The following is a 109440-nucleotide window of genomic DNA, read 5'->3' on the forward strand; positions in this document are numbered from 1 at the left end:
TGCGGAACGAACAGATTGCGGCGGTGATGTTGTGGTGCCACGGGCAGGCATAGGTATTCATTTCCGGCTCTGACAACGTGTGATCTGGGCGTAGCAGGACACCGGGTTTCGCACGGAACAGCCCGATGCGGTCGATCTTGCGCCGCGGAGCGGGGATGTGTTCTTCAAAACGCCAGCGCAACCCGCCAAAGAAATCCAGTTGCCGTTCCATCGGGTGGTCATGGTTCGCCGCATCTGTGCGGGCCAGCGCATAATAGCCAGAGCGATCAAGATGGGCGTGATCAAGCGACACCGCGTCGGGAAATGCGCCCAGATCATCGGCATAGAGGTCAATGACATAGGTCAGCATCGCGTCGCGCCGCTCTTCTGTATGAAAGGCAAGCATCTCGCCCACTGACCGCGTTTCGCAGAACGGGAAAAACAGATACTCCGCATTGAAGCAGTAAAAGATCCACTGACCGCGCGCCGCGGCCGCAATGGTATTGACCCCATCCTCCATCGCGCCCGGCTGGGTCGGGTCGTAATCGATGCGGTGGGTCGTCTCGCGCAGGTCTGCCGGCAGTTCGAAGGCCGCGGGCATTAAGGCCACAACACTGCGAAATCCGATCTGCAGGTGGTGGCGCAGGGTGGTGGCCACCTCGACATCGTCTTCGACCATCACAATTGCGATTGGCCCACGCGCCAGCACCGGGCGCGCCGTTTCGATAAAGTCTGTCAGGCTATCGTACCGCAATCTGCTCTCCCTGCGTGCGATACCGGCGAGAATCGGGTATTTCCGGGTGCATTGCAAGCCCGTCCTGAGGCTGATAGGGACCGCCGCAACCCATTGACCGGATGATATCATGACCGAGCCTAAGAAACTCTTTATCAAGACCTATGGCTGCCAGATGAACGTTTATGACAGTGAACGCATGGCCGAGGCGCTTGGCGGAGAGGGATATGTCCAGACGCAATCTGCCGAAGACGCTGACATGATCCTGCTGAACACCTGCCACATCCGTGAAAAGGCAGCGGAAAAGGTCTATTCCGAACTGGGACGTCTGAAGCCTCTCAAGGCCGAACGACCCGATCTCAAGATCGGTGTCGCCGGATGTGTGGCGCAGGCCGAGGGCGAAGAAATCATGCGCCGCCAGCCAGCCGTTGATCTGGTGGTCGGCCCGCAGTCTTATCACCGCTTGCCGCAGATGGAGGCACGGCTGCGCGAGGGGAAAAAGGCGCTCGATACCGATTTTCCGGTCGAAGACAAATTCGAAGAGATGAAGGCGCGCCCCAAGGCACGCCGCGCCCCGGCGGCTTTTCTGACCGTACAAGAGGGATGCGACAAGTTTTGTGCCTTTTGCGTGGTGCCCTATACCCGCGGTGCCGAAGTCAGCCGCCCTGTATCTCGTGTCGTGGACGAGGCGCGCAACCTTGTTGACCGCGGCGTGCGCGAGTTGACCCTGTTGGGTCAGAACGTAAACGCCTATCACGGTGCCGGTCCGGACGGGACCGATCACTCGCTGGCACAGCTGATCTGGGCGCTGAACGATATCGACGGGCTTGAGCGGATCCGCTTTACCACGTCGCACCCCAATGACATGACAGACGACCTGATCGAGGCGCATCGCGATTGCCCCAAACTGATGCCCTACCTGCACCTGCCTGTGCAGTCCGGTTCCGACAAGATCCTCAAGCGGATGAACCGCAGCCACACTGCGGAAAGCTACCTGCAGGTGATCGAACGTATCCGTGCCGGTCGTCCCGACATCTTGCTGTCGGGTGACTTCATTGTCGGCTTTCCCGAAGAGACGGAGGAAGATTTTCAGGCCACGCTCGACCTGATCGAAGAGGTGCGCTACGGCTACGCCTATTCGTTCAAATATTCCACGCGCCCCGGCACACCGGCTGCCGAACGCCCGCAGGTCGACGCGGCCGAAGCGGATGACAGGTTACAGCGCATTCAAGCACTGATCACGCGCCAGCAACAGGAAATCCAGAACGAGATGGTTGGGCGCGATCTGAACGTGCTGATCGAGAAACCCGGCAAGTTCGATGGCCAGATGGTGGGCAAGTCAGAGTACCTGCACGCGGTGCACATCGATGGCTCGGACGCGCAGGTCGGGGATATCGTACCGGTCAGAATCATTGAGGCCAAGCGCAACTCGCTGGCCGGTGCGCCGCGAAAATAAGGCAAAAGCGCCACAAAACCGCCAAAATCCCGCCGCCTTTGGCCAGTTGGTGCCAATAGGGCGACAATTGCCGCGCAAATTTGCGGCACCACGCCGGGAACAGGTACATTCTTTGCTTCAACGAGTTTGCCCGCGGCGCGCATGGCGTTTCGGGTCTGTAAGAGTAGAGGATGTCACCCATGACACTTCAAACGGTAACCGTGATGCGCCACGCGACGGCGATGACGCTTGCTGTTGCACTGGCCCTGCCTGCCTCGGCGCAGACGGCCTCGCAAAGCGGCCTCGACAAGGGGCAGTATATCCCAAACATCTGGGTCGATCCTGATGGATGCGAACATTGGGTCATGGACGATGGCATCGAAGGCTATATGACACCGCACGTGACGCGAGACGGTCTGCCTGTGTGTCGCGAAGGCAGCATCTGCGCGGTGGTGCGCACCGACCAGTTCTTTGACACCGACAGTTCGGCAATAAGTTCGGATGGCGCGGCGCGGTTGCGCGACTTTTTCCTCCAGTCGCAGTTCAAGTCCTTCTCGATCGCGGGTCATACGGACAGCGTGGCATCGGACGCGTACAATCTGAAACTGTCACGCGACCGGGCAAATGCCGTCGCAGCGATTGCGCGGACCACCGGCGTCCGTATCGCGTCTGTCGCGGGATACGGAGAGCGCAAGCCTTCGGTTTCCAACGACACCGCGCGGGGCCGGGCCAAGAACCGGCGCGTCGAAATCATGTGCATTCGCTGAACGGAGGGATACCTGATGATGTCCGCAACCCGCATTCTGCCCCTGATCGTCGCCGGATTTGCCCTGAGCGCCTGTGCCGAGCTTGGCCCCGACAAAGGCGCCGACGACAGCATCGATACCAAGGAATTGACCGAACTGCGTGCCGGCATTTGGGTTGATCCCAACGGCTGTGACCATTGGATCATCGACGACGGCGTCGAAGGGTATCTGTCAGCCAGACTGGATCGCAATACCGGCAAGCCCGTGTGCTCGGGCATTGCCCCGCCCACTCAGACCGTAGGTGATTTCAAAGGCGGCGCCACGGCCATCATCGGTGATCCGTTCTGATGCGTGACCCACAATTGCCGGATTAACAGCTACTTTCCTAAAAGTAGAGCAAATGGCGGGATGAACGCTTGCGTTGCCGGTCGCAAATTGGCACCGTTTAAGCGACTCACACGCGCAAGGAGCTGCCGTTGCCGCCCAGTGATACCACCACAACCGACACGCTGACCGCCGCACCGGGTGGGACGGTCGAATTTCCCGACAATCGTTTGCTGATCGACCTGTGCGGTCCGTATGACTCCAACCTGACCCTGATCGAGAAAGCCTTGGAAGTGCAGATCGTGCGCCGTGGCAATCAACTTGCTGTGGCTGGTCCGCCGGATGCGCAGACCGATGCGATGCGGGTGCTGCACGCACTTTATGCGCGTCTGGAAAGCGGCCGCGCGGTTGAGGCCGCCGACGTGGACAGGGAGTTGCGTATGGGCCCCTTCGAGGAACCCGCAAGCGTCGAGGATGGCGACCAGCTTGAGATGCCCATCGGCAACCGGATCGAAATCCAGACCCGCAAAAAGCGGGTCGAGCCGCGAACCGAAGCGCAAAAGGCGTATGTGCAATCGCTCTTTTCGAACGAGCTTGCCTTTGGCATCGGACCTGCGGGCACCGGCAAGACCTACCTTGCGGTGGCCGTGGGGGTGTCGATGTTTCTCAGCGGTCAGGTGGACAAGATCATCCTCAGCCGCCCTGCCGTCGAAGCAGGCGAGCGACTGGGTTTTCTGCCCGGCGACATGAAGGACAAGGTCGACCCCTATATGCAGCCCCTGTATGACGCCTTGGGTGATTTCCTTCCCGGCAAGCAACTGGCGCGACTGATCGAGGAAAAGCAGATCGAGATTGCGCCGCTTGCGTTCATGCGCGGGCGCACGCTCAGCAATGCTTTTGTGGTTCTGGACGAGGCGCAGAACGCGACGTCGATGCAGATGAAAATGTTCCTGACGCGGCTTGGTGAAGGCTCGCGCATGGTGATCACCGGAGACCGTACCCAGATCGACCTGCCGCGCGGCGTAAGCTCGGGCCTTGCGGATGCGGAAAGGTTGCTGAAAACGATCCCCAAGATCAGCTTTAACTATTTCACCTCGAAAGACGTGGTGCGCCACCCGCTCGTCGCGGCCATCATCGAGGCATACGAGGCCGAAGCGCCACAGGGATGACCATCGACATCGTCATTGAGGATGATCGCTGGCATACTGCGGGACTGGTGGCGCTGGCAGAAGCGGCAGAGGCGGCAGTGCTGGCCCGGTTCTCTCTGACCGAGGCCGATCCGGTGACCGAATTGCTGGGCTGTGACGATGCGCGGATCGCGGCGCTGAACACCACGTTTCGAGACAAGCCAACAGCGACGAATGTGCTGAGCTGGCCGGCAGAAGACCTCAGCGCGGCAGACCCCGGTGATCACCCGCGCCCACCGCAGGAAAGATTCGGTGAAATGTCACTGGGGGACATCGCTATTGCCTTTGACACCTGCGATCGCGAGGCGCAGACGCAGGGCAAACCTCTGGACGCGCACGTCAGCCATTTGGTCGTGCACGGTCTGTTACATCTTTTAGGCTACGACCACATCCGTGACCCGGATGCCACGCTTATGGAAGGGTTGGAGCGTGAAATACTTGGCAAACTGGGCTATGATGACCCATATACTTAGCAACGTGCGGATTCTGCCGCATCTATTCAGCACAGGACCCAATGGGCGACACCGACGGATCATCTGACGCAGCGCAGCGCGCGCGTGACGATAACGACACTCAGCAAGATAGCGAACCCCTCCGACAAGGCGGATTTTTCAGCCGCGTCATCGAAGCGCTGAGCCCCGGCGAGGACGAGGACGACGAACGACCGTCGCCGCCGCGCGCGGAACGCCAGCAAACCCACGGTATGATGAACCTGCGTCGCATGCGGGTCGAGGATGTGTCAGTCCCGAAGGCGGACATTACGGCGATTCCGCTAAGTTCGACGCTGGACGAGGTCGTAGCAGTTTTCAAAGAGACAGGGCTGACACGGCTGCCGGTCTATGACGGCACGCTTGATACACCCATCGGCTTTTTGCACCTGAAGGACATGGCGCTCATGCACGGGTTCAATGGTGGCGAAAAGGAGTTTGATCTGCGGGCCATGCTGCGCCCGCTGCTCTTTGTTCCGCCGTCCATGACAATCGGTGTTCTGCTGACGAAAATGCAGGCAGAGCGGCGGCATATGGCGCTGGTGATCGATGAATACGGCGGGGTCGACGGTCTGGCCACCATCGAGGACCTGATCGAACAGGTCATCGGCGAAATCGAAGACGAGCACGATATCGACGAAGGTCTACACTTTACGCAGGAAAAACCCGGCAGCTATCTCGCTCTTGCCAAGACACCGCTGGACGAGTTCGAAGCCGAGATTGGCCAGTCGCTGACCGATCATGAAGAAGTGGACGAGGAAGAGATCGACACGCTGGGCGGTCTCGTCTTCATGCTTTCCGGGCGCGTACCTGCGCGTGGCGAAGTCGTGATGCACCCCGATGGCATCGAGTTCGAAGTCATCGACGCGGATCCGCGCCGGATCAAACGGCTGCGGGTGCGAACGCGCGGCAACGCTGCGTGATCGGGACCGCGGCGCGCGCGGGACCTGTGCTGGCTTGGCTTGCCACCGCCCCTTGGCCATTGCGGATACTGGCGGGAATGTGTCTGGGCGCGGTGGGCGCCTTGGGGCAGGCCCCTTTCGATCAGCCACTGGCAACAGTGATATGTCTTGCTGCGGCGTTTGCGCTTTGGCGTACACAGCCGTCGGCCCGGACAGCGGCGCTGATGGGCTGGGCCATCGGGCTGGGGTACTTTGCGCTGGCACTGGCATGGATCGTCGAACCCTTTCAGGTTGACGCTGACCGCCACGGCTGGATGGCGCCCTTTGCGCTCGTGCTGCTTGCAGGCGGACTGGGGCTTTTCTGGGGGCTTGCTTTCTGGGGCGCACGCCGGCTGAGCCGGGCGGGCTTGGCGCTGGTAATTACATGGGCAGCGGCGGAACTGCTGCGTGCCTATATCTTTACCGGCTTTCCGTGGGCTTCCTTTGCACAGACAATGATCGAAGGCCCGGCATCGCGTTTGCTCGGTTGGGTTGGGCCATACGGTGCCACGCTTGTCCTGCTGCTGTTGGGCTGGGCGCTCTCGCTGCCTGCGCGCGGTTCGGGTGCTGCGTCGTTGCGACTGGGGCAGGGGGCGTTGCTCTTTGGTGCAGCCTTGGCGCTTTACTTGCCGCTTGCACTGCCCCCCGCTACCCCAACGGGCTACACGGTCCGCCTTGTCCAGCCTAATGCCGCGCAACACCTCAAATGGCAGCGCGAAATGGCCCCCGTTTTTTTCGAGCGGCAACTCACAGCGACCGCCGCGCGCGGTCCGGTCGAGCCCGATCTCATCGTCTGGCCCGAGACAGCGATTCCGTGGCGGTTGGAAGTCGCGGGCCCCATCCTGACAGAAATTGCACAGGCCGCGCGCGGCACGCCCGTTGCTCTGGGTGCGCTGCGCAGCACACCAGAAGGGATGCGCAATGCGCTGGCTGTTCTGGATGCCGGCGGACAGGTGCAGCAGGTCTATGACAAACACCACCTTGTCCCGTTTGGCGAATACATCCCGCTTGCGCGTTTGGCCGACAGGTTTGGTCTGACAGGGCTTGCCGCCAATGGCGTGGGGTTTGCACCGGGCGCGGGGCCAGAGCTTCTTGATTTTGGCGCATTGGGCACAGCCCTGCCGCTGATCTGCTACGAGGCGGTGTTTGCGCATGGGGTCGGCGCCGCGCCGGAGCGCCCGGCGTTCCTGCTTCAGGTTACCAATGATGCGTGGTTCGGCGAATATGCCGGCCCGCAGCAACATCTTGCACAAGCGCGGATGCGCGCCATCGAGCAGGGCTTGCCGCTGGCCCGCGCCGCCAACACCGGGATTTCCGCAATGATCGATCCTTGGGGCAGGATGACAGAGGCGCTGGAACTGGGGCAGGCGGGGTTTGTCGACGCAGCGCTGCCCGAACCGCTGACGCCAACCCTTTATGCGCGCACCGGCGATCTGCCGGTACTGCTTGCCCTGATCCTCGCGGCGGCCGGGCTTGTCGTAACCGCGCGGTTCAGGGACATCCCGACAGATAGCCATTGACGCCACTGGCACCGGGACGTAAGCACGTCCGAACGCATCACAACGGCTTCCTGACGTGATGTCTATTGTTTAATGGAGCACTCAATGTCCCGCAAAAATTATACTTTCACCTCGGAATCAGTCTCCGAGGGTCACCCGGATAAGGTCTGTGACCGCATTTCCGATGCCGTTCTCGACGCCTTTCTCGCCGAAGAACCCGAAGCGCGTGTCGCCGCGGAAACATTCGCAACAACCGACCGCGTGGTCATCGGTGGTGAGGTGGGCCTTTCGGACAAGGCCAAACTGTCTGAGTACATGGGCCGGATCGAAGACATCGCCCGCGCCTGCATCAAAGACATCGGGTACGAACAGGACAAGTTCCACCACGCTACCTGCGAGATCACCAACCTGCTGCACGAACAGTCCGCACATATCGCGCAAGGTGTCGACGCGGCCGAGAACAAGGACGAAGGTGCCGGCGATCAGGGCATCATGTTCGGTTTTGCCACCGATGAGACGCCCGAGCTGATGCCGGCGCCGATCCACTATGCGCATGCGATTCTCCGGCGTCTGGCCGAGGTGCGCAAGGACGGGACAGAGCCGACCCTGCGGCCGGACGCAAAAAGCCAGCTCTCTGTGCGGTATGAAGACGGCAAGCCGGTCGGTGTCAGCTCGATTGTACTTTCGACACAGCACGCGGACGAGACGCAGACGTCGGATGACATTCGCACCATCGTCGAGCCGTACATCCGCGAAGTGCTGCCCGACGGCTGGATCAGCGACGATACCGAATGGTGGGTCAACCCGACGGGCAAATTCGTCATCGGCGGGCCGGACGGGGACGCGGGCCTGACGGGGCGCAAGATCATCGTGGATACCTACGGCGGTGCGGCACCACACGGCGGCGGCGCGTTCTCGGGCAAAGACCCGACCAAAGTGGACCGCTCGGCGGCTTATGTGGCGCGTTATCTGGCCAAGAATGTGGTTGCGGCCGGTCTGGCTGAAAAATGCACGATCCAGCTCAGCTATGCGATTGGTGTGTCCAAACCGCTGTCGATCTACTGCGACACCTTTGGCACGGGCGAGGTGCACGAAAGCGAGATCGAAACAGCCATCGGCAAGGTGATCGACCTGACGCCGCGCGGTATCCGCGAGCATCTGCAACTGAATAAGCCCATCTACCAGCGCACGGCAGCCTACGGCCACTTCGGGCGTGCGCCCGACGCGGATGGCGGGTTCAGCTGGGAAAAGACCGACCTTGGCGCGGCACTGAAAGCTGCGCTGTAGCCTTCGGTTACAAAGACAAAAAGCCGGAGCGGGGCCCTGCGAAGCAGCGCCCCGTTTTCAGTGGCGCAGCCGCCCGAAAACACTGGGTTTGGGTTTTCGGGCTGCGGTCGCCTGATGCGGGCCGAACGCCATAGGGTCCGGCGGGTAGGTCTGCTGCGCAAGATCGTCTCCGCGATACGCTTCCAGATCATCGAGGAACTCGTATAGCCGCATACAGGACCGCTCGATGCGGGCATGGCGCTCGGCTGCCTGATCTGCCGACAGGTTTGGCGCGTCGCGCAGATCGCGCAACTGGCGCATCAACCGGGACACAACCGGCTTGATCTCTGCGGCACATTCGGTTGAGAACTTTTGCAAGACCGCCTCCATTTGCTGCCTTTTGGTGTCATGCGTTTCCAATCCGATGGCCAGACGCGACTTCTGCAAAGCGTTGAACGAGGCGCGGCGAAACGAGCTGGACGACAGGTCTCCTTTGGTGATGTAGTCGCTGCAACCACGTTTCATCGCCTCAATCGCGATCTCGGCCTGTTCGTTTCCGGTGACCATGATGACGGCGGCGTTGCGGTTTTTAGGATCGAGCCGAATAGCGTCGAGACCCTGCAGCCCGTTGCCGTCCGGCAAGCTGTAGTCCAGCAAAACGAGGTCGAATTGGGCCTCGCCCATCAGGCACGCCAAATCGGCAAGATGCTCTGCTTCGCGCACGACCGTCTCAAATTCAAGCTCGGAGATCAGGCGCTGCAGGCGTACACGGTCAAACCGCTGATCCTCAACGATCAGTATTCGGGCAAAGTCGGGCAGGCTGGTTGCGCCGGGCCGCGGTGTGGCGTTGATCTTGTCGTAGCGGCTCATATCGGTATCCCCTCATCGCGGTCTCACACCCGCCAGTGGATTAGCAGCACAAGTTTAACTGATGATGAAAACCGCCGGCGCGATGTGCCGCGCATTTTCCCGCCCCGACACATTGCAGCGCGGCCGCCTGCAGGGTAGAGGACCGCCATGACGACATCGCAACGACCACACCGAAACTTTTACGGCAGGATCAAGGGCAAGGCGCTCAAATCCTCGCAAAAAGCCTATCTGGACGAAGATCTCGCAGCGCTGTCGCCCGGCGCTGTGTCTTGGGAGGACAACCCCGATCGGATCCCGCTTGATCTGGGCGGATTGTTCGAGGGGCGGTCTGTGTGGCTTGAAATCGGTTTCGGCGGCGGCGAGCACCTCGTGCATCAGGCCGCTGAAAACCCCGATGTCGGCATCATCGGCGCGGAACCTTATATCAACGGGGTGGCAATGCTGCTGGGCAAGATACGGCGCGCAGGCGTCGACAATATCGCAGTGCACCCCGGCGACGCACGCGACCTGATGGATGTACTTCCGCCTGCATCGATTGACCGGGCATTTTTGCTGTATCCCGATCCGTGGCCGAAATCGCGCCATCATCGCCGCCGCTTTGTCACGCCCGAGCATCTAAAGCCGCTGGCGCGCTGCCTCAAGCCCGGTGCGATCTTTCGCGTGGCCACCGACATCGAAGACTACGTGCGCCAGACGCTCGTCGAAGTTCCCACTTGCGGGTTTGAGTGGCTTGCCGAAGGGCCGCAAGACTGGCGCACCCCTTGGCCTGACTGGATATCGACCCGCTACGAGCAAAAGGCGCTGCGCGAAGGGCGCAAGCCGCACTACCTGACCTTTCGCAAAACCTGATCCCGCGTTTCGGGGGCTGGACGCTGGCGAGCCAAGCGGATAACTCCCGTCGCAGGAAACAAGAGCCGACACAAAGAGTACGCCCATGTCCAGCCACGGCACCCCAATCCCGATGACATCCTTTGCCTGTGGCCCGCTTACCGGCGCGGCGCAGGTGCCGGGAGACAAATCGATTTCGCACCGCTCGCTGATCCTTGGCGCGTTGAGCATCGGCAAGACCGAGATCGCCGGTCTGCTCGAAGGGCAGGACGTGCTGGACACGGCAAAAGCCATGCGCGCCTTCGGGGCGACGGTGACCGATCACGGCGGCGGCAACTGGACGGTTGAAGGCGTGGGCGTCGGCGGATTTGCCGAACCTGAAACGGTGATCGATTGCGGCAACTCCGGCACCGGTGTGCGGCTGATCATGGGCGCTATGGCGACATCTCCTATCGCGGCTACTTTCACGGGCGATGCGTCTCTGAATGGCCGCCCAATGGCGCGGGTGACCGACCCGCTGGCGCTCTTCGGGTGTCAGGCCGTGGGGCGGGCGGGTGGACGGCTGCCCATGACGCTGGTGGGCGCCAAAAACCCGATACCTGTCGAATATACTGTGCCGGTACCGTCCGCACAGGTGAAATCGGCGGTTCTGTTTGCTGGTCTGAACGCACCGGGCAAGACCGTTGTGATCGAGGCAGAAGCGACACGCGATCACACCGAACGGATGCTCGCCGGCTTTGGGGCCGAGATTGCCGTCGAAGAGACAGATGCAGGCCGTGTGATCACGCTGACCGGGCAACCTGAACTGCGCCCGCAAAAGATCGACGTCCCGCGCGATCCAAGCTCCGCTGCCTTCCCGGTCTGTGCGGCGCTGATCGTGCCAGGCTCTGATGTGCTGGTGCCCGGCATCGGCCTGAACCCGACACGTGCGGGGCTGTTTACCACGCTGCGCGAAATGGGTGCCGATCTGACCTATGAGAACGAACGCGAAGAAGGCGGTGAGCCGGTGGCCGATCTGCGCGCGCGGTTTTCGCCCGACCTCAAAGGGATCGAAGTACCCCCGGAACGCGCGGCATCCATGATCGACGAATACCCGGTGCTGTCGGTGGTGGCGTGCTTTGCCCAAGGCGAGACCGTCATGCGAGGGGTCAAGGAACTGCGCGTCAAGGAAAGTGATCGTATCGACGCGATGGCAACAGGATTGCGGGCTGCGGGCGTTGCCGTCGAGGACGGGCCCGATTGGTGGACGGTCACCGGACTGGGGCACGGAAATGTACCCGGCGGTGTGACCTGTGCCAGCCACCTCGATCACCGGATCGCCATGTCTTTTCTTGTAATGGGCATGGCCACGCAAAAGCCGATGAAGGTCGATGACGCAGGGCCGATTGCGACGTCTTTCCCGATTTTCGAGCCCCTGATGGAAGCACTTGGCGCCAAAATCAGCCGCGACAACGGCTAAGGTATTCTCTGTGGCATCCGACGCATTCACCATTGCAATCGACGGTCCGGCGGCAGCCGGCAAGGGCACGATATCGAAGGCGGTCGCGGCGCACTACGGGTTTGCCCACCTTGACACCGGGCTGCTCTATCGCGCGGTGGGCGCAAAGGTTCTTCTGGGGCTCGCGCCGGAAGAAGCAGCCGCGCGCCTGACGGCCGAAGACTTGCAAGCCAACGGGCTGCGCAGCCCCGAGGTCGCGCAATCGGCGAGCCGTATTGCTGCCCTGCCGCAGGTGCGCGCTTCCTTGATCGACTTTCAGCGCAGCTTTGCCCGCCGCTCTGGTGGCGCGGTTCTGGATGGGCGCGACATCGGCACGGTGATCTGCCCGGATGCAGAGGCGAAACTATTCGTCACCGCCAGCGCGGAGGTGCGCGCGCGCCGCCGGTTCGAAGAGCTTGACGGTGCCGGTGATGCCCGCAGCTATGAACAAGTGCTGGCCGATGTGCGCGAAAGGGACACGCGCGACCGCGAACGCGCGACCGCGCCGCTTTTGGCTGCCGCCGATGCGGTTACCATCGATACCTCTGACATGAGCATCGACGCGGCCATTGCAGCTGCTATCGCCGCGATCGACACGCGGCGCGGGTAGCCTTTATACGCGCCGCTCCGCGCGGATTGAATGGCCCGGCTTGGTGGTCGGCACAAGCCCACTAAAGCATTGCAGGACGATCACCAAAGGGTGCTTGGTCTGTGAACGCTTTGCGCGCTAGCATTGCGGTATCACCAGACCAAAGGAACTTTGCCCATGCGTCTCGCTGCCATCTCTGCACTCTTCGCTCTTCTGACAAGCGCGGTCTTTGCACAGGACGACCAGACAACCATCGACCCGCCCGGTGAATACGAGCCGCCGATGACCATGGCACGCATCGCGCAGATCGTTCGCGTGATCGACCCCGAGGCAGTGGCACAGGGCACGGCGATCCAATTCACCATCGCGGATATCCCCGTGGTGCTGATCGCTGATCCGCTGGCAGACCGGATGCGCGCCATGGTGCCCATACGCGCGGCAGAAGGGTTGGACGCGGACGAGTTGATGCGTCTGATGCAGGCCAATTTCGACAGCGCGCTGGATGCCCGTTATGCCGTCGCGCAGGGCCGTTTGTGGGGCGTGTTCATTCACCCGCTGTCGCCACTGACATCAGAGCAACTGGTGTCAGGGCTGGCGCAGACCGTCAATGTGGCGCGCACCTACGGCCAGACCTATTCGGGCGGCGCACAGGTATTCGGCGGCGGAGATAGCAACGGCATCTACGAGGAACTGCTGAACGAGCTGAGAAAGTTCGAAGAACTGTGAACGCGCCCGGTGCTTATCGCGAAAGCCGCGTTCTGAGCGCTTGAGCATTGTGCACGATGAACACCACCAGATCAAAGGGATCGAGCGCGCGAAACTCCAACTTGTTGCCGCTCGTGTCCAGCAACTCGCGCAGCGACAACTGATCGGTACCCGCATAGCCCATGTCCCAGTCCGGCAACATGCGCCGTTCCGCCGGGCCAAAATGCTTGATCACAAAATCGCAGTGGCGCGGGTCGTGCCCGATGCGCTGCAGCGTGGCAAAAAGCTTGGTTTTCGGACCTTCGAGAAACTGAAGAAAATAGCCGTCCTCGCGGTGCAGAAACCCTGTGATGTTGTCGCGGCTGTTGTTGATCTGGCTTGCGCGCAGGATGTCGTTATGACTGTCTACCGTGTTCGGCAGCAACGCCTTGCTGTGATAAAGCGCCTGATAAAGGTCTTGCATCTGGAACCTCGAAGGCAATGGGCAGCTGAAATCTACCGAGAACGCGTAAACAACTTCCTACCAAGGGCACCGCTGCGGTAGCATCTGCGCGTTCCGACAGAATACGCATCAACGCTTGATCCCATGGCCAAAGCACCTTATACGCGCGAGCGTTGACAAGGCGGCAAACAGTCTTGCGGCTGAATGAACGGGCAGGGTCGGGAATACCGGCCCTTCGTTTGTTTGGTGGCAAGCGCTGGGAGCCATCGGCAGTTCAAACCCAAAGACCGGCGGAGACAACCGCACGGCCGGAAACAAAACCTGAGTTAGGAACATAGCGCCACATGGCAAACACAATGGAAGAGTTTGAAGCACTCCTGAACGAAAGCTTCGAAATGGACACGCCCGAAGAGGGTTCGGTTGTCAAAGGCAAGGTCATCGCGATTGAAGCGGGACAAGCCATCATCGACGTCGGCTACAAAATGGAAGGCCGTGTCGATCTTAAAGAATTCGCAGATCCCGGTGAAGCGCCCAAGATCGCTGTTGGCGACGAGGTAGAAGTTTTCCTCCGTCAGGTGGAAAGCGCGCGCGGCGAAGCGGTCATCTCCCGCGAGATGGCGCGCCGTGAAGAAGCATGGGATCGTCTGGAAAAAGCCTACGCTGACGAAGAGCGCGTCGAAGGCGCCATCTTTGGCCGCGTTAAAGGCGGCTTTACCGTTGATCTGGGTGGCGCTGTTGCCTTCCTGCCCGGCAGCCAGGTTGACGTGCGCCCCGTGCGTGACGCAGGCCCGCTGATGGGTCTCAAGCAGCCGTTCCAGATCCTCAAGATGGACCGTCGCCGTGGCAACATCGTTGTGTCGCGCCGCGCGATCCTCGAAGAAAGCCGTGCCGAGCAGCGCGCCGAAGTGATCGGCAACCTGACCGAAGGCCAGACCGTGGACGGCGTGGTAAAGAACATCACCGAATACGGTGCATTTGTTGACCTTGGCGGCGTTGACGGCCTGCTGCACGTAACTGACATGGCATGGCGTCGTGTGAACCACCCGTCCGAGATCCTCTCCATCGGCGAGACGATCAAGGTGCAGGTCATCAAGATCAACAAGGAAACGCACCGCATCAGCCTCGGCATGAAGCAGCTGCAGGAAGATCCATGGGATCTGGTCGCCGCGAAATACCCGCTGGAATCTGTCCACACGGGCCGCGTGACCAACATCACCGACTATGGTGCATTTGTTGAGCTTGAAGCCGGCGTCGAAGGTCTGGTGCACGTCTCCGAGATGTCCTGGACCAAAAAGAACGTTCACCCCGGCAAGATCGTTTCCACTTCTCAGGAAGTGGAAGTCATGGTGCTGGAAATCGACGGTGCAAAGCGCCGCGTGTCGCTGGGTCTCAAGCAGACTATGCGCAACCCGTGGGAAGTCTTTGCCGAGTCGCACCCAGAGGGCACCGAGGTCGAAGGCGAGGTCAAGAACATCACCGAGTTCGGTCTTTTTGTTGGTCTCGACGGCGATATCGACGGCATGGTTCACCTCAGCGACCTGAGCTGGGACGAGCGTGGCGAAGATGCGATCCAGAACTACCGCAAAGGCGACACCGTGCAGGCCGTCGTCTCTGAAGTGGACGTGGAAAAAGAGCGCATCAGCCTGTCGATCAAAGCAGTGGGTGGCGACAAGTTCGCCGAAGCTGTCGGCGGCGTAAAGCGTGGCTCGGTTGTGACCGTGAACGTGACTGCCATCGAAGAAGGCGGCATCGAAGTGGAATACGAAGGCATGAAGTCCTTCATCCGCCGCTCCGACCTGTCCCGCGACCGCGCCGAACAGCGCCCCGAGCGTTTCTCGGTTGGCGACAAGGTGGACGTTCGTATCACCAACGTCGACAGCAAGGCACGCCGTCTGGGTGTCTCCATCAAGGCGCGCGAGATCGCAGAAGAGAAAGAGGCCGTCGAACAGTATGGTTCCTCTGACTCCGGTGCATCCTTGGGCGACATCCTTGGTGCGGCGCTGAAAGGCGACGAAGACAAGTAATCCTTCTTTGGATACAACATCGAAAAGCCCCGCTTTCAGCGGGGTTTTTTGTGCCAGAGAAGCAGTCGGCGCGTGAACGACCCCGTCATTTGAGGCCCGTCACCCAAGTCAGGCAAGGCCGCCAATTCGCCGGTTTTGCCGCGCGTTGCCTTCCCCACAAGCGGACACAGTCCTTGACACACCCGCATGCTGACCGTTTCGATAAGGTCAAAGCGGGGAAACGGCGGGGCAAACCAGATGAGCCGAAGACTGGCAGCTATTTTGGCGGCGGATGCTGTCGGCTTTTCTGCACGCATGGCCGCTGACGAGGAGGCCACGCTCGCCGGTCTCAAAAAGCTCCGCCAAGTCATCGACGCTGAGATCGAAAACCACAGTGGGCGGGTATTTGGCACAGCCGGGGACAGCGTCGTTGCCGAATTCGCAAGCCCCGTAGAAGCCGTCAGGTGCGCCTTGCGCATCCAACATGCGCTGTCTGATGAAAATGAGATGCCTTTCCGGATCGGCGTTCACCTTGGTGATATCATGGTCGACGGTGAAAACCTGATGGGCGATGGCGTCAACATCGCCGCACGGCTGGAGCAGGTAGCACCGCCGGGTGGTATCTGTATCTCTCAACCGGTGGCGGATCTGGTGCTGGGCAAGGTCGATGCGGCATTTTCCTTTGGCGGCGCGCCAGAGCTTAAAAACATCTCACAAAGCATCGGGGTGTGGGTGTGGCCCGAATCCGATGCTAAGGCGGTGCGCCAACGGGCCAAGCCCGCACCAGCCAAGCGTATGATGATCCTTGCCCTGATGGTCGTCCTTGCTGCCGCAGTGGCGTATTTTATGCAACAAGATGCGCGCGATAATACGCGGGCAGAAGCGCCGACGCTCGCGGTTCTGGCCTTTGATGATCAAAGCCCAGGGCCGGACCGGGGATATCTGAGCGATGCGATCAGCGAAGGTATCCTGACCAACCTTTCCCGATACAAGACCTTCAAAACCATCGCGCGAAACTCCAGCTTCAAGTTCAAAGATCAGGACTCCAGCCCGCAAGACATCGGCGAGGCTCTCGGAGCCGATGTTATCCTTGACGGCACGCAGCAAAAGATCGGCGAAAACCTCGTCATTACCGTCCAGTTGATTGACGCCAATAGCGGCGACCACATGTGGTCTGACCGATTTGAGGGCGCGCTGGGCCAGTTGTTTGAGTTTCAGGGCGAAATCATCCGGTCTGTCGCGTCGACAGTAGGAGGAAAGGTTTCACACTACACCCCGCCTAAAGGGTCGCGAAATACTGTCACCGCGCTCCACCTTGCAGCCGAAGGCTTCAGCCACTTTCGAAAACCGGGTCAGGAAGCCAATGCGCGTGCCGTTGAATTCTACCAGCGCGCTATCGATGCCGACCCGGATGCCTCGATCGGATATATGTCGATGGGGTTTGTCCACTGGAGCGAATCCTTTTACGCCGGTACCAGCGCAGAGCGCGAAGCCGCATTGGCCAAGGCCGACGAATATGCCGAAAAAGCGATCGAACTGGATCCGAACAACTACCTGAACCAATACCTCCTCGGGCGCCTGCAGGAATCGCGTGGAAATCTGTCCGCCGCGCTGAAAATTTACGAAAAGGTCATCGAGCTTAATCCGAGCTTTTCAAATGTCTACCGGTCCAGCGGTTCGGCAAAGGTCATTCTGGGCGATCCGGAAGGTGCCATTTCAGACATTCGCTATGCGATCGACATTGATCCGCTTAACGACGGGTGGTCGTTCCCGACAGAATTGTCATTTGCGTTGTGGGCGGCAGAGAGATGCGACGAGGCACTGGATACCATCCAGCAACTCTCGAACGTGCCTGTGCGGGCGTTGCCTTACCTTGTCGTGATCGAAGTCTGTGTCGGGGACGAGGCCAGTGCGCGCGACGCAATGGCGGAATATCTCGAAGCCATTCCAAACCGCACCTTGCAGTTCGAGATCGACAAGTACCAAGGCGTTTGGGCTGCCGAAGACGGATTTACCCGTTGGCTGGATGGTTTGCGTGTCGCGGGCATGCCCGAGTGACACGTGCGGCGCTAAGGGTTGCTGGACGATAGCCCAAATCCGGTGAGGACGGATCACGCGGGCTGTTCCACTCGCAAACTTGGGCCTCTGTCATCTTGGCCCATCACAGGGTCAATGCTTTGGCGGGCAGCGGCGCATAAGCGTTTTCGGGACCGGCAGGTGATGTGGTGCGCTTTGTAGCGTGTGACGATGCGCTGCCAACCGTACCGCGCGGTCATTTGCCACCCGGGCACCTCCGGCTTCTTGCCCGACAGCACGCTGCTATTTCGTCGCCTTGTCCCCGGCAAAGCTGGCCGGGTCGATGGCGATAACGATGGTATGCCCGCTGGGGGAAAGTCCCAGCGAACGGCACAGGTTTTCCGAGGCCACATTGCCTGCACGGATACCGGTGGAAAAGCGGCGGATGCCGATATTGTCCCACCCGTGCACCAGCGACAGACAGGCCATTGCCCGCGCGATGCCGCGTCCCTTGCAGTCATCACGCGTTGCCAACTGCCCCCATTGCGCCATCTCTGCGTCTGGATGTGCGGGGTGCCGTGCAAGGCTCGCGGCGGCTGTGGCCACGGGGCGGTCATGGCCATCAAAGGCGACCATGCCAAACCCCGGACGCGATATCCCGCGCATAACCGAACCTGCAGAGGGCAACACATCTTGTGCCAGCGCAATCTCGGCAAAGGCATCCAACAACTTTGTGGGGGCCGCCGCGTCAATGGTCTGCAGCGTCAACTCAGGGGGCAGGCCGCGCGTGCGCAGAGTGGCGCGCGCGATTTCCACGCTTTCTTGGCCCGACATGTAATTGACGTAGCAATCGGTTTTCATGCCGGCGTCTTCCAATGCCCTGACCAAATCAGAGGCATCCGCATCCGGCACCATTTCACATCCGCTGACGCCGAGCAGCCGTGTCAACCGCAGTAACAGTGCCAGCGTTTCACCATCACAAGAGAAGTCCGACAGTTGAACGCCACGCCCGTGCGAACAAAACCGCGTATCGTCTGCCAAAAGCGCCATGAGATCCTCGCCACGCGCCAGCACGCGCCGCTGATCGGGGCTTCCGTAGATTTCAAGGCCAGAGACACTCATCCTCAGTCCAGTTTATCCCGAGGCAACGCCCGTTGTGTCAAGCTGGCGCAATCGAGGCGGAAGGTTGGGCGCGCTCTTTCGCGATGCGCCGGTGGTCAGTAGCCCCACCGGTTTCGACAGCCATGAATTGACCAGTGCGGTCGGCGGGATCTCGTTATGGTGTTGGCAGGGCCGCGTCGAATGCATCTACGGCGGCGCTCGTGAAAAGGCATCGACCAAAGACAATATCCGCCGGTGATCGCGGGCGCATCTGGTGCACCTGTGCTTGGGCTGCATGCATGGGCAAAAGACCGGGGGGTCGTGCAAATTCGAGACCGGGCGGGCGAAATCATCGCGCCGCAGTTCAAAAAATTCTTGGGTGCATTGAGGTGGCAAGCTGCCGCATAGGTTGCCGAATCGACTGTCACGCCGCGCCGCAGCGTTCACAAGAGGAATCGCCTCGGCAGCGCTCCACCGACCCGGCAAGCCGAAAAACTGCACAAATACAGGGTGTTCGTAAAGAAAAACCCGTCTACAAGTGCACGGCCCGACTTTCCGACTTGGGTGTTTATTGTCTATAGTCCACCTTTAGGGGTGCGAGACAGCACCCAAAGAACATTCCGGGGGGGTTCCAATGATACGTTCAGAGTTGATCCAGAAAATTGCCGACGAAAATCCGCATCTGTACCAACGAGACGTTGAGCGCATCGTGAACACAATCTTCGAAGAGGTGACCGGTGCCATGTCGCGCGGTGACCGTGTCGAGCTTCGCGGCTTTGGTGCTTTTTCGGTGAAGAAACGCGACGCGCGAGTCGGGCGCAACCCGCGCACGGGCGAGACTGTGCATGTCGAGGAAAAGCATGTGCCCTTCTTTAAAACCGGTAAACTTCTGCGCGATCGTCTGAACGGAAAATCCTGATGCGCTACATACGCTACGCCTGTATCGCCATTTTCGCGGTTGCGCTTGCATTTGTCGCGCTGGCCAACCGGAGCATGGTATCGCTGCAACTGATCCCGTCCGAAGTGGCGGGCTGGTTCTCGATCAACCCGCAGATTGAACTGCCGATGTTTATCGTGATTTTTGGCGGCATTATCGTGGGTTTGGCGGTCGGCTTTGTTTGGGAGTGGATTCGCGAACACAATCACCGTGCCGAGGCGGCCCGCGAAGCGCGCGAAAAGCGTCGGCTGGAGCGGGAGCTGGCCCGCCTGAAGCAGGAAAAGCACGAGGGCAAGGACGAAGTGCTGGCCTTGCTGGACGAGGCCAGCTGACAGACCGCTGGACTTTGTGCGCGGCTCGTGGTGAAACCCGTCACCATGGATATTTCGGTCAAGATTTGCGGGCTTAGCCAGCCTGAGCATGTACGTGCGGCAGCGCAGGCTGGTGCGACGTATGTCGGCTTTGTATTTTTCCCCAAGTCCCCCAGAAACGTCACGCTTGAACAGGCGCGCGCGCTGGCGGTCGACACGCCGGTGGGCGTGGCCAAGGTTGCCCTGGTGGTCAATGCCGACGATACGATGCTGGATGCGCTGACGGCGCAGGTGCCGCTGGATATGCTCCAGCTTCACGGTAGCGAAACACCGCAGCGCGTGTCAGAGGTCAAGGCCAGATACGGGCTGCCGGTGATGAAGGCGGTGGGCGTAGCAGGGGCCGAGGACCTTGCCGCACTGGATACCTATAGCGCCGTGGCCGACCAGTTGCTGGTCGATGCGAAACCTCCCAAGGACGGTGCACTGCCGGGTGGCAATGGGCTGGCCTTTGACTGGGAGCTTTTGCGGGGTCGAAAATATTGGACAGTCCCGTGGATGCTGGCCGGCGGGTTGACCCCGGACAATGTCAGCGAAGCACTCCGGCTGACGGGGGCGCGTCAGGTTGATGTCTCCTCCGGTGTCGAGAGCGCGCCGGGCGTAAAAGACCCCGAATTGATAAAATCTTTCGTCACTTCAGCAAAAAGTGAACCCGCACCGCGTCTTGTGTAACCTCGATTACAGACCCATGTGACTTTCACTTGCACAGTGCTTTGCAACACACCGGCAAACCAGTGCAACAAGGAGGTCGCCATGAAATTCTTTCATCTTATCGCCGTCGCAGCCATCATCATCGCGGCCACAGGGGTTGTGGCCAGCTCGGTCACGCCAGCGCCTGTCGCAGGTACATCTGAACAGGCCGTGCCCGTCATGTACGTTGCTACCGTGGACGTTGTTGACCGTGCACTGACAACTTTCAACCCCGGTTTCTGATGGCGCGCGCAGGGTCAGATCGCCTGCATTTTTCATCAAATCAGCCGGTCGGGCGCGCGCGGTAAAACCGCCGCCACCTTGCACGCCGTCAAACCTGACCACCTGTCCGGCAAAACGCCTTGTCTCGGCCTCTCAGCCGCTGTACTCAAAGCGCTGAAACCGAGACATGAGGCGCGCAATGGCGAACGATCTGTTCAATTCTTTCATGACCGGCCCGGATGAAAACGGGCGTTTTGGCGATTTCGGCGGGCGTTTCGTCTCCGAGACGTTGATGCCTCTCATCCTCGAACTGGAAGAACAGTACGAGCGTGCCAAGACTGACGAAAGCTTTTGGGCAGAGATGAACGATCTTTGGACCAATTATGTTGGCCGTCCCAGCCCGCTTTATCTTGCCGAGCGGCTGACCGATCATCTGGGCGGCGCAAAGGTCTACATGAAGCGCGACGAACTCAACCATACCGGTGCGCACAAGATCAACAACGTGCTGGGCCAGATCATTCTGGCGCGGCGCATGGGCAAATCCCGCATCATCGCCGAAACCGGTGCGGGCCAGCACGGCGTGGCCACAGCGACTGTGTGCGCCAAATTCGGTTTGAAGTGCGTGGTCTATATGGGTGCGCACGATGTCGAACGTCAGGCGCCCAACGTCTTTCGCATGCGCCTGCTGGGGGCCGAAGTCGTGCCCGTCACTTCTGGCCGTGGCACGCTGAAAGACGCGATGAACGATGCGCTGCGCGACTGGGTGACCAACGTCCGCGACACTTTCTACTGCATCGGCACCGTGGCGGGCCCACACCCTTACCCGGCGATGGTCCGTGATTTCCAGTCGATCATCGGCAAGGAAGTGCGCGAGCAGATGGTAGCTGCCGAGGGCCGTTTTCCGGATACCGTTATTGCCGCGATCGGTGGCGGGTCAAACGCCATGGGCTTGTTCTACCCGTTTCTGGACGACAAAGAGGTTGGCATCATCGGTGTCGAAGCCGGCGGCAAGGGCGTGAACGAAAAGATGGAGCACTGCGCCTCGCTGACAGGGGGGCGTCCGGGTGTGTTGCACGGCAACCGCACCTACCTGCTGCAGGACGACGATGGGCAAATCCTTGAAGGGTTCTCTATCTCGGCAGGTCTCGACTATCCCGGTATTGGGCCGGAACACGCATGGCTGCATGATATTGGCCGCGCCAAATATGTGTCGATCACCGATAAAGAAGCACTGGAAGCGTTCCAGCTTTGTTGTGAGCTTGAGGGGATCATCCCCGCGCTTGAGCCCAGCCATGCGCTGGCCCATGTGATGAAGATGGCACCTGATCTGCCAAAGGATCACATCATCTGCATGAACATGTGTGGTCGCGGCGACAAGGATATCTTTACGGTGGCGCGCGCGCTCGGATTTGAGATGGGTGAGTTCGCCTGAGCGCAGATCACGCAATTTTCTGACAACGCATGAGGCCGGTGGCGGCAGGGGACCGCGCGCGGCATGGGAGGAATGCATGCAAAAGACCGTCGTCAACAGCTGGAACGAGTGGGATCCACTGAAACATGTGATCGTAGGGCGGGCCGATGACTGTCACATCCCACCCGAAGAGCCTGCACTTGATGCCAAGGTGCCCGAAGACAGCGACATGCGCGGGCAGTGGGGGCGCCGCCCGCAAGAGACCATCGACCGCGCGAATGAGTTGCTCGACAAGTTTGCAGCGCAACTGACAGAGCGCGGTATCCGTGTCGACCGCCCCACATGTATTGACCACTCGCTGCCAGCAACCACGCCGGACTTTCACACCGACAGCCAGTTTGGCTGCATGCCGCCGCGCGACGTGCTTTTGACTGTTGGCTCCGAGATTCTCGAGGCGACAATGTCGTATCGCTGCCGCTGGTTCGAGTATCTGAACTACCGCCCGCTGATGCAGCAATACTGGAATGAGGATCCGAATTTTCGGCACGAGGCGGCACCCAAGCCGCGCCTGACGGATGCGGATTATCATCCCGACTACCTCAGCGAAAAGATCGGGGTCGAAAAGCGCCTGCAATGGGCTGCTGAAAAGTTCTTTGTCACCACCGAGGAAGAGCCGCTTTTCGATGCCGCTGATGTTCTGCGATTTGGCAGGGATCTGGTTGTGCAACATGGCTTCACCACGAACCTCAAGGGCATCGAGTGGCTGCGTCGGCATTTCCCGGACCACCGTGTGCACGCGGTAAACTTTCCGGGCGATCCCTATCCGATCCATATCGACGCGACCTTTACGCCGCTGCGCCCAGGTCTGATCCTGAATAACCCGCAGCGCCGCCTGCCGGACGATCAGCGTGGCATGTTCGAAAAGAACGGCTGGGAAATCGTCGATGCTGCGCAGCCGGCGCATAATGCGCCGCCGCCCTTGTGCTATTCGAGCGTCTGGCTCTCCATGAATGTGCTGGTGTTGGACCCAAAGACTGTCTGCGTCGAGAAGTCCGAGGTGTATCAAGCCGAGCAGATGGACAAGCTGGGCATGGAAGTGGTCGAGGTTGAACTGCGCGACGCCTACGCCTTTGGTGGCGGTCTGCATTGCTGCACGGCGGATGTTTATCGCGAAGGCACCTGCGAAGATTACTTTCCGCAGCAGTAAGTCTCAGCTTGGTAAATAACGATCCAGCACGGCGTCCACGATGCCGCGCTGCATCTCGTCTGCCGTGTCTGCATCCAGCCGCAACACGTCTTTTGTTGCGACCATCTGCTCAATCCCTGTCAACATCGACAGGCGGTTCACCAGCGCGGTGAACTCGGCGCGGCTCATCTTGGGCGCCACCGTTTCCAGAGCACGCGAAAAAGCCTTTACACGGCGAGCACCGCGCAACTCTGTCGACCCTTCGCTGGCCCAAAGCGACATGGTCTGCGCCAGATATTGTCTGAAGGTGGCTTCGTGGTCGCGTGAAAAACGCAGGTAATACCGTGCTACTGCGTGTACCCGTGCGCGGGTGTCAGTGAGCCCAGCAAGCAGTTCTTCGGTTGCGGTCAATTCCAGCTCCAGCGCGACTTCGGTCGCAATCGCTCCGGCATCTGCAAAATACCGGTAGGCCGTCGCGCGGCTGATATCCGCCGCATCCGCGACATTTGCCACCGTGACGTCTTCGCCCCGCGTGATCAGGTCTCGGGCGGCTTCGATAAGAGCTTTGCGGGTACGGTTTTTCTGGGCAGTACGAGGCGACATAATGAGACACTTGTCTTATAAAGAGATACATGTATCATAATGGTACCAGAATCGAATTGAAAGGATTGATTTCATGTCCGCCGACAGACCCCGCGTTTATCACCTTCTCGGCAATTTGATCCGCTTTCACGCCTTTCCCTCGGAAACGTCAGGTCGCTGCGCCATCATCGAAACCAAATCAGCGCCGGGTGCAGGCGCGCCGCCAAACCATCACGCAGGCGAAGACGAAAGCTTTTACGTGCTGGAGGGGCGTTACGAATTCATGCTGAACGGCGAAACCTTCGAGGCGGTGCCGGGTGATTTCATTAAAATCCCGGATGGCGCGCTGCACGCATTTACCTGCATCAGCGAAGCACCGGGGCGGATGTTGCAAGTCAATGCGCCCGGAATGCCGCATGAGGTTTTCTTTACCGAAGCAGGAGACGCCATGCCTGACGACACACGCGATTTGCCCGCACCCGACGGGCCACCGGATATGCCTCGCCTGATGGCGGTGTCAGAAAAGTCTGGCGTGGTGATTGTGGTTCCGGAAGGTGCGGCAGGGTAGGCCGATTTTGCACAGGTTTTTGCCCGCCGCGGCGCGATCCCGGGCAGGCAAACTGTCGATGCTGTGATGGGAAACCAGTGAACGGGCCCGTTCAGGGAAAGATCACGCAGCGCGCAGGGGTGTCAAACCCACGCGTCCATGCGGTCAACGCAATCAGACTGGCGTGCCGCAGCGCTGGCTGCGGCTGTGTAGCTACACCTGCCATGTGTAGGGCCAACTTATTGTCAGCAGGTTAGTTATGCGCACGCACCTTGGCTAGGCGCGGCGCTGGCCTCTTGTGCCGCGCAGCATGTCCAGATGCAGCCGCACGGACGGAATGAAAAACAGCGCCAGCCCAATGGTGAGAAAGCACAGCAGCATGGCTGGGATCCAGAGTACGGAAATCACCAGCCCGACACCGCCTGAAACGCGGGTGGCTGTCTGCGGCGGAAGCACCCGCATCAACGCCAGCTCAAACAGTTTGCCACCATCCAGCGGATGTACCGGCAAAAGGTTTAGCAGCGCCAGAAACAGGTTTACGTAAGCCGTCAGATAAAGCGCCCAACTCAGATCGCCGTCGCCAATGACGGGCCACAGCAAGGACGCGACAGCCCATAGCGTGAGGTTTACGATCGGCCCCATCGCGACGATCAACTCTGTCTGGTACCGCGTCGAACACCGGGCCTGCTGGCAATAGCCGCCGCCGCCGTAGAGTACGACGCGGCGCACAGGCACCCCCTGCACCAGACAACCCCAGGCGTGACCCAATTCGTGCAAATAGATCGACCCCAGTAGGATCGAGATAAACATCAGGTCGTAATAGAGGTCATTCAGGCTGCCGCCGCCGCCAATCGCAATCAGCAACAGAACAAGGATCAGCAAACTGCTGTGCACCTCTACCGGAACACCCCAAGGGCCACGAAAACGAAAGAGAACCTTGTCATTGCCGAACATCGCACGCTCCAACCGCGAAAATGGGTCGACGCAGGATGCCGGGCGAATATGCCGAACTCAGGGCGCTGGCGCGGCGATCTTAGGCCGCATGCCGCTTGAGCACGTCGAGCGGCACGACTTCAAGGGCGCGCTTGTGGGTCGCGGCAAGGTTGACGCGTGGCGCGCACCCTTCGTCGTGCGCCTGTAGAAACCGGGCGGCGCACAAGCACCACGCATCGCCGGGCTTTAGCCCGTCAAAGTGGAATTCCGGACGTGGTGTGCTGAGATCGTTGCCGACATATTTGGAAAAGGCGAGGAACTCGGCTGTCATGACAGCGCAGACTGTGTGATTGCCGGCATCCGCATCGCAGGTGTTGCAATGACCATCGCGGAAAAAACCGGTTACAGGTGCGGTGCTGCATGGTGCGAGCGGTTCGTCCAGTACGTTGACACTGGCATCCATTTCCATGGCAAAGGCCCTTTTTTCTATGCCTTAACGTTCCGCAGAAAGTGCGCGGAAATAGGCGATGTGTTTGTCTTGTATGTTCCGGTCGCGAAAGTCGGGGTCTGCGGCGGTCAGCACAATCACGGTACCCTGTGGCTCGTTGATATAAAGGTACTGTCCGTAAATGCCACGTCCCATGTATTCGCGAGGTCGTTTGTCGCGCGGCATCCACCACTGAAAGCCGTAGCCATATTCCTCTGCCGCAGTTGGCGCGGTTGCCGTGGTTGAGCTCACAACCCAGTCTTGCGGCACAACCTGCTTATCCTGCCATGTGCCTTGCTGCAAAAACATCTGGCCAAAGCGCGCATAGTCTCGGCTGGTCAGGTTAAGCCCGCCCAGAACGAAAGCCGTACCGGTGCCGTCGGTCAGGTAGTAGGGCTGGCGCTCAACGCCCAGCGGTGCCACGATCTCTTGCCCCATCAAATCGGTGATGCTGCGCCCGGTTGCGCCGCGGATCACCATGCCCAGCACGTGGGTATCAATCGAGACATACTGCCAGTCGCTGCCCGGGGCCGTGAAAGTTTCGCTCAGCCCGGCGGCAAAGTCGTCCATCGTGCCCCCTAAAGCAAGGATGCGGCCCATTCTGTTAATGTCGGAATCGTAATCGAGATAGTCCTCATCAAAGGTGACACCCGTGGCCATATTGAGAACGTTGCGGATCGTGACGCCTTCATACGCGCCACCTAGCAACTGCGGGGCGTAGTCGGTGACCGGCGCGTCGAGCGATGGGATGTGTCCCTGCGCAACCACAACGCCCATCAATGCGGAAATAAAGCTTTTGGACAGCGACCAGCCGATGCGCAGGTCGTCGGCACTGGTACCGAGAAAATAGTCTTCGTAGACGAGGCTGCCGTTCTTGAGCACCACCAGCGATGTGGTCTTCTGCGCGGCCAGAAAGTCTGCCATGCCTTCGGGCAGCGTCAGCGTCGGACCTTGGGACAGCGGCACGGGATTCTGAGGCGCGGGCCCTACTGGTTTGTGCAAAAACGCGCGGTCCATGTTGCTGAAATTTACAACGATACGATCCGGTTCGAACAGCGAATTGACCGCCCAGAGACGCATCAGCTCTTCTCGTTTCAGCACTCCCATGACCAGCGTTGCAAGCACCGCCATCACAAGCGCGCGGCCCAGCCATTTTCCGAACGTGCGCATTACGCTGCTCCCTGCCATTTGACCCACCGACCATGAAAATCCGCCCGTCCCAAAGATAGCGTGATGTCACCGGGCCACAGCCGCAATTTCAGCGCGGCACCGATCGCCCCCTTGGTGTCTCCGTCACTTTCCATGGACAGCCATGCTAACGGGCGGTCCGGAGTTGCGGCGGCCCCGGTGGCTTCGATGGTTTTTGTGCCAAGTGCCTGCGCCTGCGCCGGAAAATACTGCCACGCGACGGTGTGCTGTATCAGATGCAGATGACCTGCGGGCGCAGCCTGCAAGCGCTCTGCCAGCCAGTCGATGGCATCGCCGCGTTCAACCCGCGTCTCGGCGCTGCCTGCTGCTGCGCGTGTAAGCGCAAGGCGGTCAGGCTGGTCCGGCCAGAGATAGGCCGTCAGGCGCAGCAGGTCATCAGGCTGCGTCGGGTCCAGCGGGTTTATATCAACGCCCGCCCGTGCGGCAATGCGGGGCAGGGTGGCAGGCGGCGCTGCACCTTCCCATTCTGGCGTGAGGGTCAGGACCGGATCTGCTGCCCCGAGCCGGACGCCCGCAGCTTCCAAGGCAAAGTGATCCCAACACAGATTGAGCCCGCCACTGGCGCCAAGCTCGCTCAGCCATAAGGGCAGATCGTGATATGTGGTTGCAACTGCTGCTCCCGCCATCAGAGCAGCCGAGCGGCGCACCTCATTGGTCTGAGGCGGGCTTTGCACCCACGCCAGCAAAAACGGTTCGTGCAGGGTCAGCGCATCGATCACCACCTCGCGCAGCATGTCCTTTTGCGGCACGTTGGGTGGGTACACCTCGCGCAGCGCCGGGGCGTGGTCTGTCAGAACGAGCGCGTGAAGTCCGCCGGCGATCCGGAGGGGGAGCGACGCGCCGCTTGGTCCGATATCGCCGCTAAAACTGTCGAAATACGCCGCCAGCGCGCCGTCTGCGGGCCAATGATCAGCCAGTATAGTCAGCAACCGCCCCATAAAGGGCGACCCGAGACGGGTGCAACTGATTGCCTGATGCTGAAACGCTTCTCTCAGGTTCACTTGAACCGGTCCATCAGCCTTTGAAGGGCAGACTTGGGTTCTGGTTCTGGCTCTGGTGCCGGCTTGGCGGCGGGCGGCGGTTTGGCGGCTGCCTGTTTGCCCGACGCTGGCGCGGCTGCGGCTTTCGCGCCGCCTTTCTGGCCAGTGCCAGAGCGCGGCGGAGACACGCGCATCGCGACCGCATTGAGAAACTTTGCCGGGTCGCCTGCCGCGAGTTGCGCGGCACCATCGCTGATGCCCCGCAGCACGTCATCAAGCCAATCCGCGTCGGACTTGGCAAAATCGCGCAGAACGTAGGTCGGAACAAGATCTTTATGACCCGGATGGCCAACACCGAGGCGGATGCGGGCGTAGTCGGGGCCGATATGGTTGTGTATCGAGCGCAGACCGTTGTGTCCGGCATGGCCGCCGCCCAGCTTGTGCTTGACCTTACCCGGGGCAAGATCGATCTCGTCATGCAGGACGATCACGTCTTGCGGGTCCAGCTTGTAAAAACGCATCGCCGCCTGCACGGACTGGCCCGAGTTGTTCATGAACGTCTCAGGCTTTAAAAGCACGCAGCGGTCCGAGCCAAAGCGTCCTTCGGTCAGGCTGCCCTGATGTTTGGACTTCCACGGACCAAACCCGTGATCGGCCGCGATACGGTCCACCGCCATGAACCCGATATTGTGCCGGTTGCCAGAATATTTTGCGCCCGGGTTACCCAAACCAACGATGAGTTTCATGCCACTGCTCCGTCCTGTTGCGGCGCAGCATAATGCATGCCTTGGCGAAACGAAATACGGGGCCGCGATGGGCCCCGTATCAATTCTTTTATACCGGTGGTCGGATCAATCGTCGGATTGCTCGCCGTCGGGCGCATCCATCTCGGTTGTTGGCACCTCATCTGCGGCAACATCTTCGTCATCGTCATCTTGCGATGCGAGTCCGGATGGTGCGGAGATTTGTGCAATCACAAAGTCGCGGTCGATTGTCGGCTTGGCGCCGGTTGGCAAATCTACCGACGAAATGGTCAGGTTATCGCCAATTTCCAATCCGGTGACATCGATCGTGATGCTTTCGGGGATGTCGCCCGCTGTCACAACCAGTTCGACTTCTGGGCGGACCAGAGAGAGAACGCCGCCTTTGCGAATGCCGGGGCAATTGTCTTCGCCAATGACGTTGACGCCGATAAACAGGTTGATTTTCGTGGTGCGTTTCAGCCGCATGAAGTCGATGTGCGTGGGCAGATCCTTGACCACGTGACGCTGAACGTCACGGCAGATCACGCGCACGTCGTCGTGGCCTTCGACCTTCATGTTGAACAGGGTCGACTTAAAGCGCCCTTCTTTCAGCTTCTTGAACAGAAGGTTGAAAGGGATGTTGATCGGCAAAGGGTCTGCGTCACCACCAAAAACGATTCCAGGAACCATGCCGTCACGACGTGCCTGACGAGCGGCGCCCTTGCCTGTCCCCGTCCGTTCCTGAGCGATAAGATCTGGGATTTCTCCGGCCATCTCGGTCTCTCCAATTAATCAGGTTAGCGCGGGCATCCTCCAAGGCTGTATGCCCGCATGAAGCCGCGCGTATAGACCGGATCGGTGCGTTTGGAAAGCGCTTTTTCGCCGTCGGGTTTACCGGGCTTTCTAGCTGGCCGGCGCGGTTATTTTCCGGGACGGGAAAAACTGCAGATATCCGCCTGCCGCTACCAGTTGGTTGTAAAGTTCGAACTCGGCGGGGCGGGCTGCCTGAAGCACGGTTTCTACCTCGGGCGACAGCGGCGCGTCGATGGGCGGCGAGACGTTCTTGCGCTTAAGCGTGATGGACGTCTGAAGCCGGTTTTCCAGAAACGCCAGCAAGCCGGACTGGTTTTCATAGGCAAAGAGGTGATCGACAAGGACCTCACCCTTTGGACTGGTCAGAAAGTCAAACTGGCTGCCGACGCGGGCAAAATCGGGCGGTTCATCAGATGCGGCGGCCATAACAAATTCGTCGAAACTGATTGTTGCCGTCGACCGGGGGGCGCCGTCCAGCGTTGACCGTGCGCGATATCGATACCAGCTGCGCAACTGGTCTGCCGGTGCGCGCATGACGGCAACTGTCTCGGTTTCGATCCCGAACATCTGGTGCAGAAACGGTGCAATCCTGCTGTGGTACCGCATCGCGTTGATGTGCTTGCGACGTTTTGAAAACGAAATCTCAGCCAGTGGTCGCAGCGCAAGCTCGATTGCCGTGGTGCCGGTTTTGGGCGTCGCGAGAAAGGTGAGCTTTTGTTCCGAAAACACCAGCATCAACGTCTCCTATTGCCAACGGCCACCAAAATCCTCGGGTACCAGCAGATTGTGCGGCCCGAGGTTTTTGACGTCGGTTTCGCCGCACAGCGCCATCGTTGTGTCGAGTTCCTTGTGAATGACTTCAAGTGCGCGGGTCACACCGGCCTCTCCCATGGCGCCAAGCCCGTGGACAAAAGCCCTGCCGATATACGTGCCCTTGGCGCCCAAGCTCAGCGCCTTGAGCACATCCTGACCCGAGCGGATGCCGCTGTCGAGGTGCACCTCAATTTTGTCGCCGACCACATCCATAATAGACGGCAGCGCCCGGATCGACGACAGCGCGCCGTCAAGCTGGCGTCCGCCGTGGTTGGATACGATGATCGCGTCTGCGCCGATGTTAAGCGCCATCCTGGCATCGTCCGGATCAAGGATACCCTTGAGGATAAGCGGGCCGCCCCACATTTTCTTGATCTCTTTGACCTCGTCCCAATCCAGCTTGGGATCAAAGCTTTCTGCGGCCCAGATCGCTAGGGACGACATGTCACTGATGCCGTCAATATGGCCTACGATATTGCCGAAGCTGCGCCTTTGGGTATTCGCCATTCCCTTGATCCAGCGCCACTTTGTCGCCAGATCGATCAGATTTGGCAGCGTCGGTTTTATTGGGATGGACAGGCCGTTCTTGATGTCCTTGTGACGCTGCCCGAGGATCTGAAGGTCGAGCGTCAGCACCAGTGCCGAGCATTTTGCATCCTTTGCGCGCTGGATTACACGTTTGACGAAATCCTTGTCGCGCATGGCGTATAGTTGAAACCAGAACGGCTTGGTCGTGTGCGCTGCCACGTCTTCGATTGAACAGATAGACATGGTCGAAAGCGTAAAGGGCACGCCAAATTTCTCGGCTGCGCGTGCTGCAAGGATCTCGCCGTCGGCGTGCTGCATTCCGGTAGAGCCCACCGGCGCGAGCGCCACTGGCATAGCCACATCCTGCCCGATCATCTGGCTGGCCGTTGAGCGCCCGGTCATGTTGCGCGCGACGCGTTGACGTAACCGGATCTTGGCAAAATCGGTCGTGTTCTCGGCAAATGTCTGTTCGGTCCAGCTGCCGCTTTCCGCATAGTCGTAGAACATGCGCGGGGTGCGCGCCTTGTGCAGGTCTTTCAGGTCCTGAATGGTCGTGATTGTGGGCATGATACCTCTCTGGCTTGTCGCACAGCCGTAGCAATCGCTGCGAGGCAGAGCAAGGCGCAGATGGGAAATTGCATTTTATCCCTTGAATAGTACGATATCGCACTATAATAGTTCGATATCGTACTAATATGAGGAGCCTGAAATGACCTTGTCCCGTCGCCAGACCATCTCTCTTATCGGAGGTGGCGCAATCGCTGCTGCTGTTGGCGGCACCGCATACGCTGTTACCCGTGCACCCCGTACTGCCTTTGTCCCGTGGGAACGGGCGGGCATCTATGATGACGTGCGCAAACGCGCGCTAAGCTATGCTATTCTTGCGCCAAACCCGCACAATCAACAGCCCTGGAAAGTCGACCTGTCACGTGACGGCGAGGCGACGCTATATGCCGATCTCGCGCGTCTGTTGCCGCATACCGATCCATTCAGCCGTCAGATTTGCATCGGACTGGGGTGCTTTCTGGAAGTCATGCGGTTGGCCGCGCTGGAAGAGGGGATGGGGGTGACTTTCGATCTCTTTCCCGAAGGATCAGACCCGCAGGCTCTGGATGCGCGCCCGGTTGCGCGGTGCCGCTTTGCGCCAACGACTGCTGCGCCTGATCCGTTGTTTGCACAAGTGCCTCACCGGCGCACTCTGAAAGAGCCCTACGATCTGACCCGATCCGTCCCCGAAGATGCGCTTGCACGGATCGCGGCCGCCGCCATCCATGGTTCCGGCATCGATTACACGACGCAGGAAGACGAGGTCGCCGCCATGCGCGAAATCTCCAAGGAAGCCTTCCTGATCGAGTTCCGCACCGAGCGGACGTATAAGGAAAGTGTCGATCTATTCCGCATCGGGCACCGTGAAGTTGACGCCAACCCTGACGGCATTGACCTTGCAGGGCCTATGTTTGAAACGCTGCGGCTGACCGGGCTTTTCACCCGCGAAGCCGCGATGGACCGTGACAGCATGAGCTATGCGGCGGGCGAGGCGATGGTCGTCGAGAACATGATGACCGCAATGGCCCATCTGTGGCAGGTCACGCCGGGCAACAGCCGTGTCGAGCAGATCCGCGCCGGGCAGGATTGGGTCCGGATAAATCTTGCCGCCACTGCCGAAGGTCTTGGCCTGCAACCCTTGTCGCAGGGCTTGCAGGAATACCCCGAGATGGCGGATATTTACCAAAGCCTGCACGAAACGCTGGCCCCGCAAGGCGGCACTGTGCAAATGTGGTGCCGGTTGGGTTACGGCCCGCAGATCCCCGTCAGCCCGCGCTGGCCATTGGAGAACAAGCTGTTGAATGTCTGATCCATCGCCCGCCGATTTTTTCGAATTCTTCAACGAGATCGGCATTATAGAACAACTGAGCCGGGCCCTTCTGGAGGCCCGGCTGCCGGATGGCCTGATCGCGCCGCACTTTACCGTTCTGAACCATCTGACCCGGCTGGGTGACGGTCGCGCGCCAGTAGACATGGCGCGGGCGTTTCAGGTTCCTAAGACGACGCTGACCCACACTCTCAAAGGGCTTGAGGCGCTGCACTACATTGAAATGCGCCCAAATCCCGAAGACGGGCGATCAAAACTGGTGTATCTGACGGACAAGGGGCGCCGCTTGCGCGCCGAAGTGATCGAGGCGCTTGTGCCTGATTTTACGCGGCTTGCAGCGCAGTACGACGCCACGCGACTTGCGGAAATGCTGCCAGACCTCAAGGCCCTGCGCATGATCCTTGATCAGGACCGCGATCAAGCCCCGACGGCGTCAGACCGAATGCGCGCCGTCGGCGAGTGATTTCACGAATGCCAGCACGTCTTGGACCGAGTCGCCGGCGGCGATCTTGCTGACTATGGCAGATCCGACGACCGCGCCGTCCGCGACAGAGGCAATGGCCGCGGACTTTTCCGGTGTGTTGATGCCAAAGCCCACGATGATTGGCAGGTCGGTTGCGGATTTGATCCGCGCAACTTCTGGGCCAACATCGCTCGCCTGCGCCTCGGCGGCGCCAGTGATCCCGGTGATCGATACATAATAAACAAAGCCGGAGGTATTCTGCAGCACACGGGGCAACCGCTTGTCGTCGGTTGTCGGTGTGGCCAGACGGATGAAGTTGAGCCCTGCGTTCTGTGCCGGCACACACAATTCGCTGTCTTCTTCCGGTGGCAGATCGACAATAATCAGCCCGTCAATGCCGGCGTCCTTCGCTTCTGCAAGGAAACTGTCGACGCCGCGGCTGTAAATCGGGTTGTAGTAGCCCATCAGCACGATCGGCGTTGTCTGGTCTTCTTCGCGGAAAGCGCGGGCGAGATTAAGTGTTTTCTGCAATGTCATGCCCGCTTCGAGCGCGCGCTGGCCTGCGAGTTGAATTGTTGGGCCGTCGGCCATTGGATCGGTGAAGGGCAGGCCAAGTTCGATGACATCGACACCTGCCGCGGGTAGGCCGCGCACGACCTCCAGTGACGTGGCCTCATCCGGATCGCCGGCCATGATATAGGCGACGAAAGCTTTCTTGCCTTCGCGTTTGAGCGCAGCGAATTTGTCGTCGATACGGGTCATTGAAGCCTCTTTCTTCCCTATTTCGCCTCGCAATGCCCAAAACGCGCGGCAAAATCAATGCGTGATCGGACGTGAGCGGGCAACGCACCGGTTTACGGTGCATTTTTTCCCGGTATTCCCCTTAAATCCGCAGAGAACCGGCCCCATGTATTCTTCATGAATTACTTACTCGCCATACTGCTTCCGCCGTTGTCCATCGTGCTGACCGGGCGCCCGATCCTTGGTATCATTGTGTTTCTCATCTGGATCCCCGCGCTGTTCTTTTCGGGTGGGTTGACCCATCCGATGTTTATCCTGCTGGCGTGGGCGATTATTTTTCACGCCCGCGAAGACCGTCGCGAGCGGCGCTGACACGCAAACCCTTGTGATCGTGCGCCAATGGCTCTAGGTCAGGCGCGACAGATATCAGGGGATGCCGCCATGGGTTTCAAAATGGGGATTGTGGGTTTGCCGAATGTGGGTAAATCCACCTTGTTCAACGCGCTGACACGCACCGCGGCGGCTCAGGCCGCGAATTTTCCGTTTTGTACGATCGAGCCGAACGTCGGCGAGGTTGCGGTGCCAGATGCGCGGCTGGACCTGCTTGCCGATATTGCCAAATCCAAACAGGTCATCCCGACGCGCATGACCTTTGTCGACATTGCCGGCCTTGTAAAAGGTGCATCCAAGGGGGAGGGGCTGGGCAACCAGTTTCTGGCGAACATTCGCGAGGTTGATGCCATCGCCCACGTGCTGCGGTGTTTCGAGGATGGCGATGTCACCCATGTTGAAGGCCGCGTTGATCCGGTCGCGGACGCTGAGACAATCGAAACCGAACTGATGCTTGCAGATATCGAGAGCATCGAGAAGCGGTTGCAAAATATCGTGCGCAAGGTGCGCGGCGGTGACAAGGAAGCGGTTCAGCAGGAGCGGTTGATGCGCGCCGCACTGGAAGCGCTGGAAGCAGGCAAACCTGCACGTGTGGTTGAGGTGGATGACGAGGATCTCAAGGCGTGGAAAATGCTGCAACTGCTGACCACCAAGCCCGTGCTATACGTTTGCAACGTCGGCGAGGCCGAGGCCGCGGAGGGCAACGAGCACTCGGCAGCGGTTGCGGAAATGGCCGCAGCGCAGGGGAATGCGCATGTCATCATCTCGGCCCAGATCGAAGAAGAGATCAGCCAGCTTGATGCGGACGAGGCGCAGATGTTCCTTGAAGAGATGGGCCTGTCCGAAGCTGGGCTGGACCGGTTGATCCGCGCGGGGTATGCGCTTTTGCATCTTGAGACCTATTTTACCGTTGGCCCGAAAGAGGCACGCGCCTGGACGATCAAGTCAGGGACATCCGCGCCCAAGGCTGCCGGCGTGATTCACGGTGATTTCGAAAAGGGCTTCATTCGGGCCGAGACCATAGCCTATGATGACTTTGTGGCTCTTGGGGGCGAGGCGGCGGCGAAAGACGCCGGAAAGATGCGTGCCGAGGGCAAGGGATATATCGTCAAGGATGGTGACGTGCTGCATTTCCTGTTTAATACCTAACCGGTCGTGGGTGACTGGGCATTTCTGATTTACCTGGGCCTGCTGCTGCAGGTGAGCGGCTTTCTTGTTCGCGAGGAGTTGATGCTGCGGGTATTGGTGGCGTCGGGAATTTGCTGTGATCTGGCTTTCTTTGCGCTTCAGACCCCGCCGATTTTGCCGTCTGTGCTGTCTAACGCCGTTTTGGTTGTGGTGAACGTCGCGATACTGGGCGTGATCATCATGGAGCGGACGACGATCACTTTGGCGCCGCGGGAAAAGCGCCTGTTTCAGGCGCTGGGCACGCTAACCCCGGGGCAGTTTCGGCGCTTGTGCAAGCGGGCGGAGTTCCATGAGGCTACCGAACGGACGGAACTGATCAGTGAGGGTGAACTGACCAACGCGCTGTATTTTGTGGAAAGCGGAAAGTTCTTTCTCACCAAGGGCAGCGAGATGGCCGAAGCACAGGGTCCCGCTTTTATCGGCGAGATTGCGTTTTTGAAAGAAGGCTCGGCGTCGGCATCGGTGCATATCGACGCCGGAACGCCCTATGTCGAGTGGCCGAGGGCCAAACTGGGGCCGCTGCTGGCGCGCTCGCAACCGCTGCGAAACGCTGTCATGACCGCTGTGGCCCGCGACATGGCCGACAAGGTGGCGCGCAGTTTGCCAGTGGCGCGGCGCGGGGGTTAGAAGCCGCGCTGCAAGCTCCGCCTGGCTGCGTCAAAAGCCAACGCCTGCGCATCGGACGAGATCCCGTTTTGCCTTGGCCGGTTTGTTATCTGTCAGCCCAGTTTACCGAGGTTTTCTTGCGGCACCTCCCAGTCAATCTGCGGGTCCATCGCGGCATCGGGCACTGCGAACCCTGCGACGAGACGGGCAAGGCCGGATGCCTCTGCGGTGAGAGTTTGGCTGGCGGCGGTAGTTTCCTCGAACCGGGCTGCGTTTTGCTGGGTTGAACGGTCCAGTTGCTCGACGGCTGTGTTGATTTCAGCGATGCCGCTGGATTGTTCGTTGGCCGACATCGCGATTTCCGACACGTTTTGGGCCACATCGGTTATGCCGTCGAGAATCGTTTCGAGCGCCTTGTTCGTCTGGTCGATCATCGACACGCCATTGTCGACGTGTTTGGCGGATTCCGTAATCAATTCGCTGATTTGCAGTGCCGCTTCTGAACATCGGTGAGCGAGGATGCGTACCTCGGATGCCACGACGGCAAAGCCACGCCCCGCTTCGCCGGCGCGCGCGGCCTCAACCCCGGCGTTGAGTGCCAGCAGGTTGGTCTGGAACGAAATGGAATCGATGACCTCTACGATCTTTTCGATTTTTGCAGCCGATTGTTCGATCTGGCCCATGGCCGTCACGGCATCGTTCATCACGTTTTTGCTGGACTCTGCCCCTTGTTTGACAGCGATTACTGTGTCTGAAGCTGTGTTGGCACCGCGGGCTGCCGAAGAAACACTGGCAGTAAGTTCGCTTAGCGCCGCTGCGGTTTCTTCAAGCGTGGCTGCGGTGTTTTCGGTGCGTTTGGACAGATCAAGCGATGACGCGGCAATTTCGGCGCTGCTTGTATCGATGAGCCCCGCGCTCTTGCTGATCGAACGAACCAGTTCGCCGAGGTTCGCAATTGCGGCGTTGTAGTCGCGGCGCAGCGCTTCGTATCCCTCCGGGAATTCGGTATCGATGCTGTATGTGAAATCCCCCTCCGACAAACGTTTCAGACTTGCTGCCAACTCGGAGACGACGGCTTCCTGTTCGGCGGCCCGTGCTTGTCGTTCCGCCTCTGCAGCCTCGCGTGCGGCTTCTTTTTCTTGCCGTTCGCGTGCTTCGCGCGCGCGTTCTTCTTCGGCACGCGCTTCTTTTTCGGCGCGCGCTTGTTCTTGGGCCTGCTGTTGCGCTTTTTCGGCAGCGCGCTCAGCGTCTCTCTGGGCGATTTCGCGTTTTCTTTCTTCTTCCTGAAGTTGCAGCCGTTCCAATGCGCCTGCGCGGAACACCTGAAGGGCTGCCGCCATGCGGCCGATTTCACCGGTTTTTCTGTCCAACCCTTTGATTTCAGACAGATCGCCATCAGCAAGCCGTTCTGTAACCCGAGTGACGTGGTTAAGCGGGGACGTAATCATTTTCCAGATCAGGTACGGCGCAATCACCGCCATGACGATGCTGATCATACCAAGCTTTTGCATGCGTTCGCGTGCAGCGGTGACATCTTCTTGGAGCGTGGCCGCGCTGTTGTAGATATTCTCTTTCGCGACCGAGGCGATGGTGCCTGTGAGACCCGAGATATCACGGACCGCTTCTGCGGCGCGTTGCGTTGCGGCCTTGGCCTGCTGGTCCGCGGTGAAGGATGCCTGCCGGATCGATTGAATGCCACTGTCCTTGTCCGTCAGTGCCAGCAACGGGGATATTAACGCAGCAACGGTCTCATCTGCCGGCGCAAGCGCGTCGCGTAGTGTGGCCTCTGCCTCGCGCAATTCGTCTCCGCGCACGCCGAGTTCCGTTGGGTTGCGAGCCAGCGCTGTCTGCAGGGTGGCGGCAAAAAAGCTTTTGGTTGCGCTGTCGAGCGCTGCCTGTTGCCGGATGCTGTTCACTTCTGTGTCCATCAGGGTACGGATAGCGGCTGCGTTACCTGTCCTTGCGTCGTCGCCTTTGATCACCAGTTCGAAATAAATGTCGTCCAGCGCAGAGGAGAGCGCGGCGTCTGTCTCTTGTCGCAGCGCAAGAACGGCGTTTGGTGCCATGCGCGCGCCCGTGCCGCCAACGCTATTGGCAAAAGACGCAGAGGCGTCGGCAATAAGTGTCGCAAGCTCGGACGTTGTGGGGCTTGCTTCAAGCGTCGGCAGACGTTTGATGATGCCATTTTCCGAGGCAACCGCCAGATCGCGCAGAATCGACAACATGGCGGCATCGCGAGTTTGGGCGGCATTGAGCGCAAGGCCCGATAACAGGTTGATCTCGGCACGTGTTTCGAGCGCGGTCTGATACAATGCAAAATCAGCCTCGATCAGGGTTGTCAGCGTTTCCCCGATTGAAGAAATCGTGTCGTCAGCGCCCAGAACCAGATTGAAATATGCACTGTCGGCACGGGTCGCAAGTTCATTGCGTGCTTGCGTTGCCTGCTGCATGGCGTTTTCCACCACTGCCATTACGCTATTTGAGGCCGCAAAGCTGGCCTGACGAGACGCGTTAAGGTCAGCCAGCGCGCTGTCTACAGCATCGATCATACCGTCCAGTTCTGCCGTGCGCGTGTTATCAAACCTATCGGCCGCTGCGCGCATATCCTTGACCACCAGGTTTTTCTTGGTTGCCAGACGAGATAGAGTTTCGCGATCCGGCGCGATGAATGTGTCTGTCAAAAGTGCGCGGACACGATCCGACACGGATACCACCTCGGCGCTTTGCTGAAGATTGGTCAGGTAGTCTTCAGACAAGGTCTGCATGTTGCCGGCGATTGTCTGAAATACCATCCAGCCGATCACGATGGCGGCAACGGTCATTGCGGTGAGCGCGCCATAAATTAGCGCAAGTCGTACCAGAACAGAGCCAAACACATTTGGAAGAGCAGAAAGCATTAGGTGAGCCCCGAAGTTGTTGGTGATGTTGTGATCCACGCGATGGCGCGCGCCCGGCCCAAGGGCCGGGCGAATTGACCTAGCTGCCCGGCTGCATGGCTTCGAACGAGCCATCGGGCAGGATGCGGGTCAAAAACACCTCATCCGAGCCCTGATTGTCGCCGGGGCCGAAGTTCAGCGTCATGCCGCCCATGTCGATGCTTCCCAGATTATTGAGCGCCGCCAGGAAGGTTTCACGTGTCAGTTCCTTGCCCACTATTTGCAGTGCTTCGATGACCAAACGTCCGGCGACATACCCCTCCAGAGAGACAAAGCCGGGTTCAGCCGCCGAATCCAGTTCCTTCAGGGCGGCCTGATATTCTGCCACAACGGGCAAATTGGAATCCCACGGTTGCGGTACCACCTGACTGACGATGACCCCATCGCCGTCTGCGCCAAGCTCGGCAGCAAGTGCTTTGGATCCTACAAAGGAAATGGTCATGAAGGTGGGGTCCATTTTCATTTTGCGTGAAAGGCGAATGAATTCCGCCAGAGGCTTGTAAGCGCCGACCATCACCACCGCTTGCGGGCGGGCTTTGCGAATGTCGAGCAAGGCGGATTTCACCGCGACGGTGTTGCGCTTGTAGGTGCCTTCCGCGACCAGTGACATGCCGCGCGCTTCCAGTGCTTTGGTCACGCCGGAAAGGCCCACGCGGCCAAAGCCATCATCCTGATAAAGAATGGCAATTTCCGTCAGGCCCAGATCGTCGACAAGGTAGTCGACCCAGGCTTGCGTTTCGGCGTCATATGTCGCGCGCACATTCACAACGTTACGCAGCGACGGGTCGCGCAGAAATCCTGCACCGGTAAACGGCGCGATCATTGGCATGTTCGCTTCTGTCGCCATGGGCTGGGTTGCCTTGGTGGTAGGCGTGCCGACAGGCCCGACAAGCGCGAGATAGTCATCGTTTTCGAGGATCATCCGCGTCTGCTCTGCCGACCGGTCCGGCTCGTATCCGTCGTCATAGCTTGTCAGTGAAATCTGACGACCAAACACCCCGCCGGCGCGGTTGGCTTCTTCGAACGCGGCCATCAAACCCTGCCGCATACCCGTCCCAAGTGCGGCAGCCGGCCCTTCCAGTGCTGCTACCTGAGCAAAGCTGACGGAGGTGTCTGTCACGCCTTGTTGTGCTGCCAGCGGACCGGCGGCAACGACAAGCGCGGCGGCGGCGGCCAAACGTTTGAAAGTGTGCATAAGCGAAATCCCGATAATCGTTTTCAACAGGCGTGGGATACGCGTGGCAGGTTCAGAAACACTTAATGGACAATGATGTACCGGCACGTGGACGTTAAGGTGGGCGCGCCTTCAGGGCGGCTTGCACAGAGCGTCAGAAAGATGCGCAGAATTTATTTTGTGATTTCAGGTGCCTGACGATCTTTCAGGCATGGCATGCATCCGGCGGCATTATCAAAATGCGATAAATTGTGGATAGATTCATGCGCAGTCACGCAATGGCTGCGTCAGTTGTCGTCCAGCCGATCTGCCTTTTTCCGGACAAGCACCGTTCGGAGATCGTGCATGGCCAGCAACAGGCCGTCGGTCACAGCTTCAAGCTCTTCATCGGTGGCCTTTGACTGCGCCCACTGGGTCGTCAGATTCATGTGGTCTATTGCGCGGTGAATATCGTCAAGTCCGCGGGCGGCCAGCAGCGCGCGCCGGTTCTCCATCCACGCGTCGATGGCCTCGGTATCTTCGGACGAAAGCGTGCGGTCGCCTTGCGCGCGGACCTCACCATTGCGAATATTCACCACAGCAATCTGGTCCATGTCGATCCGCCGCTGCCTGTTTTCAGTGTCCACGCGAAATACAGCGGCGCCGTTTTCGCGGATACGGAAGTAATACTGCGGCAGACCGGTCATGCTTTCTCCTTAAACGCGCTTAGCGCAATGCAGCGCAGAAGGACTGAATTCGCGTACAGGCTTCTTTCAAAGCTTCATCCGACGTGGCATAGCTTACGCGAAAGTTCGGACTTAGCCCGAAGGCCGCACCGAACACGACCGCGACGCCTGTTTCTTCGAGCAATGCCGTGGCAAATGCCTCGTCATCGACGATTTTCGTGCCGCCAGCGCTGGTTTTTCCGATCAGCCCCGCGATGGACGGATAGACATAAAACGCGCCGTCGGGCATCGGGCACCGGATGCCTTCCGCAGCATTCAGCATGTCGACAACCAAATTCCGCCTGCGCGCAAACATCTCGTTGTGGGGCGCAATATAGTCTTGCGGGCCGTTAAGCGCCTCTACTGCAGCCCACTGGCTGACCGAACACGGGTTGGATGTGCTTTGCGACTGAACTTTCCGCATGGCGCCGATCAGTTTTTCAGGTCCGGCCGCATAACCGATCCGCCAGCCGGTCATGGCATAGGCCTTGCTGACACCATTTACGGTGAGGGTCCGGTCGTAAAGACGCGGCTCCACCTGTGCAGGTGTGCAGAATTCGAAATCGTCATAGACGAGATGTTCGTACATATCGTCTGTCATTACCCAGACATGCGGGTGGCGCATGAGGACATCAGTCAGTGCTTTCAACTCGTCCCATGTGTAACCCGCGCCGGTCGGGTTGGAGGGCGAGTTAAAGATCAGCCATTTGGTTTTGTCGGTTATGACCGATTCCAACTGGTCTGGCGTCAATTTAAAGCCGGTCTGGAGCGACGCCTCGGCGATCACCGGCGTTCCCCCGGCCAAGAGCACCATATCGGGATAGCTCACCCAGTACGGCGCGGGGATGACAACCTCATCGCCTTCGTTCAGGGTTGCCATCAGGGCGTTGTAAAGAATTTGTTTGCCGCCGGTGCCCACGCTGACCTGCGAGGGCGTGTAATCAAGATCGTTGTCGCGTTTGAACTTGGCGCAAATCGCCTGCTTCAATTCTGGAATTCCATCGACAGCGGTATATTTGGTTTTACCGGACGCAATCGCCGCAACAGCGGCATCCTTGATGTTCTGCGGCGTGTCAAAATCAGGCTCACCGGCCCCCAGTCCGATGACATCCCGGCCAGCGGCCTTCAACTCGGCTGCTTTTGTTGTCACAGCGATGGTGGGAGACGGTTTGACGCGGGCGAGTGTCGTAGACAGGAATTCCATATCAGCCTCAGTTTGGTAAAAGCTGAGGCACTCATAGGCGGGCGACACTCCCCGTTCAAGCGCCATAGCGTAAAGGAGACGACTAAGATGGACAATATTCACGACTGGTACGGCCCTGAAACAGCAACATTTGGCGATCGGGTAGCGGCGGCACGGGAAATGGCGGACATGTCGCAATCGGAACTGGCGCGTCGCGTAGGCGTGCGGGTTTCCACGCTGCGCTCTTGGGAAGACGATCTGAGCGAGCCTCGCGCCAACCGTCTTTCGATGATGGCCGGTCTGCTCAATGTATCGATGACGTGGTTGATCAACGGGCAAGGCGAAGGGCTCGAAGCGCCGTTGGACGAAGCCGCGCTTGACACCACCGCGCATGACATTCTCAACGAGATGCGTGAGATACGCTCGGACATGCTTGCGCGGGTAGAACAACTGTCCAGGTTGGAAAAGAAACTGCGTGCGATGCTGAAGGAAGACGCCAGTGACAGAGCCGCGTGAACATCGCCTGAAGCGGCTGAAAATGCGGTCGATGCGGCGCGGGATCAAGGAAATGGATTTGATCCTGCACCACTTTGCCCAAGCCCATCTGGATGCAATGGATGACGCGCAGCTTGATCTGTACGACGCCATGCTGAGCGAAAACGATCACGATTTGTATCAATGGGTTAGCGGGCAAACCGCTGCCCCTGAAGCATATGCCGGACTGGTGTCTGAAATCGTCGGAGACCTGCCGGGATCTGCCGCCTGAGCCGCAACGCTCTCACATTTTTTTTATTTTTAACGAAATATTGGGCTTTGCTGAGCAATTTCCCTGCAAGAGAGATTTTGCGGAGCGCAAACATGAGTATTCAAGACCCGATCGCCACGGATACCCCGGTCGCCAATCAAAGCAGCGGGTTCATGGTCAATTACCTTGAGGCATTGTCCTTGGTCGAGCGGCTGCACCGATTGTTGCTGGATGTGATCAAGGACGAGTTCGAACGGGTGGGTGTGCTTGAGATCAACGCGGTCCAGGCTTTGCTGCTGTTCAACATCGGCGACAACGAGGTCACGGCGGGGGAGTTGAAGAGCCGCGGGTACTATCAGGGCAGTAACGTCAGCTATAACCTCAAGAAACTGGTCGAGATGGGGTATATGCACCACCAGCGGTGTGAAATTGACCGCCGTTCGGTGCGTGTTCGGCTGACAGACAAGGGGCGCAAGATCCGCGATGTGGTCGCACTTCTTTTCTCGCGTCACGCGGATGGGTTGCAGCACAAAGGTGTGCTGGGGCCTGAAGGAATTGATGATATCACCCGGTCGCTGAAGCGGATGGAAAGATACTGGACTGACCAGATCAGATACATCTACTGACGTTGACTGATCGCGATATCCGCCAACTCACGCTTCAGTTTCAGCGTCATGGCCTCTGCGTAGACCTCGAACCCAAGGGCCGTTTGAACAAAGGCATCGGGCCCTGTGATCACTTCGGCGCGGAAATATGAGGACAGTTCGCTGATCTCTGTCTGGCGCTGATCACCGCTCGCAGGTGCATCCGCGCCAATGACCAGCGCATTCACGGTAACTCCTCGCACTGCAATCGCCGCCTTCACATCCCGCGGGCGCGGGCCGAAATTGGACTTGCCGTCGCCCGAGATATCGAGGGTTTTTTTCCAACAATCGGCTTGGGTTTCCAGATAAGACGCGCCGAGTTGCATGGCCAGTCCGAGGGCTGTACCCGGCGAGCTTTCACGCCTTTGGGTTTCGGCAAGACTTTTGCTGACTTGCGCCAGCACATCGGGGCCGGTGATACGTGTCCACGGAACGAGGATCGCCTGATCTGACGGCCCACTCCACTCATAGACCAGCAAGGCAACCGGGGCTGACGGCTCTGCCAGCAGCATCCCTGTGACTTCATCGTCATTCAGTGCCGCGACCAACCCGTCCAGTTGCAGCCTGTATTCGTGCAGGTCGACAGACCCTGATACGTCAAGCCCCAATGCCAGTGCCTGCCGGCAAGCCGCGTGTGATTGCGCTGCAAGGAGACTTGCAGCCAGTGTTGCGATGAAGCCAAGCCGCATCACTTTACCCCTGCGGCTCTGTGAGTGACGGGGAGGCCGCGCCCATCACCGGCGCGGATAATTCGCGTTCAAGCTTTCGGCGCATCGCCCGTTCGTAATCCTCAAATCCTTGCGCAATTTCAACAAATGCGCCGGGGCCGCGGATCACCTGACCCTTGTAAAATGCGATCAACCCCGTCTCAGCCTCGAAATCTGCACCATTAACGACCAACCCGTTGACGGTGATGCCATCGAAAGGAAAGTTGGCGTAGGCCTGCCGCGGGCTGAACCCTTCGTTGTTTTGCCCGTCTCCGGCCATGTCGAGTGTCTTTTCCAGACAGGTGGGCGCGCGCTCGAACATGCCCGCACCATACCCCAGCGCGTAGCCCATCGCCGTGGGGAAATCGTTGTGGCTGCGCTTGCTCGAAGCAATCCTTTCGGCCACACGCAGCAACGTGGCTTCGTCACGGATCAGCGTCCAGTCCAGCAAAACCTCCTGATTGTATCGCCCCGACCATTCGTAAACCGCCAGTGCCACAGGCAAGTCCGCATCAAAAAACGCCTGCTTGACCTCTGGTGAAATCAAAGAGGAGACAAGGCCGCCGCGCTGCAATGCATCTTCGGCTGCATCGACGGAACTGGACACATCCATCGCCAGCAAGAGCGCCAAACGGCATTCGACGGCAGCGGCGCTTCCAGCGCCGGCCGCGATCAATCCAAGCGCTGCCATGCCGGTTTTTACCAATGTCCGGTGTTCTCCATGCTGGCCCAAGGCTCTGCAGGGGGCAGATCATCGCCCTTTTGCAAAAGCTCAATCGAGATATTGTCGGGGGATCGGACGAACGCCATATGGCCGCAGCGCGGCGGGCGGTTGATCGTGACCCCATTGTCCATAAGGTGCTGGCATGTCTCGTAAATATTGTCGACGCGATAGGCCAGATGTCCGAAATGACGGCTGTCGCTGGGCAGCCCTTCGTCGCCATCCCAGTTGTACGTCAGCTCGACGGGGCATTCTTCCTGGCCCGGAGGTGCCATGAAAACCAGCGTGAAACGGCCGCCTTCATTGTCAAAGCGACGCGTCTCTTTCAGGCCGAGCAACTCGTAAAACGCGATCGATTTTTCCAGATCCTTAACGCGGACCATGGTGTGCAGGTAAGTCAGGCTCATGTGGTTCTCCATTCAGTAGTACGAGGAAAAACCTAGCACAGCGCCTGCAGGATGCCAGCGGATCACGCAGCATTGTGATCCTATCCACAGCTATTTCCTGCCGCACCTTATATAGAGGTTGGGTGCATGCCATAGCCCAGATATAGTGGCAAGCGACTCAGTTTCACCGAAAGGATGCCTCATGCCGCTCACGCACGAACAGCAAGCCGAAATCGACGCACTCCGCGCTGCGCCGCAAAGCACGCTGCGTGCCGTGGCCCCGGGGATGGAGGCGCACCTTTACCGCGCACAGCCGGTGCTCGATCATGGTTTTGTGCGAGTGATCGACTATATGGGGGATGACGCGGCAATCTGTCAGGCTGCTCGTGTCAGCTACGGTAAAGGTACGAAATCGGTACAGAACGACGAGGGGCTGATCCGGTATTTGATGCGGCATTGGCACTCAACCCCGTTTGAAATGTGCGAAGTCAAACTGCACGTAAAGTTGCCGGTATTCGTGGCGCGCCAGTGGATTCGACACCGGACGGCAAACGTCAACGAATACTCTGCGCGTTATTCGATCCTCGACCGGGAGTTTTATATCCCTGCGGCCGAAGATCTGGCGGCGCAATCCGTCGTCAACAACCAGGGGCGCGGCGGGGTCCTTGAAGGTGCCGAAGCCGCGCAGGTTCTCGAAATCCTGAAAGCGGACAGCAACAGATGCTATGATAATTACGAAAAGATGATCAGTCAGGACGGGCAGGACGGCCTTGCGCGCGAACTGGCGCGCATGAACTTGCCCGCCAATGTCTACACGCAATGGTACTGGAAGGTCGATTTGCACAATCTGTTCCACTTCCTCAGGCTGCGCGCCGATGCCCACGCGCAGTATGAAATTCGCGTTTATGCCGATGCAATTTGCGCGATGGTCGCGGATTGGGTGCCTGCCGCCTACAAAGCGTTCGAAGACTACCGGCTGGGGGGGGCGACCTTGTCCGGCAGTGCCGTCGACTGCATTCGCAAAATGATTGCGGGTGAAGAGGTCACGCAGGAGAATTCGGGCATGAGCAAGGGCGAATGGCGCGAATTTATGGCCGTGATCGAAGGCTGACAGCGGGGCTGCGCACCGGCTTGGTCTTCACAGGCTTTGGTGCAGGGCGCTAGAGGCCGGCGGCGCGTCACACGCTTTCACAGTGCCGTCGCTGCTTGTGATCTTGGAAAAACACCTCAATGCAGAACAAGGCGTAACGTCAGCCAAGCAGACCTGCCTTGCTGCCGCCTTTGCGCCACTGGCAACCCTTGGTCATATGGCCGCGTCGTGTCAGCACCAATTCCAGCGATAAAGGCCGCACAAGAACACCGGCAAGTGCAGCCGTTTCAGCAAAAGTCGGAAGGGCTGCGATTTGGTCCCACAAATCTTATCTGGTGGTTCGACAATTTACACGCTGTTTGGAAAAGTGGATTGGGCAAAATGAACGTTACCGTGCCGTAGAGTACTTGCCAAATATCGATAAAGAGGAATGCTTTTCCCGATATATGCCTGCCATACTTTTTAAATATCAATCAAAAGTAATGGCGAGGCTGCTTTATTCACAACCCCGCCATTGGCAGTTCATTTGCTTTTGAATGATTTGTCTGTAGCTGTGTCCGCGATTACTTGCACTTGCCGTTGCCGCGGCCGTTGCCGTTTTTTTGGCAGTCGGTTGGCTCTACAGGCACGACCGTACCGCCGCCGCTATCTGATCCGCCGGTATCGGTTCCGCCATCCGAACCACCGGTGTCAGAGGTGCCATCAGAGCTGCCGGTATCGCTTCCGCCGTCTGTGCCGCCGGTATCAGTGCCGCCATCGGAGCCGGTATCTGTACCGGTATCAGTGCCGCCATCGGAGCCTGTATCCGTACCGTTGTCAGAGCCAGTGTCGCTGCCGGTATCTGTTCCTGTGTCCGTACCCCCATCGGTCCCGGTATCGCCGCCAGTATTGGGGTCAGGGCTTGTAGATGCGGTGTTATCGGAAGTGGTCTGACCGCCGGTGTCGCTAGCGGTGTCATAGTCATCCGACCCGCTGCCACCACTATATGTGCCGGATGTGCCACCACCACTGCTGTCGCTGCTGTCTGACGCGTCTCCGGCGAGCGGGCCGCTGCCATCAATGGAATATCCGGGGCCACCACTTGAGATGACAGTTCCCGTGACGTTGACCAAGTCTCGTGCGCCGTCTTGGGTAGAGGTCAAAGCAGATGCCGCCAAGAGAGCGAGCCCTGCCGTGATGACGACAAAATCTGGCGTGGTTGCACCGCTGTCGCAGCGCCAGAACCGTTTAAGGCTCAGAGACTGCTGGATATGTACAACAACGGACTGGGAAATATTGGTCATAGGGCACCATTCAAATCATAAAACACGTGTATCGAAGCCTGCCTAATCTGCGGATTTGTCGGGCAAAGGCAAAATCTGGGGATTTTTTGTGACGAGTTGTGAAAATTTTTAGGCGTGCGCAACAATAACTTGTGACTCAGCCCATTGTTTTAACTGCACTTTTGTCCGGGTTAGCTGCCTCTTTGCGCAAGATGAAATTTGCGCCACAGTGGGGTATGCTTGATCTTTCCAATCCGCCGCCCAGTTTTGTTGAAAACCCGTTTCCGGTGTACGATGCCTTGCTGAAGACCGCGCCGGTTTGCGCGCAGTCTGACGGGTCTTTCATTCTGTCACGCCACGCAGACCTCGTTGCGGTATACAAGGATACCGACCGGTACCTGTCGGATAAAACACGTGCTTTCGCACCGAAGTTCGGAGCGGGCACGCCTCTTTTCGAGCATCATACGACCTCTTTGGTGTTCAATGACCCTCCCCTGCACACGCGGGTCCGTGCGATCATGAGCGCGGCGCTTACCCCGAAGGCTCTGGCGCGTATAGAGCCGGGTATTGCCCGTATGGTGGACCAGTTGATTGATGAGCTGCCGCCAAACCCGGATCTGATTTCGACATTTGCGGCTCGTATTCCCATCGGTGTGATCGGCAATCTTCTGGACATCCCGGTGGCGGATCGCGACCCGTTGCGCGGCTGGTCCCTTGCCATTCTGGGCGCGCTGGAGCCTGTGCTGTCTGAGGGGCAACTCGCTGCCGGTCACAGTGCAGTACGAGAATTTTCCGAGTACCTCACGACATTGATTGCGGCGCGCCGCGCGCATCCTGGTGATCCGGAAACAGACGTCTTGACGCGTCTGATCACTGGTGATGCGGCCGGGCATCTGAGTGCGCAGGAATTGATCCATAACTGCATCTTTATCCTCAACGCTGGTCACGAGACGACCACGAACCTTATCGGCAGTGGTCTGGCCCTGTTATACGACAACCCGCAATCGCTTGAGTTGCTCAAAGATGATCCCGCACTCATTGGGCCCGCCGTCGAGGAAATCCTGAGGGTGCAGTCACCCAATCAGTTCGGCAATCGCGAAACGGCTGTGGATGTGCAGATTGGCGGCGTTGAGATACCCGCCGGGCGTAATCTGCATCTGTGCATCGGTGCGGCCAATCGCGATCAAGCGGTTTTTGAGAGGCCGGATGATTTTGATATCCAGCGGCGTCCGAACAGGCATCTGGCCTTTGCCGGAGGGCCGCATGTTTGTATCGGTCTGACGCTTGCGCGCATGGAAGCGCGCATCGCACTGACGCGTTTTATCGAGCGGCATCCCGATTATCAGGTCACTGCCCGGCGCGGCACGGGCCGTATTCGGTTTCGTGGTTATGACATGCTCGCAGCCGACTTAAAGCCGCGCATCTTTGGATGCGCGACCGTTTAGTTTCAGGCTGTGCGGATCAATCTGATTTACAGCAGCTTGAGATCGCTGGCCATTTGACGGCCGTCGCGGCCTTCGGTCAGTTCAAAGCTTACCTTTTGGTCGTCGGCAAGACCTGTAAGGCCCGACCTTTCAACAGCAGAAATGTGGACAAATACGTCGGATCCGCCGCCTTCTGGGGCGATGAAACCGTACCCTTTGGTCGTATTAAACCATTTCACGGTGCCGGTTGGCATATTTCCCGTGCCTCCTTTGAATTTATCACCGCCAAGTTAATCTGACGCGGTGCTCCTTGATGCAAACCCTAGGGTTAACCAAAATTTGCTACACACCAAGAGATTGTGCATTGAATTGAAAAATCAAGCGAAAGAGCCACAATGTGGATCAAATTAGCGCTACCAGGCAAAGGGATTTGGAAAATTTATGCAGCTATACGGGTTAAAATCTTGCGATACCTGCCGAAAGGCACTGAAGTCCTTGCCAGCGGCCGAATTTGTGGATGTGCGCACAGACGGTGTACCGCGTGAAATTTTGCAGAAGGGCTTGGATGAATTCGGCAGCGCGTTGGTCAATACCCGCTCGACCACGTGGCGGGGACTGTCCGAAGCAGACCGCGCGCAAGACAGTCTGGCACTGCTGGAGGCGCACCCGACGTTAATGAAACGCCCGCTAATTTCAGCGGGCGATACGCTCTATCTGGGGTGGTCGGCAGAGGTGAAGCAGCAGCTTGGCGTCGCCTGAACGCGCTTATGCCGGGTCGGTTCGACGCCGGAGCGCGGCGTCCAGTGACAAGGGGCCAGCACCTTTGATGACCAGCACGAGCAAAAGGAATATCCAGAACGCGCGCTGGTCCATAATCGTGCTGTCAGGAAAACGGTCAAACCAAGCGCCGTAGGTTTCCTTATGCTCAAAGCCGCCGTGACCGATTAGATCAGTGAGCGACTGTACGATCACGAAACCGATCATGCCGAGCGCAGACAATCGGGTCAGCAACCCCAGCACGATGAACGCAGGCAAAATGAACTCGGCCCAAGTGCCGGCGACAACGACCGCCCAGTGGAACAGAGACAGTTGCGATGTGTCATAGACAACCGCTTCCATCGCTTTTGGAAAGATTTGCGCATAAGCGCCGACAGAAGGCTGAAAGAGGCCCATAACGCCGTCACCCAGTTTGGTCAGGCCAGAGACCCAGAAGTACATCAAAAGCGTTCCGGCAAAGACAAGGCGCGCGGTCGTCGACAGAACCCAGTCAGCGCGCGACAGGCGGTCGAATATTGAATGGTAAAGAGAGATCATGCGTAGTCCTTTGTCTTTTCGTCGGAAAATGCGGCGGCCCCGAGCGCAAGGCCAAGTGACGCGGTCAGGTCAAAATCGGGGTGTGTGGCCAAAGCGGTGTTGACCGCCGCGCCCAGCTCTTGCCCTTCTGACAGCGCTTCGAGCCAGGCCGCAGCGCCTGACGGAAGCAGGTGAACCTGTGGGTCAAATTCCGGACGGGTTACCAGAACGTCTTGTGATGTTGGCTGCGGTTTTGGCGCGTCCGGCTGCATGTTATAGCGCCAGAGATCGTAGAGCGGCCAAGCGGAGCGTAAAATGCGCACTGCCGGCGCAAGGGCTATCTGAAATTGCTCGGCATTCTCACCCATCAGAGGGGCCGGGTCGAATGGTGTGCTATCCGCGGCGTGGTACGACTGGCGCTGCGCAAGATCGAGGCGCGCGCAGTCCGCGAGGTAACCGATGTGTTCAAGCGGCTTAAAGTCGTCTAGAAAATCCGGCAAGGCCTCGCCGTAGAACATCATCAGCGGTGAACTGGGTGGATGCGCACGTACATAAAGGCCAGCCAAGCGGGCAAAGGTCTCAGCACCGAGCAGCTTGCGTACGAGCGGAAACGCGGATTCCAGTGCTTCGGTAAGCGACAGGATTACGTTGTTGCGATACACCGAAAATCGCGCGCCGGCCGGTGCGTCATTGCTGTCGCGCAGCCCATCCGGAACCGGGAGTTTTGCGTCCAGCAAGGCTGCACGAAAGTCGCTTTGCGAGACTGTCATGTTGTGGGCTGCAATGCTGCGGCGGCGCGTTCGGCTTCGGCGCGCAGAACCGGCCAAGGCGGCACGTCAGTATCCCATTCGACCAGAACGGGGCGCGGACCACCAAGTTTAAGCGTGTGGTCCAGCAGGGACCAGACCGGATCGACCACGGGTTTGCCGTGGCTGTCGATCAACAATGTTGCACCATGATCGTCGCTGTCTTCGTCATGGCCGCCAACGTGGATTTCGCCCACCGCGTCCAGCGGGTAGGCGTCGATATAACCGTGGGGCGAATAGCCAAGATTGGTTGCCGAAACAAAGACGTTGTTCACGTCCAGAAGCAGGCCGCACCCGGTGCGCCGGACCAGTTCCGCCAGAAAATCGGTCTCGGACCACGTGCTTTCCGCAAAGGCCAGATAGCTTGACGGGTTTTCCAGCAGCATCTTACGACCAATTGCCGTCTGTACTTGGTCAATGTGATCGGCAACGCGCGCCAGCGTACCATTTGTATAGGGCAGCGGCAGCAGATCATTGAGAAATTCGGCGCCGTGCGTGGACCATGCCAGATGCTCAGAAAAACTGGCAGCCTCGGTCCGGCTGACCAACGCGCCCAAACGCTTCAAGTGGTCGCGATCCAACGCGCCCTCGCCGCCAATGCTGAGTCCGACACCGTGTATAGACAGCGCAAATTTCTCTTGCAGCACGGCCAGTTGCGCATGTGGCCGCCCGCCATCACCCATATAGTTCTCAGCGTGCACTTCGACCCACGCGACTGGGCCCGGTTCGGACAATAGTTCGCTGAAGTGTTGTGGTTTATAACCGACGCCCGGCGCATTGGGCAGGCGGTCGAAAGGGCGCGAAGCGTCTAGCATGGGGCTCTCCGGAATATTGCGGTCAGCCGAAAACAAGAGTGTGGCCCGGCGGCTTTTGCCGCCGGGTAGTGCGTTGGATACGCTTATGCAGGCAGATCACGTTCCAGCTCTTCCAGAGAGCCTTCGCGCGGTGTGCCGTCTGCCATTGCAGGCAATTCAATCTCTGTGCAGGTCCCTTTGTCGACCAGTGTCCAGGCGTTACCCTGATAGTCAACGGTGGATGTGCCCGCGCATGTCGTGCCTGGGCCCGCGGCACAATCGTTGGCACCAGCCAGAGAAACACCATAGCATTTTTCCTTGGCAGCAGCTTCTGCAGGAGTGGAATGGGCCGCGAATGCAGCAGCAACTGCGCTTGCGATTGCGACGGATTTCATTGTTGTGGACATGTGTACATTCCCTTTTTAACGGACCTTTCGGCCATTGACGCTGACAGTTGTACCAAAGACTGCGCAGGTTACCATTCACGAGCCTGTGTGTCACATCCGTGTCAGAATTCGCGGCTCCAGACGTCACAAACGCACGAAAAAACGGGCGAATTATTACAATCACGCCCGTTTCTTTCGAATTTCCGTAGGATTTGTGCTGCTTTGTTACAGCAGGTCAGGGGGCGTTGCCTCGCGGCTTAACGCTTCTGTTACAGCATCCAGCGGCTCTACGTTTGTTCGTTTCTCGCCCAGCCGACGTAAAGTGACCGTGCGCTCTTCGACTTCGCGGGCGCCGACTGCGAGAATAACTGGCACCTTGCCCACCGAGTGTTCGCGAACCTTGTAGTTGATCTTTTCGTTGCGATTGTCGGCCTCGGCGCGGATACCCGCAGCCTTCAGTTGAGCGACGACTTCGTCAACGTAATCATTGGCGTCAGAGATGATCGAAGCCACAACCACCTGTCGCGGCGCAAGCCAGAATGGCAGCTTGCCTGCGTGTTCTTCGATCAGAATGCCGATGAACCGTTCGAAAGAACCAAGAGTGGCCCGGTGCAGCATAACCGGTCGATGCTTGCCACCGTCCGCACCGATAAAGGTGGCGTCCAGCCTTTCCGGCAAGACAAAATCGACTTGGTGTGTGCCACATTGCCAGTCGCGTCCGATCGCATCGGTCAGGACAAATTCCAGCTTGGGACCGTAAAATGCGCCTTCACCAGGGTTCAGTTCAGGCTCAATCCCCGCTTTGCGCGTGGCAGACAAAAGGGCGTGTTCTGCTTTGTCCCATACTTCGTCCGATCCGGCGCGGGTTTCGGGACGGTCAGAGAACTTCACCTTGAAGTTCTCAAACCCGAGGTCTTTGTAGATATTCGAAAGGAATTCGATGTAGACGGCGGTTTCCGATTCAATCTGATCTTCGGAACAAAAGATGTGACCGTCATCCTGGGTAAAGCCGCGCACCCGCATTATCCCATGCAGGGCACCGGATGGCTCGTAACGGTTGCACGATCCGAACTCTGCCATGCGCAGCGGCAGGTCACGGTATGATTTGAGGCCCTGATTGAAGATCTGAACATGGCAGGGGCAGTTCATCGGCTTCAGCGCGTTCACGGCCTTTTCGCGCGCGTGTTCCTCGTCCACTTCGACGATGAACATATGTTCCTGATACTTATCCCAATGGCCGGACTCTTCCCATAACTTGCGGTCGACGACCTGCGGGGTGTTGACCTCGACGTAGCCGCCTTTGCGTTGCTGGCGACGCATGTAGTCCTGCAGTTCAGTATAGATGCGCCAGCCGTTGGGGTGCCAAAATACCTGACCTGGCGCTTCTTCCTGCATGTGAAACAGGTCCATCTCGCGCCCCAGCTTGCGGTGATCCCGCTTGGCGGCTTCTTCCAGCATATGCAGGTGCGCCTTGAGCTTTTCCTTGCCGGTAAACGCGACGCCGTAGATGCGTTGCAGCATCGCGCGACTGCTGTCGCCGCGCCAGTAGGCGCCGGCAATCGACATCAGCTTGAAGGCATCGCCAGGCACCTGTCCTGTGTGCTGCAGATGCGGTCCGCGGCACAGATCCTGCCAGTCGCCGTGCCAGTACATGCGCAAAGGCTCGTCACCCGGAATGGCGTCGATCAATTCAACCTTGTAGGGTTCGTTGTTGTCTTCGTAGTGCTTGATCGCGCGCGCGCGATCCCAGACCTCGGTTGTTACGGGGTCACGCTTGTTGATGATTTCCTTCATCTTTTTCTCGATCTGGCCCAGATCTTCGGGAGTGAAGGGTTCAGCCCGGTCAAAGTCATAATACCAGCCATCCTTGATCACAGGCCCGATGGTGACCTTGGTGTCTGGCCAGATTTCCTGCACAGCGCGGGCCATGATATGCGCAAGATCGTGCCGCACGAGTTCGTTGGCCTGCTCTTCGTCGGCCATGGTGTGAATGGCGATGCTTGCATTTTCGGTGATCGGCCACGCCAAATCATAGTGCTGGCCATTCACTGTTGCGGAAATTGCCTTTTTGCGCAGCGAGGTGGAGATACTTGCCGCGACATCGCCAGCAGTGACGCCGGCATCGAATTCGCGCGCGTTACCATCGGGAAAAATGAGAGAGATATGGGCCATTGGTGGCACTCCTCGTCGGTTTGGCGCCTACGAGACGCCCGGTTGCGGGTATGGACGGAAGCTCAATGGCGCCAAGGCCGTGCGGTGTCAAGCAATGCCGCAATGTATACCCAAGAATACGTTGACTGCGACAATCCGTGTGTTAAATCCGACATGTTTCGTATCGGAAACACATGATATTGGGGATCACGCATGCCACGCTACAACAAAACCTTTGAACTGAGCATTCACGACGTGGATTTGATCGAAGAGGCGCTGCGGGCGAGGTCGCGTGAGTTGTGCAAAATGCGACGTGCATTGTCGGACGAAAACCCGGCCGATATGGAATCGGTCCGGGTGATCGAAGGAGATCAGCGCGAAAACGAAGAGTTGCTGGGCCGGTTGCATAACCAAAAAACTTTCTACAGGCCTTTGAACGCGCCTTACGTCGGCGGTTAAGTTCCCGACGTCAGCGCAGCATACCCCATCAGAAGGCAGCACACCCATCCGCCGGTGAAAAGGATCGGCCGTGCGGGAAACCTCGCATGTCCCGAGATCATGCCGATGGCGTGTGCCACTCTGAGCACCAAAAAGCCAATCGACGCCCAGTAGGTCAGCGGAGAGAACGCGTCCAACTGCTGTGCAATCAGGACCAGAATTGCAAATGGCAACAACTGTTCCAGCAGGTTGAGGTGGGCACGATGGGCGCGGTGCACCCATTGCGGGAAGCCGGACAGATCGGCAGGGCGTTCAAACGGGTCGACACCCGGCTGCGGATGTATGTTTACACCGACGATATAAGGAATCCACAAAGAGGCGGCGAAAAGGGCCAGCACGACCACGACTGCCATTTCAGCAGGAAGAGGCGCGGCCATGATCAAGCCTCCATCGCAGGATCAGCAAATCGAACGCTTTTGCCTGTTTCCAGCCAAGTCTTGAGGCCGGCGATTGTTCTGTGCCATCCGTCTGCGACGCCTTCTTGCCCGGCTGGAATGTCGTAATGCTCCACCGTTAGCAGGCAGTTTTCGCCCTGAGGTTCGATAATGTAGACAAACCTTGATGCCTCGAGAGGTACATCCGGGCCCGCCCAATGCGGCTCGAACGTGCTTTCGATCCGGGTCTTGGGCGTGAGGTTGGTTTCCGTTAGGATCAGCATCGGGCTACCGTCCGGGAACTTGAGTGTCAGGCTGTTGCCTTCTCGCGTGCAACTGCCAACGACAAAGTTATAGGCCGCGTTTGCATCGGCATCAGTCAAGGCGTGCCAAAGCGCGTCTTGCGTGCAGTGAATATAGGTCTGCATCATGAAATCGGGTTTGGACATTTTGTGTGCTCCTTCAAGGTTGGATTTCAGGTCAAGCACCGCTCGAGCCGCTGTTTGTTCGAGCAGTGGCCCGACCCAGCGGTCTATCGCTTCCTGCAAGGGCAGGGCGTTTAGGTAGTGAAATTTGAAGCGTCCCTTTTTATGGGCGACGATCAGGTTCGCTTCTTCAAGAACAGCCAGATGTTTCATCACGCCAAAGCGCGTCATCTCGCATTGCTCGGCGAGGTCTTGCAGGCTTTGACCCGGAGTTGCGCGTAAACTGTCCAGCATCATACGGCGCGTCGGGTCTGCCAAGGCTTTGAAAAGCGAATCCATGAGGCTTTTATAAGTTACCAAATAGTCACGTGACAATATGGTAACATAAAAGATGTTGATTCCTGTTTTACATCAAGGGCTTGCTGACGCATCATCGGGCGCAGAGGGAGATTGCCATGACCAAACCATCCTTTTTTGAGACCCCAAACGGGCGTCGTATCGCGTATCATCACACTGCTGGCGAGGGTCCGTGCATCGTCTTTCTCAGTGGTTTGAAATCAGACATGGATGGTACAAAGGCGGTACATCTCGAAACTTGGGCGCAATCCCGCGGGTACCAATACCTGCGGTTTGATTATTCTGGCCACGGTCTGTCCTCTGGCCGCTTCGAGGACGGCAGCATTGGGGACTGGTCTGAGGATACCCGTGCGCTGATCTCTGGGCTGATTGATGGACCCATTCTGCCAGTAGGGTCGTCGATGGGCGGATGGCAGGCCTTGCTGCTGGCACGGCACATGCCAGAACGGATAGCCGGGATGGTCACTATCGCAGCAGCCCCCGATTTCACAGAGGACGGATACTGGGCCAGTTTTACACAAGCCCAAAAGGAAGACATTGCCCGTAACGGCAGGGTCGAAATCCCGTCCGACTACATGGAGCCCTATGTGATCTCTATGCGCATGATCGAAGATGGCCGGGAAAACCTTGTGCTTCGTTCGCCTTTGTCACTGCCCTTCGCGGTGCGCTGCCTTCAGGGCACAGCCGACACCGCCGTCAGTACGGAAACTGCCACCCGGTTGCTGGCCCATGCAGATTGTCCGGACATGCGCCTGTTGCTGGTCAAGGATGCTGATCACCGGTTTTCCGATGGTCCCTGTCTTGGGCTGATCGAAGATGCGGTGGAAGAAGTCCGCAGAATCGCCTCGACCCGCTAGGCCATCGCAGAGAGTCCGACGGCCCAACCCTACGCCATTTACGCCAACATTTCCCGTATGGCGCGAGGATATGGTGGTTCACCTGGTGTTTATCCACAACATATAGAAAATCTGTTGACCTGCCTATTTGGTCAGGCATGGTGCACCGCGTCATCTGCTTTGGGGTGAGAAATGATGATCCGTGTGCTGACGCTCGTCAGCGTCGTATGGCTGACTTTGTCACAGGCGGCTTGGGCACAGGGCTGCCCCCGAGCGTATGAGATCGTGCCGGGTGACAGTCTTTCCCGCATCGCCGAAGCAGAATACCAGAATGGGTTTTTGTGGTCGCAGATTTTCGCTGCGAACCGAGATGTCATCGGGGATGACCCCGACACGATCCTGCATGGCACAGTGATTGAGCTGCCTTGCGCAGCGGGCGAGGGGGCGAGCGTTGATGCGGTGGTCAGCAGTAGTCTGCGACCGCCAAGGCCGGCGGAAGCAGAAAACACAGCCGCATCTGGCACCGCCACTGTAAAACTGGTCGTTGTGCCGGATATGGCTCCTTTTTCCGGGGGCGCGCTGCCCGGCGGTGGCTTGTTGATCGATTTGGTGCGATCTGCGCTGTCAGCATCCGCGCCCGAGAGCCCCTTGCGCGTTGTGAACAAAGTGCCCTCGCCATCTGCCACGTCCGTCCCCGTCTCGGATACGATTACCTTGCACGTGCCGGCCTTGCGCATGTCCTGTGCCGATCCGGCAGAAATGACGCTTTGCAATTCGCGCGTGTATAGTGCGCCGCTGTTCGAAGCGTTGATGGTGGTTTATGTGCACAAGGACCGCCCGATACCTATGGCCGACCCCCGTGATATGCACGGCTACCGGCTCTGCCGCCCTTCAGGGTGGCCCCTGTTCATGCTTGATGCACAGGGCCGTGACTGGCTCTCTGGTGGCCATGTTTCCCTGACCCAGCCACCAAGCGCCTTGGCGTGTATGCGCGCGTTACAGCGCGGCGACGTTGATGGCGTGGTGTTGAACGAGTTCACAGGGCAAGCGGCCTTGCGCGGTCTGGACGCCGAGACAGACATCGTAGCCCTCCACCGCTCACCGCTGGGGATTGTGTCGTTGCATGCAGCGGCAGATGTCCAGTCGGCCGAGAGTGTAGCGGCGATTAATGAGGTGAACGCGGGATTGGAAATGCTGCGGGATACGGGTGCGGCGCGCGCGATCCTGCAGCGTCATCTTAACACCCACTGGGCCGGATCATGACCCGCTGTGCGCGCAATTTTGCTAAATTAAGCTTGGCGCTTTGGCTGGGCGCGGCGGCATCGCCATCTACAGCAGACATATCCGTCGCCGTAGCTGACGCAGGTGCACCTCTTGCTGCTCAGGACTGGCCGGAACAGGGTCTGGCAACCGCTGTTGTGCGCAATGCCCTTGCGCTTCAAGCGCCAGATGAAGATGTGCGCATCTTATGGACGCGCGAGCGTTCCGCCCCGCTGGAACTGGTTCACCAGCATCGTGCCGAACTGGCCTTGCCGGTGCCACGTCCGCCATGCCGGTCTGAAGCGACGGAATTGCCATGCGGTGCGTTTCATTACTCTGATCCCATAGTCGAGATTATCTGGCGGCTTTTTGCATACCATGATCGGGAAATTACATTCGACACGCCTGCAGACCTTGTTGGTAAACGACTTTGTCTGGCGGAACCCGCAGACCGTACATACGGGAACAATGCGGGGATTGGTGTCGTCGAGAATGTCTTGGGGGAAATCCGCCGCGCGCGCACGTTGGAAGAGTGCTTTTCACTTTTGCTTGGCGCGCGGGTGGATGCGGTGATCGCTGATGAGTTTTCGGGCGTTCAGGCCCTGTTTGATCAGAACCTCACCGAAACGGTTGTTCCGCTGCCAAGACCGCTGGGCAGCCAGTCACTGCACGTCGCAGTGTCAAGATCGCATTGGCGGGCGACCACGTTGATTTACCGCGTCAATGCAGGTCTTGCCGGGATGAAGCAGTCGGGGGCCTATCAGGCTCTCGTGGCGCGTCATGTTGAAAGGTTTTGGGAAGACTTGAGCCTGCGCGCGCGCTGACCAGTTTTGCGGTCTTGCCGACCGGGGGTGGGCGCGTTTAGATGCGGCCACAGGCAAATCATTTAGTTTTGAAAAGGTCCCGGCGATGCCCGAACCTCTGGTTCTTCTCCCCGGCATGATGTGCGATGCGCGATTGTTCGGACCTCAGATCGACGCGTTGTCGTCTGATACCGCTGTCATGGTCGCTCCGATCACGCAGGCAGAGTGTGTCGAGGATATCGCGGCGCAACTGCTAGAGCAGTTACCTGCCAAATTTGCGCTTGGTGGGCTCAGCATGGGGGGTATTGTCGCCATGGAAGTGCTGCGTCGTGCACCCGATCGCGTTACGCGCCTTGCCTTGATGGACACCAACCCGCTTGCTGAAACGCCACAGGTCGCCGCCTCCCGCGAGCCGCAGATCGTCGCTGCCAGATCGGGGCGCATGCTGGATGTGATGCGCGAAGAAATGAAGCCGAATTACCTCGCGCCCGGTCCGCGGCGGGCCGATGTTCTGGATCTGGTCATGGAAATGGCGCGTACTCTGGGGCCAGAGATCTTTGTGCGCCAGTCGCGGGCGCTGCAAAGGCGGCCTGATCAACAGTCAACACTGCGCAAGTGCAAGATTCCGACCTTGGTACTGTGTGGGGTTCATGATGCGCTGTGTCCAGTGCGGCGGCACGAATTCATGGCGGAATTGATTCCTCATGCGACCTTGCGGGTTTTGGACGGGGCAGGGCATCTGCCAACGCTTGAGCAGCCCGAAGCTGTCACCGACGCGCTGCGACGGTGGCTCGGGCAGCCGTACGTTCTGCGCTGAAGTCAGGCCGCTGAATTCCTGTTGGCGGCCTTGCGCGCCTTTGGTTTGGATTTCGATGGCTCGGGCTTGGCGGCGGCCTTGTCGCGTGGACCGCTGTTGGCATCAATAAAGTCCAGCACAAGGGGGCGGATGTTTTTCCGCCAGCTTTTGCCCGCGAAGATGCCGTAGTGCCCTGCACCTTCTTCGAGGTGGTTGGCCTTCTTGTCATCGGGAAGGCCGGTGCACAAATCCAGCGCGGCAACGCATTGTCCGGGTGCGGAAATGTCGTCTTTCGATCCTTCAACCGTTTTGACGGCAACAGTTGTGATTTTGCCAATGTCGACCTTCTTTCCGGCGACAACGAACTCGTTTTTGGCAATTTCCAGCTTTTTGAAGATGCGTTCCACCGTCGACAGGTAGAATTCTGCCGTCATATCCATAACGGCGAGGTACTCGTCGTAGAATTTGTTGTGCTTGTCGTGCTCGGCCGCTTCGCCTTGCGCCACGCGGGTGATCTGGTTTGTAAATGCTTTGGCGTGCGTTTCCAGATTCATTGAAATGAATGACGTCAACTGCAGCAGTCCGGGATAGACCATTCGGCCAACGCCCGGGTATTTGAAACCGACCCGCTGGATCATCATTTCCTCAAGCTGCCCCATCGTGACGCGGCGGCCAAAGTCGGTCACGTCGGTCGGCGTGGCATCCGGATTCACCGGACCACCGATCAGAGTAAGGCTGCGGGGTTGCGCTTCGGGGTCTTCCTCGGCCAGATACGCAGTCGCTGCAAGTGCCAAAGGTGCCGGCTGGCAGACGGCGATAACATGGGTATCGGGCCCCAGTTCGCGCATGAAATCGACCAGATAAAGTGTGTAATCCTCGATGTCGAACTTTCCCGCACTGACCGGGATATCCCGCGCATTGTGCCAGTCGGTGATATACAGGTCGGCGTCCGGCAGCAGACTGATCACGGTAGAGCGTAAAAGGGTCGAGTAGTGTCCTGACATGGGGGCCACAAGGAGCACTTTGCGTTTTGGCACCGGACGGTCGGCAACGACGAAGTGCAACAAGTCGCCAAAGTCGCGTTCCACGACTATTTCAGTCGTCACGACGTGGTCTTGACCGTCCATCGACGGGACGGGCGGAATGTTCCAATCCGGTTTGACGACCATGCGCTGAAAGGTACGTTCCGTCACTTCGCCCCAGGCTGTCATCCAGGCAAAGGCAGGGTTTGGAACCAAGGCAAAAGCAGGGTATGATCCCATAGCCAGAGCGGAAGCGCCGAGCCATTGGTTCGTGTTTCGGACCGTTTCCATCAGGTCATAGGTGAGCATGTACCGCATCTAGGGGTCTCCTTCGTCTCAATGCTCGGGCCAAGCCCGAGACAGTCAGTCGCATCGCCCCCTGAAAGCCAACGACGTAAATGCTGCACCTGCAAACATAGAAGGGAATGTTCGTTATGACAACCAAAAGTGACGCCGACATCGTTCCGTCTGGTGAATCTCTTGAACGAATGACGCAGAACCTTAAGAAAGTCGAAGAACTTTCAGAACGTTTGCAAAAGGTGCTTGTGAACCGGCAGGGGCATAACCCAGCGCTGGACGGCCCGAATCAAGAATTGTTTGGCAGGGCGACCCAGGCTTACTGGGCCGAGGCCATGTCTAACCCCGCGAAAGTCTTTGAGCACCAGATGTCTTACTGGTCAGAAACGATGAAGCATTTCATCGAAGCTCAGCAAGTCCTGGCAAAGGGCAAGTTCGCTGCACCGGAAAACGCGGGGCCGAAAGACCGCCGTTTTGCCAACCCGCTGTGGGACACACATCCGTTTTTCAATTTCGTCAAACAGCAATACCTGATCAATGCGCAAGCACTGACGCAGGCCGTTGAAGACGTGAGCGACCTTGAGCCGTTGGAAAAGAACAGGCTGAACTATTTTGCGCGGCAGATCATCGACATGATGTCGCCGACCAACTTTCTGGCAACAAATCCTGACGCTCTTGAACGTGCGGTCGCAACCGACGGTCAGAGTCTCGTGCAGGGCCTTGAAAACCTGATCAGCGACCTTGAGGCAAACAAAGGCGAAATGGTTGTCAAACTGGCGGATGAAAATGCCTTTGAACTCGGACGCAATATCGCGACAACACCGGGCAAGGTCGTCTTTCGCAACAAGATGATGGAACTGGTGCAATACACACCGACAACCGAGGAAGTCTACAAGACCCCGTTAGTGATCTTTCCGCCTTGGATCAACAAGTACTACATTCTCGATCTAAAGGAGCAGAACTCGCTTATCAAATGGTTGGTAGATGAAGGCCACACAGTCTTCATCGTGTCGTGGGTAAACCCCGATCCGACTTATCGCGAGATCGGCATGGGCGACTATCTTGACGATGGCTACCTCGCGGCGATTGACGAAGTAAAGAAGTTGACTGGCGAAAAGCAGGTCAATGCGGTCGGGTATTGTATTGCGGGCACTACGCTTGCACTTGCTCTTTCCCTTCTCAAACAGCGCAAAGACAAGTCGATTAAATCGGCCACTTTCTTTACCGCTCTGACGGATTTCTCGGATCAGGGTGAGTTTGCGCCGTTCCTGACAAATGATTTTATTGACGGCATCGAGGCGGAAATCGAAGAAAAGGGTTTACTGCCCTCCGTGATCATGGCGCGGACCTTTTCGTTCCTCCGGTCCAACGATCTGATTTACGGTCCGGCAATCAAGAGCTACATGATGGGGGAGACGCCCCCCGCCTTCGATCTTTTGTACTGGAATGGCGATGGTGCAAACCTGCCGGGCAAGATGGCGATAGAGTACCTGCGCGGTCTGTGCCAGCGCAACGAGTTGGCCGATGGCGGTTTTGAGCTTTTGGGCCACAAGCTGAAGCTTTCCGAAGTCGATGTCCCGTTGTGCGCTGTAGCCTGCGAGACAGATCATATTGCTGCTTGGAAAGACAGCTACCGCGGCGTTCAGCAGATGGGATCAAAAGACAAGACATTCATCATGACGCAATCGGGCCATATCGCTGGTATCGTGAATCCGCCGACGCGCAATAAATATGGCCACTATACGAATGACGACATGTCCGGCGATCACGATGGCTGGCTGGGTGGCGCCGAATTCCACGAGGGGTCTTGGTGGCCGAGATGGGGCGATTGGCTGAAAAAGCGGTCCGGCCGGAAGATTCCAGCCCGCACGCCAGGCGATTCGGAACATCCGGTGCTGTGTGATGCACCGGGAACTTACGTAGCCAAGAAGGCAACTCTCTGATTTCCAAGTCAATTCTGCACCGCAGTAAATTCTTTTGCTGCAGTGCAGAAAAAACTTGAAATGCTGCGGTGCGGCATGTATATATTTCTCAGACGCAAGAAACCCCGGGTATTCCGGACAAGCGACAAGAGGAACAGTACAATGGCTAAAGCGACACCAGACATGACAGCAATGTTCAAAGACGTAATGGGTTCGTTCCCAGTGGACACAGCTGCTTTTGAAGATGCATTCAAAACTTCTGCAACCCTGAACGAGAAACTGTCCGGCGTAGCGCTGACAGCGGCAGAGAAATCCACCGACATCTCGAGCAAGTGGGCACAGGAAACATTCGCGAAACTGGCAGAAATGTCCAAAGCGAAATCCGAGCCAGCCGACTACGCAAAAGCGGTAACCGACTTTGCTTCCGCATACTCCGAATCTGCTGCTGAGCACATGGCTGCCTACGCGGAAATCGCGAAGAAAGCACAGATGGACACCATCGAACTGATGATGGCCGCTGGCAAAGACATCAGCGAAGACGCGACTGCAGCTGTTAAGAAAGCGACAAACGACGCGACAGCAGCTGTTAAGAAAGCCGCGACTGCGAAGTAATCGAAATACTGATTTGCACCCATTCCTCCCTGTACGGTGCAATGATGACGGGCGAGCTTGTATAAAGCTCGCCCTTTCTTTTTGTCAGCGCCTGCCCTAAGCTGCAGTGCAGCGCGAGACTTGAAGGAGACCATCGGTGGCGGAACAACAAAAACCATTGCTGATCAAACGCTACGCCAGCCGTCGGCTCTACAATACCGAGACCAGCGACTACGTTACCTTGGAGGACATCGCGGGGTTTATTCGTGAAGGTCGCGAGGTCCAGATCGTTGATCTGAAATCGGGTGACGACCTGACGCGGCAGTACCTGCTGCAAATCATAGCGGAGCATGAAAGCCGCGGCGAAAGTGTTTTGCCGGTTGATGTGCTGAATGACCTCGTCCGTAGCTATATGACACCTGGCGGCAGTGTTGTGCCGCAGTTCCTGCAAGCGTCGTTTGAAATGCTCCGCAATGGGCAAAGCCAGATGATGGATCAGATGACAGCAATAAACCCGATGGCAAAAATGCCGGGCTTTGAGCTGATGCAAGCGCAGCAAAAGGCGTTCATGAAGGCAATGACCGGCGGACTCGCGGGATCATCCGGCTGGCACGGTCAGGAAGAGGCCGAAAGCGAGAGCGCCGAAAAGGGCGAAGATCTCGACGAGATCAAGCAACAGCTGGCCGAGCTGCAAGACAAGCTATCCAAACTGAAATAAGCTAGGCGACTGCCGATGCTGCACTTTCTGGCGTTGCTTGCGCAATCGCGGTCAGCAGCACGTCTGTGACGGCATCTAGTTCCGGCATGGTCAAGCGCACGGGCAGGCGCACGTCGCAGGCCCTTGCCAGCATGGCTCGGGTCTGTGGCAACTGGGGAATGTTTTTGATGAACTGCCAGTTCCAGAACGCGCGTGCATTGTCCGCACTGGCACCAAATACCTGTACCTTGACCCCGGCGTTTTCCGCCAGACGGACAAACGTGTCGGTTTCAGCGTCACTAAGACCGACAAGGTTGAACTGGATGCTGTCTGGAGCGCGCTCTTCGCCCTGTAATGGTTGCGGCACATCCAGAAACGGCGACGCGTTCAACCTGTCTGCCACGTAATCGTGGTTGCGTAATCCCTGCCGTACGCGTTGTGGTAGGGCGTCGAGTTGTGGTCTGATTAGCGCTGCCGAAAGATTGTTGAGCCGCAGATTGTAAAGCGGCAGCTTGTTTTGCCATTTTGCAAAGGCGTCGTGCAGCACCGGGTGCTTGCGCCAATTGTGCTCATAGGCGCCGGACATGATAATCGCCCGAGCCACCAAATCGGCATCATCAGTGATCATTATGCCACCTTCACCGGCATTAACCATCTTGTAGGACTGGAATGAAAAGCAGCCAACCTTTCCGATCGTGCCAATCTTGCGTCCGCGCCAAAGTGTCCCAAGCGAGTGCGCTGCGTCTTCTATGACCGGGACGCGCGCCGCATCGCACAGCTTCATGATCGCATCCATGTCCGAGGTGTGGCCGCGCATGTGGCTGATAATGACGGCGTCGATGTCGTCGTGCAGACGCGCCTCGAAATCAGCCAGATCAATCCGGTAGTTTTGGCCAACTTCGCAAAGTACCGGATCATATCCGGCGTGAACCACCGCGGATGGAACCGCTGCGAATGTAAACCCAGGGATCAGCACCCGCGCCCTGTCAGGCAGGTCGAGGGCCTTGAGCGACAGGAACAGCGCGGCCGAACAAGAGGACACAGCCAAGGCGTATCGGCTGCCCATGAGGGCGGCGAATTCGGCTTCCAGCAGGCTGACGGGGGCATCCCTGTCTGCGGTGTAGCGAAACAGGTCACCACTTAAAAGCAGACGCTCGACCTCGGCGCGGGCGGCATCCGGAATGGGTTCGGCGGCATGCATGTCTGGCAGGGTCATTTTCAGCATTCCTTAATGTGGATTGTTGAAAATGTAAATCAGAGAACGGCAATCGCCAAGTTAAAGATTTGTGACGCTGCTCTAAAAGCCCAGGCGGTCGCGAAGCGCGTACCACGTCATCGCAAGGATCAGCAACGGTGTCCTCAGCGCGCCACCACCGGGGAAGGCAGGGGTCGGTATGGCGCTCATCGTGTCAAACCCATCGCCGTCACCCTCGATTGCGCGTGCCATGAGATATCCCGCATGAGTGGCCGTCCCCACACCGTGGCCCGAATAGCCCGAGGCCGACAGGATGCCCGGTGCAAGACGCGCAAGATACGGGAAGCGTTTCATCGTAATCCCGAGGGTGCCGCCCCAAGCATAATCAATCCGGACGTCCTTCAGATGCGGAAAGACCGCGTGCATCGGCTTGCGCACAACTCTCTCGATATCAGCCGGAAAGCGATACCCATAGCTCTCTCCCCCGCCAAAAAGCAGACGTCCGTCGTGCGAAAGTCGAAAGTAATTGACGACGAACTTGCTGTCGGCAACGGCAACGTCTTTGGTCAGAACATCCTGCGCGCGCGCGCCCAATGGCTCGGTCGCGATGATGAAGTTATTGATCGGCATGACACGGGCAGTGACCGATGGCGCCAGACCGGACAGATATCCGTTACAGGCCAGAACAATATGAGATGCGTGTACTGTACCGTTCTCGGTGCTGACCACATTCGGCGTCCCTTCCGTCAACGCGGTGACGCGTGTCTGCTCGTAGATCTGCACGCCGGCATCCCGTGCCGCGCGCGCAAGCCCGAGCGCATAGGCCAGCGGATGCAGATGCCCCGCGCCCCAGTCCACCATACCGCCCCGATACGCCGGCGAGGGGCACAACGTCTGGCAGGCGGCGGCGTCCAAAACTTCAAGGTTTCCGTACCCGTAAACACGTGACAGATGCGCCGCATAATCGTGCATCCAGGTTACTTCGGCAGGCCGCGAACCTGTCCAGGCAACACCTGATTTGAGATGGCACTCGATCTCATGCGTAGCAATCAGATCTTTGACCAGCGCTTTGGCGTCCTCGCCGAGCGCCCATAGGGCGCGGGCCTGATCACGACCCACCAGGCTTTCGAGGCTGATCTGATCGACCCGCTGCCCAGACCCGAGTTGTCCACCATTGCGTCCCGACGCGCCAAAACCGACCCGTTGCGCTTCCAGCAAAATGACCCGCCGCCCTGCTTGCGCAAGATGCAACGCTGCAGACAGCCCCGTGTAGCCACCACCAATGACACAGACATCCGCACGCTGTGTGCCGGCCAGAGGGGCAAACGGTGCCAGCGTCTGCGCGGTAGTGGCATACCAGCTCTTTGGATATGCCCCGGCTGTATCATTCGCATAGAGAAGATCCATAGCGTACGTGCTCTTTCACTTTGCCAAATAAACTCCCCGCGGAGCGTCCCGCAGGCGCAATCCGCTCACACGTTGAGCAGCAGGTGTTCACGCTCCCAAGGTGAGATGACTTGCAGGAATTCGTCATATTCTGCCCGTTTCACGATGGAATAGACACGGGCAAACTCCGGCCCAAGCACGTCATGTAAACCATGTGCCTCTTCAAACAGATCAAGAGCCGACCCCAGAACGCGGGGAATGTCTCCGTCGCCGTCATAGGCATCGCCCTTGAATTCGGCCTGTGGCTCCTGCGCCTCGGTCAGCCCAAGATACCCGCACGCAAGGCTCGCGGCGATCCCGAGGTACGGATTACAGTCCATTCCGGCCAGCCGGTTTTCCACACGCCGTGCAGCAGCACTCGACAAAGGGATACGGATGCCAGTGGTGCGGTTGTCGCGCCCCCACTCCAGATTGATGGGCGCCGCGTGATCCTTAACGTAGCGCCGGTAACTGTTGACGTATGGCGCGATCACCGCGAGCGCAGAGGGCATATGACGCTGCAAGCCGGATATGAAATGGGCAAATTCGGGCGTTTCGGCCTCGTCCTCGTCTGAGAACAGATTGCGCCCGGTCTTTGCATCCAGCACAGAGTGGTGGATATGCATCGCAGAGCCGGGCTCGTTGGCAATCGGTTTTGCCATAAAGGTTGCAAAGCAATCGTGGCGCAGCGCTGCCTCGCGGATCAGGCGTTTGAAGTAAAAGACCTCATCGGCCAACTTGACAGGGTCACCGTGGCGCAGGTTGATTTCAAGCTGACCGGCGCCGCCTTCCTGTGTTATTCCGTCAATCTCAAAACCTTGGGCTTCGGCGAAATCATAGATGTCATCAATGACAGGGCCAAACTCGTCTACCGCGGTCATCGAATAGGCCTGCCGTGCTGCAGCCGGGCGACCCGAACGGCCCATCATTGGCTCGATGTCATGGGCGGGATCAATATTCCGGGCCACCAGAAAGAATTCCATCTCGGGGGCCACAACCGGCTCCCATCCCTTGTCACGGTAGAGCTGGCAAACCCTTTTCAGCACGTTGCGCGGGCTGAACGGCACCGGCTCGCCGTCTCGATTAAAAGCATCGTGTATGACTTGAAGAGTCCAGTCACCAGTCCACGGTGCGGCAGTTGCGGTGGTCATGTCGGGTTTGAGGATCATGTCCTTTTCGATGAACCCGTCTTCCCCCGCCGCTTCGCCCCAGTCGCCAGTAATGGTCTGGTAAAAGATGCTGTCGGGCAGGTGAAAGTAATCCTGCCGGGCAAATTTTGACGCGGGCACGGCCTTGCCCCGCGCGATGCCGGGCAGGTCGGCGATGATACATTCCACCTCGTCGAGCCTGCGCCCTTCCAGGTAGACTTGTGCGGCAGCAGGCAGGTTCTGTGTCCAATCGGCCATCAGGCCCTCTCTTTCTTAAAAAACGCCGCCATGATCGACGCTACTTCCATTCGATCGGTCGGCGCGTCCAGCTTTCCAGAGGCTTCTTGCATCAGGTGCTCCGGCACAACACCTTTTCCCCGCTTTTCCATCAGGCCCTTGATAAAGTCGGAATCGTATTCCGGGTGTGGTTGGATCGTCCAGATGCGATCGTCGTATAGCAATCCGGCGTTGGCGCAAAAATCCGTCTCTGCGATCACTTCGGCGTTGTCCGGCTTTTCAACCACCTGATCCTGATGCCATGCGTTGATGGCATAGGTCCGCCCGTTCATGTCGTACTCTGTCAGACCCACAGACCAGCCACCTGCGAACTTCTCGACCCGCCCCCCCATAGCCTGCGCGATCACCTGGTGGCCAAAGCACACGCCGATCATCGGAATGCCGGCGGCATAGCAATCTCGGATTAACTGCTCCAGCGGTGGGATCCATTCATGCGGTTCGTAAGCACCGTGCCGCGAGCCAGTGATCAGCCAGCCATCGGCATCGTGGATGCTGTCGGGAAAGTCGCCATCAACCACGTTCCAGCCCTTGAACGTAAAACCGTGACCGTCGAGCAATCGCGCGAAATAGCGGTCATAGGTACCTGCGTGATCCAGGCCCTCAGGCGGGTGGCCTGTATTTAGTATGCCGATCTTCATTGCTTACACCGTGTCCAGATAGATCGTCACCTGTTCCGAAGCATCCAGTTCCTGCATGTAGTGCAGTTCCTGCTTTTTTGTGAGCACGAAGTTTCGGATTAGCTCGGCTGGAAATATCCGTGCGACCTCCGCGCTGTCTGCGAAGGCGTCGATGGCTTCTTGCCAGGTGGCGGGGATTTGCGGCAGCTCATGTGTGTACGCGTTGCCTGTGATGGGCGAGGGCGGTTCTTTTCCGTCTTCGATTCCATTCAGTGCTGCACCAAGAATGGCAGCCACCACAAGGTAGGGGTTCACATCACCGCCCGCGACACGGTGTTCGATCCGACGAGCGACCGGGTTACCTGACGGGATACGGATTGCGGAAGTGCGGTTTTCATATGCCCAGCAGATGCCCGTGGGCGCGTGGCTTCCCGGCACCATCCGGTCAAAACTGTTGGCGTGCGGGGCAAAGACGAGCGCTGAACCGGGCATGGCCGCAAGGCATCCCGCCACGGCATGACGCAAGACGCCAGTGCCTTTTTCGCTCCCGTCGTCAAAGACATTTTTGCCATTTTTATCGAGCACAGAGAAATGCATGTGCAGCCCGGAGCCCGCGTAATCCGCATAGGGTTTTGCCATGAAACTGGCGGCAAAGCCGTGTTTTCGCGCCATGCCTTTGACCAGCATCTTGAACAGCCAAGCATCGTCAGCTGCGCGCAGGGCATCGTCGCAATGCATCAGGTTGATTTCGAATTGACCCAAACCCGCCTCTGAAATCGACGTATCTGCCGGAATGTCCATTTCTTCGCAGGCGTCGTAAAGATCGGTGAAAAAGGTGTCGAACTGGTCGAGAGCGCGCAGGCTGAGAATTTCTCCGGCGACGCGACGCTTGCCGGATCGCGGCGAGGGGGGAACCTGAAGTTTGCGACCGGAGTCGTCGATCAGGAAGAATTCCAACTCGACAGCACATACAGGCGTCAAGCCACGTGCCTTGTAGCGGTCGAGCACGGCCCTCAGAGCATGCCGTGGATCGCCGTCATAAGGGCGCCCGTCTTCGTGGAACATCCAGATCGGCAAAAGAGCTGTGGGTGCGTCCAGCCAAGGCATTGGCATGAAACCGCGTTCTGTTGGTTTCAAAACGCCGTCCCTGTCTCCGGTTTCGTAAACCAAGGGACTGTCGTCGATATCTTCCCCCCAGATATCGAGGTTTAGAACTGACATCGGAAAGCGTGTGCCGTCTTCGACCACTTTTTCGGCAAAACGGGAAGGCATGCGTTTGCCACGGGCCTGTCCGTTCAGGTCAGCGGCGGCCACACGGATAGTGCGGACCTGTGGGTTCTTGCGAAGCCAGTTTTTCATAAATCACCAGAGCCGGGAGCGCCGTCACCGCGGGCGTGCGGCGATATCGTTATCAGCGCCCCAAAAATTTGATCAAATTAGGGATACTACCGGATCAGGTTCGGGCGCAACCTCATTTTCTGCTTTGCATTTTGCGGCAGATGACGGTTTAGGCGCGCATTCACAATGCCGAACAGGCTGATGACGACAAGGGTCAGAAGGATAAAGTAAAAAGCCAGAATGGGGTAAGGGACGAATGGGTTGAACGTCTTATCCGCAAAATAGTTCGCGTAGTAGAGCGCATCACCCCTTTGCTGCCATGCCGGAAAGCCGGAAAAGAACACCAGTGCGGTCGCATGGAACAGAAAAATGGCCTCGTTGGTGTAGGCGGGCCATCCCAGTCTGAGCATTGTTGGCCAGATCACCCGCTTGAAACGGGACCAGCCTGTCATGCCATAGGCGTCTGCTGCTTCGATGTCGCCCTTCGGGATGGACTGCAACGCGCCGTAAAAGATCTCTGCGGAATAGGCTGATGTGTTGAGAAAAAGAACAATCAACGCGCCCAGCCATGCGGCGGTAAACGGGTCAAAGAAGGGATAAACGCTCTTGAGATTGAGAAACAGAAAATAGCCGAAAAAGAACTGAATAAAGAGCGGAGAGCCGCGAAATACAAAAATGAACCATTCCGAAGGTTTGCGCACCCACCTGTTAGTGGATGCTTTGCCAACCGCGAGCGCGGTGGCGAAGAAAAAACCAAGAATCAGAGCGACGACGCCAAAGTAGATGTTCCAGATCATCCCTGATCCGATCAGCGTGAACTGCTGGCACAGCGTGAAGTCTTCGCGGGGTAAGAGCCGTTCTCCGATGCCAACGGCGCGCAACGCGTAGTCTTGGATGGTGATTAGGCAACTCATGCAGCCGCCTTTCGCTGAGCTTCTCCGGCGGCAGTTGCTTGCCCGTGCGTAAGACGGGCCATGACCCTGTCCAGCACGATTTCAGAGATACGGGTGAAAAACAGGTAAAAAACCAAGAGGGCAAGGAAATACCACATCCGCCAGTCACCATGGGGGTAATCGGTAAAGCGTGGCGTCTTGGTGCCGCCGAGTTCGCGCGCCCAGTAAACGATGTCTTCGACCCCCAGCAGGAAAAGCAGCGGGGTCGCCTTGATCAGCACCATCCACAAATTCGACAAGCCGGGCAGTGCGTAAACCCACATCTGTGGTACCAGCACGCGCCAGAACGTCTGCCTTGTGTTCATGCCGTAAGCTTCGGCGGTTTCCAGTTGCGCCCGGGGCACCGCACGCATTGCACCAAAGAGCACATTGGCCGCGAAAGCCCCAAAGACGATGGCAAAGGTCAGAACGGCCAGCGCAAAACCATAGGACTCATGCACCCACTGCGGCGCTTCGCCCAGCGGCATCTTGGCGGCCTGACAGACAACAAAGTCGTTACCCTGACGTATCGGGTCCGTCCAGTCTGGGCACAGCGTCTTGTGGCGCAGGTATTCAATGCCCTGATCAAGTGCAATGACGAAAAATAGAAAAAATGCGATATCGGGAACACCGCGTACGATGGCGATATAGCTTTTGCCGAACCACCGCAGCGGCGCGATCGATGAGCGGGCTGCCGTTGCTCCGCCAAAACCGAATGCCAGTGCTGTGGGCGCAGTGACGGCCAGCAGCAATAGTACGGTGAACACCGAATAGTACAGCGACATGTGCTTGGTGGTGGTCAGATAGCAAGCCATCCACTGCCAGTCAGACAGGACGCTGGGATCTGTGCAAAAGCTGAAAATAGCCGGGCCGCCTGTAAAAAATCAAATGAACGGGAAAGGCAGTGCTGCCTTCCCCTGAATTGTACGTGCGATTAGAAACCGTCGCCGATTTCCCATTTGGCGATCAGCGCGTTCAGCGAGCCGTCTTCCTTCATGGAAGTAATAGCTGCGTTGAACTTCTCTTTCAGTTCGGTGTCGCTTTCGCGCAGGCCAAGACCGATGCCGCCGCCGATCAGCTCTTCTTGTTCGAGCATCATCAGATCAGCATCCGCTTCGGCGATCGGCGTCAAAAACGCCTTGTCTGCAAGAACCGCATCTGCCTCGCCGTTTTTCACAGCAGCGATGGTTTCTTCTGGCGTGGCGAACTCAACCAGCGTCGCGCCGGATTCTGCGATGAATGCCGCTTGGATCGTGTTGGCCTGAGCCGCAAGAACCCCGCCCTTGAGATCGACATTCGCAGAGGCCGCGACGTAGGCGGATGGGTCAGGCAGAGTGTAGTTTTGCGTGAAATCAATGACTTCGTCACGCTCGTCCGTGATCGACATGCCTGCGATGATGGTGTCGTAGTTGCCGGACACGAGGTTGGGGATGATGCTGTCCCATTCGTTGGTTACCCATTCGCAGGTCAGCTCGGCACGCTTGCACAGTTCATCGCCTAGTTCGCGCTCGAACCCGTCTACTTCACCTGCGTCGTTGATAAAGTTGTAAGGAGGGTAGGCGCCTTCTGTACCCATGCGAACAGTTTTCGCGTGGCCATCGGCCATAGCCATACCAGCGGTCATTGCGATCGCGGCGGTGGTCAAAAGAATGTTTTTCATTTTGGTTTCTCCCAGGTCTTTTTTCTTTTGGGTGGTTTACGCGGCGTGAGTTGCAGAAAGGAACCCGCGCAGTCGCTCTGATTTGGGCGCGCCGAAGAGTGTATCTGGCGGCCCCTGTTCTTCGATGAGGCCCTGATGCAAAAAGATAACGTGGTCTGATACGTCGGCGGCCAGTTTCATATCATGGGTCACGATCAGCATCGTGCGCCCTTCGGCGGCAAGGTCCTTGATTACCTTTACCACTTCTTGTTCCAATTCCGGGTCGAGCGCTGATGTCGGCTCGTCAAACAAAAGCGCCTCAGGCTCCATGCAAAGGCCGCGCGCGATTGCCGCCCGTTGCTGCTGTCCGCCGGAAAGCTGTGCGGGGTAGACGTCGCACTTGTCTCCAATCCCCACCTTGTCGAGATAAGCACGTGCAGCTTTTTCGACCTCGGCGCGGTCGCGTTTCAAAACGGTCAGCGGCGCTTCCATCACGTTTTGCAGGATAGTCATGTGTGACCATAGATTAAACTGCTGGAACACCATGCTGAGATTGGTCCGGATGCGCATGACCTGAGCCGCATCCGCAGGGCGGCGAGCGTGACCCTCACCCTTCCAGATTACCGGCTCCCCTTTGAAAAGTATCTCACCCTGTTGGCTGTCCTCGAGCAGATTGCAGCACCGCAGCAGGGTTGATTTGCCGGAGCCGGACGAGCCGATCAGCGAAATCACATGCCCTTTGGGGGCGCTGACTGAAACGCCTTTGATGACCTCCAGCGCGCCATAGGCTTTGTGCAGGTCCTTAATTTCGATAACGGGGGCTTGTGCGTTCACGGGCACCGTCTCTTGCTTGTTTCGCAAGGTATAAAGAGCGAGTTTCACAGGTTTTGCAACGAGGAAAGCGTGGCTGGCCAGATGACGCAAGGGAATTTGACCGAATTTGCGGCAGCAATTGTTCGCGTCGTCAGGAGGGCGAGGGGACGCGTAGGTACTCCTCTGCCGATAGATCAACAAGCCCATTCAGCATCAGGCAGGCGCGGTCTGCCTCCGACAAAGCGGCAATGGCTTGACGCACTGCCCGGCGCAACGGCAACGGGTCCTGTTGGGGCCCCGTGATATACGGCAAACCCGGCGTAGGGCTGGTGTATTCCAACACGCGCAACCCCGCTACGCGTGCGGGCGTGTCGCGCAGCAACAACGCCCAGGTAACTGCGTCCAGGGCTGCCACATCAGCGCGACCCTGTAAGACGGCATCGGCAGAAGCAGCATGTGCGCCAGTATCGACGACCGTGCCACGAAATCCGCCGGATTGCGCAAAGTGCTGCCAAGGCGCGGCCCAGCCTGATTGCGAACGACGGTCGTTGCGCGCCAATCGCGCTGTTGCATATGCGGACAATGCCTCTCGTGCGTCGTCGGATCGTACAACAATGCAAGAGCAGTAGTAACCGGGCGGGCAGTCTTTCACGCCGTAGTCCGGCGTGCCAATGAGCGAGACCTTACCGTACAGGCCGGTGCGGAAGGGCATGCCGCAGGTTTGCGAAAAGAGCATCTGCGGGGCAAGCCATGTATCGTGCGGGTCGCTCGTGCGGTCCAACTGGGTCCGGGGCAGGCCAGCTTCGTCGCAAATCGCATCCCAAAGCCGGTCGTTCGCCGCACGCGTTGCCGGCGTGTCATACATCGGCAAGCTGGCGATCATGCGCCGTCGCTGATGCCTTGCCGCGCGAGGTTACTATCGCGGTCACTGACACCCAGAAAGTTTGATGCCATTCGCACCAACGCGTCTTCCTCTTGCGCGCGGCTGCCATCGGCTAACACCACTTCCCACATCGCTTTGACAACTGACAGGCGCTCCTCATAAGGAACGGCATCCTTTATCGCGCGGGTAAACCTCACCGTATCGGGTGCTTCAGCTTCCAAAGCTTCCGCTTCTTCACGCAAAGCGCCGACTGCGCCGGGACCCAAGCCGTATCGGCGCGCGGTGATCTTGTCGATACGCGCTTTTTCACCCGCAGAATAATCGTTGTCTGCCCGTGCGATGCGTACCAGCAGAGCGGTCAGTGCGAGACGCGCGTCTTCATCGGGAAGCGCGTCGCTTTCAGGCTGCGTGAGCCTTTTCAGTAAATCACCAAACATGGTTTGGATATAGTGGCGCCTTGTGGCGAAGCCAAGCTTACTTTGCGCCAAGCGCCGACGCGCGGGCAGCCTGAATGTCTTCGTCCGTCAATCCGAGCGCCACCTCGATGCTCATCAGCATTAATTCTTCGGCCTCGTCCCGCGCACCGTCGGCGAGCGCGACAGACCACATCGCATCTGCCAGCGCCTTGCGGTGCTGATAGTCCACCTCTTCGCGCAGAATTCGGGCAAACTCTGGTGTGCCGGGTGCATCACGCTCCAGTGCCTCGCAGGTGGCGCGCAATTTTGCGGCCTCAATCGGTTTAAGATCGAAAGTCGCTGCCAAAATACGGTCGATTTGCCCGATTTCCGAGGCTTGGTAGTCGTGATCGGCAAAAGCCACCCGAACCAGCAAAGCCCCCAGCGCCAGTTGCGCATCCGGTTGCGGGAGCGGTTTGCGTTCTTTCGGGCGGCGGGAAAAAAGGCGGTCGAACATGGGGTCAGCTTACTTCTCTGGCGCGGTCAAATCGGATGTTATCGATGGCAAGCCCTTGCGGGTCTGTGTTGGTCAGCACGACGCCTGCAATGTCATTCGCGCCGTTGGCGCGCAGAAACCCATAGGCGTGTTCTCGCGCAGGCGGCAGGTCCAGCGTGCTGAGCACGGTGCCATCGCGCGCCAGAAAGCGGACCTGCGCGATGCCTGCTTCGCCGCCGCGTAGCTGGAATGACAACGCTGACTGGTCTTCGTCAAAAAGAAATGCGATCGCGCCCTCACCTTGCGCATTCCGGCGCGGGTAGCCCGCCACGCCATAACCGTTCAGCACATTGTTGCCGTTGAAATACACGACCGACAGGTTTTGTCCGCGGTCGCCGGGCATCACTGTCAGTGGTGGCAGAGCGGTGCCGTCCACAACATCATGATCGCCGGAAGACGTCACGCTCTGGCCGGCGAACCGTTCACCGAAAACGGCGCCTTCAAGCACCAACAGGTCACCGATCTGGTGGCCCGGTCCTGCGCTGGATTGTGTGTCGTCAAACGTTATGACACGCGTCAGCCCCAAAGACTGCGGGTCAACAACGCATACTGCCGTTTCGCAGGCGCTGGCCGCTTGGGAAAACATCAAAAATGCAAAGCACAAATGAGTACGCATAGTGCCACTTTGCCATGCTGTGCGAGGATGTCAAAGCGCCTTGAACGCCTCGCCCACGCGCGCGGCTTCCTTTGCCAATCCGTAAGGCGGATTGATGACAAAAAGACCCGAACCAATCATCCCGTGACCGTCGCGCGCTGGCGGAAAAGCGACCTCGTGGCAGAACCCGTCTGTGTGCGCATTTTTCAGACGCTGAAGCATCCGGTGGTGCGCGCTGACCTTCAACAAAGGGTACCAAAGGCAGATGACTCCGACATTCCATGCGCGCGCAATTTTGTTGATGTGATTTGGTATGTCTTCGTAGTCGGTCTTGATCTCGTAGCTCGGATCGATCAGCAGCATCCCGCGGCGCGGATCAGGCGGGCAAAGCGAATGGGCAAGTTCAAATCCATCTCGGTTGTAGCACTTGGCGCGGAACGGTGACATCGACAGTTCCAATGCCGCATGTTCGCCCTTGTGCAATTCGGCAAGATGTAGGCGGTCGTCCGGACGCAGTAATGATGCAGCAATATATGGAGAGCCGGGGTATGCCTGCGCGCCATGCGCGCGCCGTACTTGGTCTAAAACATCCGAGTAGGGGTGGTCGGGCGGCGACAATTCCAGCTTTCGACCAATGCCACGCGCGGCTTCGCCCGTTTTCAGTGCTGCCGGGTCGTCAAGATCGTATAGCGCCCGCCCCGCATGCGTCTCGATGTAGCTCAATGGCTTGTCTTTGCGGGTCAGATAGCTGAGCATCCATGCAAGAAGCGTATGCTTGTGGACGTCGGCCAGATTTCCGGCGTGGTAGATGTGTTGGTAGCTCAGCATATACTCACCTTTAGCTGACTTACCCGAACACGCAACGGGAAAGGGCGTTGTGGCTGCCGAACGCTGACGGGCACTATGGTGATGTCAAATCAGGATTATCAACTTTGAAAGGCAGGTTCGTCGCGGTGCGGGGAACAAATAATCCATCGGCACCAGTGATCCTGCCACTTGTATTGCTATTTTCCGCCCGTTTCCCTAAACGTCGCAGCACGCGCGGCAGGATCGCCGCGCGACGGAGATTTTATGTTAGAGCTTGCGGCACGCCGCTAAGGTCCACGCAAACCGGGCCGACCTGAATCAAACTCCCTCCCGCGCGTGATGCCGGGAGCGGTAGCGGCTGACTAAAATCCGAAAGACACTCCATTGAATATCTCAAAACACGAACAGCGTGTTTTGCACGTCTTGGCACAAGGCGGGTCAATCCATTTTGACCGGCTGCCAAGCGGCAAGATCGCGCATGTATGCTGCTACAACCGCGATGGTTACGTACTGACCGACTGCAAACTTTCCGTATTCGATCGGCTCAAAAAGCGGCGCTTCATAAAATCCGTAAGCGGAAAGCCTTACCGTGTGACGCGGTTGGGGTTGCGGTCCGTGAACGCACAACTCGACAACAGATAGGGTACCTAACATGACAAAGATACGATTTACCAATCAAGCTGACACAGATGCTTTGGCCGATGTAGCAGAGGCTGCGGGCATTTTTCCGGGCACCATGCTGCCGGATATGCTGGGCCCCTATTTGGCGGGCGAACAAAGCGGGTTCTGGCTGACCTGCGAGATTGATGGCTCGCCATCGGGGTTCGTTTACACACAACAGGAACCGATGGCCGATGGGACATGGAACATGCTGGCGCTGGCAGTGCACCCAAGCGCTCACCGACAGGGGCAGGGGCGCGCCTTGGTGCACGCCGTTGAGGAGGAATTGCGGCGCCGACAGGCGCGTCTGGTGATCGTGGATACCTCCAGTACCGGCGGCTATGCCATGGCTCGCGCCTTCTACCATGCATTAGGATACGGGGCAGAGGCTCGTATCCGCGACTATTGGGACACGGGCGACCACAAGATCACTTTTCGCAAGCCGCTGTGAGGCTGCGGCGCGGGTCATCCCGCGCCGTGACCGTTCTCCAGAAAGGCAATCTCTTCCGCGCTTGCAAGTTCGGATATCCGCGCCGAATACGCCGCAACTTCCGTATCGCTGAGCCTGCCTTTCCACTTCTGACTGGACGCCGAGTCAAAGAACTTATGCTCTTGATGAAAGGCACTTTGCGTGGCGGGTGTGTTGTTGTCCCGCGTTGTCTGCTTCATAGACCCAAATGAAGCAGCCTTAGCAATGCCGTCCACGAGTTCATCCGTTACCGGTACGCCTATCGCCCGAGCGTATGCGCGGATATGACCGGTAAGATCACGCGTGAGATCTGCATAGTGGAAGACAAACACATTCGGCAGATGCGCCCATTCCGCAAAACTGCGATAATGTACCAGCAGGGATGCAAGGGTCAGGTCGTCTGTACCTGTCTCGGTGGATGGGCTCTCCAGAAAACGGGCAAATGCGGCCCCCGGTTCTGGCGGTGCCAGAAAGTCCAGAAAATCATACTTCATGTTGGCGATGTGCTTCAGAAGCGAAAAATGCACATCAATCGGATGGCGATAGACGCTGATGTAGATCATGTCCTCGCGGTAAGGGATGCCGTCAAATGGCGTATGCGATTTGATGCAGCGTTGGTGCTCTTGCGCGTTCAGCATTGCGATCAGATCGTCAGAAGCCCGAAAACCGCAGTCTAGCCACACGGAATCGCGCCAGACCATGCGGTCGCTGATTGCCTTCCCGTGTATCAGCATCATGATGATCGCTTGGGACCACGTTGTGCCGCACTTCGGCGGTGTACTCAGGACAATGTCGCGCGGCCGGGTTTCAAAATCGTTCCACGGACGCGTGTCTGTAATGGGGCCTAGATAGTCTCGGCAGCGGGCAGGCAAATCAGACATGGGCTTATCCTAAAAGGTTAAGATACCGCGATTTTCCTGTCTGGCAAATGTCTGTGCCTGCGCCAGATTTGCGCCGCAATCCAAAGCCGCATTAAGTCTCACGACACTACCTTGGATAGAAAATTAGCTGGTCGATAGGCAGATGCGCACTACGGTTAAGGCTCCGCTCGGTCGGATACGGCGTTGGAAAGTGTGGCGCTCTCCGGCTGGCACAGTTCAGTATTAGGAGGAGAATATGGTTAAATTCAAAACACGCCGTGCGATGAGCTTTGCCGCGCTACTGGTCAGTGGAACGGCGCAGATGGTGTCGCCTGCGTTGGCGCAAGACGGCATGAACACAACAAGTCTTCAACACGAAATCGTGCTGGACGGATTGGATAGCCCGTGGGACATGGCATTTCTTGAATATGGCACAATGCTGTTCACTGAAAAATGCGACGGGCTGTCGGTGCGACTACCGGATGGCACCGTTAATGCGCTTTATGGCATGGGCGGGGTTGAAGGATAGGCATCAAACGGGATGACCTCTTTTGCGAGGGGCAGGCCGGCATGATGGGTGTCGCATTTGATCCCGGTTTTTCGGATAACCGGCGGATATATGTGTATTCCACCTCCAAAATGACGGACCCGAACACAAACCGGTTGATGCGTTTCGTCGTAAATGACGATTTTACAGGCGTCACAGAGCGGACCGACATTATTGATGACGTGCCTTACAAAATGGCAGATTCCGATCATCCATTTGGTGGCCCGGGCGCGCACAACGGGGGCCGCGTCCGCTTTAGCGAGGATGGCGCGCTGTGGTTGACCACGGGCGACAACCACAACAGCGAGGTGCCGCAAAGCCCGACAATAATGGGGTCCAAGGTGATCCGCATCGACACGGTTGGCAACGCACATCCTGACAACTCTCCACCCGAAGGATTTGACAAACGCACCTACACATATGGGCACCGAAACGTACAAGGCATCGCGTTTCACCCCGAAACGGGGGCGGCGATCACCGCTGAGCATGGACCTTGGCACTCGGACGAGATCACCATACTGGAAAATGGCGGCAATGCCGGATGAGATCCGCGCCCGAATATGGCAGGTCGTGAAGACTGCCCGGATGACTATTGCGGGTATAGCCCAACCAGTCCGAAGGGATGAACCGCTATGAGCGCGCGGCCTACATGCCGATGACGGATTTTGACACATACCCCGACGCGATGGCACCAATCTGGAAAAACAACGGCTGGTCGCAGGGAATGTCTTCTGCTGCTTTCCTTGAGGGCGACGCATGGGGTGACTGGGATGGTGCAATGGTCGTCGGCATTATGGGCATCGGTTTCGGCGGAACGCCGATTGGTCAGCGAATTGACGTGATCCAGTTGAACGAAGAAGGCACTGACGTGGCGGATGTCACAGAGATGACGTTGCCGATGGAATCCGGTCGCTTTCGGTCTGTGGTCATGGGGCCTGACGGCAGCCTATATACCGCGATTGATGAAGGTGTGATCTACAGGCTCACACCCGGTCAGTAAAAAGTATCGGTGCGCAGGGATCGACCTGCGCGCCGTGTCTTCTCGGCTGACCAGCCGTTGCGGGATTTCAAACAGGTGATCTTCTAGGCGCGCCGGCAGTGTTTCTGAGGTGCAGTGTCTTGCCGCTGCCCGACATGGTCGCGTTGCCGCGTACAAGGACGCCGTTGACAAAAATCCGGCGCACGGCTGGAGCCACTGGAAGACCTGTACAGCACTGCAGTAGCGTTTCCGATCCTTGCCACCCGTGTGGGGCAATCCTGCAAAACGCGCGCAGTGCACGTCGCACGTAGTCTCAAACTTTCCAGTGGGTGCGGCTTTGGCGGCATTTGTAACTTCTGCGCTGGCGTTACATGTCGTCACGACTGTCGCAAGGGCCAAAAGGGCCGCCTTGTTAGCCTTAAAAGCGATACGGCAGCGAAATTTCCGCCAAGCATCACCGGATTTGCAAAATGCGCCGTGTTGTTAAACCAGCCTGCTGATTTCCTTGGCCGCGCGCACGAAACCTTCGAAAAGCGGGTGGGGATCAAACGGCTTTGATTTCAGCTCGGGATGGAATTGCACCCCGATGAACCAAGGGTGATCCGGCCATTCGACGATTTCGGGGAGCGAGCCATCAGGGGACATGCCGGAGAAACACAAGCCGGCGGCCTCAAGCTGATCGCGATACTTGATATCGACTTCGTAGCGGTGACGGTGCCGTTCGTCGATGGCGGTTGTTCCATAGACTTCGGCAACTTTTGAACCCTCGGCCAGCACAGCATCGTAGGCCCCCAAACGCATGGTGCCTCCCTTGTCGTCCTCGACCTTGCGGGACACCTTGGCATTTCCCTGAACCCACTCTTTCAAATGGTATACCACCGGCTCAAAACGTTTCTTTCCGGCCTCGTGATCGAATTCCTCCGATCCGGCGGTTTTTATATTTGCGACGTTGCGCGCAGCCTCGATCACCGCCATTTGCATTCCAAGGCAAATGCCCAGATAGGGGACGTTGTTTTCTCGGGCGTATTGCGCGGCCTTTATCTTGCCTTCGGTGCCTCGCTCGCCGAAACCGCCGGGAACAAGGATGGCGTGAAAACCTTCGAGATGCGGCGCGACATCCTCAGTGTCAAAAATTTCCGCGTCCACCCATTCGACCTTGACCTTCACCCGATTGGCCATGCCGCCATGCGTCAGTGCCTCTGCGATGGATTTGTAAGCGTCCTCAAGCTGCGTGTATTTGCCGACGATGGCGACCTTGACCTCGCCTTCCGGGTTGTGAACCCGATCGGAAACATCCTGCCATACCGAGAGGTCAGGGCGCGGTGCCGGCGAGATTTCAAACGCGTCTAAAACAGCCTGATCCAAGCCCTGTTCATGATAAGCCAGTGGCGCGTCGTAAATTGTCTTCAGATCATAGGCGGCGACAACCGCTTCTGCGCGGACATTGCAGAACAGCGCAATTTTCTCGCGCTCTTTTTCGGGGATCGGTTGTTCAGAGCGGCAAACAAGGATGTCAGGGGCGATACCGATGGATTGCAATTCCTTGACGGAGTGTTGCGTGGGTTTGGTTTTCAACTCACCACTGGCGGCGAGATAAGGCAGCAACGTCAAATGCATAAAAATGCATTGGCCGCGCGGTTTGTCGTGGCTGAACTGTCGGATGGCTTCGAAAAATGGCAGGCCTTCAATATCGCCAACCGTCCCGCCGATTTCACACAACATGAAATCGACCTCGTCTTCGCCGATCTTGAGGAACTCCTTGATCTCGTTCGTTACATGCGGAACGACCTGAATGGTTTTGCCGAGATAGTCGCCGCGCCGCTCCTTTTCCAAAACGGTCGAATAAATTCGTCCGGAGGATACGGAATCGGTCATGCGCGCGGGCACACCGGTAAAGCGTTCGTAGTGCCCAAGGTCGAGGTCTGTCTCGGCCCCGTCGTCTGTCACGAAAACCTCGCCGTGTTCAAAGGGCGACATGGTACCGGGATCAACGTTGAGATAGGGGTCCAGCTTGCGCAAGCGAACCGAAAAGCCCCGCGCCTGCAACAGCGCGCCCAGAGCAGCGGACGCAAGACCCTTGCCAAGGCTGGAAACCACACCGCCGGTGATGAAAATATAACGTGCCATGTTGCTTGCTGCTCCCCCGTCGTGCCGGTGCGGAGCGACATGGCTCCGCTTTGTTGCGCTGCGCAATATCACAGCACCACGGGATTTAAGTTTATCAGGATTCGGAGAGATAAGGCAAGCCCGCCCGCAACATGATGTTGCAGAAATTGGCCCTGCCTCAAAGTGTTGTGGTTATACTTAGTCCAGCGTTGGAACTAGTGGGGCGTTGTCATCCGAAGATGGCGGCAAGAGCAGTTCACCCTCCGGTGCTGCCGGCACCAGCGGGTCATCCGATGCCGGCGGGGTCACGCCAAGCCGGTCGACGACAGAAGTACCGGATGCGTTCTCTGCTGCGAAAATAGTCAACGTCATCGAAGTGCAAATGAACGCGATTGCAAGCAACCAAGTCAGTTTGCCCAGCGCTGTGGCAGCAGCGCGTCCCGACACAGCGCCGCCACCGCCGCCGCCCATACCAAGGCCACCGCCTTCGGAGCGCTGCAACAACACCACACCAATTAGGCCAAGGGCCAGGATGAGGTGGATAATCAGGACGACGTTTTCCATGGAAACCTACGGGTTGATTTTGCTTTGGTGGTATCTAGGCAAGTTTATCGGCCCCCGCAAGGGAGGAATACGCATCTGCGCATGTCGCGTAGAGTCGGAAAACAAGGGCATCTGTGCGACGAGCAAAGACCGTTGCGCAAAGCAACGGTCTTGTGAAGCAGGTTGTTCTCGCGCATGCTCTAAGAGGGTTATCCTGGAATTGAGGCGCTGTAGCTGTGCTTCTAAAAGCACTATATCACAAATCCTCGTTTTTTGCTGCGATTGTTTTTATGGAATTCCGCGGCCTTAGCGCGTCGGCCTGAGAGAATTCACCTGTGTGTGAGTCGCTATGGACATGCGGCAGGTCGCCCTGCAAAGTGGATACATGCCACACGATCACGACCACCCGCACAGTCTTTTGCCCTCCGACCCCGCGTTGCGCGTCAAGGCGCTGGAAACTCTGTTGACCAAAAAGGGGTTGCTCGATCCCGCCGCTCTCGATGAGATTATCGATACCTACGAAAACAAAATCGGCCCAAAGAACGGCGCGCATGTGGTTGCCAAGGCGTGGGCTGACCCCGTTTTCCGCCAAAAGCTGCTGCAGGACCCAACTGATACCGTATCGGCACTGGGCTACTACGGTCGGCAGGGCGAGCATATCGTCGTAGTGGAGAACACGCCGCAGGTACACAATATGGTCGTATGCACCCTGTGCAGCTGTTACCCTTGGACGTTGCTGGGCATACCGCCGGGATGGTACAAATCCGATGCTTATCGGGCCCGCGCTGTGCGCGAACCGCGCAAGGTTTTGGCCGATTTCGGCGTCACATTACCAAAGGGGACTGCGGTGCGCGTGTGGGACAGCACGGCAGAGGTGCGTTACCTTGTTCTTCCCATGAGGCCCGAAGGTAGTGACGATATGGACGAGGCGGCGCTGATGCAGTTGGTCACACGTGACAGCATGATCGGCACCGGTCTGGCGCGGCAGCCATGACGCGCCCGCATGATATGGGAGGCCGTTTCGGTGACGGTCCTATCGATCCGGAACCGGAAGACGTAAAATTCCACGCCGGCTGGCACAAACGCGCTCTGGCCATGACTCTCGCCGCAAATGCATGCGGCAAGTGGAACCTCGATATGAGCCGCCATGCGCGGGAAAGTCTGGCGCCAATGGATTATGCCCGGTTTTCCTATTACGAGAAATGGCTCGCTGCGCTGGCTGATCTACTGGTTCACACTGATGTCGTCAGCCGCAAAGAGCTGGGCGGAGGCGAAGCGCACCCCAGCCCGCTTGCCAATCGAACCCTGCGCGCGTCCGCCGTGGAACGGACACTGTCTGCAGGCGCACCCGCTGACAGACCCGGCACGGTTGCACAGGCATTTTCGGTTGGGGACGCGGTTGTCACACGTCGCCATGCAGAAAATCAATATGTCGAGGGTGGCCATACCCGGCTGCCCCGATACGCAGCCGGCGCAACAGGGCGCATCGTAATGTGCCATGGCAGCCATGTGCTGCCGGACAGTAATGCCCACAGGCTGGGGGAACGCCCAGAGCCGCTTTATGCCGTTGCTTTCCCAGCAGCAGAGCTTTGGCGACATCCTGAACACCCAAATGACGAGGTTGTTCTTGATCTTTGGCAAAGTTATCTCGGTCCGGCATGACGCAGCAGCCGGAGCCCGCCTTTGCAGAGCCTTGGCATGCGCAGGTTTTTGCATTGACCGTACATCTGAACGAAGCCGGCCATTTCAGCTGGGCGTCATGGGCCGAAGCCTTTGGTGCAACACTGCAGTGCCACGGGCTGACGCGCGACCTTGATGGCGGCGATGATTACTTCCGCGCTTGGCTCGAGACGCTCGAGCACTTGCTGGCGCAGCGCGATCTGGCAGATCCTGCAGAACTTGCGCGCCTCCGTCAGGCATGGGAGGCCGCTTATCTGGCTACACCGCACGGCGCGCCGGTTCGCTTGCCCGACTAGGGGCTAGTCGTCCACATCATCCATGTCGGCTTGGCCGGACAAGGCACGCCGCACGTGACTCCAGCTCAGGCCAACGCCCAGAACAAACGATAGCGCGCCCAACCCCAACCAGACTTTCAGCGCCGAACTTTCCAGCGATACGATGCCAAGGTCCGACAGCACCCAAACCATTGCACCTACAATGGCCAGCACAAGGGCCATGCCCACCGGTCCGATCGACCGCAATGTGGCACGCAGATAGATAATATAACCGACCGCCAGCAGCAGCCCCACAAGCACGGCTACAGAAAGGTTCTTCGCACCATACTCCTGCACCCAGCTCAGATAATTGTAAGGCGTGGGGTTAAAGGTCACTGCAAGCAACAAAAAAGCGCCCAGCCAGCGCGAAAGAAGTCCCATCGAAAATTCCGGTATTGATCGTTTCTTTGATCCAGAAATATCCCCGCCGAAGGTACAAAGTCCATGGTGCTTGCAGTAGGTCACTGCACAGCGCCTGAAACTTTGCTGTTTCACCCGCAGCGCGCTGTCGCTATACGGGCGCGGGTTTTATGCGCAAGTAAAAGGATTGCACATGGCAAACGTCGTCGTTGTCGGCGCCCAATGGGGTGACGAAGGAAAAGGCAAGATCGTGGATTGGCTCAGCGAACGGGCTGATGTGATCGCGCGCTTTCAAGGAGGACACAATGCGGGTCATACGTTGGTGATCGACGGCGCAGTCTTCAAACTGAATGCTCTGCCATCCGGTGTGGTACGCGGCGGCAAGCTCAGCGTGATTGGCAACGGGGTGGTGTTAGACCCGTGGCACCTGCTCAAAGAGATTGACACGATCCGCGCCCAAGGCGTGGACATTTCCCCCAAGACACTGATGATCGCAGAAAATACACCCTTGATCCTGCCTATTCACGGCGAGCTGGACCGCGCGCGCGAAGAAGCAGCCAGCAAGGGTACCAAGATCGGTACCACAGGGCGCGGTATCGGTCCGGCCTACGAGGACAAGGTTGGCCGGCGGTCAGTACGGGTTGCGGACCTTGCGGATCCGGCGACGCTTGAGGCACGGGTGGATCGCGCACTGCAGCACCATGACCCATTGAGGCGCGGACTGGGCATTGAGCCTGTTGACCGTGATGCGCTGCTCGCCCAATTGCGAGAGATTGCGCCCGGTATCCTCGAATACGCGGCTCCCGTCTGGAAAGTGCTCAACGAAAAGCGCAAATCGGGCAAGCGTATCCTCTTTGAAGGGGCGCAAGGCGCACTGCTGGATATCGATTTTGGTACCTACCCGTTTGTGACCTCCTCGAATGTGATCGCCGGTCAGGCAGCGACCGGCGTCGGGATCGGCCCCGGCTCAATCGACTATGTGCTTGGAATCGTCAAAGCCTACACGACGCGCGTCGGCGAAGGCCCGTTTCCGACTGAATTGGACGACGCGGATGGCCAGCGTTTGGGCGAACGCGGTCACGAATTTGGTACGGTCACCGGGCGCAAGCGGCGCTGCGGGTGGTTTGACGCGGTTTTGGTGCGTCAAACCTGCGCGACGTCAGGGGTCAATGGCATTGCGCTGACCAAGCTTGATGTGCTCGATGGTTTCGAGACGCTGAAAATCTGCGTTGGATACGATTTGGATGGCACGCGCGTGGATTACCTGCCCACGGCCGCGGATCATCAGGCCCGTTGCACGCCGATCTACGAAGAGATGCCCGGCTGGTCCGAATCCACCGAAGGCGCGCGTAGCTGGGCCGATTTGCCCGCTAATGCCATCAAATATGTCCGCCGCGTCGAAGAGTTGATTGATTGTCCGGTCGCCCTACTATCCACGTCTCCCGAGCGCGAAGACACGGTTCTTGTCACAGACCCGTTCGCGGATTGAGACAGGCGAGGACAGGATGGCACTGAGTTACAAGGCACGCAGGCGGTGGTCTCTGATCATCCTGTTGATCGGCTTGCCGATATATATCATCGCGGCCGTGACCATCATGAACTGGCTGGAACGTCCCTCGATCTTTGTAGAATTGCTGGTTTACATCGCATTGGGCATTGTCTGGGCAATTCCGCTCAAGGCAATTTTCAAAGGGGTCGGTCAAGCCGACCCTGATGATCCAGATCCGCCAGCGGAAGACTAAACGACAAACGTAAAAGCGGCCAGACCATTGATCTGACCGCTTTTACAACGTTACGTGTTTTCAACTTAGCCTGCGGCGCGGTGATCGGGCTTGTACCCGATCGCATCCGACGCAACGAAACGGCCGCCTGCGATTTTTTCGATTTTTCCCGTGCGCAGCAGTTGCCCGAAAGAACGCAGCCCGTCCTCGCGAGTGAACTCTCCGACATCGGCTTGACGCACACGTGTCATGAGTTGCGGACGCGAAAACTCGTCCTGCCCTTCTACGAAGCACAGATAGGATGCTGCCGCTTCAAGTAACTCCGGCAGGGTTGTTGCGCCGCGCTCTTCCGCATAAGCAGCAAACCCGCTTTCCTCCGGCATCTCCGCTTCTTCGATCTCAGGGGCCGCTACACGGCGGGGGGCAACGCTGGTATCTTTTGCGGGGTTTGCCTCATCGATGCGCTGCTCCGCCACCAGTTTCAACGGGGCAGGGCGCGTGTCCGGACGGCTGTGTTGCGGTGACTCGTGCGTTTCGGGACGGCGTGGCTTGACCACTTCTGCCAAATCGCTGCGATAGGCTTCTTCCTGTTCCTCAGCTTCCTGAGCTTCAGCATCCATTGAGCGATCCGCAAAGCGGGCCGCCACGGCTGCGCGCAGGTGGGCAAATGCGCTTCGCCGCGTACGGCCTTCGGGTTCTTCCATCTGCTGGTCCGCTTCGGCCATCAGGCGCGAGACATCTTCGCCTGCGTTCTCTCCAATCTCGGGGAGGGCATCGCGGGCAGCGGATGAGGAAGCATTGGTGATGTCCTCTGCATCTTCGTCTTCCGGCACCGCCGTGTCCTGAACGATCTCGGCTGCGGCATCCATGTCTTCCAGTTCACCTGACGCCAACGCTTCTTCAAAGGCATCGCGCGGCGTGGTCATCATACGACCCGCAACCGCTGCGGCCGGAGTCTGATCCTCAGCGCCATCCTCGCTGTCAGTCGTTTCCGCGTCAATCGCCACGGCGTCCGCTGTTTGGGGGTCGGCGTCGTCAAAGATATTCATCGCGTCTTCGCTGACAGCCGCATCTACGACAGCAGTTTTGCTTTGCCCGATCTGAGCGCTGTCCATGGCGTCAGGTGCGATATCCTCGACACCACCGGAGGCCTCGATTTCATCGAGAATGGCGTCCAGATCGTCACCCTCTTCTTCAGTGATTTCCATTTGCGCGGTGGCGTCCGCGTCAAATGCGTCTTCAATGTCTGCTGCAACGGCGGCAATTTCAGCGTCTGTATCAAGATGCTGTACCACGTCAGCCGCCTGATCTGTGTCAGCGTCATCTTCCGTCGCCATTTCTGGCATCCCAGCGGGTTCTGAACCCTCTGCCGAAGTAGGGTCAGCCGTTTCTGCAAAACCAGAGATCGCCTCGCTTTCCTCGTCGTCATAGGCTTGCGGCTCGATTGTCTTGTCCTGCTTGGTCACCACGGCACGAATGCGCGCGAGCTTGTCGGCAAAGCTTTCGGTCGTGAAACCGGCTTGCGGCGCATCGCCTTCGTCAAGGATCAGATCGTCACGTGCAGGCAGATTTGCCTCATCGGGCACTGTTTCGTCGATCAGATCGGCAACATCATGAGCCTCGTCATCCGCGACATCGGCTGCCGCCAAGGCGTCAGAGTCAACGGTTGCGTCCGCGTCAGATGCCGGCTCTGCGGCGGATATGTATCCGGTAAAAGCCTCGACCGAAATCGTATCCTCCGTTTCCGGTTCAAGCCCGTCGTTGACAACGCTGCCTGCGAAAAAAGCGGCGGCAGCATCCATATCTGCGGGTGTGGTTTCGATCTCTTCTGCGAAATTTTCTGTCTCTTCGCTCGGCGTGTCACCGTCCAATGTTGCCAGATCTTCAAGATCTTCAGCCGATGGCGCATCTTCGTATGCGCCAAGATCATCCACGGGGTCGGCTTCGGCCTGCATCTCGGTGTCAGGTTCAGACAGGGGGGCAACGGGTGCTTCGTAAACCGGTGCGGCCTCAGCAACTGGTGCTATTGGGGCCTCAACGATTTCAACGTCGGCTGGGGGTTCCGGTGTGTCGGTGTAGGGGGCAGAAAAGGCCTGCGTCTCTTCTTCGGTATCCTCTGCCACATCAGGCTGTGCTGCGGCTGCGGCGACTACAGCGGCTGCAGCGGCGGTTGCAGGGGCCACGTCTTCAACAGGCGCAGGCTCTGGTTCGACCTCTGCTGTTTCTTCGTGCGCCTTAAGCATGATGCGGCCTTCATGCTCGCGTGCTTCGACACGACGCGACACCTCGCGCTCAGCAATGCGGGCAAGCATTTCGGCATCCGGTTGCGGGGGCTCTGCGCCGAAGTAGCGATCATCCGCGGCAAGGTCGCGAAAATACTCCGCGATCGCCTTCATCGTGTCGAAAGAGTCGTCAAACCCTTCAAGCGTGCAGGAAAAAGTCCCATAGGACACGGTTAAAATTTTGTTGCTACTCATCATCGGATGCTCGTCCTCTGCCTTTTTGTAACAAACTGACTAACATTTTAGCCAAGTCCAAAGCTGTTCGAATCTGTGAATTTAATCGTATCATTTCATGGCAAGAATGTGGTCGCATCCGTATTCGCGCATTAACTATATATCCCTATGGGCCTTAAAGACGCGTGAACAATAAGATTATCCACTCGACGCAACCAATTACTTTGGTTGGCGGAGGCGTCGTAAATGCCCAAGATATTGCCCTCGCGCTGACGCTGGCACCCACCTGCGTGGCCGCTGACGGCGGCGCAGATGCAGCGCTGACAGCGGGCATTGTTCCCGATGCGGTCATCGGAGACCTAGACAGTATCTCGGATCGCGCACGGGCGCAAATTCCCGAGGCTGCGGTGCATCATATCGCCGAGCAGGACAGCACGGATTTTGACAAGGTGGTGCGCAGTGTGAATGCACCGGTGGCGGTGGCAGTTGGGTTCACCGGCGGGCGTATGGACCATGCGCTATCGGTATTGCACACCTTGTTTGCACGGCCAGATCGCAGGATTGTCGTGCTCGGGGAGGAGGATGTGGTGTTTCTGTGCCCGCGCCGTATCACTTTGCCAACGCAGCCAGAAGACCGTGTTTCTCTTTTTCCGCTGTCGCAAGTGACTGGCCGGTCGGACGGTCTGTTTTGGCCGATTGAGGGCCTGCGCTTTGGCCCTGGTGTGCTTTCGGGAACATCCAACAAGGCGACGGGGCCCGTGACGTTGGAAATGGACGCCCCGGGTATGCTGTGCCTCTTGCCGAGGCGGTTTATTCAGCCGGTTGTACAGGCGTTGCTTGCGTTGCCAGAGCCTTCGCAGTGGCCCGCTCTCTCAGAACCACGTAAAGACCCGCAAAAACCGTAATGACAATACCCACCGCGGCGACGGGGTCGGGCAGGTCGCCGAAAACGATAAAGCCGAGCACGGTAGCAAAAGGAATTTCGAGGTATTGCATTGGCGCCAGCGTGGCTGACGGCGCATACCTGAGGGACCATGTCATCAGTAAGTGCGCGATGGTGCCCAACAGCCCGATGCTGACCAGCAGGCTCCAGTCAAAATTGCTGACTGCCACCAGTTGAAGCTGCCCATAGCTGCTGCCTTGGGCCAACCAGAACACCGGCAACATGATGAAAACCGCCATCACTCCGCTGACAGCCTGCAAGCTGATCGGGTCTGTTTGTTTGGCAATCTGGCGTGTGACCAGCATGAAAAGAGCAAAGTTCACTGCAACACCGACCGGCAACAGCGCGGGCCATCCCACTTCGCTGAAGCTGGGTTGAACAACCAGCAAAGTCCCTACGAAGCCCACGGAGCAAGCGGCAATGCGCCTGCCGCCAACTTCTTCTTGCAGCGCAAACCGCCCTAAAAGCAACATGATAAAGGGCATCACAAATGCGATTGCGATGGCATCGGCCAGTGGCAGAAACTTGAGAGCGGTTACCATCGTGCCAATTCCGGCAATGTGCAAAATGGTTCGCACAAAGGTCAGAACAGTGACTTTGCGGCTCATCCGCCAGACCCGTCCGGTCGCGTAAACCAGAGGGATCAGGATTAGCGCCTGAATGCCGAAGCGCACCAGAACAAGCTGGCCAACAGGGACCGTCTGACCCAATATTTTTGCGATCGCATCGCCGACGGGGGCGAGGATACAAAAGCCGAGCATCAGCACGATACCCAAGAGGGGCCTGTCGAGTGTCATTTCGCGAGATTATGGTGGCGCGTCGAGAGATGCAAGCAAAGGTTGTGTCCCTCGCCAGACTTTCGTGCGCCGGTCAATCGCGCTCAGCAGTTGGGGACGTTAACGGCAAGCCCGCCGAGGGATGTTTCTTTGTATTTTTCGGACATGTCCTCACCGGTCTGCCGCATGGTTTCGACGCAGGCGTCAAGCGAGACCAGATGGGTGCCGTCACCGCGCAGTGCCAGCGATGCTGCTGACACAGCTTTAATGGCGCCAAGACCGTTGCGTTCTATACAGGGCACTTGCACCAATCCCTTGACCGGATCGCATGTCATCCCGAGGTGATGCTCCAGCGCGATTTCTGCTGCGTTTTCCACTTGCGCCGGCGTGCCGCCCATGACCGCACATAACCCTGCCGCAGACATTGCCGCAGCCGAGCCGACTTCTGCCTGGCACCCTGCTTCGGCGCCTGAAATGGATGCATTGAACTTGACCAGTCCACCTATGGCAGCGGCGGTGAGCAAAAAATCTTCGACGTGCGCTTCCGACGCGCCTGGGACATGATCCAGATAATACCGAAGCGTCGCAGGCAGTACGCCCGCTGCACCGTTTGTGGGGGCAGTGACCACCTGACCGCCCGCCGCATTTTCTTCGTTAACGGCCATCGCGTAGACGCTCATCCAATCGTTAATGGTATGCGGTGCGGTAAGATTCATCCCGCGCTCAGACATCAGCGCGTCGTAAATGCCCTTGGCGCGACGCCGCACGTGAAGACCGCCAGGCAAAATCCCATCGTTGGTCAATCCGCGATCTATGCAGTCGTTCATCACCTGCCAGAGCCGTTTTGTGCCTGAGCGCAGATTCTCTACACCACCAACAGCTGCCTCGTTTGCCCGTTTCATTTCTGCAATGCTTTTGCCAGAAGCTGTGGACATCTCGAGCATTTGAGCTGCAGATTTGAAAGGAAAGGGAATAGGCGGATGGGATTCATCTGTAGCTTTTCCCGCAGCGAGTTCGGCCTCGGTCAATACGAACCCGCCGCCGATAGAGTAGTATACTTCTCGCAATGAAACGTCGCCCTGTGCATCGGTGGCACGCAGGATCATCCCGTTGGCATGGCCGGACAGGGGGGTGTCATAATCAAAATTCAGATCGCGTTCCGGGTCAAAGCGCAGCGCCGGCAGACCCTCAGGCCGGATCATTTTTTCCGAACGTATCTGGGCTAGGACGCCATCCGCTTTTTCTGCGTCATATGTGTCTGGCACAAATCCGGCCAGACCGAGAATGGTCGCCCGATCGGTTGCGTGGCCGACACCGGTAAAGGCAAGGCTTCCGTGCAGGGAAGCGCGTAATCCATGAAATTCGAACGGCGAGGCGCGCATGGCATCCAGAAAGCGCGCGGCAGCCACCATTGGCCCCATTGTGTGTGATGAAGACGGGCCAATCCCCACTTTGAACATTTCGAATACTGAAAGGAACATTATATGGCACTTCCTTCTGGCGGATCAGGCGGTTGGGGCGCTGTAAACGGGTTAGACCCAAGGCCCTCGGCGGCAGCGGCGCGCTTGGCGGATGTACGCGTCTCTACCCTTTGCGCGGCATCGTACAACGCCGGAAACCGTGTCAGATCGATCCAGCTTTTGTCGCGCGTGGCGGGATAAAGTTGCATCCAGCGCATCATGGGGGCGAGATACAAGATCAGCGCGAGATGCGGTTCTGCCTCTGGCCAGCGGTCGTCCAGCGTGGACAGGTGCCGCAATACGCTTTGCTGGGTCTTGGCGACCAGCAGGGTTTGCGCCTCAGCATCAGGACCGATGTATTTTTCCGTATAAAACAGTATGCGAAGTGCGGGGTGCAGCGTGTTGGACAAAAAGAACAGCCACTTGAGAAAATCGCCGCGCGCAGCATCCGTCGGCGCGGGGCCAAGCCCATCTGTGCGCTCGGTCAGCCACAAAAGCACTGCGGCCGTCTCAAAGATGGCCCCGTCCGGTGTTTGAAGGACGGGGATCAAGCCGTTGGGGTTGAGGCGCAGATAAGCCGGGTCGCGTTGCTCTGACCGCCGTCGGTCAACCAGCACGCTTTGATACGGCACCTCCGTTTCCTCAAGTGCCAAACGCACGACCAGTGAGGCGTTATCGGGTGCGTAGTGCAGAATGAGAGGTGCCGTAGTCATTTCGGTCAGGTAGCACCTTTCGCGGTGGATCAACGCCGCAAAAACGACATGGGGCAGCAAAAACGGCCATCTGACCTTGGTGGGGAAAAATTCGCCTAAATCGAAATCGGCACTCGCCCCCGCAGCGCGGGTTTCCTATAACGCCTGTGCAACCAGCAGCAGGAGCTTAAGATGCCGACTGAACTTTCCCCGATCGACAAAGCCAAATTCGTTTGCGCCAAACGCGCGGCTCAGTTTGTCGAATCCGGGATGAAAGTCGGCTTGGGAACCGGGTCGACCGCCGCGTGGCTGGTGCGGTGCCTCGGCGAGATGGTGCGCGAGGACGGATTGCGCATCAAGGGCGTTCCGACATCGACACGCACAGCAGAGCTTGCGCGTCAGGTAGGTATTGAGGTCGTCTCGCTGGACGAGGCCAAGTGGCTCGACCTGACCATCGACGGCGCCGACGAATTCGACGCAGAGTTCAACCTCATCAAAGGTGGTGGTGGCGCGCTTTTGCAGGAAAAGATCGTGGCGACTGCCTCGGATCGAATGGTGGTCATAGCCGATATCGGCAAGGAGGTCGAAACGCTGGGCAAGTTTCCACTCCCGATCGAAGTGATTCCGTTTGGGTGGCAAACGACGCAAGCGCTGGTCGAAGAGACATTGGTATCAATGGATGTATTGGGGCGCGACAGCACGCTTCGCATGAACGGGGACGTTCCCTTTGTTACAGATGAAGGCAATCACATTCTCGATCTGCATCTCAAACGGATCGGCAACGCGCGGCAACTTGCGCTGATCCTCAACCAAATGCCGGGCGTTGTGGAAAATGGCCTGTTTGTGGATATTTGCGATGCGGTCGTTCTGGGTTTCGGCGATGGCAAGGTCGAAGTGCGCGACATCGACGATGGCACAATCGCCTCAGAGCATATTGACCTGCTTGAAACCGGTAACCTTTTTGGCGACCTGACGGACTAACCGCGAGGCAACGCACACAGTTGCGTGAACGGTGACCAGACCCCTAAGGATTTGCCCGCTCGATACTTATGTTGGCTGATCCAAAAGACTTGAACGACTTGTGAAAGGACCGCGCCATGAGCAACTTCGACTATGATCTTTTTGTCATCGGTGGCGGCTCCGGCGGGGTGCGCGCCGCGCGTGTGGCTGCGGGTGAGGCAGGGGCCAAGGTCGCGCTGGCGGAAATGGACCGCTACGGCGGTACATGTGTGATCCGCGGCTGTGTTCCAAAGAAACTCATGGTGTTTGCGTCTGAATACGCAGGCCTTCACGAAGAAGCGGGCGCATACGGCTGGGAGATGACGCAAGGCGGCTTCGACTGGACATCGTTTCGCGGGAAACTGCACAACGAACTCGACCGCCTAGAAGAGATTTACCGAAACCTTCTCAAGAACTCGGGTGTGGACAGTTTTGATGCCCGTGCAAGTGTTACTGGCCCACACGAAGTAACGCTGTCGACGGGAGAAACCAAGAGCGCCAAACACATCCTTGTCGCAACAGGTGGGCATCCGGTGCGGCCTGATTTGCCAAATGCCGATCTTGGCATCGTTTCCGACGACATCTTTCATCTCGAAAAGCTCCCCAAATCGATATTGATTGTTGGCGGCGGGTATATCGCATGCGAGTTTGCCGGGATTTTGAATGGGCTTGGCGTTGAGGTGACGCAGTATTACCGCGGTGCTCAAATTCTACGCGGCTTTGATGACGAGGCGCGCGGTCTGGTTGCCGAACAGATGCGGGCCCGCGGAATCGATTTGCATTTGGGGGCCAACATCATGGAGATGGCGCCGGCGGGGGACGATCACTCCTTCAGTTCGGCTGGCACCGCGTCCGATGCGGCGATGGGCGCAACCGCAACGCAGGCGCAAGAAATGGCATCGCAGGGTCAGAACGAAAACGCGCGCCAAGGTCCGGTTTGGGTAAAATCAACGCACGGAGTGGAAAAGGTGTTTGACGCCGTTCTTTTCGCCACCGGGCGAGACCCGAACACCGCCGACCTCGGCCTCGAAGAATTAGGCGTCAAACTTGGGCGGCGTGGTGAAGTTCGGGTTGACGAATTCAGCCAGACAGCCGTGCCCTCAATCTACGCAATCGGCGATGTAACCGACCGGGTCAACTTGACACCGGTTGCGATCCGCGAAGGCATGGCCTTTGTCGAAACGGTTTTCAAAGGCAACCCGACCGCGGTAGATCACGACCTGATACCAAGTGCTGTTTTCACTCAACCAGAGCTTGGAACAGTCGGGATGAGTGAAGAGGCCGCGCGCGAGCAGGAGCCGGTAGAAATTTTTTGTACGTCATTCCGACCAATGCAAACGGCATTTGCCAACAAAGACGACCGTGTGCTGATGAAACTTGTCGTCTCGAAGGAAACGCGCAAAGTGCTGGGGTGCCATATTGTAGCACCGGCAGCCGGTGAAATGATCCAGATGGCCGGAATAGCGATCAAAATGGGCGCCACAAAGGAAGATTTCGATCGAACGGTTGCGGTACACCCCACAATGTCCGAAGAAATCGTGACCATGCGAACGCCAATGCGCACGGCTTGAATTCCGCGCAAGGCAGCGTACCTATTGCATGACGAATCGTGAAAAGACACGACAACAAAAGGGAAAGATTTTAATGGCTGGCAACAATGGCGGCCCCTGGGGGGGCGGCGGTGGAAATTCGGGTGGCGGCGACAGGCCCAATGGCGGCTCTGGCGGTGGTAACCGTGGCTCTGGTGGCGGAGGTCCACGCGGTCCGGGTGGTGAAGGCCCGCAAATCCCCGAAATCGACGAGCTGGTCAAAAAGGGTCAAGAACGACTGCGCGTGCTCATGGGCGGTAAAGGCGGCGGTGGCACAGGTGGCGGTCGCGGCGACGGCGGCGGTGGTCCTGCGTTCACGCGCGGAACGATCGGCTTGGTTGTCTTGGGCGCAGTAGGTGCATGGCTCATGGCCAGCCTTTATACGGTAGCACCCGAAGAACAGTCAGTAGAGCTGTTCCTTGGCGAATATTCCGCAACCGGCAATCCCGGCCTCAACTTTGCGCCTTGGCCACTGGTGACGGCAGAAGTGCTGCCAGTGACCCGCGAACAAACCGAAGACATCGGCGCGCGTGTTGACAGTGGTCTGATGCTGACCACGGACGAAAACATCATTGATATCGACTTTCAGGTTGTCTGGAACATCAATGATCCGGCGAAGTACCTCTTCAATCTCGCCGAGCCGCAAGAGACGATCATTGCCGTATCTGAATCGGCGATGCGTGAAGTGATCGCGCGTTCCGAACTGGCGCCGATCCTCAACCGTGATCGTCAGGTGATCGCGGATGAAGCCGAGCAACTGATCCAGACAACGCTGGATGCATATGAAAGTGGCGTGAACATTATCCGTCTCAACCTCGACAAGGCAGACCCGCCGCGCGAAGTAATCGACAGCTTCCGCGAAGTGCAGGCAGCGGAGCAGGAACGCGACCGCCTCGAGCGTCAGGCTGACGCCTACGCGAACCGGGTAACAGCGGGCGCACGCGGTGAAGCCGCGAGTAAGCTCGAAGAGGCCGAAGGCTACCGTGCTCAGGTTGTGAACGAAGCAGAGGGTGAAGCGAGCCGTTTTTCATCTGTTCTTGAGGAATACGCAAAAGCGCCGGAGGTCACCCGCAAGCGTCTGTATATTGAGACAATGGAGCGTGTCTTGGGCGACGTGGACAAAATTATTCTGGAAAATAACCCCGGCAGTGGTAACGGTCAGGGGGTTGTCCCCTACCTGCCGCTCAACGAGTTGCGCCGGACCGGAGGAACAAACTGATGAAAGCTGGTAATTTTCTTATCCCAATTGCGGTTGTGTTCGCGGTTGGTGTTCTCAGCTCCGTCTTTATCGTTGATGAACGCGAAAAGGCGCTAGTTCTGCAGTTTGGTCAGATCAAACGCGTAGAAGAAGAGCCCGGGCTGGCCTTCAAGATCCCTTTCATCCAGGAAGTGGTCAAATACGACGCCCGTATTCTGGCGCTCGACACTGATGTTACCGAGGTAACACCATCGGATGACCGACGCTTGGTTGTAGATGCCTTTGCGCGCTATCGTATCTCTGACGTGGTGCAATTCCGTCAGGCGGTTGGTGTTGGCGGTCTTCGCGCCGCTGAAGATCGTTTGGAAGGCATCCTGAACCCGACCATCCGCGCGGTACTCGGTTCTGACGGTGTGACGTCGAACACTATTTTGTCGGCGGATCGCGCCTCGTTGATGTCACGGATCACCACACAAGCCCGAGAGCGTGCGCGCCCCTTGGGGATTGAAGTGGTTGACGTGCGTCTGAAACAGACAAACCTGCCGGATCAAAACCTTGATGCGACCTTTGCGAGGATGCGCGCCGAACGTGAACGCGAAGCGGCGGACGAGATCGCACGGGGTGAGGAAGCAGCCCAGCGGGTACGCGCCCTTGCAGATCGGACAGTTATCGAGGTGACTTCTGATGCGACCCGCGAAGCGGAGATTATCCGAGGTCAGGCTGACGCCGAGCGCAACGCGATTTTTGCCGATGCGTTTGGTGCTGACCCGGAGTTCTTTGAGTTTTACCGGTCTCTTACGGCCTATGAACGTGCGCTGCGCGGCGAGAACTCCACCATGGTCCTGTCACCGGACAGCGAGTTTTTTAACTATCTGCGCAGTGATCAAGGTGCCCGGTCTGCCGAAGGCGAAAGCCGGTGAGCATTCTGCTGCTGGCCCTCGGGTTGGTGTTGATTATCGAGGGGCTGGCGTATGCGCTGGCCCCTTCGCTTATCGAGCGTATGCTGGAGATGCTCCGCTCATTGCCAGAGACAGCGGTTCGTCAAGTCGGGTGGCTTGTTGTGGTTTCAGGTGTGTTTCTCGTCTGGCTGGCGTGGCAAATTGGTGGTTTTTGAGTTAAATCGTGTCAAAGGACATAGAATTAGGGTTTTGGTAACGCGGAGTTGAAACTCTGCGAGGCAAAACCATCTTTTAGAGTGATGGTCAAAGAGCCTAGATGCTTCTTGAGCACCATTGCACACTTATTGTGCGAGAAAGGCCTAAGTCGGCCTGTTTTGGAATCTGGGAGAATGCGAATGCAGCCGAATACGGTAACCATGTCACAAACATCTTTGGCACCTTCAAAGGTGCGCCTGCTCATGATTGCCTTGCTGACGCTGACTTTCATGGTCGCGGCACCTCTGGCAGTCTGGGCACAACAGGGCAGCCTTGCCCCATTGGCGGAAAAAATCAGCCCTGCGGTCGTCAATATCACCACATCAACAACCGTGTCCCGCCGCACCGGGCCACAGGGTATCGTGCCGGAAGGGTCGCCTTTTGAAGACTTCTTCCGCGATCGAGATCAGGGACGGGAAGGTGCGCCGCGACGGTCTTCCGCCTTGGGATCGGGTTTCGTGATCTCTGAAGACGGATACGTTGTAACGAACAATCACGTGATTGACGGCGCGGATGAGATCCTCGTTGAGTTCTTCAACGGTGACGAGTTGACAGCAGAAGTTGTGGGCACAGACCCGAATACTGACATCGCGCTTTTGAAAGTCGAGGCAGACGCCCCGCTGTCTTTCGTGCCATTCGGTGACAGCGACGAAGCACGCGTCGGTGACTGGGTGATTGCGATGGGTAACCCGCTTGGTCAGGGATTTTCGGTTTCAGCAGGTATCGTTTCCGCGCGCAACCGCGAACTGAGTGGTCGCTATGACGACTATATCCAAACGGATGCTGCGATTAACCGGGGTAACTCGGGTGGTCCGCTGTTTAACATGGACGGCGAGGTAATTGGCGTGAATACGGCGATCCTGTCACCAACCGGCGGATCGATCGGCCTTGGCTTTTCGATGGCATCCAACGTGGTGACACGGGTCGTCGACCAGTTGCAGAGGTTCGGTGAAACGCGTCGCGGCTGGCTTGGCGTTCAGATTCAGGATGTCACTGAGGATATGGCCGAGGCGATGGGCCTTGAGAGCACAGCAGGCGCTGCGGTGAATGGTGTGCTGGAAGGTCCGGCGGAAGAGGCCGGGATCCAGATCGGCGACGTTATCGTCAGCTTTGACGGCAAGGATGTGGAAGACACCCGTGGTCTGGTCCGTCAGGTTGGCAACACGCCAGTCGGCGAGGCTGTGCGCGTGGTCGTTCGTCGCGGGGACGAGACAAAGACGCTGATGGTGACCTTGGGACGTCGTGAAGATGCCGAAGCGGCAACACCTGCCGTGGCGCAGTCTGAAGAAGATACGTCGCCTTCGACGAAGGAAATGCTGGGTCTTAGCCTGACTGTCCTGAACGACGAGTTGCGTGAACAGCTCGGCACGGCACCCGACGCAGAAGGGCTTGCGGTTACAGAGGTGGACGAGGCCTCAGAAGCATATGAAAAAGGTCTTCGGGCCGGTGACGTGATCACCGAGGCAGGTCAGCAAAAGGTTCGCACCATCGCCGATCTGGAAGAGCGTGTAGATGCAGCCACAGATGCAGGGCGAAAGTCTCTGCTTTTGCTGGTCCGCCGCGCTGGTGATCCGCGTTTCGTGGCGCTTTCCCTCGCGGAGTAGCCAAAGCAGGTGGAACGGAAACGGGAAAACGGGCGCCTTCGGGCGCCCTTTTCATGTCTCGGGGCCGGTGGTTGTTTCGTTGACAAGCGCGTCGAGCATTGGTGACAGGTCTTCGATCTTTTCGGCGAGCACATGGGTCACGGAATGTGCGCGTTGAAGTCGTCCCGTCACCCGCAGCATGCGTCCGGCGATAACCGCCCTGCGGAATGTTTCGTAGATGTTGCGCCAGACGATCACATTGACCACGCCGGTCTCATCTTCAAGCGTCAGAAATATCACGCCCTTTGCCGTGCCGGGGCGTTGCCGCAGGATGACCAGACCGGCGACGGTGATCCGGGCGTTTTCTGGCGGCAACATAAGATCACGTGCGACCAGACACGCCGGTGGGCGGGGCCAAGGCCCGGTATGAGCTGGCCGGTTGGTTGACTTTTGCGCAGAACTGATCACATGCATGAGAACATAAATAGAACATTTGTGCAGAAAATCAATCAACGCTGCAAGGGCTCGCAAAAGAGGCTGGCGCGGCCTATATCGCCTCGGTACACACGGCGAAACGGATCACGAAAAGGAAGAGACGGGAAGTGGCCAAGATCACCTATATCGAACATGGCGGCACTGAGCATGTCGTCGAAGTTGCCAACGGGCTGACTGTTATGGAAGGCGCGCGCGACAACAACATCCCCGGCATCGAGGCCGATTGCGGCGGCGCGTGCGCCTGTTCTACCTGCCACGTTTATGTCGATCCTGCGTGGGTGGAAAAACTGCCCGCCAAGGAGGACATGGAAGAGGACATGCTTGACTTTGCCTATGAGCCCGACCCGGCCCGGTCGCGTCTGACCTGCCAGTTGAAGGTCACTGATGCGCTGGACGGCCTGATCGTTCAGATGCCCGAAAAGCAAATCTAATGACAGCCGGGGCGCGGCTTCTGCTGTCGTGGCGGCTGCCCCCGTTCACCCGCCGCGCGCTGCTCGTTTTGTGTCTTTGGTGCGCGGGGGCGCAGGTTGCACTGGCGTGCCGCAGCCTTGATCTGGTCACCCGTGGCGAGGTTGAGGGCACAAGTTCCACTTGGCAGGATCAGTTATCGGTCTGGTATGCTGATCTGACCGGGCGCTATTGGCATGGTGTTCTCGGCGATTCGCTGGAACCTGCAACGCTGGTTTTGTATTCGGAGACGTCGTCGCCTGCATGTGGGCATCGTATCACGTTGGCACCGCCGCTGGTATTCGAAGATACCGCCCCGAGGCTTGCCGATCTTGACCTTGACGGCTGGCCCGAAATCATCACGGTTCGCAGCCATGCGCAACAGGGGGCTCAGATTGCGATCTATGCCATAGACAGGCAGGATCACAGCTTGTCCCTGAGCGCGACCACCCCTTACATCGGTACACGGTTTCGCTGGTTGGCGCCGCTTGGTGCCGCTGACCTTGACGGTGACGGGATGATCGAAATCGCATACGTCGACCGGCCCCATTTGGCAAAGACCCTGCGCATCTGGCGTTACAAAAACGGCACTCTGGCGGAGACTTTCAGCCTACCCGGTGTCACCAACCACCGCATTGGTGAAGTGGATATTGCGGGGGGTATACGCGAGTGCGGCAGCGCACCGGAAATGATCGTTGCAAATGCCGACTGGTCACAACTGCTTGCCCTGAAGTTTGACGGAAGCGCAATCGCCACGACCCGGTTGGGGCAGGATACATCGCGCGCCGCCTTTGCGCGCGCAATGGCGTGTTCCGCGCCTTAATCCAGCGCGCGCCACCCGATGTCACGTCGGCAAAACCCTTCGGGCCAGTCGATCTGATCAACCATCGCATAGGCGGTCTTTTGAGCTTCGGCCAGCGTTGCCGCGCGTGCGGTCACCGCGAGAACCCGCCCGCCGACAGCCACCATACGGCCGTCGCTTAGCGCGGTGCCTGCATGAAAAACCATCCGGCGGCTCGTCTGGGGCAGCGCATCAAGCCCGGAAATCACCGACCCCTTGTCATACGCGCCGGGATAGCCTTTCGCAGCCAGTACAACCGTCAGCGCATGATCGTCTGCCCAATTCACCTGCGCTTTGGCCAGACGTCCCTCGGCCGCGGCCTGCATGAGGTCAAATGCCTGTGCGCCGAGGCGCATCATCAGAACCTGACACTCCGGATCGCCGAACCGCACGTTATACTCGACCAACCGCGGATGGCCATCCTTGATCATCAGGCCAACGAAAAGAACACCCTGAAACGGAGTCCCCAGCCGCGCCATTTCCGCCATTGTCGGCTTGACGATATCCTCGAGAGCGGCTCGAGTTACCGCCTCTGTCATGACCGGTGCCGGAGAATAAGCTCCCATACCGCCCGTGTTAGGACCCGTGTCGCCTTCGCCGACACGCTTGTGGTCCTGTGCCGTCCCCACTGGCAAAACGGTTTCCCCGTCGCAGAGTACAAAGAAGGATGCCTCTTCACCTTCCATAAATTCTTCGATCACGACTTCGGCGCCTGCCGCGCCAAAAGCACCACCGAACATGTCATCCAGCGCCGCCAGCGCCTCTGACGTGGTCTGCGCGATGATCACGCCTTTTCCAGCAGCCAGACCATCTGCTTTGATCACGATCGGAGCGCCCTGTGCATTTACATATGACTGGGCGGCGGCAAGGTCCGTGAAATGGGCGTAGGCCGCTGTGGGCGCGCCTGCCGCGTCACATATCTGCTTTGTGAAGGATTTTGACGCCTCCAGACGGGCCGCCGCGGCACTGGGTCCAAAAACGGATACACCAGCCTCGCGTAGTCGGTCCGCGACGCCAGCGGCGAGAGGCGCTTCGGGCCCGATGATAACGAAATCTATGGCGTTTTCTTCTGCAAACCGAACGACCGCGCCGCCATCTTCGATGTCAATGCTGGCACACTCTGCGATATCGTCGATGCCAGCATTTCCCGGGGCGACAATGAGCCGGTCACATTTGGGGTTTTGCAGCACCGCCCACGCCAGCGCATGTTCGCGTCCGCCGCTGCCAAGGATAAGAATGTTCATGGGCATGCTCCTGATCTGCTTGGCCTCACCGTTGCGGCGTTCTAAGCTGGCCCAGACCGCGTGACAACACCTGAGGACACATGGACCTGCTCGACGATCCGCAACCGGGACAAAACACACCAGAATTCACGGTAAGTGAGCTTTCAGGAGCCGTGAAACGCACCCTCGAAGGCGAGTTTGGTCGCGTGCGCGTCCGGGGCGAAGTGAGCCGGGTAATCAGGGCGCGGTCGGGTCATATGTATTACGACATCAAGGACGACAGAAACCAGCTGGCCTGTACAACATGGAAGGGGCAGGTGGCGCGGCTCAGTGTGATCCCCGAAGAAGGGCTTGAGGTTGTCGTCACCGGGCGCATAACCGCCTATGGCGCCCAGTCAAAGTACAACATGAACGTCGACGAGGTGGCCGTTGCAGGCAAAGGCGCACTGATGGCGTTGCTGGAAAAGCGCAAAAAGCAGATGGAGGCCGAAGGGCTGTTCGATGCTGGACGTAAAAAACCGCTGCCTTACTTGCCGGATGTCATTGGTGTCGTGACTTCGCCCACCGGCGCGGTCATTCGTGACATCCTGCACCGGCTGCGCGACAGGTTCCCGCGAAAGGTATTGATCTGGCCGGTTGCCGTGCAGGGCGAGCGCTGCGCCCCCGAGGTCGCGCGTGCCATCGCGGGGTTCAACGCGTTGACATCCGGTGGTGCACTTCCGCGTCCCGATCTGATCATCGTGGCGCGCGGTGGTGGTTCCGTCGAAGACCTTTGGGGGTTTAACGAAGAAATCGTGGCGCGCGCGGCGGCAGCATCGGCGATCCCGCTTATTTCGGCGGTTGGCCACGAAACGGATACGACCCTGATCGATTATGTATCTGACCGTCGCGCCCCAACACCGACGGCCGCAGCCGAATTGGCGGTTCCCGTGCGACATGAATTGATGGCTTGGCTGGACAATCAGGACGCGCGGATGCGGCAGGCGTTAAGTCAGGGGCTGACGCGTCGTGACCAGCGCCTGCGTGATATGGCGCGTGCGCTTCCGCGTCCAGAAATGCTCTTGGAGGCACCGCGGCAGCGGCTGGATATGCAGGGCGCGCGGCTGCGACCGGCACTGATTGCCGGAGTTCAGCAACGCCGCGTTCGCCTTTCCGACATCAGCGGAAGCTTGCGGCCCGCAACGCTGACGCGCACGCTGCACAGCGAACGGCGCGATTTGAATAGCCGCGCTGCCCGTCTGGTGCCGGCGTTGCAGCGCGTGGTCGACGCCCGCAAGGAACGCTTGCAGGCTCTCTCTGCAAGATTTCGCCCTGACACGCTTGGACAGGAGCAGCAGCGTCGCCGCCGTGAATTCGACAAGGTGGTCGCCCGGTTGGCGGAAGTGGGCCGCCGCAATCTGGACAACCTGCATCGCAAGCTCGACGCCGCCGAAAGGCTGCGCCAGACGCTGGGATATGAGGCAACACTTGAACGTGGTTTTGCCGTGGTACGCAGCGATGGGAACGTGGTCACCGACACCAACGCAGCCAAGGCAGCGTCGTCCTTGGAAATCCAGTTTGCAGACGGTCGGATCACCGTAGGCGGCAGGCCGTCCAGCCGCGCCAAACCTGCGAAAAAGCCGCCAGAGCAGGGGTCGCTTTTCTAACTCTACACGCCAACCTCGGGGCCGAGGCAGATCATCTCTTGGTCGAGATCGTCAGCTTCGTAGAGTTGGGTGGCACCCGTCAGGTTTTCAAACCGCGCGACGAGTTTGCCCTGATCCTTGTGAAAGGACCAGCATTGCGGCTCGTTGCTGTCCTCATAGACAAAGCATATCTGGCCTGCGTTCTCATACCAGGTACCTTCCTTGCATTTGCCGTCCAGAAAGGACCACTGAACGCGGCGGTTTTCGAGGTAAATTTCCGCGCCATAGGCTTGACCATTCTGACCGTAAAAGAGCGTCTTGCCTTTCGTGTAGGCGTCAAACTCTTCACCATTCAGAGGTTCGGCTGCTTGCACGGTCGCTGATAGACCGCCAAGGGCGAGCGCTAGCGCACAAAAGACAGATGGGGTTTTACACATATACCCTCCTAACGGGTGACGAATGAGATGACCGGCGCGGATTCCGGAGCCGTCGGTGGCGTGAGATCGCCGGACCACCTGGCCGCGCGCGCGTCCATCATGCGCCGCCACAGGGGCGGCACAAAGGCGATAGCGCCCATGACGGGAACCGAGCGCGGCAAGGTGGGCATGGTTCGGGGATCATGAGTAAGTTCGGTAAAATGGCGTCCGGGCCGCATGTGATGATCGGAATGGCGAGGTGCACTCATCATCAGGGCGGAAGAATAGGGATGGGGCGCGTTCCAGCTGTGCTGTGGGCCCATCGGTTCGGGCTTGCCGTCTGCCGAAATCTCGCGCCTGAGCCCGTAGTGCTGAATGTAATCAGACAGAAAGAGCTGCATCTGAGCGTGCAGCGCAATGGCGATAAAACTGATCAGTCCAACCATTCCTCCGATCAGAGCGGCCGCCGCGAGGAAGATCGCAGCAATGCCAAGGTAGACGGTGTAGGGATGCAGGCCCGAAGGTGTCACCAGTCTGCGCCGCGCGTTTTCTGCGTGCCAACCGGCACAAAACTCCGCTGTCCAGGCTTGTATCATGTATCGGTAAAAACTCATCCCCAAGGGAGCAGAGTTTGGGTCGTTCGAAGTGCCTGCGTGCACGTGGTGCACCAACAGATGCGCCGATACGTGCTGCCCGTTTAGCAAAGAACAGTAGATCGCGGTGCCAAGGGCGCGGCTGGCGCGATCCGGGCGATGGATCAGTTCGTGCGCGCAGGCATTGGAGACTTGACCGGCGTATAGCCCGGCGGCAACGATCAGCGTGATGTCTTGTGCAATCGGCATGCCATCGCGCGCAGCCACAGCCGCAACAACACTGACCAGAACCGCCAGGTGAGCCAATCCTGCGGCTTTTGGCAACCAGTCTGACAGGCTTGCTGCGGCTTCAAGTGTGCCGATGGTGCGGTCCAGCGCAAAGACAAGCAGTGTCATGCTCAGCAACGCCAGCAAAGGCCATACTCCCCCGAATGCCGCCGCAACGAGCAGCAACCCCGCGGGCAACAGGCTGGCCAAGGCAAACACAAAAGTGGCAGGTCGATTTTCCATCTTAATTATTTGTTTACCGCTTTCTACCGCCTGCTCCAAGCCGGCTGTGGCGACGCGGTTAATGTCGGATGTTTCGGATAGGACACGCAGGTGTCGCTTTTGACGCACAGATCAACGATCATAGCCGGTACTGTCGCGGTGTTCGGGCTTGTCTGGTCCGGGCAACCTCGCATACTCGCCGCACTGCGCGCAGGTCCGGAGACTGGTACATGGCACTCGACAACAACGAATCCGCAACTGACAAAGGCGTCTGGAAATCCGGCGCAGGCAAAGGGCGACGTCATACCAAGGGCCGTCAATTGTCGGATCAGGCGTGGGACGAGGTCAAATCGCTTCTGGGAGACGCCCCGCGCAGGTCGGATTTGTTGATCGAGCATCTGCACAAGATACAGGACGCATACGGACACCTCTCTGCGGCACACCTGCGCGCGCTTGCCGAAGAAATGCGCATGTCCATGGCCGAAGTTTATGAGGTCGCCAGCTTTTACGCACATTTTGACGTGGTCAAGGAAGGTGAGACACCGCCACCCGCGCTCACGATCCGTGTCTGTGACAGCCTGTCATGTGAATTGGCAGGTGCCCAGCAACTCAAAGCCGCGCTCGAAGGGGGAACAGACCCCAGCAAGGTCCGCGTGGTCAGGGCACCTTGCATGGGGCGGTGCGACACAGCCCCGGTGCTCGAACTCGGTCACGCGCATATCGACCATGCCACGGTGGAAAAGGTGCACAGCGCAATTGCTGCCGGTGAGACCCACGCGCATATTCCGGCATATCAGGATTTTGCGTCCTACTCGGCTGACGGGGGCTATGAGAAGCTGAAATCTCTGCGCGTCGAAGGAGATTGGGAAAAGGTGCAGCAGGACGTGCTGGCATCTGGGTTGCGTGGTCTGGGTGGTGCGGGTTTTCCGTCGGGCAAGAAATGGGGATTTGTGCGCGCCAATCCGGGGCCGCGCTATCTGGCCGTGAACGGCGACGAGGGCGAACCAGGAACGTTCAAAGACAGATATTACCTCGAACGCACGCCGCATCTGTTTCTCGAAGGAATGCTGATCGCTGCGTGGGCGGTCGAGGCGGAGACGTGTTTCATCTATATGCGCGACGAGTACCCGGCTGTGCTGGAAATCCTCGCGCGCGAGATCGCCTCGTTGGAAACCGCTGGGATTGTCCAGCCCGGCTACATCGATCTGCGTCGAGGTGCGGGGGCGTATATCTGCGGCGAAGAAAGTGCAATGATCGAGAGTATCGAGGGCAAACGGGGCTTGCCGCGGCACCGCCCACCTTTCGTGGCGCAGGTCGGTATCTTTGGTCAGCCCACCTTGGTCCACAACGTCGAAACGCTTCACTGGGTCGCGCGCGTGTGCCGCGAGGGGCCGGAGATCCTGACAGCGGTGGAAAGAAACGGTCGCAAGGGGTTACGCAGCTATTCGGTTTCCGGACGCGTTACAAACCCGGGCGTCTACCTTTTGCCAGCGGGTTCGACCATCATGGACATCATCGAGGCAGCGGGCGGTATGGCAAACGGTCACAGCTTTAAAGCGTACCAACCAGGTGGCCCATCCTCCGGAATCCTGCCTGCTTCGATCAACGATGTGCCACTGGATTTCGATACGTTGCAGCCTCTTGGTTCGTTCATCGGATCTGCCGCGGTGGTGGTGTTGTCGGATCAGGACAGCGCACGGGCCGCAGCATTGAACATGCTGCGCTTTTTCGAAGACGAAAGCTGCGGGCAATGCACGCCCTGCCGGGTAGGCTGCGAAAAAGCGGTCAAGCTGATGCAGGCTGACAGCTGGGATCAACCGCTTTTGGAAGAGTTGAGCACCGCAATGATTGATGCATCAATCTGTGGTCTTGGGCAGGCAGCACCAAACCCGATCCGCATGGTGATAAAGCATTTCCCCGAGGAAATTTGACCGCGCCGGCCCTGGGTCTTTCGTTTCAGGTCAATTCGCCTTAGATGAGCGGTGACCGATAGAACAATGCAGGCACGGGTATGGCATTCTTCAAAAAGCTGAAAGATCGTCTTTTCAAATCCTCTTCCAAAATTGATGAGGGGCTAGAGGCGATCGTGGAGGACGGAGGGGTCGAGGAGACCCTTGCGGCGCCCCAACCGGTTGCCGATGCGCCCGCGCCGGCGGCAGATATCGAACTGGCCGAACCAACCCCGGCAACGGACGACCCGACCCTACTTGAAAACCCAGAACTGGTTGAAGGCGCGCAGGACATTCCTGCGACCGAAGAGGCTGCTGTGCCGGTGGACGAGGTGACCGAAGAGGCCGCTGTACCGGTGGACGAGGTTATGGAGGATCCTGCCACCGCGCTTGACGCGGTGCCTGACGTGCCGGAAAACCTTCTTGAAGCAGCGCCGGTAGAGACTGAAACTAAGCCTGCCGTATCACTTGACACCACAAGCGAAGAAACGGTTGTTTCTCCTGAGCCTGAGCCTGAGCCTGAGCCTGAGCCTGAGCCTGAGCCTGAGCCTGAGCCTGAGCCTGAGCCTGAGCCTGAGCCTGAGCCTGAGCCTGAGCCTGAGCCTGAGCCTGAGCCTGAGCCTGAGCCTGCGTTGCGCAAGCCGGAGCCGATTGCCAACGCGCTCACCGAGACAACGACCGTCGCTGCATCCAAGCCAGGTCTGTTGGGCCGCCTTATGGGACGTGGTGCTGCGCCCCAAACGGTCGTGCGCCGCGTACTAGACGATGATATGTTGGAGCAACTCGAAGAGTTGTTGATCTCTGCCGATATGGGCGTCGACACGGCATTGCGTGTCGTGGCGAATATGGCCGAAGGGCACATAGGGCGCAAATTGTCCGTGCAAGAGATCAAAGAACTCTTGGCCGGTGAGATTGCCCGCATCATGGAGCCGGTTGCCAAACCCTTACCGCTGTTTGGCCGCCAGCCTCAGGTCGTATTGGTCGTCGGCGTTAACGGGTCGGGCAAAACC

Annotated in this window: 120 protein-coding genes and 1 riboswitch (2 of these 121 cut by a window edge); of the genes, 63 read left to right on the top strand and 57 right to left on the bottom strand. The window is 58.4% G+C overall.

Annotated features, from left to right (window positions below; genetic code table 11):
• Positions 1-733, bottom strand: the 5' portion of a protein-coding gene (locus tag AC2D8V_RS05015; RefSeq protein WP_484732417.1) for a hypothetical protein. 137 nt of this gene lie to the left of the window's left edge; the window shows 733 of its 870 coding nt (coding positions 1-733); its start codon is at positions 731-733; its stop codon lies off the left edge, out of view.
• A gap of 109 nt (positions 734-842) precedes the next feature.
• Between AC2D8V_RS05015 and miaB the strand changes: the two genes are divergently transcribed.
• The 8 genes from miaB to metK all read left to right on the top strand — a co-directional run bounded on the left by miaB (position 843) and on the right by metK (position 8619).
• Positions 843-2168 carry a tRNA (N6-isopentenyl adenosine(37)-C2)-methylthiotransferase MiaB gene (miaB, locus tag AC2D8V_RS05020; RefSeq protein WP_484732418.1) on the top strand — a complete coding sequence of 442 codons (1326 nt, stop codon included), beginning with the start codon at positions 843-845 and terminating at the stop codon, positions 2166-2168.
• 179 nt (positions 2169-2347) lie between these two features.
• The gene (locus AC2D8V_RS05025) at positions 2348-2914 is read left to right on the top strand and encodes an OmpA family protein (protein WP_484732419.1); all 567 of its coding nucleotides are present in this window, start codon (positions 2348-2350) and stop codon (positions 2912-2914) included.
• Between the two features lie 18 nt (positions 2915-2932).
• Complete coding sequence (locus AC2D8V_RS05030) at positions 2933-3241, top strand: hypothetical protein (protein ID WP_484732659.1); 309 nt, start codon at positions 2933-2935, stop codon at positions 3239-3241.
• A 128-nt stretch (positions 3242-3369) separates the two neighbouring features.
• On the top strand, positions 3370-4386 hold the full coding sequence (locus AC2D8V_RS05035) for a PhoH family protein (RefSeq protein ID WP_484732420.1): 1017 nt from the start codon (positions 3370-3372) through the stop codon (positions 4384-4386).
• The gene (gene ybeY, locus AC2D8V_RS05040; RefSeq protein ID WP_484732421.1) at positions 4383-4877 is read left to right on the top strand and encodes an rRNA maturation RNase YbeY; all 495 of its coding nucleotides are present in this window, start codon (positions 4383-4385) and stop codon (positions 4875-4877) included. Before AC2D8V_RS05035 ends, ybeY begins: the two co-directional genes overlap by 4 nt.
• Positions 4878-4918: 41 nt before the next feature.
• Positions 4919-5815: a hemolysin family protein gene (locus AC2D8V_RS05045; RefSeq protein ID WP_484732422.1), complete on the top strand. Its 897-nt coding sequence runs from the start codon at positions 4919-4921 to the stop codon at positions 5813-5815.
• A complete protein-coding gene (gene lnt / locus AC2D8V_RS05050) occupies positions 5812-7353 on the top strand; it encodes an apolipoprotein N-acyltransferase (protein WP_484732423.1) in 1542 nt (513 codons plus the stop codon). Before AC2D8V_RS05045 ends, lnt begins: the two co-directional genes overlap by 4 nt.
• Before the next feature lie 31 nt (positions 7354-7384).
• Positions 7385-7433, top strand: a riboswitch (SAM-SAH riboswitch).
• Positions 7434-7437: 4 nt separating this feature from the next.
• Positions 7438-8619, top strand: a complete 1182-nt coding sequence (gene metK / locus AC2D8V_RS05055; RefSeq protein ID WP_484732424.1) for a methionine adenosyltransferase — start codon at positions 7438-7440, stop codon at positions 8617-8619.
• A gap of 57 nt (positions 8620-8676) precedes the next feature.
• Here metK and AC2D8V_RS05060 read toward each other — a convergent pair whose 3' ends face one another.
• Positions 8677-9468, bottom strand: a complete 792-nt coding sequence (locus AC2D8V_RS05060) for a response regulator (RefSeq protein WP_484732425.1) — start codon at positions 9466-9468, stop codon at positions 8677-8679.
• Between the two features lie 147 nt (positions 9469-9615).
• On the opposite strand from AC2D8V_RS05060, the gene trmB reads away from it, so the two are divergent.
• The 4 genes from trmB to AC2D8V_RS05080 all read left to right on the top strand — a co-directional run bounded on the left by trmB (position 9616) and on the right by AC2D8V_RS05080 (position 13088).
• Entirely contained in the window at positions 9616-10317 is a 702-nt protein-coding gene (gene trmB, locus AC2D8V_RS05065) for a tRNA (guanine(46)-N(7))-methyltransferase TrmB (protein ID WP_484732426.1), read from the top strand.
• 85 nt (positions 10318-10402) lie between these two features.
• Positions 10403-11755: a 3-phosphoshikimate 1-carboxyvinyltransferase gene (aroA, locus tag AC2D8V_RS05070; RefSeq protein WP_484732427.1), complete on the top strand. Its 1353-nt coding sequence runs from the start codon at positions 10403-10405 to the stop codon at positions 11753-11755.
• 10 nt (positions 11756-11765) lie between these two features.
• Positions 11766-12383 (top strand): (d)CMP kinase, encoded by a 618-nt coding sequence (locus AC2D8V_RS05075; RefSeq protein ID WP_484732428.1) that lies wholly within the window; start codon positions 11766-11768, stop codon positions 12381-12383.
• Between the two features lie 156 nt (positions 12384-12539).
• Positions 12540-13088 carry a hypothetical protein gene (locus AC2D8V_RS05080; protein WP_484732429.1) on the top strand — a complete coding sequence of 183 codons (549 nt, stop codon included), beginning with the start codon at positions 12540-12542 and terminating at the stop codon, positions 13086-13088.
• A gap of 13 nt (positions 13089-13101) precedes the next feature.
• Here AC2D8V_RS05080 and AC2D8V_RS05085 read toward each other — a convergent pair whose 3' ends face one another.
• Entirely contained in the window at positions 13102-13530 is a 429-nt protein-coding gene (locus AC2D8V_RS05085; RefSeq protein ID WP_484732430.1) for a BLUF domain-containing protein, read from the bottom strand.
• 323 nt (positions 13531-13853) lie between these two features.
• Between AC2D8V_RS05085 and rpsA the strand changes: the two genes are divergently transcribed.
• Entirely contained in the window at positions 13854-15533 is a 1680-nt protein-coding gene (gene rpsA, locus AC2D8V_RS05090) for a 30S ribosomal protein S1 (RefSeq protein ID WP_484732431.1), read from the top strand.
• A 237-nt stretch (positions 15534-15770) separates the two neighbouring features.
• Positions 15771-17570 carry an adenylate/guanylate cyclase domain-containing protein gene (locus AC2D8V_RS05095; protein ID WP_484732432.1) on the top strand — a complete coding sequence of 600 codons (1800 nt, stop codon included), beginning with the start codon at positions 15771-15773 and terminating at the stop codon, positions 17568-17570.
• Positions 17571-17831: 261 nt separating this feature from the next.
• Here the strand turns inward: AC2D8V_RS05095 and AC2D8V_RS05100 are convergent, their stop codons facing one another.
• Positions 17832-18650 (bottom strand): GNAT family N-acetyltransferase, encoded by an 819-nt coding sequence (locus AC2D8V_RS05100; protein WP_484732433.1) that lies wholly within the window; start codon positions 18648-18650, stop codon positions 17832-17834.
• A 64-nt stretch (positions 18651-18714) separates the two neighbouring features.
• On the opposite strand from AC2D8V_RS05100, the gene AC2D8V_RS05105 reads away from it, so the two are divergent.
• The 7 genes from AC2D8V_RS05105 to AC2D8V_RS05135 all read left to right on the top strand — a co-directional run bounded on the left by AC2D8V_RS05105 (position 18715) and on the right by AC2D8V_RS05135 (position 23464).
• The gene (locus AC2D8V_RS05105) at positions 18715-18888 is read left to right on the top strand and encodes a hypothetical protein (protein ID WP_484732434.1); all 174 of its coding nucleotides are present in this window, start codon (positions 18715-18717) and stop codon (positions 18886-18888) included.
• Positions 18889-19263: 375 nt separating this feature from the next.
• Complete coding sequence (gene ihfB / locus AC2D8V_RS05110; protein WP_298973675.1) at positions 19264-19548, top strand: integration host factor subunit beta; 285 nt, start codon at positions 19264-19266, stop codon at positions 19546-19548.
• Positions 19548-19898: a DUF1049 domain-containing protein gene (locus tag AC2D8V_RS05115; RefSeq protein WP_484732435.1), complete on the top strand. Its 351-nt coding sequence runs from the start codon at positions 19548-19550 to the stop codon at positions 19896-19898. The genes ihfB and AC2D8V_RS05115 overlap by 1 nt, the downstream gene beginning before the upstream one ends.
• Positions 19899-19943: 45 nt before the next feature.
• Entirely contained in the window at positions 19944-20606 is a 663-nt protein-coding gene (locus AC2D8V_RS05120) for a phosphoribosylanthranilate isomerase (RefSeq protein ID WP_484732660.1), read from the top strand.
• Positions 20607-20687: 81 nt separating this feature from the next.
• Complete coding sequence (locus tag AC2D8V_RS05125) at positions 20688-20867, top strand: hypothetical protein (RefSeq protein WP_484732436.1); 180 nt, start codon at positions 20688-20690, stop codon at positions 20865-20867.
• 178 nt (positions 20868-21045) lie between these two features.
• On the top strand, positions 21046-22278 hold the full coding sequence (trpB, locus tag AC2D8V_RS05130) for a tryptophan synthase subunit beta (RefSeq protein ID WP_484732437.1): 1233 nt from the start codon (positions 21046-21048) through the stop codon (positions 22276-22278).
• Between the two features lie 76 nt (positions 22279-22354).
• Positions 22355-23464 (top strand): serine/threonine protein kinase, encoded by a 1110-nt coding sequence (locus AC2D8V_RS05135; RefSeq protein ID WP_484732438.1) that lies wholly within the window; start codon positions 22355-22357, stop codon positions 23462-23464.
• 3 nt (positions 23465-23467) lie between these two features.
• Here the strand turns inward: AC2D8V_RS05135 and AC2D8V_RS05140 are convergent, their stop codons facing one another.
• Positions 23468-24046 carry a TetR/AcrR family transcriptional regulator gene (locus AC2D8V_RS05140; protein WP_484732439.1) on the bottom strand — a complete coding sequence of 193 codons (579 nt, stop codon included), beginning with the start codon at positions 24044-24046 and terminating at the stop codon, positions 23468-23470.
• A gap of 73 nt (positions 24047-24119) precedes the next feature.
• On the opposite strand from AC2D8V_RS05140, the gene AC2D8V_RS05145 reads away from it, so the two are divergent.
• Entirely contained in the window at positions 24120-24593 is a 474-nt protein-coding gene (locus tag AC2D8V_RS05145) for a cupin domain-containing protein (RefSeq protein WP_484732440.1), read from the top strand.
• Positions 24594-24848: 255 nt separating this feature from the next.
• Here the strand turns inward: AC2D8V_RS05145 and AC2D8V_RS05150 are convergent, their stop codons facing one another.
• The 8 genes from AC2D8V_RS05150 to AC2D8V_RS05185 form a co-directional block, all read right to left on the bottom strand.
• Positions 24849-25526, bottom strand: coding sequence for a site-2 protease family protein (locus AC2D8V_RS05150; protein ID WP_484732441.1), 678 nt, complete (start codon positions 25524-25526; stop codon positions 24849-24851).
• A 79-nt stretch (positions 25527-25605) separates the two neighbouring features.
• A complete protein-coding gene (locus AC2D8V_RS05155) occupies positions 25606-25974 on the bottom strand; it encodes a DUF2237 family protein (RefSeq protein ID WP_484732442.1) in 369 nt (122 codons plus the stop codon).
• A gap of 24 nt (positions 25975-25998) precedes the next feature.
• Entirely contained in the window at positions 25999-27162 is a 1164-nt protein-coding gene (locus tag AC2D8V_RS05160; protein WP_484732443.1) for a serine hydrolase domain-containing protein, read from the bottom strand.
• Positions 27162-28202 carry a DUF2332 domain-containing protein gene (locus tag AC2D8V_RS05165; protein WP_484732444.1) on the bottom strand — a complete coding sequence of 347 codons (1041 nt, stop codon included), beginning with the start codon at positions 28200-28202 and terminating at the stop codon, positions 27162-27164. Before AC2D8V_RS05165 ends, AC2D8V_RS05160 begins: the two co-directional genes overlap by 1 nt.
• Positions 28199-28927 (bottom strand): aminoacyl-tRNA hydrolase, encoded by a 729-nt coding sequence (gene pth / locus AC2D8V_RS05170; protein ID WP_484732445.1) that lies wholly within the window; start codon positions 28925-28927, stop codon positions 28199-28201. The genes AC2D8V_RS05165 and pth overlap by 4 nt, the downstream gene beginning before the upstream one ends.
• Before the next feature lie 105 nt (positions 28928-29032).
• Positions 29033-29698 (bottom strand): 50S ribosomal protein L25/general stress protein Ctc, encoded by a 666-nt coding sequence (locus AC2D8V_RS05175; RefSeq protein WP_484732446.1) that lies wholly within the window; start codon positions 29696-29698, stop codon positions 29033-29035.
• A gap of 129 nt (positions 29699-29827) precedes the next feature.
• Complete coding sequence (locus AC2D8V_RS05180; RefSeq protein ID WP_484732447.1) at positions 29828-30472, bottom strand: hypothetical protein; 645 nt, start codon at positions 30470-30472, stop codon at positions 29828-29830.
• Positions 30473-30481: 9 nt separating this feature from the next.
• Positions 30482-31645, bottom strand: coding sequence for an alpha-hydroxy acid oxidase (locus AC2D8V_RS05185; protein WP_484732448.1), 1164 nt, complete (start codon positions 31643-31645; stop codon positions 30482-30484).
• A 142-nt stretch (positions 31646-31787) separates the two neighbouring features.
• Between AC2D8V_RS05185 and AC2D8V_RS05190 the strand changes: the two genes are divergently transcribed.
• Together AC2D8V_RS05190 and AC2D8V_RS05195 are read left to right on the top strand one after the other, a co-directional pair.
• Positions 31788-32933 carry an Acg family FMN-binding oxidoreductase gene (locus AC2D8V_RS05190; RefSeq protein ID WP_484732449.1) on the top strand — a complete coding sequence of 382 codons (1146 nt, stop codon included), beginning with the start codon at positions 31788-31790 and terminating at the stop codon, positions 32931-32933.
• On the top strand, positions 32926-33414 hold the full coding sequence (locus AC2D8V_RS05195; protein WP_484732450.1) for a MarR family winged helix-turn-helix transcriptional regulator: 489 nt from the start codon (positions 32926-32928) through the stop codon (positions 33412-33414). Before AC2D8V_RS05190 ends, AC2D8V_RS05195 begins: the two co-directional genes overlap by 8 nt.
• On the opposite strand, the gene trpA is transcribed toward AC2D8V_RS05195, so the two are convergent.
• Entirely contained in the window at positions 33385-34176 is a 792-nt protein-coding gene (gene trpA / locus AC2D8V_RS05200) for a tryptophan synthase subunit alpha (protein ID WP_484732451.1), read from the bottom strand. The two genes, AC2D8V_RS05195 and trpA, sit on opposite strands and share 30 nt — an antisense overlap.
• A 156-nt stretch (positions 34177-34332) precedes the next feature.
• Here trpA and AC2D8V_RS05205 point away from each other — a divergent pair, with 156 nt between their 5' ends.
• From AC2D8V_RS05205 to AC2D8V_RS05215, 3 genes are all read left to right on the top strand, one after another.
• A complete protein-coding gene (locus tag AC2D8V_RS05205; RefSeq protein WP_484732452.1) occupies positions 34333-34527 on the top strand; it encodes a hypothetical protein in 195 nt (64 codons plus the stop codon).
• Positions 34528-34596: 69 nt separating this feature from the next.
• On the top strand, positions 34597-35694 hold the full coding sequence (ychF, locus tag AC2D8V_RS05210) for a redox-regulated ATPase YchF (RefSeq protein WP_484732453.1): 1098 nt from the start codon (positions 34597-34599) through the stop codon (positions 35692-35694).
• Between the two features lie 6 nt (positions 35695-35700).
• Positions 35701-36360, top strand: coding sequence for a cyclic nucleotide-binding domain-containing protein (locus AC2D8V_RS05215; protein ID WP_484732454.1), 660 nt, complete (start codon positions 35701-35703; stop codon positions 36358-36360).
• 92 nt (positions 36361-36452) lie between these two features.
• Here the strand turns inward: AC2D8V_RS05215 and AC2D8V_RS05220 are convergent, their stop codons facing one another.
• From AC2D8V_RS05220 to AC2D8V_RS05235, 4 genes are all read right to left on the bottom strand, one after another.
• Positions 36453-39275, bottom strand: a complete 2823-nt coding sequence (locus AC2D8V_RS05220; protein WP_484732455.1) for a methyl-accepting chemotaxis protein — start codon at positions 39273-39275, stop codon at positions 36453-36455.
• 40 nt (positions 39276-39315) lie between these two features.
• Entirely contained in the window at positions 39316-40470 is a 1155-nt protein-coding gene (locus AC2D8V_RS05225) for an ABC transporter substrate-binding protein (RefSeq protein WP_484732456.1), read from the bottom strand.
• 266 nt (positions 40471-40736) lie between these two features.
• Positions 40737-41135 carry a hypothetical protein gene (locus tag AC2D8V_RS05230; RefSeq protein WP_484732457.1) on the bottom strand — a complete coding sequence of 133 codons (399 nt, stop codon included), beginning with the start codon at positions 41133-41135 and terminating at the stop codon, positions 40737-40739.
• A gap of 19 nt (positions 41136-41154) precedes the next feature.
• Positions 41155-42357 (bottom strand): pyridoxal phosphate-dependent aminotransferase, encoded by a 1203-nt coding sequence (locus AC2D8V_RS05235; protein ID WP_484732661.1) that lies wholly within the window; start codon positions 42355-42357, stop codon positions 41155-41157.
• 87 nt (positions 42358-42444) lie between these two features.
• On the opposite strand from AC2D8V_RS05235, the gene AC2D8V_RS05240 reads away from it, so the two are divergent.
• The 3 genes from AC2D8V_RS05240 to AC2D8V_RS05250 all read left to right on the top strand — a co-directional run bounded on the left by AC2D8V_RS05240 (position 42445) and on the right by AC2D8V_RS05250 (position 43707).
• Entirely contained in the window at positions 42445-42852 is a 408-nt protein-coding gene (locus tag AC2D8V_RS05240) for a helix-turn-helix domain-containing protein (RefSeq protein ID WP_484732458.1), read from the top strand.
• The gene (locus tag AC2D8V_RS05245) at positions 42836-43102 is read left to right on the top strand and encodes a succinate dehydrogenase assembly factor 2 (protein ID WP_484732459.1); all 267 of its coding nucleotides are present in this window, start codon (positions 42836-42838) and stop codon (positions 43100-43102) included. Before AC2D8V_RS05240 ends, AC2D8V_RS05245 begins: the two co-directional genes overlap by 17 nt.
• Before the next feature lie 92 nt (positions 43103-43194).
• On the top strand, positions 43195-43707 hold the full coding sequence (locus AC2D8V_RS05250; protein ID WP_484732460.1) for a MarR family winged helix-turn-helix transcriptional regulator: 513 nt from the start codon (positions 43195-43197) through the stop codon (positions 43705-43707).
• Here AC2D8V_RS05250 and AC2D8V_RS05255 read toward each other — a convergent pair.
• Genes AC2D8V_RS05255 through AC2D8V_RS05265 form a run of 3 tightly spaced genes read right to left on the bottom strand, consistent with a single transcriptional unit; the run spans position 43701 to position 45560 of the window.
• Positions 43701-44414, bottom strand: a complete 714-nt coding sequence (locus AC2D8V_RS05255; RefSeq protein ID WP_484732461.1) for a DUF1194 domain-containing protein — start codon at positions 44412-44414, stop codon at positions 43701-43703. The genes AC2D8V_RS05250 and AC2D8V_RS05255 overlap by 7 nt on opposite strands.
• A 4-nt stretch (positions 44415-44418) precedes the next feature.
• The gene (locus AC2D8V_RS05260; RefSeq protein ID WP_484732662.1) at positions 44419-45123 is read right to left on the bottom strand and encodes a DUF1194 domain-containing protein; all 705 of its coding nucleotides are present in this window, start codon (positions 45121-45123) and stop codon (positions 44419-44421) included.
• Between the two features lie 8 nt (positions 45124-45131).
• Positions 45132-45560, bottom strand: a complete 429-nt coding sequence (locus AC2D8V_RS05265) for a VOC family protein (RefSeq protein WP_484732462.1) — start codon at positions 45558-45560, stop codon at positions 45132-45134.
• A 181-nt stretch (positions 45561-45741) separates the two neighbouring features.
• On the opposite strand from AC2D8V_RS05265, the gene thyX reads away from it, so the two are divergent.
• Positions 45742-46650 carry an FAD-dependent thymidylate synthase gene (gene thyX, locus AC2D8V_RS05270; RefSeq protein WP_484732463.1) on the top strand — a complete coding sequence of 303 codons (909 nt, stop codon included), beginning with the start codon at positions 45742-45744 and terminating at the stop codon, positions 46648-46650.
• Between the two features lie 542 nt (positions 46651-47192).
• Here the strand turns inward: thyX and AC2D8V_RS05275 are convergent.
• A complete protein-coding gene (locus tag AC2D8V_RS05275) occupies positions 47193-47912 on the bottom strand; it encodes a hypothetical protein (RefSeq protein ID WP_484732464.1) in 720 nt (239 codons plus the stop codon).
• Positions 47913-48127: 215 nt separating this feature from the next.
• Here AC2D8V_RS05275 and AC2D8V_RS05280 point away from each other — a divergent pair, with 215 nt between their 5' ends.
• Positions 48128-49336, top strand: coding sequence for a cytochrome P450 (locus AC2D8V_RS05280; protein WP_484732465.1), 1209 nt, complete (start codon positions 48128-48130; stop codon positions 49334-49336).
• A gap of 26 nt (positions 49337-49362) precedes the next feature.
• Here the strand turns inward: AC2D8V_RS05280 and AC2D8V_RS05285 are convergent, their stop codons facing one another.
• Positions 49363-49569 carry a cold-shock protein gene (locus tag AC2D8V_RS05285; protein ID WP_169641314.1) on the bottom strand — a complete coding sequence of 69 codons (207 nt, stop codon included), beginning with the start codon at positions 49567-49569 and terminating at the stop codon, positions 49363-49365.
• Positions 49570-49756: 187 nt separating this feature from the next.
• Between AC2D8V_RS05285 and AC2D8V_RS05290 the strand changes: the two genes are divergently transcribed.
• Positions 49757-50074 carry an ArsC/Spx/MgsR family protein gene (locus AC2D8V_RS05290; RefSeq protein WP_484732466.1) on the top strand — a complete coding sequence of 106 codons (318 nt, stop codon included), beginning with the start codon at positions 49757-49759 and terminating at the stop codon, positions 50072-50074.
• Between the two features lie 6 nt (positions 50075-50080).
• On the opposite strand, the gene AC2D8V_RS05295 is transcribed toward AC2D8V_RS05290, so the two are convergent.
• From AC2D8V_RS05295 to thrS, 5 genes are all read right to left on the bottom strand, one after another.
• A complete protein-coding gene (locus tag AC2D8V_RS05295; protein WP_484732467.1) occupies positions 50081-50629 on the bottom strand; it encodes a DoxX family protein in 549 nt (182 codons plus the stop codon).
• Positions 50626-51378 carry an HvfC/BufC family peptide modification chaperone gene (locus AC2D8V_RS05300; RefSeq protein WP_484732468.1) on the bottom strand — a complete coding sequence of 251 codons (753 nt, stop codon included), beginning with the start codon at positions 51376-51378 and terminating at the stop codon, positions 50626-50628. The genes AC2D8V_RS05295 and AC2D8V_RS05300 overlap by 4 nt, the downstream gene beginning before the upstream one ends.
• Entirely contained in the window at positions 51375-52229 is an 855-nt protein-coding gene (gene bufB, locus AC2D8V_RS05305) for an MNIO family bufferin maturase (RefSeq protein WP_484732469.1), read from the bottom strand. The genes AC2D8V_RS05300 and bufB overlap by 4 nt, the downstream gene beginning before the upstream one ends.
• A gap of 83 nt (positions 52230-52312) precedes the next feature.
• Complete coding sequence (locus AC2D8V_RS05310; RefSeq protein ID WP_484732470.1) at positions 52313-52615, bottom strand: BufA1 family periplasmic bufferin-type metallophore; 303 nt, start codon at positions 52613-52615, stop codon at positions 52313-52315.
• A gap of 204 nt (positions 52616-52819) precedes the next feature.
• Positions 52820-54766, bottom strand: a complete 1947-nt coding sequence (thrS, locus tag AC2D8V_RS05315) for a threonine--tRNA ligase (protein ID WP_484732471.1) — start codon at positions 54764-54766, stop codon at positions 52820-52822.
• 192 nt (positions 54767-54958) lie between these two features.
• On the opposite strand from thrS, the gene AC2D8V_RS05320 reads away from it, so the two are divergent.
• Positions 54959-55204, top strand: a complete 246-nt coding sequence (locus tag AC2D8V_RS05320) for a hypothetical protein (RefSeq protein ID WP_484732472.1) — start codon at positions 54959-54961, stop codon at positions 55202-55204.
• Here the strand turns inward: AC2D8V_RS05320 and AC2D8V_RS05325 are convergent.
• Positions 55201-55620 carry an MAPEG family protein gene (locus AC2D8V_RS05325; RefSeq protein WP_484732473.1) on the bottom strand — a complete coding sequence of 140 codons (420 nt, stop codon included), beginning with the start codon at positions 55618-55620 and terminating at the stop codon, positions 55201-55203. The genes AC2D8V_RS05320 and AC2D8V_RS05325 overlap by 4 nt on opposite strands.
• 2 nt (positions 55621-55622) lie before the next feature.
• Positions 55623-56381, bottom strand: coding sequence for an ArsR/SmtB family transcription factor (locus AC2D8V_RS05330; protein WP_484732474.1), 759 nt, complete (start codon positions 56379-56381; stop codon positions 55623-55625).
• Positions 56382-56497: 116 nt separating this feature from the next.
• Between AC2D8V_RS05330 and AC2D8V_RS05335 the strand changes: the two genes are divergently transcribed.
• From AC2D8V_RS05335 to AC2D8V_RS05350, 4 genes are all read left to right on the top strand, one after another.
• On the top strand, positions 56498-57256 hold the full coding sequence (locus AC2D8V_RS05335; protein WP_484732475.1) for an alpha/beta fold hydrolase: 759 nt from the start codon (positions 56498-56500) through the stop codon (positions 57254-57256).
• Positions 57257-57430: 174 nt separating this feature from the next.
• Positions 57431-58498 carry a hypothetical protein gene (locus AC2D8V_RS05340; protein ID WP_484732476.1) on the top strand — a complete coding sequence of 356 codons (1068 nt, stop codon included), beginning with the start codon at positions 57431-57433 and terminating at the stop codon, positions 58496-58498.
• Positions 58495-59319, top strand: coding sequence for a substrate-binding periplasmic protein (locus tag AC2D8V_RS05345; RefSeq protein ID WP_484732477.1), 825 nt, complete (start codon positions 58495-58497; stop codon positions 59317-59319). The genes AC2D8V_RS05340 and AC2D8V_RS05345 overlap by 4 nt, the downstream gene beginning before the upstream one ends.
• An 85-nt stretch (positions 59320-59404) precedes the next feature.
• Positions 59405-60115 (top strand): alpha/beta fold hydrolase, encoded by a 711-nt coding sequence (locus AC2D8V_RS05350; RefSeq protein ID WP_484732478.1) that lies wholly within the window; start codon positions 59405-59407, stop codon positions 60113-60115.
• A 2-nt stretch (positions 60116-60117) separates the two neighbouring features.
• Here AC2D8V_RS05350 and phaZ read toward each other — a convergent pair whose 3' ends face one another.
• Complete coding sequence (gene phaZ / locus AC2D8V_RS05355; protein WP_484732479.1) at positions 60118-61434, bottom strand: polyhydroxyalkanoate depolymerase; 1317 nt, start codon at positions 61432-61434, stop codon at positions 60118-60120.
• A 116-nt stretch (positions 61435-61550) separates the two neighbouring features.
• On the opposite strand from phaZ, the gene AC2D8V_RS05360 reads away from it, so the two are divergent.
• The 3 genes from AC2D8V_RS05360 to phaR all read left to right on the top strand — a co-directional run bounded on the left by AC2D8V_RS05360 (position 61551) and on the right by phaR (position 64644).
• Positions 61551-63356, top strand: coding sequence for a PHA/PHB synthase family protein (locus tag AC2D8V_RS05360; RefSeq protein ID WP_484732480.1), 1806 nt, complete (start codon positions 61551-61553; stop codon positions 63354-63356).
• A gap of 141 nt (positions 63357-63497) precedes the next feature.
• On the top strand, positions 63498-63947 hold the full coding sequence (locus AC2D8V_RS05365; RefSeq protein ID WP_484732481.1) for a phasin family protein: 450 nt from the start codon (positions 63498-63500) through the stop codon (positions 63945-63947).
• Positions 63948-64083: 136 nt separating this feature from the next.
• Positions 64084-64644 carry a polyhydroxyalkanoate synthesis repressor PhaR gene (gene phaR / locus AC2D8V_RS05370; RefSeq protein ID WP_484732482.1) on the top strand — a complete coding sequence of 187 codons (561 nt, stop codon included), beginning with the start codon at positions 64084-64086 and terminating at the stop codon, positions 64642-64644.
• Between the two features lies 1 nt (position 64645).
• Here the strand turns inward: phaR and AC2D8V_RS05375 are convergent, their stop codons facing one another.
• The 14 genes from AC2D8V_RS05375 to AC2D8V_RS05440 all read right to left on the bottom strand — a co-directional run bounded on the left by AC2D8V_RS05375 (position 64646) and on the right by AC2D8V_RS05440 (position 77284).
• Positions 64646-65839, bottom strand: coding sequence for a DegT/DnrJ/EryC1/StrS family aminotransferase (locus tag AC2D8V_RS05375; protein WP_484732483.1), 1194 nt, complete (start codon positions 65837-65839; stop codon positions 64646-64648).
• An 81-nt stretch (positions 65840-65920) separates the two neighbouring features.
• Entirely contained in the window at positions 65921-67225 is a 1305-nt protein-coding gene (locus tag AC2D8V_RS05380; protein WP_484732484.1) for an NAD(P)/FAD-dependent oxidoreductase, read from the bottom strand.
• A gap of 65 nt (positions 67226-67290) precedes the next feature.
• Complete coding sequence (locus tag AC2D8V_RS05385; RefSeq protein WP_484732485.1) at positions 67291-68649, bottom strand: glutamine synthetase family protein; 1359 nt, start codon at positions 68647-68649, stop codon at positions 67291-67293.
• On the bottom strand, positions 68649-69326 hold the full coding sequence (locus AC2D8V_RS05390; RefSeq protein ID WP_484732486.1) for a type 1 glutamine amidotransferase: 678 nt from the start codon (positions 69324-69326) through the stop codon (positions 68649-68651). The genes AC2D8V_RS05385 and AC2D8V_RS05390 overlap by 1 nt, the downstream gene beginning before the upstream one ends.
• 3 nt (positions 69327-69329) lie before the next feature.
• A complete protein-coding gene (locus AC2D8V_RS05395) occupies positions 69330-70664 on the bottom strand; it encodes a glutamine synthetase family protein (protein ID WP_484732487.1) in 1335 nt (444 codons plus the stop codon).
• 86 nt (positions 70665-70750) lie between these two features.
• The gene (locus tag AC2D8V_RS05400) at positions 70751-71557 is read right to left on the bottom strand and encodes an ABC transporter permease (RefSeq protein ID WP_484732488.1); all 807 of its coding nucleotides are present in this window, start codon (positions 71555-71557) and stop codon (positions 70751-70753) included.
• The gene (locus AC2D8V_RS05405) at positions 71554-72438 is read right to left on the bottom strand and encodes an ABC transporter permease (RefSeq protein WP_484732663.1); all 885 of its coding nucleotides are present in this window, start codon (positions 72436-72438) and stop codon (positions 71554-71556) included. Before AC2D8V_RS05405 ends, AC2D8V_RS05400 begins: the two co-directional genes overlap by 4 nt.
• A gap of 71 nt (positions 72439-72509) precedes the next feature.
• On the bottom strand, positions 72510-73235 hold the full coding sequence (locus AC2D8V_RS05410) for a transporter substrate-binding domain-containing protein (RefSeq protein ID WP_484732489.1): 726 nt from the start codon (positions 73233-73235) through the stop codon (positions 72510-72512).
• 36 nt (positions 73236-73271) lie between these two features.
• On the bottom strand, positions 73272-74048 hold the full coding sequence (locus AC2D8V_RS05415; protein ID WP_484732664.1) for an ABC transporter ATP-binding protein: 777 nt from the start codon (positions 74046-74048) through the stop codon (positions 73272-73274).
• A gap of 130 nt (positions 74049-74178) precedes the next feature.
• The gene (locus AC2D8V_RS05420; RefSeq protein WP_484732490.1) at positions 74179-74910 is read right to left on the bottom strand and encodes a phosphate/phosphite/phosphonate ABC transporter substrate-binding protein; all 732 of its coding nucleotides are present in this window, start codon (positions 74908-74910) and stop codon (positions 74179-74181) included.
• On the bottom strand, positions 74907-75347 hold the full coding sequence (locus AC2D8V_RS05425) for a tellurite resistance TerB family protein (protein ID WP_484732491.1): 441 nt from the start codon (positions 75345-75347) through the stop codon (positions 74907-74909). Before AC2D8V_RS05425 ends, AC2D8V_RS05420 begins: the two co-directional genes overlap by 4 nt.
• Before the next feature lie 37 nt (positions 75348-75384).
• Positions 75385-75822: a tellurite resistance TerB family protein gene (locus tag AC2D8V_RS05430; RefSeq protein WP_484732492.1), complete on the bottom strand. Its 438-nt coding sequence runs from the start codon at positions 75820-75822 to the stop codon at positions 75385-75387.
• Between the two features lie 4 nt (positions 75823-75826).
• Positions 75827-76477, bottom strand: a complete 651-nt coding sequence (locus AC2D8V_RS05435; protein WP_484732493.1) for a hypothetical protein — start codon at positions 76475-76477, stop codon at positions 75827-75829.
• Positions 76478-76507: 30 nt separating this feature from the next.
• Complete coding sequence (locus AC2D8V_RS05440; protein ID WP_484732494.1) at positions 76508-77284, bottom strand: 23S rRNA (adenine(2030)-N(6))-methyltransferase RlmJ; 777 nt, start codon at positions 77282-77284, stop codon at positions 76508-76510.
• 402 nt (positions 77285-77686) lie between these two features.
• On the opposite strand from AC2D8V_RS05440, the gene AC2D8V_RS05445 reads away from it, so the two are divergent.
• Both AC2D8V_RS05445 and AC2D8V_RS05450 read left to right on the top strand, forming a co-directional pair.
• Complete coding sequence (locus AC2D8V_RS05445) at positions 77687-77905, top strand: YjhX family toxin (RefSeq protein ID WP_484732665.1); 219 nt, start codon at positions 77687-77689, stop codon at positions 77903-77905.
• Between the two features lie 10 nt (positions 77906-77915).
• Positions 77916-78374 (top strand): GNAT family N-acetyltransferase, encoded by a 459-nt coding sequence (locus AC2D8V_RS05450; protein WP_484732495.1) that lies wholly within the window; start codon positions 77916-77918, stop codon positions 78372-78374.
• Between the two features lie 14 nt (positions 78375-78388).
• On the opposite strand, the gene AC2D8V_RS05455 is transcribed toward AC2D8V_RS05450, so the two are convergent.
• The gene (locus AC2D8V_RS05455) at positions 78389-79273 is read right to left on the bottom strand and encodes a sulfotransferase domain-containing protein (RefSeq protein ID WP_484732496.1); all 885 of its coding nucleotides are present in this window, start codon (positions 79271-79273) and stop codon (positions 78389-78391) included.
• Positions 79274-79508: 235 nt separating this feature from the next.
• Here AC2D8V_RS05455 and AC2D8V_RS05460 point away from each other — a divergent pair, with 235 nt between their 5' ends.
• The 3 genes from AC2D8V_RS05460 to AC2D8V_RS05470 all read left to right on the top strand — a co-directional run bounded on the left by AC2D8V_RS05460 (position 79509) and on the right by AC2D8V_RS05470 (position 80799).
• On the top strand, positions 79509-79781 hold the full coding sequence (locus tag AC2D8V_RS05460; protein WP_484732497.1) for a hypothetical protein: 273 nt from the start codon (positions 79509-79511) through the stop codon (positions 79779-79781).
• 41 nt (positions 79782-79822) lie between these two features.
• Positions 79823-80344, top strand: a complete 522-nt coding sequence (locus tag AC2D8V_RS05465) for a PQQ-dependent sugar dehydrogenase (protein ID WP_484732498.1) — start codon at positions 79823-79825, stop codon at positions 80342-80344.
• Between the two features lie 77 nt (positions 80345-80421).
• On the top strand, positions 80422-80799 hold the full coding sequence (locus AC2D8V_RS05470) for a PQQ-dependent sugar dehydrogenase (protein WP_484732499.1): 378 nt from the start codon (positions 80422-80424) through the stop codon (positions 80797-80799).
• 462 nt (positions 80800-81261) lie between these two features.
• Here the strand turns inward: AC2D8V_RS05470 and pyrG are convergent, their stop codons facing one another.
• Together pyrG and secG are read right to left on the bottom strand one after the other, a co-directional pair.
• Entirely contained in the window at positions 81262-82905 is a 1644-nt protein-coding gene (gene pyrG, locus AC2D8V_RS05475; RefSeq protein ID WP_484732500.1) for a CTP synthase, read from the bottom strand.
• 177 nt (positions 82906-83082) lie between these two features.
• Positions 83083-83448: a preprotein translocase subunit SecG gene (gene secG / locus AC2D8V_RS05480; RefSeq protein WP_484732501.1), complete on the bottom strand. Its 366-nt coding sequence runs from the start codon at positions 83446-83448 to the stop codon at positions 83083-83085.
• A 364-nt stretch (positions 83449-83812) separates the two neighbouring features.
• Here secG and nthA point away from each other — a divergent pair, with 364 nt between their 5' ends.
• Genes nthA through AC2D8V_RS05495 form a run of 3 tightly spaced genes read left to right on the top strand, consistent with a single transcriptional unit; the run spans position 83813 to position 85403 of the window.
• Positions 83813-84421 (top strand): nitrile hydratase subunit alpha, encoded by a 609-nt coding sequence (gene nthA / locus AC2D8V_RS05485; protein ID WP_484732502.1) that lies wholly within the window; start codon positions 83813-83815, stop codon positions 84419-84421.
• The gene (nthB, locus tag AC2D8V_RS05490; RefSeq protein WP_484732503.1) at positions 84418-85089 is read left to right on the top strand and encodes a nitrile hydratase subunit beta; all 672 of its coding nucleotides are present in this window, start codon (positions 84418-84420) and stop codon (positions 85087-85089) included. Before nthA ends, nthB begins: the two co-directional genes overlap by 4 nt.
• On the top strand, positions 85086-85403 hold the full coding sequence (locus tag AC2D8V_RS05495) for a nitrile hydratase accessory protein (protein ID WP_484732504.1): 318 nt from the start codon (positions 85086-85088) through the stop codon (positions 85401-85403). The genes nthB and AC2D8V_RS05495 overlap by 4 nt, the downstream gene beginning before the upstream one ends.
• Before the next feature lie 3 nt (positions 85404-85406).
• Here the strand turns inward: AC2D8V_RS05495 and AC2D8V_RS05500 are convergent, their stop codons facing one another.
• Entirely contained in the window at positions 85407-85802 is a 396-nt protein-coding gene (locus AC2D8V_RS05500) for a DUF6524 family protein (RefSeq protein ID WP_484732505.1), read from the bottom strand.
• A gap of 172 nt (positions 85803-85974) precedes the next feature.
• Between AC2D8V_RS05500 and AC2D8V_RS05505 the strand changes: the two genes are divergently transcribed.
• Both AC2D8V_RS05505 and AC2D8V_RS05510 read left to right on the top strand, forming a co-directional pair.
• Entirely contained in the window at positions 85975-87270 is a 1296-nt protein-coding gene (locus tag AC2D8V_RS05505; protein WP_484732506.1) for an adenylosuccinate synthase, read from the top strand.
• Positions 87271-87286: 16 nt separating this feature from the next.
• The gene (locus tag AC2D8V_RS05510; protein WP_484732507.1) at positions 87287-87523 is read left to right on the top strand and encodes a DUF2842 domain-containing protein; all 237 of its coding nucleotides are present in this window, start codon (positions 87287-87289) and stop codon (positions 87521-87523) included.
• A 65-nt stretch (positions 87524-87588) separates the two neighbouring features.
• On the opposite strand, the gene AC2D8V_RS05515 is transcribed toward AC2D8V_RS05510, so the two are convergent.
• Positions 87589-89982: a hypothetical protein gene (locus tag AC2D8V_RS05515; RefSeq protein WP_484732508.1), complete on the bottom strand. Its 2394-nt coding sequence runs from the start codon at positions 89980-89982 to the stop codon at positions 87589-87591.
• A gap of 161 nt (positions 89983-90143) precedes the next feature.
• Here AC2D8V_RS05515 and AC2D8V_RS05520 point away from each other — a divergent pair, with 161 nt between their 5' ends.
• Positions 90144-90863: a thiamine diphosphokinase gene (locus tag AC2D8V_RS05520; protein WP_484732509.1), complete on the top strand. Its 720-nt coding sequence runs from the start codon at positions 90144-90146 to the stop codon at positions 90861-90863.
• Here the strand turns inward: AC2D8V_RS05520 and AC2D8V_RS05525 are convergent.
• The 3 genes from AC2D8V_RS05525 to AC2D8V_RS05535 form a co-directional block, all read right to left on the bottom strand.
• Positions 90769-91698: a DMT family transporter gene (locus AC2D8V_RS05525; protein ID WP_484732510.1), complete on the bottom strand. Its 930-nt coding sequence runs from the start codon at positions 91696-91698 to the stop codon at positions 90769-90771. The two genes, AC2D8V_RS05520 and AC2D8V_RS05525, sit on opposite strands and share 95 nt — an antisense overlap.
• A gap of 83 nt (positions 91699-91781) precedes the next feature.
• Positions 91782-93158: an L-serine ammonia-lyase gene (locus tag AC2D8V_RS05530; protein WP_484732511.1), complete on the bottom strand. Its 1377-nt coding sequence runs from the start codon at positions 93156-93158 to the stop codon at positions 91782-91784.
• Positions 93158-93850: a glutathione S-transferase family protein gene (locus AC2D8V_RS05535; RefSeq protein WP_484732512.1), complete on the bottom strand. Its 693-nt coding sequence runs from the start codon at positions 93848-93850 to the stop codon at positions 93158-93160. Before AC2D8V_RS05535 ends, AC2D8V_RS05530 begins: the two co-directional genes overlap by 1 nt.
• Positions 93851-94021: 171 nt before the next feature.
• Between AC2D8V_RS05535 and rpiA the strand changes: the two genes are divergently transcribed.
• The 6 genes from rpiA (at position 94022) to AC2D8V_RS05565 (ending at position 100373) form a co-directional block, all read left to right on the top strand.
• On the top strand, positions 94022-94810 hold the full coding sequence (gene rpiA / locus AC2D8V_RS05540; RefSeq protein WP_484732513.1) for a ribose-5-phosphate isomerase RpiA: 789 nt from the start codon (positions 94022-94024) through the stop codon (positions 94808-94810).
• Positions 94811-94926: 116 nt separating this feature from the next.
• Positions 94927-96399: an FAD-dependent oxidoreductase gene (locus tag AC2D8V_RS05545; RefSeq protein WP_484732514.1), complete on the top strand. Its 1473-nt coding sequence runs from the start codon at positions 94927-94929 to the stop codon at positions 96397-96399.
• 73 nt (positions 96400-96472) lie between these two features.
• On the top strand, positions 96473-97636 hold the full coding sequence (hflK, locus tag AC2D8V_RS05550; protein WP_484732515.1) for an FtsH protease activity modulator HflK: 1164 nt from the start codon (positions 96473-96475) through the stop codon (positions 97634-97636).
• Entirely contained in the window at positions 97636-98535 is a 900-nt protein-coding gene (gene hflC, locus AC2D8V_RS05555) for a protease modulator HflC (RefSeq protein WP_484732516.1), read from the top strand. The genes hflK and hflC overlap by 1 nt, the downstream gene beginning before the upstream one ends.
• The gene (locus tag AC2D8V_RS05560; protein ID WP_484732517.1) at positions 98532-98729 is read left to right on the top strand and encodes a DUF2065 domain-containing protein; all 198 of its coding nucleotides are present in this window, start codon (positions 98532-98534) and stop codon (positions 98727-98729) included. The genes hflC and AC2D8V_RS05560 overlap by 4 nt, the downstream gene beginning before the upstream one ends.
• A 180-nt stretch (positions 98730-98909) precedes the next feature.
• Positions 98910-100373, top strand: coding sequence for a Do family serine endopeptidase (locus tag AC2D8V_RS05565; RefSeq protein WP_484732518.1), 1464 nt, complete (start codon positions 98910-98912; stop codon positions 100371-100373).
• Between the two features lie 51 nt (positions 100374-100424).
• Here the strand turns inward: AC2D8V_RS05565 and AC2D8V_RS05570 are convergent, their stop codons facing one another.
• On the bottom strand, positions 100425-100826 hold the full coding sequence (locus AC2D8V_RS05570) for an OB-fold nucleic acid binding domain-containing protein (protein WP_484732519.1): 402 nt from the start codon (positions 100824-100826) through the stop codon (positions 100425-100427).
• A 128-nt stretch (positions 100827-100954) separates the two neighbouring features.
• Here AC2D8V_RS05570 and AC2D8V_RS05575 point away from each other — a divergent pair, with 128 nt between their 5' ends.
• Both AC2D8V_RS05575 and AC2D8V_RS05580 read left to right on the top strand, forming a co-directional pair.
• Positions 100955-101278 (top strand): 2Fe-2S iron-sulfur cluster-binding protein, encoded by a 324-nt coding sequence (locus AC2D8V_RS05575; protein ID WP_484732520.1) that lies wholly within the window; start codon positions 100955-100957, stop codon positions 101276-101278.
• A complete protein-coding gene (locus tag AC2D8V_RS05580; RefSeq protein ID WP_484732521.1) occupies positions 101278-102117 on the top strand; it encodes an FG-GAP repeat domain-containing protein in 840 nt (279 codons plus the stop codon). The genes AC2D8V_RS05575 and AC2D8V_RS05580 overlap by 1 nt, the downstream gene beginning before the upstream one ends.
• Here AC2D8V_RS05580 and purD read toward each other — a convergent pair.
• Positions 102114-103379: a phosphoribosylamine--glycine ligase gene (purD, locus tag AC2D8V_RS05585; protein WP_484732522.1), complete on the bottom strand. Its 1266-nt coding sequence runs from the start codon at positions 103377-103379 to the stop codon at positions 102114-102116. The two genes, AC2D8V_RS05580 and purD, sit on opposite strands and share 4 nt — an antisense overlap.
• 80 nt (positions 103380-103459) lie before the next feature.
• Here purD and xseA point away from each other — a divergent pair, with 80 nt between their 5' ends.
• The gene (gene xseA, locus AC2D8V_RS05590; RefSeq protein ID WP_484732523.1) at positions 103460-105004 is read left to right on the top strand and encodes an exodeoxyribonuclease VII large subunit; all 1545 of its coding nucleotides are present in this window, start codon (positions 103460-103462) and stop codon (positions 105002-105004) included.
• 2 nt (positions 105005-105006) lie between these two features.
• Here xseA and AC2D8V_RS05595 read toward each other — a convergent pair whose 3' ends face one another.
• Positions 105007-105420, bottom strand: a complete 414-nt coding sequence (locus AC2D8V_RS05595) for a hypothetical protein (protein WP_484732524.1) — start codon at positions 105418-105420, stop codon at positions 105007-105009.
• 8 nt (positions 105421-105428) lie between these two features.
• Positions 105429-106502 (bottom strand): alkane 1-monooxygenase, encoded by a 1074-nt coding sequence (locus tag AC2D8V_RS05600; protein WP_484732525.1) that lies wholly within the window; start codon positions 106500-106502, stop codon positions 105429-105431.
• A 209-nt stretch (positions 106503-106711) separates the two neighbouring features.
• Between AC2D8V_RS05600 and AC2D8V_RS05605 the strand changes: the two genes are divergently transcribed.
• Together AC2D8V_RS05605 and ftsY are read left to right on the top strand one after the other, a co-directional pair.
• Positions 106712-108412, top strand: coding sequence for an NAD(P)H-dependent oxidoreductase subunit E (locus AC2D8V_RS05605; RefSeq protein ID WP_484732526.1), 1701 nt, complete (start codon positions 106712-106714; stop codon positions 108410-108412).
• A gap of 80 nt (positions 108413-108492) precedes the next feature.
• On the top strand, positions 108493-109440 hold the 5' portion of the coding sequence (ftsY, locus tag AC2D8V_RS05610; protein ID WP_484732527.1) for a signal recognition particle-docking protein FtsY. It continues 576 nt past the right edge of the window; only the first 948 of its 1524 coding nucleotides appear in the window; it begins with the start codon at positions 108493-108495; its stop codon lies beyond the right edge, outside the window.

Source organism: Roseobacter sp. YIN89 (genome assembly GCF_057219365.1).

What these genes read in the sequence shown, in the direction of transcription:
- miaB (WP_484732418.1), top strand. Translation starts at nt 843, where the DNA reads ATGACCGAGCCTAAGAAACTCTTTATCAAGACCTATGGCTGCCAGATG.
- AC2D8V_RS05025 (WP_484732419.1), top strand. Translation starts at nt 2,348, where the DNA reads ATGACACTTCAAACGGTAACCGTGATGCGCCACGCGACGGCGATGACG.
- AC2D8V_RS05030 (WP_484732659.1), top strand. Translation starts at nt 2,933, where the DNA reads ATGTCCGCAACCCGCATTCTGCCCCTGATCGTCGCCGGATTTGCCCTG.
- ybeY (WP_484732421.1), top strand. Translation starts at nt 4,383, where the DNA reads ATGACCATCGACATCGTCATTGAGGATGATCGCTGGCATACTGCGGGA.
- AC2D8V_RS05045 (WP_484732422.1), top strand. Translation starts at nt 4,919, where the DNA reads ATGGGCGACACCGACGGATCATCTGACGCAGCGCAGCGCGCGCGTGAC.
- metK (WP_484732424.1), top strand. Translation starts at nt 7,438, where the DNA reads ATGTCCCGCAAAAATTATACTTTCACCTCGGAATCAGTCTCCGAGGGT.
- AC2D8V_RS05060 (WP_484732425.1), bottom strand. Translation starts at nt 9,468, where the DNA reads ATGAGCCGCTACGACAAGATCAACGCCACACCGCGGCCCGGCGCAACC.
- trmB (WP_484732426.1), top strand. Translation starts at nt 9,616, where the DNA reads ATGACGACATCGCAACGACCACACCGAAACTTTTACGGCAGGATCAAG.
- aroA (WP_484732427.1), top strand. Translation starts at nt 10,403, where the DNA reads ATGTCCAGCCACGGCACCCCAATCCCGATGACATCCTTTGCCTGTGGC.
- AC2D8V_RS05080 (WP_484732429.1), top strand. Translation starts at nt 12,540, where the DNA reads ATGCGTCTCGCTGCCATCTCTGCACTCTTCGCTCTTCTGACAAGCGCG.
- AC2D8V_RS05085 (WP_484732430.1), bottom strand. Translation starts at nt 13,530, where the DNA reads ATGCAAGACCTTTATCAGGCGCTTTATCACAGCAAGGCGTTGCTGCCG.
- rpsA (WP_484732431.1), top strand. Translation starts at nt 13,854, where the DNA reads ATGGCAAACACAATGGAAGAGTTTGAAGCACTCCTGAACGAAAGCTTC.
- AC2D8V_RS05095 (WP_484732432.1), top strand. Translation starts at nt 15,771, where the DNA reads ATGAGCCGAAGACTGGCAGCTATTTTGGCGGCGGATGCTGTCGGCTTT.
- AC2D8V_RS05100 (WP_484732433.1), bottom strand. Translation starts at nt 18,650, where the DNA reads ATGAGTGTCTCTGGCCTTGAAATCTACGGAAGCCCCGATCAGCGGCGC.
- ihfB (WP_298973675.1), top strand. Translation starts at nt 19,264, where the DNA reads ATGATACGTTCAGAGTTGATCCAGAAAATTGCCGACGAAAATCCGCAT.
- AC2D8V_RS05115 (WP_484732435.1), top strand. Translation starts at nt 19,548, where the DNA reads ATGCGCTACATACGCTACGCCTGTATCGCCATTTTCGCGGTTGCGCTT.
- AC2D8V_RS05120 (WP_484732660.1), top strand. Translation starts at nt 19,944, where the DNA reads ATGGATATTTCGGTCAAGATTTGCGGGCTTAGCCAGCCTGAGCATGTA.
- AC2D8V_RS05125 (WP_484732436.1), top strand. Translation starts at nt 20,688, where the DNA reads ATGAAATTCTTTCATCTTATCGCCGTCGCAGCCATCATCATCGCGGCC.
- trpB (WP_484732437.1), top strand. Translation starts at nt 21,046, where the DNA reads ATGGCGAACGATCTGTTCAATTCTTTCATGACCGGCCCGGATGAAAAC.
- AC2D8V_RS05135 (WP_484732438.1), top strand. Translation starts at nt 22,355, where the DNA reads ATGCAAAAGACCGTCGTCAACAGCTGGAACGAGTGGGATCCACTGAAA.
- AC2D8V_RS05140 (WP_484732439.1), bottom strand. Translation starts at nt 24,046, where the DNA reads ATGTCGCCTCGTACTGCCCAGAAAAACCGTACCCGCAAAGCTCTTATC.
- AC2D8V_RS05145 (WP_484732440.1), top strand. Translation starts at nt 24,120, where the DNA reads ATGTCCGCCGACAGACCCCGCGTTTATCACCTTCTCGGCAATTTGATC.
- AC2D8V_RS05150 (WP_484732441.1), bottom strand. Translation starts at nt 25,526, where the DNA reads ATGTTCGGCAATGACAAGGTTCTCTTTCGTTTTCGTGGCCCTTGGGGT.
- AC2D8V_RS05155 (WP_484732442.1), bottom strand. Translation starts at nt 25,974, where the DNA reads ATGGAAATGGATGCCAGTGTCAACGTACTGGACGAACCGCTCGCACCA.
- AC2D8V_RS05160 (WP_484732443.1), bottom strand. Translation starts at nt 27,162, where the DNA reads ATGCGCACGTTCGGAAAATGGCTGGGCCGCGCGCTTGTGATGGCGGTG.
- pth (WP_484732445.1), bottom strand. Translation starts at nt 28,927, where the DNA reads ATGAAACTCATCGTTGGTTTGGGTAACCCGGGCGCAAAATATTCTGGC.
- AC2D8V_RS05175 (WP_484732446.1), bottom strand. Translation starts at nt 29,698, where the DNA reads ATGGCCGGAGAAATCCCAGATCTTATCGCTCAGGAACGGACGGGGACA.
- AC2D8V_RS05180 (WP_484732447.1), bottom strand. Translation starts at nt 30,472, where the DNA reads ATGCTGGTGTTTTCGGAACAAAAGCTCACCTTTCTCGCGACGCCCAAA.
- AC2D8V_RS05185 (WP_484732448.1), bottom strand. Translation starts at nt 31,645, where the DNA reads ATGCCCACAATCACGACCATTCAGGACCTGAAAGACCTGCACAAGGCG.
- AC2D8V_RS05190 (WP_484732449.1), top strand. Translation starts at nt 31,788, where the DNA reads ATGACCTTGTCCCGTCGCCAGACCATCTCTCTTATCGGAGGTGGCGCA.
- AC2D8V_RS05195 (WP_484732450.1), top strand. Translation starts at nt 32,926, where the DNA reads ATGTCTGATCCATCGCCCGCCGATTTTTTCGAATTCTTCAACGAGATC.
- trpA (WP_484732451.1), bottom strand. Translation starts at nt 34,176, where the DNA reads ATGACCCGTATCGACGACAAATTCGCTGCGCTCAAACGCGAAGGCAAG.
- AC2D8V_RS05205 (WP_484732452.1), top strand. Translation starts at nt 34,333, where the DNA reads ATGAATTACTTACTCGCCATACTGCTTCCGCCGTTGTCCATCGTGCTG.
- ychF (WP_484732453.1), top strand. Translation starts at nt 34,597, where the DNA reads ATGGGTTTCAAAATGGGGATTGTGGGTTTGCCGAATGTGGGTAAATCC.
- AC2D8V_RS05225 (WP_484732456.1), bottom strand. Translation starts at nt 40,470, where the DNA reads ATGCACACTTTCAAACGTTTGGCCGCCGCCGCCGCGCTTGTCGTTGCC.
- AC2D8V_RS05230 (WP_484732457.1), bottom strand. Translation starts at nt 41,135, where the DNA reads ATGACCGGTCTGCCGCAGTATTACTTCCGTATCCGCGAAAACGGCGCC.
- AC2D8V_RS05235 (WP_484732661.1), bottom strand. Translation starts at nt 42,357, where the DNA reads ATGGAATTCCTGTCTACGACACTCGCCCGCGTCAAACCGTCTCCCACC.
- AC2D8V_RS05240 (WP_484732458.1), top strand. Translation starts at nt 42,445, where the DNA reads ATGGACAATATTCACGACTGGTACGGCCCTGAAACAGCAACATTTGGC.
- AC2D8V_RS05250 (WP_484732460.1), top strand. Translation starts at nt 43,195, where the DNA reads ATGAGTATTCAAGACCCGATCGCCACGGATACCCCGGTCGCCAATCAA.
- AC2D8V_RS05255 (WP_484732461.1), bottom strand. Translation starts at nt 44,414, where the DNA reads ATGCGGCTTGGCTTCATCGCAACACTGGCTGCAAGTCTCCTTGCAGCG.
- AC2D8V_RS05260 (WP_484732662.1), bottom strand. Translation starts at nt 45,123, where the DNA reads ATGGCAGCGCTTGGATTGATCGCGGCCGGCGCTGGAAGCGCCGCTGCC.
- AC2D8V_RS05265 (WP_484732462.1), bottom strand. Translation starts at nt 45,560, where the DNA reads ATGAGCCTGACTTACCTGCACACCATGGTCCGCGTTAAGGATCTGGAA.
- thyX (WP_484732463.1), top strand. Translation starts at nt 45,742, where the DNA reads ATGCCGCTCACGCACGAACAGCAAGCCGAAATCGACGCACTCCGCGCT.
- AC2D8V_RS05275 (WP_484732464.1), bottom strand. Translation starts at nt 47,912, where the DNA reads ATGACCAATATTTCCCAGTCCGTTGTTGTACATATCCAGCAGTCTCTG.
- AC2D8V_RS05280 (WP_484732465.1), top strand. Translation starts at nt 48,128, where the DNA reads ATGCTTGATCTTTCCAATCCGCCGCCCAGTTTTGTTGAAAACCCGTTT.
- AC2D8V_RS05285 (WP_169641314.1), bottom strand. Translation starts at nt 49,569, where the DNA reads ATGCCAACCGGCACCGTGAAATGGTTTAATACGACCAAAGGGTACGGT.
- AC2D8V_RS05290 (WP_484732466.1), top strand. Translation starts at nt 49,757, where the DNA reads ATGCAGCTATACGGGTTAAAATCTTGCGATACCTGCCGAAAGGCACTG.
- AC2D8V_RS05295 (WP_484732467.1), bottom strand. Translation starts at nt 50,629, where the DNA reads ATGATCTCTCTTTACCATTCAATATTCGACCGCCTGTCGCGCGCTGAC.
- AC2D8V_RS05300 (WP_484732468.1), bottom strand. Translation starts at nt 51,378, where the DNA reads ATGACAGTCTCGCAAAGCGACTTTCGTGCAGCCTTGCTGGACGCAAAA.
- bufB (WP_484732469.1), bottom strand. Translation starts at nt 52,229, where the DNA reads ATGCTAGACGCTTCGCGCCCTTTCGACCGCCTGCCCAATGCGCCGGGC.
- AC2D8V_RS05310 (WP_484732470.1), bottom strand. Translation starts at nt 52,615, where the DNA reads ATGTCCACAACAATGAAATCCGTCGCAATCGCAAGCGCAGTTGCTGCT.
- thrS (WP_484732471.1), bottom strand. Translation starts at nt 54,766, where the DNA reads ATGGCCCATATCTCTCTCATTTTTCCCGATGGTAACGCGCGCGAATTC.
- AC2D8V_RS05320 (WP_484732472.1), top strand. Translation starts at nt 54,959, where the DNA reads ATGCCACGCTACAACAAAACCTTTGAACTGAGCATTCACGACGTGGAT.
- AC2D8V_RS05325 (WP_484732473.1), bottom strand. Translation starts at nt 55,620, where the DNA reads ATGGCCGCGCCTCTTCCTGCTGAAATGGCAGTCGTGGTCGTGCTGGCC.
- AC2D8V_RS05330 (WP_484732474.1), bottom strand. Translation starts at nt 56,381, where the DNA reads ATGGATTCGCTTTTCAAAGCCTTGGCAGACCCGACGCGCCGTATGATG.
- AC2D8V_RS05335 (WP_484732475.1), top strand. Translation starts at nt 56,498, where the DNA reads ATGACCAAACCATCCTTTTTTGAGACCCCAAACGGGCGTCGTATCGCG.
- AC2D8V_RS05340 (WP_484732476.1), top strand. Translation starts at nt 57,431, where the DNA reads ATGATCCGTGTGCTGACGCTCGTCAGCGTCGTATGGCTGACTTTGTCA.
- AC2D8V_RS05345 (WP_484732477.1), top strand. Translation starts at nt 58,495, where the DNA reads ATGACCCGCTGTGCGCGCAATTTTGCTAAATTAAGCTTGGCGCTTTGG.
- AC2D8V_RS05350 (WP_484732478.1), top strand. Translation starts at nt 59,405, where the DNA reads ATGCCCGAACCTCTGGTTCTTCTCCCCGGCATGATGTGCGATGCGCGA.
- phaZ (WP_484732479.1), bottom strand. Translation starts at nt 61,434, where the DNA reads ATGCGGTACATGCTCACCTATGACCTGATGGAAACGGTCCGAAACACG.
- AC2D8V_RS05360 (WP_484732480.1), top strand. Translation starts at nt 61,551, where the DNA reads ATGACAACCAAAAGTGACGCCGACATCGTTCCGTCTGGTGAATCTCTT.
- AC2D8V_RS05365 (WP_484732481.1), top strand. Translation starts at nt 63,498, where the DNA reads ATGGCTAAAGCGACACCAGACATGACAGCAATGTTCAAAGACGTAATG.
- AC2D8V_RS05375 (WP_484732483.1), bottom strand. Translation starts at nt 65,839, where the DNA reads ATGACCCTGCCAGACATGCATGCCGCCGAACCCATTCCGGATGCCGCC.
- AC2D8V_RS05380 (WP_484732484.1), bottom strand. Translation starts at nt 67,225, where the DNA reads ATGGATCTTCTCTATGCGAATGATACAGCCGGGGCATATCCAAAGAGC.
- AC2D8V_RS05385 (WP_484732485.1), bottom strand. Translation starts at nt 68,649, where the DNA reads ATGGCCGATTGGACACAGAACCTGCCTGCTGCCGCACAAGTCTACCTG.
- AC2D8V_RS05390 (WP_484732486.1), bottom strand. Translation starts at nt 69,326, where the DNA reads ATGAAGATCGGCATACTAAATACAGGCCACCCGCCTGAGGGCCTGGAT.
- AC2D8V_RS05395 (WP_484732487.1), bottom strand. Translation starts at nt 70,664, where the DNA reads ATGAAAAACTGGCTTCGCAAGAACCCACAGGTCCGCACTATCCGTGTG.
- AC2D8V_RS05400 (WP_484732488.1), bottom strand. Translation starts at nt 71,557, where the DNA reads ATGAGTTGCCTAATCACCATCCAAGACTACGCGTTGCGCGCCGTTGGC.
- AC2D8V_RS05410 (WP_484732489.1), bottom strand. Translation starts at nt 73,235, where the DNA reads ATGAAAAACATTCTTTTGACCACCGCCGCGATCGCAATGACCGCTGGT.
- AC2D8V_RS05420 (WP_484732490.1), bottom strand. Translation starts at nt 74,910, where the DNA reads ATGATCGCCAGCTTGCCGATGTATGACACGCCGGCAACGCGTGCGGCG.
- AC2D8V_RS05425 (WP_484732491.1), bottom strand. Translation starts at nt 75,347, where the DNA reads ATGTTTGGTGATTTACTGAAAAGGCTCACGCAGCCTGAAAGCGACGCG.
- AC2D8V_RS05430 (WP_484732492.1), bottom strand. Translation starts at nt 75,822, where the DNA reads ATGTTCGACCGCCTTTTTTCCCGCCGCCCGAAAGAACGCAAACCGCTC.
- AC2D8V_RS05435 (WP_484732493.1), bottom strand. Translation starts at nt 76,477, where the DNA reads ATGCGTACTCATTTGTGCTTTGCATTTTTGATGTTTTCCCAAGCGGCC.
- AC2D8V_RS05440 (WP_484732494.1), bottom strand. Translation starts at nt 77,284, where the DNA reads ATGCTGAGCTACCAACACATCTACCACGCCGGAAATCTGGCCGACGTC.
- AC2D8V_RS05450 (WP_484732495.1), top strand. Translation starts at nt 77,916, where the DNA reads ATGACAAAGATACGATTTACCAATCAAGCTGACACAGATGCTTTGGCC.
- AC2D8V_RS05455 (WP_484732496.1), bottom strand. Translation starts at nt 79,273, where the DNA reads ATGTCTGATTTGCCTGCCCGCTGCCGAGACTATCTAGGCCCCATTACA.
- AC2D8V_RS05460 (WP_484732497.1), top strand. Translation starts at nt 79,509, where the DNA reads ATGGTTAAATTCAAAACACGCCGTGCGATGAGCTTTGCCGCGCTACTG.
- AC2D8V_RS05465 (WP_484732498.1), top strand. Translation starts at nt 79,823, where the DNA reads ATGATGGGTGTCGCATTTGATCCCGGTTTTTCGGATAACCGGCGGATA.
- AC2D8V_RS05470 (WP_484732499.1), top strand. Translation starts at nt 80,422, where the DNA reads ATGAACCGCTATGAGCGCGCGGCCTACATGCCGATGACGGATTTTGAC.
- pyrG (WP_484732500.1), bottom strand. Translation starts at nt 82,905, where the DNA reads ATGGCACGTTATATTTTCATCACCGGCGGTGTGGTTTCCAGCCTTGGC.
- secG (WP_484732501.1), bottom strand. Translation starts at nt 83,448, where the DNA reads ATGGAAAACGTCGTCCTGATTATCCACCTCATCCTGGCCCTTGGCCTA.
- nthA (WP_484732502.1), top strand. Translation starts at nt 83,813, where the DNA reads ATGCCACACGATCACGACCACCCGCACAGTCTTTTGCCCTCCGACCCC.
- nthB (WP_484732503.1), top strand. Translation starts at nt 84,418, where the DNA reads ATGACGCGCCCGCATGATATGGGAGGCCGTTTCGGTGACGGTCCTATC.
- AC2D8V_RS05495 (WP_484732504.1), top strand. Translation starts at nt 85,086, where the DNA reads ATGACGCAGCAGCCGGAGCCCGCCTTTGCAGAGCCTTGGCATGCGCAG.
- AC2D8V_RS05500 (WP_484732505.1), bottom strand. Translation starts at nt 85,802, where the DNA reads ATGGGACTTCTTTCGCGCTGGCTGGGCGCTTTTTTGTTGCTTGCAGTG.
- AC2D8V_RS05505 (WP_484732506.1), top strand. Translation starts at nt 85,975, where the DNA reads ATGGCAAACGTCGTCGTTGTCGGCGCCCAATGGGGTGACGAAGGAAAA.
- AC2D8V_RS05510 (WP_484732507.1), top strand. Translation starts at nt 87,287, where the DNA reads ATGGCACTGAGTTACAAGGCACGCAGGCGGTGGTCTCTGATCATCCTG.
- AC2D8V_RS05515 (WP_484732508.1), bottom strand. Translation starts at nt 89,982, where the DNA reads ATGATGAGTAGCAACAAAATTTTAACCGTGTCCTATGGGACTTTTTCC.
- AC2D8V_RS05525 (WP_484732510.1), bottom strand. Translation starts at nt 91,698, where the DNA reads ATGACACTCGACAGGCCCCTCTTGGGTATCGTGCTGATGCTCGGCTTT.
- AC2D8V_RS05530 (WP_484732511.1), bottom strand. Translation starts at nt 93,158, where the DNA reads ATGTTCCTTTCAGTATTCGAAATGTTCAAAGTGGGGATTGGCCCGTCT.
- AC2D8V_RS05535 (WP_484732512.1), bottom strand. Translation starts at nt 93,850, where the DNA reads ATGACTACGGCACCTCTCATTCTGCACTACGCACCCGATAACGCCTCA.
- rpiA (WP_484732513.1), top strand. Translation starts at nt 94,022, where the DNA reads ATGCCGACTGAACTTTCCCCGATCGACAAAGCCAAATTCGTTTGCGCC.
- AC2D8V_RS05545 (WP_484732514.1), top strand. Translation starts at nt 94,927, where the DNA reads ATGAGCAACTTCGACTATGATCTTTTTGTCATCGGTGGCGGCTCCGGC.
- hflK (WP_484732515.1), top strand. Translation starts at nt 96,473, where the DNA reads ATGGCTGGCAACAATGGCGGCCCCTGGGGGGGCGGCGGTGGAAATTCG.
- hflC (WP_484732516.1), top strand. Translation starts at nt 97,636, where the DNA reads ATGAAAGCTGGTAATTTTCTTATCCCAATTGCGGTTGTGTTCGCGGTT.
- AC2D8V_RS05565 (WP_484732518.1), top strand. Translation starts at nt 98,910, where the DNA reads ATGCAGCCGAATACGGTAACCATGTCACAAACATCTTTGGCACCTTCA.
- AC2D8V_RS05570 (WP_484732519.1), bottom strand. Translation starts at nt 100,826, where the DNA reads ATGCATGTGATCAGTTCTGCGCAAAAGTCAACCAACCGGCCAGCTCAT.
- AC2D8V_RS05580 (WP_484732521.1), top strand. Translation starts at nt 101,278, where the DNA reads ATGACAGCCGGGGCGCGGCTTCTGCTGTCGTGGCGGCTGCCCCCGTTC.
- purD (WP_484732522.1), bottom strand. Translation starts at nt 103,379, where the DNA reads ATGAACATTCTTATCCTTGGCAGCGGCGGACGCGAACATGCGCTGGCG.
- xseA (WP_484732523.1), top strand. Translation starts at nt 103,460, where the DNA reads ATGGACCTGCTCGACGATCCGCAACCGGGACAAAACACACCAGAATTC.
- AC2D8V_RS05595 (WP_484732524.1), bottom strand. Translation starts at nt 105,420, where the DNA reads ATGTGTAAAACCCCATCTGTCTTTTGTGCGCTAGCGCTCGCCCTTGGC.
- AC2D8V_RS05600 (WP_484732525.1), bottom strand. Translation starts at nt 106,502, where the DNA reads ATGGAAAATCGACCTGCCACTTTTGTGTTTGCCTTGGCCAGCCTGTTG.
- AC2D8V_RS05605 (WP_484732526.1), top strand. Translation starts at nt 106,712, where the DNA reads ATGGCACTCGACAACAACGAATCCGCAACTGACAAAGGCGTCTGGAAA.